General features: G+C 63.8%; 77 protein-coding genes, 2 rRNA genes and 3 pseudogenes (2 of these 82 running past the window's edge). 38 read left to right on the forward strand and 44 right to left on the reverse strand.

What is annotated here, in order from left to right:
* From FA87_RS00670 to FA87_RS00685, 4 genes are all read left to right on the forward strand, one after another.
* Positions 1-2,061, forward strand: a 23S ribosomal RNA gene (locus tag FA87_RS00670); it begins 823 nt to the left of the window's first position.
* 120 nt (positions 2,062-2,181) lie between these two features.
* Positions 2,182-2,296: ribosomal RNA gene (gene rrf / locus FA87_RS00675) — 5S ribosomal RNA — on the forward strand.
* 312 nt (positions 2,297-2,608) lie between these two features.
* Positions 2,609-4,207 (forward strand): AAA family ATPase, encoded by a 1,599-nt coding sequence (locus FA87_RS00680; protein WP_043691677.1) that lies wholly within the window; start codon positions 2,609-2,611, stop codon positions 4,205-4,207.
* Positions 4,208-4,209: 2 nt separating this feature from the next.
* Positions 4,210-4,893, forward strand: coding sequence for a rhomboid family intramembrane serine protease (locus FA87_RS00685; protein WP_043697050.1), 684 nt, complete (start codon positions 4,210-4,212; stop codon positions 4,891-4,893).
* Here the strand turns inward: FA87_RS00685 and FA87_RS00690 are convergent.
* Positions 4,882-5,622 (reverse strand): glutamine amidotransferase, encoded by a 741-nt coding sequence (locus FA87_RS00690; RefSeq protein ID WP_036116633.1) that lies wholly within the window; start codon positions 5,620-5,622, stop codon positions 4,882-4,884. The genes FA87_RS00685 and FA87_RS00690 overlap by 12 nt on opposite strands.
* Positions 5,619-7,436 carry a GspE/PulE family protein gene (locus tag FA87_RS00695; protein ID WP_043697052.1) on the reverse strand — a complete coding sequence of 606 codons (1,818 nt, stop codon included), beginning with the start codon at positions 7,434-7,436 and terminating at the stop codon, positions 5,619-5,621. Before FA87_RS00695 ends, FA87_RS00690 begins: the two co-directional genes overlap by 4 nt.
* A 66-nt stretch (positions 7,437-7,502) precedes the next feature.
* Here FA87_RS00695 and glyQ point away from each other — a divergent pair, with 66 nt between their 5' ends.
* Positions 7,503-8,414 carry a glycine--tRNA ligase subunit alpha gene (gene glyQ, locus FA87_RS00700; protein WP_036116631.1) on the forward strand — a complete coding sequence of 304 codons (912 nt, stop codon included), beginning with the start codon at positions 7,503-7,505 and terminating at the stop codon, positions 8,412-8,414.
* A complete protein-coding gene (glyS, locus tag FA87_RS00705) occupies positions 8,407-10,551 on the forward strand; it encodes a glycine--tRNA ligase subunit beta (RefSeq protein WP_043691680.1) in 2,145 nt (714 codons plus the stop codon). Before glyQ ends, glyS begins: the two co-directional genes overlap by 8 nt.
* A gap of 122 nt (positions 10,552-10,673) precedes the next feature.
* Here the strand turns inward: glyS and FA87_RS00710 are convergent, their stop codons facing one another.
* The gene (locus tag FA87_RS00710; RefSeq protein WP_239708932.1) at positions 10,674-11,141 is read right to left on the reverse strand and encodes a helix-turn-helix transcriptional regulator; all 468 of its coding nucleotides are present in this window, start codon (positions 11,139-11,141) and stop codon (positions 10,674-10,676) included.
* Between the two features lie 678 nt (positions 11,142-11,819).
* Here FA87_RS00710 and FA87_RS00715 point away from each other — a divergent pair.
* From FA87_RS00715 to FA87_RS00730, 4 genes are all read left to right on the forward strand, one after another.
* Positions 11,820-14,897: a TonB-dependent receptor gene (locus FA87_RS00715; RefSeq protein ID WP_052191062.1), complete on the forward strand. Its 3,078-nt coding sequence runs from the start codon at positions 11,820-11,822 to the stop codon at positions 14,895-14,897.
* A 479-nt stretch (positions 14,898-15,376) separates the two neighbouring features.
* Positions 15,377-18,412, forward strand: a complete 3,036-nt coding sequence (locus FA87_RS00720; RefSeq protein WP_043691681.1) for a TonB-dependent receptor — start codon at positions 15,377-15,379, stop codon at positions 18,410-18,412.
* A 489-nt stretch (positions 18,413-18,901) separates the two neighbouring features.
* Positions 18,902-21,940 carry a TonB-dependent receptor gene (locus tag FA87_RS00725; RefSeq protein WP_043691684.1) on the forward strand — a complete coding sequence of 1,013 codons (3,039 nt, stop codon included), beginning with the start codon at positions 18,902-18,904 and terminating at the stop codon, positions 21,938-21,940.
* 258 nt (positions 21,941-22,198) lie between these two features.
* A complete protein-coding gene (locus tag FA87_RS00730; protein WP_043691686.1) occupies positions 22,199-23,047 on the forward strand; it encodes a YbaY family lipoprotein in 849 nt (282 codons plus the stop codon).
* A 64-nt stretch (positions 23,048-23,111) separates the two neighbouring features.
* On the opposite strand, the gene FA87_RS00735 is transcribed toward FA87_RS00730, so the two are convergent.
* The 6 genes from FA87_RS00735 to pepN all read right to left on the reverse strand — a co-directional run bounded on the left by FA87_RS00735 (position 23,112) and on the right by pepN (position 34,011).
* Positions 23,112-23,564, reverse strand: coding sequence for a hypothetical protein (locus FA87_RS00735; protein WP_043691689.1), 453 nt, complete (start codon positions 23,562-23,564; stop codon positions 23,112-23,114).
* 238 nt (positions 23,565-23,802) lie between these two features.
* Positions 23,803-25,620, reverse strand: coding sequence for an autotransporter domain-containing protein (locus tag FA87_RS00740; protein WP_043691691.1), 1,818 nt, complete (start codon positions 25,618-25,620; stop codon positions 23,803-23,805).
* Positions 25,621-25,764: 144 nt separating this feature from the next.
* Positions 25,765-28,104, reverse strand: a complete 2,340-nt coding sequence (locus tag FA87_RS00745; protein ID WP_043691696.1) for a Tex family protein — start codon at positions 28,102-28,104, stop codon at positions 25,765-25,767.
* A 105-nt stretch (positions 28,105-28,209) separates the two neighbouring features.
* The gene (locus FA87_RS00750) at positions 28,210-28,959 is read right to left on the reverse strand and encodes an RDD family protein (protein ID WP_051944089.1); all 750 of its coding nucleotides are present in this window, start codon (positions 28,957-28,959) and stop codon (positions 28,210-28,212) included.
* A 93-nt stretch (positions 28,960-29,052) separates the two neighbouring features.
* Entirely contained in the window at positions 29,053-30,927 is a 1,875-nt protein-coding gene (gene mnmG, locus FA87_RS00755) for a tRNA uridine-5-carboxymethylaminomethyl(34) synthesis enzyme MnmG (RefSeq protein WP_043691699.1), read from the reverse strand.
* A 435-nt stretch (positions 30,928-31,362) separates the two neighbouring features.
* Positions 31,363-34,011 carry an aminopeptidase N gene (gene pepN / locus FA87_RS00760; RefSeq protein WP_043691702.1) on the reverse strand — a complete coding sequence of 883 codons (2,649 nt, stop codon included), beginning with the start codon at positions 34,009-34,011 and terminating at the stop codon, positions 31,363-31,365.
* 74 nt (positions 34,012-34,085) lie between these two features.
* On the opposite strand from pepN, the gene FA87_RS00765 reads away from it, so the two are divergent.
* The 3 genes from FA87_RS00765 (at position 34,086) to FA87_RS00775 (ending at position 36,772) form a co-directional block, all read left to right on the forward strand.
* Positions 34,086-35,090, forward strand: coding sequence for an aldose epimerase (locus tag FA87_RS00765; RefSeq protein WP_036116607.1), 1,005 nt, complete (start codon positions 34,086-34,088; stop codon positions 35,088-35,090).
* The gene (locus tag FA87_RS00770; protein WP_043691706.1) at positions 35,087-36,031 is read left to right on the forward strand and encodes a pyridoxal-phosphate dependent enzyme; all 945 of its coding nucleotides are present in this window, start codon (positions 35,087-35,089) and stop codon (positions 36,029-36,031) included. Before FA87_RS00765 ends, FA87_RS00770 begins: the two co-directional genes overlap by 4 nt.
* A 171-nt stretch (positions 36,032-36,202) precedes the next feature.
* Positions 36,203-36,772, forward strand: a complete 570-nt coding sequence (locus FA87_RS00775; RefSeq protein WP_043691708.1) for a DNA-3-methyladenine glycosylase I — start codon at positions 36,203-36,205, stop codon at positions 36,770-36,772.
* Here FA87_RS00775 and bioC read toward each other — a convergent pair.
* The 5 genes from bioC to bioB are packed head-to-tail and all read right to left on the reverse strand — an operon-like array spanning position 36,749 to position 41,394.
* A complete protein-coding gene (gene bioC, locus FA87_RS00780) occupies positions 36,749-37,636 on the reverse strand; it encodes a malonyl-ACP O-methyltransferase BioC (RefSeq protein WP_043691710.1) in 888 nt (295 codons plus the stop codon). The genes FA87_RS00775 and bioC overlap by 24 nt on opposite strands.
* Complete coding sequence (bioH, locus tag FA87_RS00785; protein WP_043691713.1) at positions 37,633-38,406, reverse strand: pimeloyl-ACP methyl ester esterase BioH; 774 nt, start codon at positions 38,404-38,406, stop codon at positions 37,633-37,635. Before bioH ends, bioC begins: the two co-directional genes overlap by 4 nt.
* Complete coding sequence (locus FA87_RS00790; protein ID WP_239708935.1) at positions 38,403-39,170, reverse strand: sulfurtransferase; 768 nt, start codon at positions 39,168-39,170, stop codon at positions 38,403-38,405. Before FA87_RS00790 ends, bioH begins: the two co-directional genes overlap by 4 nt.
* Positions 39,170-40,390, reverse strand: coding sequence for an 8-amino-7-oxononanoate synthase (gene bioF / locus FA87_RS00795; RefSeq protein ID WP_043691715.1), 1,221 nt, complete (start codon positions 40,388-40,390; stop codon positions 39,170-39,172). The genes FA87_RS00790 and bioF overlap by 1 nt, the downstream gene beginning before the upstream one ends.
* On the reverse strand, positions 40,387-41,394 hold the full coding sequence (gene bioB, locus FA87_RS00800; protein ID WP_036116596.1) for a biotin synthase BioB: 1,008 nt from the start codon (positions 41,392-41,394) through the stop codon (positions 40,387-40,389). Before bioB ends, bioF begins: the two co-directional genes overlap by 4 nt.
* A gap of 139 nt (positions 41,395-41,533) precedes the next feature.
* Between bioB and FA87_RS00805 the strand changes: the two genes are divergently transcribed.
* Entirely contained in the window at positions 41,534-41,740 is a 207-nt protein-coding gene (locus FA87_RS00805) for a hypothetical protein (RefSeq protein WP_043691718.1), read from the forward strand.
* 15 nt (positions 41,741-41,755) lie between these two features.
* On the forward strand, positions 41,756-42,547 hold the full coding sequence (locus FA87_RS00810) for a ComF family protein (protein WP_239708937.1): 792 nt from the start codon (positions 41,756-41,758) through the stop codon (positions 42,545-42,547).
* On the opposite strand, the gene ubiA is transcribed toward FA87_RS00810, so the two are convergent.
* From ubiA to FA87_RS00845, 8 genes are all read right to left on the reverse strand, one after another.
* Positions 42,474-43,487 carry a 4-hydroxybenzoate octaprenyltransferase gene (gene ubiA / locus FA87_RS00815; RefSeq protein ID WP_081996417.1) on the reverse strand — a complete coding sequence of 338 codons (1,014 nt, stop codon included), beginning with the start codon at positions 43,485-43,487 and terminating at the stop codon, positions 42,474-42,476. The two genes, FA87_RS00810 and ubiA, sit on opposite strands and share 74 nt — an antisense overlap.
* A 120-nt stretch (positions 43,488-43,607) precedes the next feature.
* Entirely contained in the window at positions 43,608-43,766 is a 159-nt protein-coding gene (locus tag FA87_RS20590; RefSeq protein ID WP_156128470.1) for a hypothetical protein, read from the reverse strand.
* A gap of 82 nt (positions 43,767-43,848) precedes the next feature.
* Positions 43,849-45,333 carry a mannitol dehydrogenase family protein gene (locus FA87_RS00820; protein WP_052191063.1) on the reverse strand — a complete coding sequence of 495 codons (1,485 nt, stop codon included), beginning with the start codon at positions 45,331-45,333 and terminating at the stop codon, positions 43,849-43,851.
* A gap of 2 nt (positions 45,334-45,335) precedes the next feature.
* Positions 45,336-46,412 (reverse strand): ABC transporter ATP-binding protein, encoded by a 1,077-nt coding sequence (locus FA87_RS00825; RefSeq protein ID WP_036116590.1) that lies wholly within the window; start codon positions 46,410-46,412, stop codon positions 45,336-45,338.
* Between the two features lie 10 nt (positions 46,413-46,422).
* Complete coding sequence (locus tag FA87_RS00830) at positions 46,423-47,253, reverse strand: carbohydrate ABC transporter permease (RefSeq protein WP_036116587.1); 831 nt, start codon at positions 47,251-47,253, stop codon at positions 46,423-46,425.
* Between the two features lie 10 nt (positions 47,254-47,263).
* Positions 47,264-48,142 carry a sugar ABC transporter permease gene (locus FA87_RS00835; RefSeq protein WP_036116586.1) on the reverse strand — a complete coding sequence of 293 codons (879 nt, stop codon included), beginning with the start codon at positions 48,140-48,142 and terminating at the stop codon, positions 47,264-47,266.
* Positions 48,142-49,500, reverse strand: coding sequence for a sugar ABC transporter substrate-binding protein (locus FA87_RS00840; RefSeq protein WP_052191064.1), 1,359 nt, complete (start codon positions 49,498-49,500; stop codon positions 48,142-48,144). The genes FA87_RS00835 and FA87_RS00840 overlap by 1 nt, the downstream gene beginning before the upstream one ends.
* Before the next feature lie 285 nt (positions 49,501-49,785).
* Positions 49,786-50,712: an AraC family transcriptional regulator gene (locus tag FA87_RS00845; protein ID WP_081907616.1), complete on the reverse strand. Its 927-nt coding sequence runs from the start codon at positions 50,710-50,712 to the stop codon at positions 49,786-49,788.
* Between the two features lie 48 nt (positions 50,713-50,760).
* On the opposite strand from FA87_RS00845, the gene FA87_RS00850 reads away from it, so the two are divergent.
* Positions 50,761-51,360, forward strand: a complete 600-nt coding sequence (locus tag FA87_RS00850) for a short chain dehydrogenase (RefSeq protein WP_036116583.1) — start codon at positions 50,761-50,763, stop codon at positions 51,358-51,360.
* 17 nt (positions 51,361-51,377) lie between these two features.
* Here the strand turns inward: FA87_RS00850 and ilvN are convergent, their stop codons facing one another.
* The 9 genes and pseudogenes from ilvN to FA87_RS00895 form a co-directional block, all read right to left on the reverse strand.
* The gene (gene ilvN, locus FA87_RS00855) at positions 51,378-51,857 is read right to left on the reverse strand and encodes an acetolactate synthase small subunit (RefSeq protein ID WP_036116582.1); all 480 of its coding nucleotides are present in this window, start codon (positions 51,855-51,857) and stop codon (positions 51,378-51,380) included.
* A 2-nt stretch (positions 51,858-51,859) separates the two neighbouring features.
* Positions 51,860-53,653, reverse strand: coding sequence for a biosynthetic-type acetolactate synthase large subunit (gene ilvB, locus FA87_RS00860; RefSeq protein ID WP_081996668.1), 1,794 nt, complete (start codon positions 53,651-53,653; stop codon positions 51,860-51,862).
* A gap of 166 nt (positions 53,654-53,819) precedes the next feature.
* A complete protein-coding gene (gene ilvC / locus FA87_RS00865) occupies positions 53,820-54,842 on the reverse strand; it encodes a ketol-acid reductoisomerase (protein ID WP_079522792.1) in 1,023 nt (340 codons plus the stop codon).
* 78 nt (positions 54,843-54,920) lie between these two features.
* Positions 54,921-56,657: a dihydroxy-acid dehydratase gene (gene ilvD / locus FA87_RS00870; protein WP_043697082.1), complete on the reverse strand. Its 1,737-nt coding sequence runs from the start codon at positions 56,655-56,657 to the stop codon at positions 54,921-54,923.
* Positions 56,658-56,683: 26 nt separating this feature from the next.
* Positions 56,684-57,748, reverse strand: coding sequence for a 3-isopropylmalate dehydrogenase (gene leuB, locus FA87_RS00875; RefSeq protein WP_043691725.1), 1,065 nt, complete (start codon positions 57,746-57,748; stop codon positions 56,684-56,686).
* A complete protein-coding gene (gene leuD / locus FA87_RS00880) occupies positions 57,745-58,341 on the reverse strand; it encodes a 3-isopropylmalate dehydratase small subunit (protein ID WP_036116577.1) in 597 nt (198 codons plus the stop codon). Before leuD ends, leuB begins: the two co-directional genes overlap by 4 nt.
* Positions 58,338-59,753 (reverse strand): 3-isopropylmalate dehydratase large subunit, encoded by a 1,416-nt coding sequence (gene leuC, locus FA87_RS00885; protein ID WP_036116575.1) that lies wholly within the window; start codon positions 59,751-59,753, stop codon positions 58,338-58,340. Before leuC ends, leuD begins: the two co-directional genes overlap by 4 nt.
* On the reverse strand, positions 59,750-60,697 hold the full coding sequence (locus FA87_RS00890; protein WP_036116573.1) for a branched-chain amino acid transaminase: 948 nt from the start codon (positions 60,695-60,697) through the stop codon (positions 59,750-59,752). The genes leuC and FA87_RS00890 overlap by 4 nt, the downstream gene beginning before the upstream one ends.
* Before the next feature lie 63 nt (positions 60,698-60,760).
* Positions 60,761-61,936, reverse strand: a pseudogene (locus FA87_RS00895) (2-isopropylmalate synthase); the annotation flags it as partial.
* Between the two features lie 523 nt (positions 61,937-62,459).
* Here FA87_RS00895 and FA87_RS00900 point away from each other — a divergent pair.
* Together FA87_RS00900 and FA87_RS00905 are read left to right on the forward strand one after the other, a co-directional pair.
* Positions 62,460-63,344 carry a hypothetical protein gene (locus FA87_RS00900; RefSeq protein WP_043691729.1) on the forward strand — a complete coding sequence of 295 codons (885 nt, stop codon included), beginning with the start codon at positions 62,460-62,462 and terminating at the stop codon, positions 63,342-63,344.
* 307 nt (positions 63,345-63,651) lie between these two features.
* The gene (locus FA87_RS00905) at positions 63,652-64,953 is read left to right on the forward strand and encodes an OprD family outer membrane porin (RefSeq protein WP_052191065.1); all 1,302 of its coding nucleotides are present in this window, start codon (positions 63,652-63,654) and stop codon (positions 64,951-64,953) included.
* Between the two features lie 26 nt (positions 64,954-64,979).
* On the opposite strand, the gene thrC is transcribed toward FA87_RS00905, so the two are convergent.
* From thrC to FA87_RS00930, 5 genes and pseudogenes are all read right to left on the reverse strand, one after another.
* The gene (gene thrC / locus FA87_RS00910; protein WP_043691732.1) at positions 64,980-66,257 is read right to left on the reverse strand and encodes a threonine synthase; all 1,278 of its coding nucleotides are present in this window, start codon (positions 66,255-66,257) and stop codon (positions 64,980-64,982) included.
* A 2-nt stretch (positions 66,258-66,259) separates the two neighbouring features.
* Entirely contained in the window at positions 66,260-67,210 is a 951-nt protein-coding gene (locus FA87_RS00915) for a homoserine kinase (RefSeq protein ID WP_051944320.1), read from the reverse strand.
* Positions 67,204-68,271 (reverse strand): annotated as a pseudogene (locus FA87_RS00920) (homoserine dehydrogenase); the annotation flags it as partial. The gene FA87_RS00915 and the pseudogene FA87_RS00920, both read right to left, overlap by 7 nt.
* A 551-nt stretch (positions 68,272-68,822) precedes the next feature.
* A complete protein-coding gene (locus FA87_RS00925) occupies positions 68,823-70,817 on the reverse strand; it encodes a bifunctional 2',3'-cyclic-nucleotide 2'-phosphodiesterase/3'-nucleotidase (protein WP_043691735.1) in 1,995 nt (664 codons plus the stop codon).
* 193 nt (positions 70,818-71,010) lie between these two features.
* Positions 71,011-72,936: a nucleotide pyrophosphatase/phosphodiesterase family protein gene (locus FA87_RS00930; RefSeq protein ID WP_043691737.1), complete on the reverse strand. Its 1,926-nt coding sequence runs from the start codon at positions 72,934-72,936 to the stop codon at positions 71,011-71,013.
* Between the two features lie 178 nt (positions 72,937-73,114).
* Between FA87_RS00930 and FA87_RS00935 the strand changes: the two genes are divergently transcribed.
* From FA87_RS00935 to FA87_RS01010, 18 genes and pseudogenes are all read left to right on the forward strand, one after another.
* Entirely contained in the window at positions 73,115-75,406 is a 2,292-nt protein-coding gene (locus FA87_RS00935) for a TonB-dependent receptor (protein ID WP_043691740.1), read from the forward strand.
* Positions 75,407-75,462: 56 nt separating this feature from the next.
* A complete protein-coding gene (locus tag FA87_RS00940; protein ID WP_043691743.1) occupies positions 75,463-76,509 on the forward strand; it encodes a glycerophosphodiester phosphodiesterase in 1,047 nt (348 codons plus the stop codon).
* An 87-nt stretch (positions 76,510-76,596) separates the two neighbouring features.
* A complete protein-coding gene (locus FA87_RS00945) occupies positions 76,597-78,108 on the forward strand; it encodes an amino acid permease (protein WP_043691744.1) in 1,512 nt (503 codons plus the stop codon).
* Positions 78,109-78,276: 168 nt separating this feature from the next.
* Positions 78,277-78,504 (forward strand): hypothetical protein, encoded by a 228-nt coding sequence (locus tag FA87_RS00950; protein WP_139382835.1) that lies wholly within the window; start codon positions 78,277-78,279, stop codon positions 78,502-78,504.
* Between the two features lie 82 nt (positions 78,505-78,586).
* Entirely contained in the window at positions 78,587-79,090 is a 504-nt protein-coding gene (locus FA87_RS00955) for a hypothetical protein (RefSeq protein ID WP_139382834.1), read from the forward strand.
* A 124-nt stretch (positions 79,091-79,214) separates the two neighbouring features.
* Positions 79,215-80,921: a ShlB/FhaC/HecB family hemolysin secretion/activation protein gene (locus FA87_RS00960; RefSeq protein ID WP_156128471.1), complete on the forward strand. Its 1,707-nt coding sequence runs from the start codon at positions 79,215-79,217 to the stop codon at positions 80,919-80,921.
* A 13-nt stretch (positions 80,922-80,934) separates the two neighbouring features.
* On the forward strand, positions 80,935-91,215 hold the full coding sequence (locus FA87_RS00965; protein WP_043691751.1) for a hemagglutinin repeat-containing protein: 10,281 nt from the start codon (positions 80,935-80,937) through the stop codon (positions 91,213-91,215).
* Positions 91,212-91,619, forward strand: coding sequence for an Imm63 family immunity protein (locus FA87_RS00970; RefSeq protein WP_051944077.1), 408 nt, complete (start codon positions 91,212-91,214; stop codon positions 91,617-91,619). The genes FA87_RS00965 and FA87_RS00970 overlap by 4 nt, the downstream gene beginning before the upstream one ends.
* Before the next feature lie 179 nt (positions 91,620-91,798).
* The gene (locus tag FA87_RS00975; RefSeq protein ID WP_156128473.1) at positions 91,799-93,544 is read left to right on the forward strand and encodes a hemagglutinin repeat-containing protein; all 1,746 of its coding nucleotides are present in this window, start codon (positions 91,799-91,801) and stop codon (positions 93,542-93,544) included.
* Complete coding sequence (locus FA87_RS19610) at positions 93,541-95,097, forward strand: hypothetical protein (protein ID WP_052191071.1); 1,557 nt, start codon at positions 93,541-93,543, stop codon at positions 95,095-95,097. The genes FA87_RS00975 and FA87_RS19610 overlap by 4 nt, the downstream gene beginning before the upstream one ends.
* A 462-nt stretch (positions 95,098-95,559) precedes the next feature.
* On the forward strand, positions 95,560-96,180 hold the full coding sequence (locus tag FA87_RS00980) for a DUF2247 family protein (RefSeq protein ID WP_197062348.1): 621 nt from the start codon (positions 95,560-95,562) through the stop codon (positions 96,178-96,180).
* 584 nt (positions 96,181-96,764) lie between these two features.
* The gene (locus FA87_RS21255; RefSeq protein ID WP_081996419.1) at positions 96,765-97,118 is read left to right on the forward strand and encodes a DUF596 domain-containing protein; all 354 of its coding nucleotides are present in this window, start codon (positions 96,765-96,767) and stop codon (positions 97,116-97,118) included.
* Between the two features lie 204 nt (positions 97,119-97,322).
* The gene (locus FA87_RS00985) at positions 97,323-97,742 is read left to right on the forward strand and encodes a hypothetical protein (RefSeq protein ID WP_043691757.1); all 420 of its coding nucleotides are present in this window, start codon (positions 97,323-97,325) and stop codon (positions 97,740-97,742) included.
* Between the two features lie 44 nt (positions 97,743-97,786).
* Positions 97,787-98,002: pseudogene (locus FA87_RS00990) on the forward strand (transposase); the annotation flags it as partial.
* Between the two features lie 76 nt (positions 98,003-98,078).
* Complete coding sequence (locus FA87_RS00995) at positions 98,079-98,570, forward strand: contact-dependent growth inhibition system immunity protein (RefSeq protein ID WP_043691760.1); 492 nt, start codon at positions 98,079-98,081, stop codon at positions 98,568-98,570.
* Positions 98,571-98,731: 161 nt separating this feature from the next.
* A complete protein-coding gene (locus FA87_RS01000; protein WP_052191072.1) occupies positions 98,732-103,399 on the forward strand; it encodes a hemagglutinin repeat-containing protein in 4,668 nt (1,555 codons plus the stop codon).
* On the forward strand, positions 103,396-103,686 hold the full coding sequence (locus tag FA87_RS20130; protein WP_081996420.1) for a YrhB domain-containing protein: 291 nt from the start codon (positions 103,396-103,398) through the stop codon (positions 103,684-103,686). The genes FA87_RS01000 and FA87_RS20130 overlap by 4 nt, the downstream gene beginning before the upstream one ends.
* Before the next feature lie 168 nt (positions 103,687-103,854).
* Positions 103,855-104,870, forward strand: a protein-coding gene (locus tag FA87_RS01010) for an IS3 family transposase (protein ID WP_239709139.1) whose coding sequence is annotated in 2 segments (ribosomal slippage) — positions 103,855-104,050 and positions 104,050-104,870 — 1,017 coding nt in all. Because the reading frame shifts where the segments join, the coding sequence is not laid out codon by codon here.
* A gap of 1,066 nt (positions 104,871-105,936) precedes the next feature.
* Here the strand turns inward: FA87_RS01010 and FA87_RS01015 are convergent.
* The 5 genes from FA87_RS01015 to FA87_RS01035 form a co-directional block, all read right to left on the reverse strand.
* Positions 105,937-106,572 (reverse strand): outer membrane beta-barrel protein, encoded by a 636-nt coding sequence (locus tag FA87_RS01015; protein WP_043691767.1) that lies wholly within the window; start codon positions 106,570-106,572, stop codon positions 105,937-105,939.
* 275 nt (positions 106,573-106,847) lie between these two features.
* Positions 106,848-107,717, reverse strand: a complete 870-nt coding sequence (locus tag FA87_RS01020) for an ATP-grasp fold amidoligase family protein (protein ID WP_043697102.1) — start codon at positions 107,715-107,717, stop codon at positions 106,848-106,850.
* Between the two features lie 328 nt (positions 107,718-108,045).
* Positions 108,046-111,093: a TonB-dependent receptor gene (locus FA87_RS01025; protein WP_043691769.1), complete on the reverse strand. Its 3,048-nt coding sequence runs from the start codon at positions 111,091-111,093 to the stop codon at positions 108,046-108,048.
* Positions 111,094-111,412: 319 nt separating this feature from the next.
* Complete coding sequence (locus FA87_RS01030) at positions 111,413-112,087, reverse strand: outer membrane beta-barrel protein (protein ID WP_043691772.1); 675 nt, start codon at positions 112,085-112,087, stop codon at positions 111,413-111,415.
* Positions 112,088-112,356: 269 nt separating this feature from the next.
* Positions 112,357-112,641 carry a hypothetical protein gene (locus tag FA87_RS01035; RefSeq protein WP_043691775.1) on the reverse strand — a complete coding sequence of 95 codons (285 nt, stop codon included), beginning with the start codon at positions 112,639-112,641 and terminating at the stop codon, positions 112,357-112,359.
* 127 nt (positions 112,642-112,768) lie between these two features.
* Between FA87_RS01035 and FA87_RS01040 the strand changes: the two genes are divergently transcribed.
* Positions 112,769-113,473 (forward strand): glutathione S-transferase N-terminal domain-containing protein, encoded by a 705-nt coding sequence (locus FA87_RS01040; RefSeq protein WP_043691777.1) that lies wholly within the window; start codon positions 112,769-112,771, stop codon positions 113,471-113,473.
* Positions 113,474-113,477: 4 nt separating this feature from the next.
* On the opposite strand, the gene FA87_RS01045 is transcribed toward FA87_RS01040, so the two are convergent.
* From FA87_RS01045 to FA87_RS01055, 3 genes are all read right to left on the reverse strand, one after another.
* Positions 113,478-113,801: a DNA-binding transcriptional regulator gene (locus FA87_RS01045; protein WP_043691779.1), complete on the reverse strand. Its 324-nt coding sequence runs from the start codon at positions 113,799-113,801 to the stop codon at positions 113,478-113,480.
* On the reverse strand, positions 113,791-114,165 hold the full coding sequence (locus tag FA87_RS01050) for a type II toxin-antitoxin system RelE/ParE family toxin (protein WP_043691781.1): 375 nt from the start codon (positions 114,163-114,165) through the stop codon (positions 113,791-113,793). Before FA87_RS01050 ends, FA87_RS01045 begins: the two co-directional genes overlap by 11 nt.
* A 91-nt stretch (positions 114,166-114,256) precedes the next feature.
* On the reverse strand, positions 114,257-114,940 hold the full coding sequence (locus tag FA87_RS01055; RefSeq protein ID WP_043691784.1) for an outer membrane beta-barrel protein: 684 nt from the start codon (positions 114,938-114,940) through the stop codon (positions 114,257-114,259).
* A gap of 265 nt (positions 114,941-115,205) precedes the next feature.
* On the opposite strand from FA87_RS01055, the gene FA87_RS01060 reads away from it, so the two are divergent.
* Positions 115,206-115,343, forward strand: partial view of a M61 family peptidase gene (locus FA87_RS01060; RefSeq protein ID WP_239709140.1) — the start only. It continues 1,719 nt past the right edge of the window; the window shows 138 of its 1,857 coding nt (coding positions 1-138); the start codon lies at positions 115,206-115,208; the stop codon falls past the right edge of the window.

A 115,343-nucleotide genomic window follows, 5' to 3' on the forward strand; every position in this document is an offset into this window, starting at 1 on the left:
TGCGAACACTGTTGGGGGTAGAGCACTGTTATGGCTAGGGGGTCATTGAGACTTACCAACCCATGGCAAACTCCGAATACCAACACGTGATACACGGGAGACACACGGCGGGTGCTAACGTCCGTCGTGAAAAGGGAAACAACCCAGACCCGCAGCTAAGGTCCCAAAGTCATAGCTAAGTGGAAAACGATGTGGAAAGGCATAGACAGCCAGGAGGTTGGCTTAGAAGCAGCCACCCTTTAAAGAAAGCGTAATAGCTCACTGGTCGAGTCGGTCTGCGCGGAAGATTTAACGGGGCTAAGCTATGCACCGAAGCTCGGGGTGTACGGATTTTGATCCGTACGCGGTAGAGGAGCGTTCCGTAGGCCTGTGAAGGTGGATTGTAAAGTCTGCTGGAGGTATCGGAAGTGCGAATGCTGACATGAGTAACGATAAGGGGGGTGAAAAGCCTCCCCGCCGAAAGCCCAAGGTTTCCTCGCGCAACGTTCATCGGCGCAGGGTGAGTCGGCCCCTAAGGCGAGGCAGAAATGCGTAGTCGATGGGAAGCAGGTTAATATTCCTGCACTTTTCTACAGTGCGATGTGGGGACGGAGAAGGTTAGGTCTACCAGGCGTTGGTTGTCCTGGGGAAAGGCGGTAGGCATGATTCTTAGGCAAATCCGGGAATCTTTATGCCGAGCACCGAGACGAGTCCTTTGGGACGAAGTGACTGACACCACGCTTCCAGGAAAAGCCACTAAGCTTCAGCTGTAGAAAAACCGTACCGTAAACCGACACAGGTAGGCAGGGTGAGAATCCCAAGGCGCTTGAGAGAACTCGGGTGAAGGAACTAGGCAAAATGGCACCGTAACTTCGGGAGAAGGTGCGCCTCTTGGTGTGGTCACGTGCGTGACTGAGCATCGAGGGGTCGCAGTAACCTGGCCGCTGCGACTGTTTATCAAAAACACAGCACTCTGCAAACACGAAAGTGGACGTATAGGGTGTGACGCCTGCCCGGTGCTGGAAGGTTAATTGATGGGGTCAGCCGCAAGGCGAAGCTCTTGATCGAAGCCCCAGTAAACGGCGGCCGTAACTATAACGGTCCTAAGGTAGCGAAATTCCTTGTCGGGTAAGTTCCGACCTGCACGAATGGCGTAACGACAGCGGCGCTGTCTCCACCCGAGACTCAGTGAAATTGAAATCGCTGTGAAGATGCAGCGTTCCCGCGGCAAGACGGAAAGACCCCGTGAACCTTTACTATAGCTTTACATTGAACGTTGAGTTCTTCTGTGTAGGATAGGTGGGAGGCTATGAAACCAGGACGCTAGTTCTGGTGGAGCCATCCTTGAAATACCACCCTGAAGTGCTTGACGTTCTAACCTAGGTCCGTAATCCGGATCGGGGACCATGTATGGTGGGTAGTTTGACTGGGGCGGTCTCCTCCCAAAGAGTAACGGAGGAGCACGAAGGTACGCTCAGCGCGGTCGGACATCGCGCACTGTGTGCAAAGGCATAAGCGTGCTTGACTGCGAGATCGACGGATCAAGCAGGTACGAAAGTAGGTCTTAGTGATCCGGTGGTTCTGTATGGAAGGGCCATCGCTCAACGGATAAAAGGTACTCCGGGGATAACAGGCTGATACCGCCCAAGAGTTCATATCGACGGCGGTGTTTGGCACCTCGATGTCGGCTCATCACATCCTGGGGCTGTAGCCGGTCCCAAGGGTATGGCTGTTCGCCATTTAAAGTGGTACGCGAGCTGGGTTCAGAACGTCGTGAGACAGTTCGGTCCCTATCTGTCGTGGGCGTTGGAGATTTGAGGGGGGCTGCTCCTAGTACGAGAGGACCGGAGTGGACGTTCCGCTGGTGTTCGGGTTGTCATGCCCATGGCATTGCCCGGTAGCTACGAACGGAAGTGATAACCGCTGAAAGCATCTAAGCGGGAAGCACGCCCCAAGATGAGATCTCCCGAGAGCTTGACTCTCCTTAAGGCACCATCAAGACTAGGTGGTTGATAGGCACGGTGTGGAAGTGCAGCAATGCATTGAGCTTACGTGTACTAATGAGCCGTGAGGCTTGACCATATAACCCCAAGACGCTTCACCGTCTTATCTCTTAACTCGCTGTTCGACTAAACCCGGACGCTTGTCACTCGTTTACACCCTCTGTGGAGCCGGCGCTCAATGCGCTGCTCCCACCCCTTCCCTGGCGGCTATAGCGGCGTGGTACCACCTGATCCCATCCCGAACTCAGAAGTGAAACGCGCATGCGCCGATGGTAGTGTGGCTCAAGCCATGCAAGAGTAGGTCACCGCCAGGGGCTTTATCCCAAAAACCCGTCCTCACTAGAGGGCGGGTTTTTCTTTGCCCGACATTCCGCCTCGAACGCGCTCTTGCGCGCAGCGCGACCCGCAACAGGTCACCGCCAGGGGCTTTATCCTGAAACACCCGTCCTCACTAGAGGGCGGGTTTTCTTTTGCGCGCAATTCCGCGACCACACCAGGGCCGTTACCACCGGATTTCCGCCGACGTTCGGCTGATCGCCACGTCCGCGATCCACGCCCGCAATGATTGCCGCCGAATGCCTTCCGTCGAAAGGCTGGATCCAGCCGGAATCGGATACATTAGGCCTATGTATCTACAAACCTTCGGGCTGCGCGAACCGCCGTTTGGCGATGCACCGGATACGCGCTTCGCGTGTCTGTTTGCGCGCGAACGCGAGATTCTCGCGCACGTCGAATACCAGTCCGGTTCGGACGATTCCAGTGTGACCCTGATTACTGGTGAGGCCGGGTCGGGCAAGAGCCTTCTGTGCCTGTTGATGGAAGCCGATGCATCCCACCATGGCGTGCGGCCCGTTCGCCGCGGTGCGGATGACTACGCGCTGGGCACGACGGCGTGGCTACGCTCGATGTACGCGGGATTCGGCTTGCCGCTTCCGCTGAGTGCGGAAGCCAACACCGAAGATCATCTGGTCGATGGCCTGGCCGCAGGGCTCGGGCGCCTGGCACATCACGTCAACCATCGCTTTCTGCTGATCCTGGATGATGTGGATACGCTCCACGATCATGATCTCGCCATCGTCGAGCGCCTTCTACTCGCGTGCGAGAATGCCAATGCGCCTTTCCACATCGTGCTGGTCGGATCGCCTGCGCTGCGCGAGCGCCTCGAGGGCTCCGGGGCGCCGTCGTTGGCCGCGCATGTCCGTAGTCGCTTGCCGTTGGCCCAGCTCACCCCGGAGGAAAGCGAGCGCTACGTGAGACATCGCTTGCATGTCGCCGGCACGACGCAGATGCCTTTCAGCCGGTTGGGGCTTCGAAGCCTGCGCGACGACGGGAAAGGGAATCCACGCCGACTCAATACGCTTGCCCATCGGGCGCTCGAGCGTGCGGCGGAGCGAGGCGAGCGCTCGATCGGTGAGCGCGCGCTGGGTTTCGTGGCGCGCGAGGTCCTGCCGCAACACGCCCGGTACTGGCTGCGCCGTTATCGCAAACCGATTCTGGCGATCGGTGCCATGCTGGCGATCCTGTTCGTGGGTGGTGCGGCCACGTGGTTTCTTTCCGGGCGTAGCCCATCGCGTCCCAAAAATCTCGCCACCGCGACGCCAGAGCAGGCCCTGGCCAAATTTCAGGACGCGCTTCCCCCGCCGGACACGGGCAAGCTACGCGTGTGGAGTGAACTGCTCGCACGGTGGCAGGTTACGTCGAAAGAGACATCGGTCGCCAACGCGATCGGCTGCGACGCGGTTATTTTTCCGGGCTTCGCCTGCGTCAGCGGTCGAGGATCGCTCGACCAGTTGCGTCGCTTCGATCGGCCACTCATTCTCGAGCTGGACGATGCACACGCGAAGCAGGAAGTTCTGCTCGTAGGCGCCGGCGATCAGGACGTCCGCCTCTACCTCGGCGGCAAATACGTCGAACTTACACGTGACGTCTTCGAACGCGTATGGAATGGCCGTTTTTACGCGGTGTTTCGGGTCGATCCGTCAATGCCTTCCAAGCTGACCCGCGGGGATACCGGCCAGGGGATGTCCTGGCTGATCGGTCATCTGCCGGCGGACCCGGCGGGGGGGCCGCCCTCGACGACGTTCGATCGCGCTGTGCTCTCACGTGTCGTCGCCGTCCAGCAGCGCTTCGGCATCGCGGCGGATGGCGTCGTCGGGCCGGAAACCATGTTCGCCCTTTCGTCGCTCGAGGCCGATGGTCCGCACCTCGCCCGCGGCATCCCCTGATGATGTTCGTGCAGGTGGATACGCGACGCCGGTCGCGGCTGTGTTGGGCGACGATGTTGATCGTCATCGCTTGCGTGGTGATTTTCGTCGGTCTGGCACTGGCCGGTCACAACGAGCGTGCCGACATCATGAGGCATTGGGGTACGGTGCCGGCCCACCTGTTCGGGACCGGCTTGCCCTTGTGGGAGCAGGTGAGCGATCCGGCGCTGCTTCGCCTGTTCACCGCGACATTCATTCATGGCGGCTGGCTGCATCTGGTCAGCAACCTCCTCTTCCTCGTGATCTTCAGTCTGCCAGCGGAGCGGAGTCTCGGTTCGCCGCGTTTTCTTCTGCTGTTCCTGCTGGGTGGTGTCGTCGCCAATCTGATCGGCGCGATCTCGCTCACCGGTGCGCGGGTGGCGATCATCGGTTGCAGCGGCGCGGTATCGGCGGTCGTGGGTGCATATGTCACGCTCTTCCCACGCGCCAGGCTCGGGCTCGTGCTTCCGCTGGGGCTTTTCCTCGAGTTCGTACGCGTACCGGCCTTCGTGCTGATCGGTATCTGGGCCCTGGTGCAGCTGCTTTTCAGCTACGCCGGTGCGAGCTACGGCGCGGTGGTCTGGTGGACACACATCGGCGGGTTTCTCTTCGGCATCGTCTTCGCGTTCTTCTCGCGCGGTGCGATCGTTCGCCGTCTACGCAACTGACATTCCGGCGGGCGCGGCCCGCAGGTGCTCGCGGACGAAACCACGCAGCAGCCGTGTCGCATGCGGCGTCGGCACCACGGCGTCCAGCATGGCCGCAGGGGCGAGTCCTTCCCGGTCGAGCACGTCATGCCGGCGCCGGATATAGGCACGCATCACCTCGGTCGAGAACTCCGGGTGAAACTGCGTGCTCACCGCGTGCCTGCCGTAGCGGACCAGATGATGGGGATCTTGCCGCGAGCTTGCCAGCGACACCGCGCCGCGCGGTAGCTCGAGCACCCCCTGCTCATGCGTCGTGTGCGCATCGAAGGTCGGCGGCAACGATGCGGCGAGCGCGTCATGCCCCGCACCGTCGTGCACCGTTAGCGGCACGGTACCCATTTCACGGCCACCGGGCAGGTAGTCCACGCGCCCGCCGAGCGCATGCGACATCAGCTGATGTCCATAGCACACGCCAAGCATCGGAAGTTCACGATCCATCGCGTCGCGGATCCATCCCGCCGTGCGTTCGCTCCAGGCATGCCGCTCCGTCACCATGGAAGCCGAACCGGTAATCACCGCGCCGGCAACGGATTCCGGCGGCGGAAGGGTGTCGCCTTTCTCGACATCGATGACGGCGAGATGAGGCGAACGCAGACGAAGGCCCAGCTGGAACCAGCGTGGAAAGTCTCCGTGGCGCGCGTTGATCACGTCGGGCGCGCGGCCGGTGCGAACGATGAGCAAGGGTTTCATGACGCGGAAGTATCTTCGATATCGCTGGGGGGAAGCACGTTGAGTACCTCGCGCACGGTCGTCAGGCCTGCGGCCACCTGCGCCGCTGCCGAGATGCGCAAGGGCTTCATGCCTTCGCGTAGCGCCGCCGCGCCGAACTTGCCGAGATCGAGCTCGGCCGAAATCAGGCTTCGCAGGCGCCCCGACATCGGCATCATCTCGTAAACGCCGGTACGCCCGAGGAAGCCGGTCTTGCGGCACTCCAGGCAACCGACCGGTTCGAAGACGCGCTCGGGCAGCGGAACATCCCACCCATGCGTCACGACGCTCCACTCGTCGCGATCCTGCGCGGTCGCGCGTTTGCAATGCGGGCACAACGTACGCACCAGTCGCTGCGCGACGACACCCGTCAGCGTGGACTGGATGAGGTAATGCGGTACGCCCAGGTCGAGCAGGCGGGTCACGGCACTGGGCGAGTCGTTGGTATGCAGCGTCGACAGGACGAGATGGCCCGTAAGCGACGCCTGCACCGCCATCTGCGCGGTTTCGAGATCGCGGATTTCGCCGACCATGATGATGTCGGGATCCTGACGGAGCAGCGTGCGCACGCCGGCGGCGAAATCCAGGTCGATCGACGCCTGCACCTGCATCTGGTTGAGATCGGGCGAGACCATTTCGATCGGGTCTTCGACGGTGCAAACGTTGAGCTCGGGCTTGGCCAGATGCTTGAGTGTCGAATACAGCGTGGTGGTTTTGCCCGAGCCTGTCGGTCCCGTTACCAGGACGATGCCGTGAGGGCGTTCCACCATGCCCCGCCAGATACGCCCCTCCTCCTCCGAAAAGCCGAGTTGTGAGAAATCCTTCATCACCAGATCGGGATCGAAGATACGCATGACGACCTTTTCGCCGAACGCCGTCGGCATGGTCGAGATACGCAGTTCCACCTCGCGTCCGCCGGCGGAGCGCGTCTTGATACGGCCATCCTGCGGACGGCGCTTTTCGGCGACGTCCATGCGCGAGAGGATCTTTACGCGTGCGGTGACCGCGGTCATGACCGGCGGCGGCAGCTCGAAGACTTTCTGCATGACGCCGTCGATGCGAAAACGCATCTGTCCGGCATCGCGACGGGGCTCGAGGTGGATGTCGGACGCGCGTTGCTCGAACGCGTATTGCAGCAGCCAGTCGACGATGTGGACGACGTGGCGGTCGTCGGCACCGAGCTCGCCGCCCTTGCCCAGCTCGACAAGTTGCTCGAAGTTGATGATCTTGTTGGCGGAGTCCTGACCCTTGGCATCGACGGCCAGCTGGATCGAGCGCTGTACGCCGTAGAACTCCAGCAGATAGCGGTTGATATCGATCGGGTTGGCGACGACGCGACGGATGTCGCGGCGGAGCATATGGCCGAGGTCCGTCGCCCAGCTGGTGTCGAACGGCTCCGCCGTCGCGAACACCACCTCGCTCGCGGTGGCGGCCACGGGCAGGATCCGGTGACGTTGCGCGTACGCGCTGCTGACCACCTGGGTGACCTGCGCCACGTTCACCTTCATCGGGTCGACCTTCATGTAGTCGAGGTCGGCCTTGCCGGCGAGCCATTCCACGAGGACTTCCAGGCTGAGCGGGCGACCCGGCTCGCGGGCGTTGTCGACCTTGGCGCTCGAGACCACCACGAGGGGGTGCAATTCAATGGCCGACTTTCCGCTGCGCGAACCCATCCGGACGCGCTTGGCATCCTCGGCGCCGAGGTATCCGTCCACCATGAGCGAGGCGAGCACCTCGTCGAGCTCCAGCCGGCCACGACGGCCCAGGAGGGCGGCGTGCTGCGGATTCACTGCCATCAGGTCCAACCCCGTGTTCAATGCTACGCCGCTATACTAGCCCGCTTTCTCAAGGACTCGGGAACCATGTCCGCGCCCACATTCCAAGACGTGATCCAGACCCTGAACCGCTACTGGGCGGAGCAGGGCTGCGTGCTGGTCCAGCCGCTCGATACCGAAGTCGGCGCGGGCACCTTTCACCCGATGACCTTTCTCCGGTCGCTCGGACCGGAGCCCTGGGCCGCCGCTTACGTGCAGCCCTGCCGCCGGCCGACGGACGGTCGCTACGGCGACAACCCGAACCGTCTCCAGCATTACTACCAGTACCAGGTGATGCTAAAGCCGAACCCGGACAACATCCTCGATCTGTACATCGGATCGCTGAAGGCGCTGGGCATCGACCCCCTGGTGCACGACCTGCGTTTCGTCGAGGACAACTGGGAGTCGCCGACGCTGGGCGCCTGGGGTCTTGGCTGGGAGGTCTGGCTCAATGGCATGGAGGTCACCCAGTTCACCTACTTCCAGCAGGCCGGTGGCCTGGAATGCCGTCCCGTCACGGGTGAGATCACCTACGGCCTCGAGCGCCTGGTGATGTACCTGCAGAACGTCGACAGCATCTACGACATCGTGTGGACCAACGCGCCGCATGGCGTGGTCACCTACGGCGACGTCTTCCACCAGAACGAGGTGGAGCAGAGCACGTACAACTTCGAATACGCCAACGTGCCGGAGCTGTTCCACTGGTTCGACGTGTGCGAGGGCGAAGCGGCCAAACTGATCGAAGCCGGCCTGCCGCTGCCCGCGTACGAGCAGGTCTGCAAGGCCAGCCACGCGTTCAACCTGCTCGACGCGCGCCGGGCCATCAGCGTGACCGAACGTCAACGCTACATCCTGCGCGTTCGCACCCTGGCTCGCAGCGTGGCCGAGGCCTACGTCGCGCAGCGCGAAAAACTCGGTTTTCCCGGCCTGAAGAACGTCAAGGAGGCCGTCAATGGCTGATAAGCGCCTGCCCCTCCTGATCGAGCTGGGCACCGAAGAACTGCCGCCCAAGGCCCTGGACGACCTCGCTGGCGCGTTCGCGCGCGGCGTCGTCGAAGGCCTGGAGAAGCGCGGCGTCGCCGGCGGCTACGAAGCCGCGAAGACCTACGCGTCGCCTCGCCGCCTCGCCGTCTACATCCCCGACGTGGCCGTCGCCCAGCCGGAGCAGACCGTGGAACGCCGCGGGCCCGCCATCGCGGCGAGCATCGGCGCCGACGGTGAGCCCAGCAAGGCGCTGATCGGCTTCGCGCAGTCGTGCGGCGTCGACGTCGCCGCGCTGGAGAAGCTCGAGACCGACAAGGGCGCGTGGTTCGTCTTCCGCGCCGTGAAGGCCGGCCAGCCCACCGCCGCCCTGCTGGCCGAGGTGGTCGCCGAGTCGCTCAAGGCGCTGCCGATTCCCAAGGCCATGCGCTGGGGCAACCGCGAGGACAGTTTCGTCCGCCCGGTGCACACCCTGCTCATGCTGCACGGTGCCGACATCGTCGATGGCCAGATCCTGGGCCTGACCAGCGGCCGCCTCAGCAACGGCCACCGCTTTCATCACCCGAAGCCGGTGCATGTCGCCGACGCCGACAGCTGGCGCGACGCGCTGCGCGGCGCGCATGTGCTCGCCGATCCGGCCGAGCGCCGCCAGCGTGTGGTCGATGACGTGGCGCGTGTGGCCACCGGCGGCGTGCCCCGCCTGTCCGAGGGCCTGCTCGCCGAGATCGCCAACCTCACGGAGTGGCCGGTCGCCATCGCCTGCACGTTCGAACGTGAGTTCCTCGATGTGCCGCCCGAAGCGCTGGTCACCACGATGGAGACCAATCAGAAGTTCGTGCCGGTGTTCGATGAAGACGGTCGCCTGACCGAGCACTTCATCGGCGTCGCCAATATCGAGAGTCTCGATCCGGCGGAGATCCGCAAGGGCTACGAGCGCGTGATCCGCCCACGCTTCGCCGACGCCAAGTTCTTCTGGGACGCCGACCTCAAGACGCCGCTGGCCGATCATCAGGAAGGCCTGAAGAACGTCACCTACCAGCAGTCGCTGGGCAGCCTCTGGGACAAGACGGTCCGTGTGGCCGAGCTGGCCCGTGTCATCGCCAACCGCGTCGGCGTCGACGCCGGCCAGGCGACGCATGCCGCGGCGTTGGCCAAGTGCGATCTGCTGACCCGCATGGTGGGTGAATTCCCCGAACTGCAGGGCGTGATGGGTCGCTACTACGCGACGCGCCAGGGTCTTCCGGCCGACGTGGCCGATGCCCTCGACAGCTTCTACCAGCCGCGCTTCGGTGGCGATGCCATCGCGGCGGGCAAGGTCGGCCAGGTACTGGCGGTGGCCGAACGCCTCGATACCCTCGCGGGCATTTTCGCCGTCGGGCTCAAGCCGAGCGGCAACAAGGACCCGTTCGCGTTGCGTCGCGCCGCACTTGGCCTCGCACGCACCCTTATCGAGGGGGGGCTCGACATCGATCTGCGCGCCGCGCTGGCCGAGGCCTTCGAACTGGTTCCCGAGGCGGCCTTCGTGGCCGGCGTGAAGCCGGGCAAGGATGGCAAGGCGCCGGTCGTGGACATCGGTGCCCGTCGCCGCGAGCTGGGCGACGAAGTGCACGGCTTCGTGCTCGAACGCCTGCGTGGGTATTACGCGGACCAGGGCTTCTCGGCCGACCAGTTCGAGTCCGTGATCGCGGTGAGCCCGGCGACGTTGCCCGATTTCGACCGCCGGCTTCGTGCGGTGGGCGAGTTCGCCCGTCGCAGTGAGGCGGCCAGTCTTGCCGCCGCGAACAAGCGTGTCGCGAACATCCTGCGCAAGCAGGCCGAGGAAGCGGGTGCGGCACCCATTCCGTCGACGGTCGATCCGGCGCACTTCGAGTCCGACGCCGAACGTGCCCTGCATCAGGCGCTCGCTTCCGCCCGCGCGGACACGCAGGGGCTACTGGCCTCCGGTGACTACACCGGAACGCTGGCGCGCCTCTCGGCTCTGCAGGGGCCGGTCGACACGTTCTTCGACGACGTGCTGGTCAACGCGGAAAATCCGGCGGTGCGCGCCAATCGTCTCGCGCTGCTTGCGCAGCTCAAGGCGGCGTTTGGCGCCATCGCGGACATCTCGCGGCTTTAACCGATATCGCGCGGCTTGCCCGCGCGATCGATCGCCGAACGGATGGACTCCCATCAGCCAGGGCCACTGGCGGCCGAGCTGATGGGAGGACGCCAGGCCGGTTGGCGAGGCGTTCGGTCCGGTCAGGCCGCGGCGCTGGACTGATCGTCTGCGACGCGCGACATGAGCGTGTGACGGAACGCGATCATCCGGTCCGCATAATCCGACTCGCCTGAGCGTCCGAGGATCGAATACATCTCGGCCACCAGATCGGCGTGACGCACCGGCGAAAACCGGCTACCGGTCAACTCGATATCCGACTGCAGCAGCTTCATCGCCGCCGCGAGGCGGGATGCGTCGAGTGCGGACGACACCGTACCCTCGCGCCCGTCGCGACCACGCGCGGTCTCGGTGGTTTCGGTACGGGCCACGGCATCGTCGCCCGATCCGTCCAGCATCATCGGGCCTTCGCCAGCGGCGAGCCAGACCAGCGAAAGGCCCAGCGTCTTGGCCATCGTGACGCAACGGCCCCGCGAAGGATCGGTGTTGCCATCGCGCCAGCTGCGCACCACGCCTTCGGAGAAGCCGCACCGGCGAGCGATTTCGCTCACGCTACCCGACATCTTGATGACTGCCCGTACGCGAGTGGCGAAGGATGACGCGATAGGCGTCGAGTCGATTCGTGCGGACTCCAGGCTATCGCCAGATGCATCGGCCATAACGGAGCCCCTTGAGTTGTAATTCATGCGCTTGGAACCTCGTTTCTAAGTAGATCGCCCCCCGGCCATCCCGCGATCCAACGCGCGGAGCCTGCATTCGGTGTACAGCAACTTCCCTTCGAAAGCCTTTCCGTTGAGAAGTTTCGTAAACGAGTCGTCCAAAAGCGATTCAGAACATGCGACGGGCGCATCTAAATCGATGTTCTGCCTAAGAATGTTTCCTAGGCTCAAGTCCTATATAGGCCATAAGTCACGTGTCTCGAAATCGTAACGGTTTGTGTCGACGTGATTTTTTGCACAGGTCATGACGAAACGGATCCTCAGACGTCGCGACATGTAAAGCTCAGGTGAAAAAATCATGTTGCGAATTCGCAATTAGTTTCGCTATATCTGGTCGCGGGTCGCTCAGCAGGGCGACTCCGGGGGCGCGCCGCTGGCATCACGCGGCGTGGCATAAGGGATAACAACGTCGTCGATGACCCAAGCAAACCTGGCCACAGCCGGGGCGGGATCGGCTTGCTCCGAATCGCAACAACGTACGGTTCGGGCTTTCTAGGGGAGAGGCAGTACATGAATTTGCGTCATCATCACGCCGTGTCGCTGGGTCGCCGCACCGCGCTTGCCCTGGCTATCGGTCTGGGCACCGTCTCCGGCGCCGCATTGGCACAGTCCAACGTCACCGGTTCCATTTTCGGTTCGGTAAATCAGCAGGGCACCTCGGTGACCGTGTCCAGCGCCGACACCGGCTTCTCACGCACGATCAACGTCGACGCGAACGGCCGCTATCGCTTCAGCGCGCTGCCGCCCGGCAACTACAAGGTTTCGCTGGAAAACAACGGCGCGGTGGTCAGCACGCGTGACAACGTGACCGTGACCATCTCGGGCGGTTCCGACGTCTCGTTCGGCTCGTCGGCATCGACCACCGAAGCCGCCACGCTCGAGGGCGTCTCGGTCTCCGCATCGGCGATGCCGTCGATCGACGTGTCGTCGGTCGATACCCGCACGGTGCTCACCGCCGAGCAGCTCAACAAGCTTCCGATTACCCGGGACGTGCTCGCCGCGGCATTGCTTGCGCCTGGCGTGATCGGGAACTCCAGCTACAAGGACGCGCTCGGCAATCCGGTGCCCAGCTTCGGTGGCTCCGCGTCGTCCGAGAACGCCTACTTCATCAACGGCTACGCGGTGACCAATCCGCTGACGTCGATCGGCCTGACTCAGCTTCCTTTCGACGCCATCGACCAGCAGCAGGTGCTCACCGGCGGCTATGGCGCGGAATTCGGCCGCTCGACCGGCGGTGTCATCAATATCGTGACCAAGCGCGGTACCAACGAATGGCACGCCGGCGTGTACACGATCTGGGAGCCCTCGGGGACGCGCGCCTCGCCGCGTAACTCGAACTATCCGGATACCGGGTTTTATCCGACGACCGACGGCACGGTCTATCAGTACTTCAAGAAGAACGAATACTGGCGCTCGACCGTCGGCGCCTACGCCAGCGGCCCGCTGATCAAGGACAAGCTGTTCTTCTACGTCGACGCCGAAATGAACCGCCGCGAAGGTGCCGGCGTGCAGTCCAGCACGACAGCGGGCGCCGTCACCTCCGCCACCGTCGGCCGTAACGGCTGGAACGACTACCAGTACAAGATCCCGCGCTGGCTGGCCAAGCTCGACTGGAACATCACCGACGATCACCACATCGAGCTGACCGGTGTGTCCGACAAGACGGAATACACGTCCGCCACCTACGGCTTCAACTACGCCAGCAAGACCCACGGCGCCGTGCAAAACGGCGGCTCGTACACGAAGGACGGCGGCGACCTCTACGTCGGTAAGTACACCGGTTACATCACCGATAACTTCACGGTCTCGGCGTTGTACGGCCAGCAACGCGTCGATCACGTGCAGACGCCGTTCGGCTACAACGCGAACTGCCCCCTGATCTCGATCGCCAGTGCCGCTTCCCGGGCGCCGGGCATCAATTACGGCAGCTGCCAGACCACCGCGACGTCGGTACGCGTACCGGGCGCGAACGATGCGACCGACGGCTGGCGCCTCGATCTCGAGTATCGCCTCGGCGATCACGACATCAAGTTCGGTGCCGATCGTCAGCAGGCCAAGTCGTTCACGGGCACGTCCCTGCCGGGTGGCTACAGCTGGACATACAACCAGCAGAACAACGCGGCCCAGGCGATCGACGCCGGTCACGGTGTCGGCTCGCCCGCCTCGGCGGGTGGTCTCGGTACGCAGGGCTATTACGTGACCCGCGCTTACACGACCACCTCCGCGACCGTGAAAACGGTGCAGGAATCGCAGTACCTCGAAGATCACTGGCAGGTCACCGATCGCTGGCTGGTCTACGCGGGTCTGCGCAACGAGCAGTTCAAGAACTTCAACGGCAATAACGAGGTGTATGCGAAGCAGCGTCACCAGCTGGCGCCGCGTCTGGGCGTGTCGTGGGACGTGATGGGTGATTCGACCCTCAAGGTCTACGCCAACGCCGGTCGTTACCATCTGGCCATGCCGAACAACGTCGCCGTGCGTGCGGCGTCCGGCTCGCTGGGCACCTCCGAATACTTCACGTACACGGGAACCGATCCGGTCACTGGCGCGCCGACGGGTCTCGTACCGGTGCCGGTCAACCAGGCCGCCGGTTACACGTGCGGCGGCACCAACGCGGTCTCGGCCAACCTCGAGTGCGGCGTGGCGCCGGATCCGCGTACCGTCGCCGCGAAGGGCCTGAAGTCCCACTATCAGGACGAATACATCGCCGGTCTCGATCAGGCGATCACGCCCACCCTGAACTGGGGTGCCAAGCTGACCTGGCGTCAGCTGCGCAGCGCGATCGACGACACCTGCACCCCCGCACTGGGCGGCGCGTGCTTCCTGTTCAACCCGGGTACCGGCAACACCTTCCTGCAGGAGCAGGACGACGGCTCGTTCGTCGCCGTGCATTACTCGAAGGACGCCCTGCAGCTTCCCGACCTGAAGCGTAAGTACTACGCCGTCGATCTGTACCTGGAGCATCCGTTCGCCGACAAGTGGTACGGCCGCATCGACTACACGTGGTCGCGCAGCTACGGCAACACGGAAGGTCAGCTGGCATCCGACCTGGACACGGGCAACGGCGGTCAGGCTGACGTCTCGGTGACCCAGGACTGGGATCTGCCGCAGCTGATGGTGGGCGCGAACGGCAAGCTGCCGAACAACCGTACGCATCAGATCAAGGCCTTCGGTTACTTCCAGGCCACCGACGATCTGCGCTTCGGTGCCAACCTGAACATCGCATCGGGTCGTCCGAAGAACTGCACGAGCTTCTACCCGACCGCCGACGCGGGCCTGTACAACGGTGCGTTCTACTACTGGTGCGGTCTGCCGGGCACGGCGGGTTACGAGCGCTCACCGCGTGGCTCGCACGGCAACACGCCGTGGACCTATATCGTCAACCTCAATGCGGCATACACCCCGAGCTGGCTGGACAAGAACCTGACGCTGCAGGTCGACGTGCTCAACGCGTTCAACAAGCAGACACCGACCTCGTACAACCCCCGTTATGCGTCGTCGCGCTCCACCGTCAGCCCGCTTTACGACCGCGAACTCAACTTCACCGATCCGCGTACCGTCCGTTTCACCGCCCGCTACGACTTCTGATCCGCCGTACCGGCAAAAACTTTCCAACAACAAGAGTCCCGGGTGAAAGGATTCGCCACGGGGCGACAAAAAGTGTCTCCCCAGATCGCCCTCGTCCCCCCGGACGGGGGCATTTTTTTCTAGGAATGATTCCTAGGAGCGAGTCATAGGACGCCGGCAAATGCCAAAAGTCACATCTGTAACTTCTTGTGCAGCCGGCTATTTTTCTGCGGCCCGGCAGTTGCTTCGGAAGTAATTGCCTAGATTTGTAAAATTACCGTGAGAATTTCGTATTGCAGTCCCGTGACCGCTGCGGATATATGTGTTCCACGTCACACGCAGTGGCGTTTCGGGGCGCGGGATCCTTTCACGGATCCTGCTGTTTAAAGGGGATTTTTAAACTCCGATCTCTAAGAAGCCTGGCGCTAGCCGGGCCGGGGTCGGCTTGCCGCTCGGCGCAGGTTTTTGCGTCGGCGGAATTTTAATCGGGGAGATGCAAGATGAATTCGCGCCACAACCGCGCCGCCATGCTGGGCCGTCGCACCGCACTGGCCCTGGCCATTGGCCTGGGTACTGTGTCCGGTGCCGCCTTCGCACAGTCCACCACCGGTTCCATCTTCGGCCAGGTGCCGGCAGGTGCGGGCCAGACCGTGACCGCGACCAACGAGACGGGCGTCAGCCGCACCGTCAACGTCGATGCCGCCGGTCGCTACTCCATCACGTCGCTGCCGCTCGGCAGCTACAAGGTCACGCTGAACAAGGACGGTGCCGCCGTCGATTCGCGTTCCAACGTGAGCCTGCGCGTCGGCGCGGGTACGGAAGTGGCCTTTGACGCCGCCGCGTCGGCCACGGCCGCCTCCAGCCTCGAAGGCGTGACCGTCTCGGCCAATGCGCTGCCCTCGATCGACGTCAGCGCGGTCGACTCGCGCACCGTCATCACCTCCGAGCAGCTGTCCAAGCTGCCGCTGGCGCGCACCGCTGAAGCCATCGCACTGCTGGCGCCGGGCGCCGTGGCCGGTAGCTCGTTCTTCACCGGTCCGACCGGTAATCCGCTGGTCTCGATCGCCGGTAGCGCCGTCACCGAGAACGCGTACTACATCAACGGTTTCAACACGACCGATCCGCTCAGCGGCTTCGGCGGTATCACCCTGCCGTACGGCGCCATCGACCAGCAGGAAATCCTCGCCGGCGGTTACGGCGCTGCTTACGGCCGTTCCTCGGGCGGCGTGATCAGCCAGGTCGGTAAGCGCGGCACGAACGAATGGCACTTCGGTGCGCAGGTCCTGTGGGAGCCGAACGGCACCAAGGCCAACCAGATCAATTACTACCGTCAGGTCGGCGCACAGGCCGGTCAGCTGTACGACGACAACAAGAAGGACAAGCTCGACCGCACCACGTACTCCGTGTACGCCGGTGGTCCGCTGATCAAGGACACCCTGTACGTGTTCGTCGCCGCTGAGCAGGAGCGTCGCTCGGGCGAGCAGACGACCAGCGTCGCGGCGCCGTTCGTCTACAAGCAGTCGTACCGCAACCCGAAGTTCTACGGCAAGGTCGACTGGAACATCACCGACAGCAACATCCTCGAAATCACCGGCGCGTCGAACAAGCAGGATTACGACGCTTCGATCTACGAGTATGACTATCCGACCAAGACCCGTGGCGACTACGTCGGCAAGGACAACTCGGTCAACAACAAGTCGGGCGCGGATCTCTACAGCGCCAAGTTCACCAGCTACATCACCGACGACCTGACCCTGACGGCCCTCTACGGCAAGATGAAGGGCACGTACTACACCGCCACCGGCGGTGACCAGTCGCTGCCGTCCATCCTCACCGCGACGAATCAGGATCCGCTGCTCAATGGCGGCAATCCGATCACCAACGCCAACCCGTCGGCCACCACCGCGGATCCGAAGCACACCTCGACCAACACCAACTTCCGTGTCGACCTGAGCTATCACATCGGCGACCACACGATCGTGGCCGGTATCGATAACCAGAAGGTGCTCGACAAGAACGACGGCGACAGCACGACCGGTCCGGGTTACGCGTGGGAGTACAACAAGACCGACGCCGGCACGCCGATCATCGGCGAAGCCCCGACGGACGCGTCCTATGTCGCCCCGCCGGGTGGCCGTGGCTACTACGTCGCCCGCTACGTCTACGGCACCGCCGCGTCGGTCCGCACCACGCAGCGCGCTCAGTACATCGAAGACACCTGGCAGGTGAATGACCGCTGGATGGTGAAGGTGGGTCTGCGCAACGACCAGTTCACCAACTACAACCAGGACGGCGAGCCGTACCTGAGGCTGACCACGCCGCAGTGGGCCCCGCGTCTGGGCGCCACCTGGGACGTCAACGGCGACTCCAGCCTGAAGATCTACGCCAACGCGGGTCGTTACTACCTCGCGCTGCCGGCGACCGTCGCGCTGCGTTCCGCTGGTGCTTCGCTCTACACCCGCGAGTACTTCAACTACACCGGTATCGACGCCAACGGTATTCCGCAGGGCCTGACCCCGATCTTCAGCAGCACCGGCGGTCCGATCTCGGCGAACAGCGAGTACGGCATCCCGCGTGATCCGAAGACCGCCGCCGCCACCAACATCAAGTCGGAATACCAGGATGAGTTCATCCTCGGTTTCGATGCGGCGCTGACCGACAAGTGGACCTACGGTGCGAAGGCCACGGTGCGCAAGCTGCGTAACGCGATCGACGACGTCGGCGACAGCGGTGCGATCCTGCGCAAGATGGAACGCTCGGGTATCGATCCGGACACCATCGGCGACATCCAGGGCAGCTACCTGTTCAACCCGGGTCGTGCCAACACCTTCCTGATCCCGAACACCAACGGCGGCTACTACAGCGTCGACATGAACAATGAGGACTTCGGGTTCCCGCACTCCAAGCGTAACTACTACGGCCTCGAGCTGTACCTGGATCACGCATGGGACGGCAAGTACCAGGTCCGCTTCGATTACGTCTACTCGAAGAGCTACGGCAACTCAGAAGGTCAGGTCCGTTCGGACATCCGTCAGGACAACGTCTCGGCGACGGTGGACTGGGATTACGCGGAAGTCATGCAGTACTCGAACGGCGAACTCGCCAACAGCCGCAAGCACAACTTCAAGATCTACGGCTCCTATCAGCTGGCTTCGGAGTGGCTGGTCTCGGGCAACATCAACATCGCTTCGGGTGCGCCGAGGAGCTGCCTGGGCTTCTACGGCCCGAACGAGACCAACCCGAACCTCGGCTACGGCTCGTACTACCACTGGTGCGATGGTCAGCCGTCGCCCCCGGGTGAGGCAGGCCACAATCCGTGGACCTACATCGTCACGGGTAGCGTCGAGTACCGTCCGGAGTGGGCCGACAAGAAGCTGGCCTTCAACGTCACCGTGTTCAACCTGCTGAACCAGCGCAAGGAAACGCAGGTTTATCCGATCCACGGCAGCGCGGCGAGCCTCAACCCGCGTTACGACGTGCCGCTCTACCAGACCCAGCCGCGCTACGCCCGCTTCGGTATCACGTACGACTTCTGATAGCGCGTCGCGTATCGCACAACAAGAAAAAGCCGAGGGGGGCAGGGATCTGCCCCCCGACGGTCACGAAATGTGCTCCCCAGATCGCCTTCTTCCGTCCCGCGGACGAGGGCTTTTTTTTCGGAAGCATTTATTTCTCAAGCAAAAATCCCCTGATTTCCGGGAGTTGGCCGGGAATCCTGAACAAGCACCGCACTAGGAAAAACGCCTACACCGTGTAAATAATTTGTTGACACGGCAGTAAGGTCACGCCTATGTTCGGCATCGGCGACACCCGACTGAGCCTTTCGTGAACTGCGAAGGCGTCTCGGTTTGGTACTAGTCAGGGCTTGTCGGGAGCAGGTCGGGGGAGGCAGTCGACTCTGGGAGGAGTTGGCGCCAGAACACCACCCCTCGGATCCGAGCAACGGCAAGGCCATTTTTTCCGGCCTTTGGTCGGTTTTGCTCGTTTTTTTTGGCCCTGTTGGGGTCGATCTGGGGAGATTTGCAATGAGTTCTCGCAGCATCCGGCAGGCTTCCGTCCTGCGTCGTTCGTCGCTGGCGCTCGCGCTGGCGATCAGCCTGGGCGGCACTGGTGTCGTCCTCGCGCAGTCCACCACGGGTAACATTTTCGGTACAGGCGCCCAGCCGGGCGACACCGTGCAGATCAGCGGCTCCACGGGTATCACCCGTGAGGTCCCGGTCGACGCGTCGGGCCGTTACCAGTTCAACAACCTGCCGGTTGGCAGCTACCAGGTCGACCTCAAGCGCAACGGCGCCGTCGTCGATTCGCGCAAGAACGTCAACCTGACGGTCGGCAAGGGTTCGGACGTGTCGTTCACGGCCGCCACCTCCGCTGCCAGTGCCCAGTCGCTCGATTCGGTCACGGTCACGGCCAACAGCCTGCCGCCCGTCGACGTCTCGACGGTCGACTCGCGCACGGTCATCACCTCCGAGCAGCTCGCCAAGCTCCCGCTCGCACGTACGGCTGAAGCCATCGCGCTGCTTGCCCCGGGTGCGGTGTCGGGTAGCGGCTACTTCTCCGGTCCGACCGGCAACGCTCTGGTCTCGATCGGCGGCGGCTCGGTTACCGAGAACGCGTACTACATCAACGGTTTCAACACGACCGATCCGCTCAGCGGCTTCGGTGGTATCACCCTGCCGTACGGCGCGATCGATCAGCAGGAAGTGCTGGCCGGTGGCTACGGCGCAGCCTACGGCCGTTCGGCCGGCGGCGTGATCAGCCAGGTCGGCAAGCGCGGTACCAATGAGTGGCATTTCGGTGCGCAGATCCTGTGGGAGCCGCGCGGCACCCGCTCGACCCCGGGCAATGACCACTACATCATCAACAGCGAGACCACGTCGGCTGGTGAGATCTACAACTACAACAAGAAAGACACCCAGATGCGTACGGTCGAGTCGGCCTACGTGGGTGGTCCGCTGATCAAGGACAAGCTGTACATCTTCCTCGCCGCCGAGCAGGAGAAGGTGAACCAAGATCGTTACACGTCGCAGGACTCGCCGAACTACTACGACCGTTCCTACCGGAACCCGAAGTTCTACGGCAAGCTGGACTGGAACATCAACGACAGCAACATCCTCGAAGTCACGGGCGCGTCGAACAAGCAGAACTACGACGCCAACGTCTACGGCTTCGACTACACCACCCTGACCAAGGGTGACCTGGTCGGCAAGGACACGTCGGGTAACCCGCTGAACAAGACCGGTGCGGATCTCTACACCGCCAAGTTCACGAGCTACATCACCGATGATCTGACCCTGACGGCTCAGTACGGCAAGATGAAGGGCACGTACTACTCGCAGGTGCCGCAGACTCAGGTTCCGCACATCATCAACCCGACCCTGCAGGACCCCACGCTCGCTGACGGCGTCTCGAATGAGAATCCGAGCACCCGCGTATACGATCCGCAGCACAAGTCGACCAACACCAACCTGCGCATCGACCTGTCGTACCACGCTGGCGATCACACGATCACCGCCGGTATCGATAACCAGGACGTCCGCGACAGCAACGATGGTCAGGGTACCTCGGGCCCAGGCTATGCCTGGGAGTACGGTAAGAAGGCCAATGGCACCGTGCCGATCGCTGGCGCGCCGGGTGGCGACACATATGTTGCACCGGCTGGTGGGAATGGTTACTACGTCGACCGTTACGTGTACGACGCTCGCGCGTCGGTCCGCGTGAAGCAGCGCGCCCAGTACATTGAAGACTCCTGGCAGATCAGTGATCGCTGGTTGGTCAAGGTTGGCATCCGTAACGACCAGTTCACCAACTACAACGGCGTTAGCGAACCGTATCTGCGTCTGACCACGCCGCAGTGGGCCCCGCGTCTGGGTGCTACCTGGGACGTCAACGGCGATTCGAGCCTGAAGATCTATGCCAACGCCGGTCGCTATTACCTCGCCCTGCCGGCGAGCGTGGCACTGCGTTCTGCGGGTCAGTCGCTCTATACCCGTGAGTATTTCAACTACACGAGCATCGATGCCAACGGCATCCCGCAGGGCCTGACCCCGATCGATACCGCCACCGGCGGCCCGATCTCGGGTAACCGTGAATACGGTATCCCGCGCGATCCGAAGACCGCCGCTGCGACCAACCTCAAGTCGGAATACCAGGATGAATTCATCCTCGGCTTCGATAAGACGCTGGGCGACAAGTGGGTCTACGGTGCGAAGGCAACCGTGCGTAAGCTGAAGAACGCGATCGACGACGTGGGCGATTCCGACACGATCGAAGCCGCGCTCGTCCGTCAGGGCGTGGATCCGGCGACCATTGGTCCGATCCAGGGCAGCTACCTGTTCAACCCGGGTCGCGCTTCGGACTTCGTCGTTCCGAACACCACGGGCGGCTACTACACCGCGCACGTGACCAACGCCGACTTCGGGTTCCCGCATCTCAAGCGTAACTATTACGGTCTCGAGATGTACCTCGAGCATCCGTTCGATGGTAAGTGGTACGGCAAGCTGGATTACCTGTACTCCAAGAGCTACGGTAACTCGGAAGGCCAGGTTCGTTCGGACATCGGCCAGACCGACGTCTCGGCGACGGTCGACTGGGATTTCCCGGCGCTCATGCAGTACTCGAACGGCGAACTGTCGAACAGCCGCAAGCACGTCTTCAAGGCGTACGGTTCGTACCAGCTGACCGAAGAGTGGATGCTGTCGGGTAACCTGACCGTCGCGTCGGGCGCACCGAAGTCCTGCCTTGGTTACTTCGGCGCCGATGAATCGGATCCGACCGGTTACCAGTCGTACTACCACTACTGCTACGGTCAGCCGTCGCCTCCGGGTGCCGCGGGCCACAATCCGTGGACCATCCTGGCCGACCTGAGCGCCGAGTACCGTCCGACGTGGGCTGACAAGAAGCTTGCCTTCAACGTGACCGTGTTCAACGTGCTCAACACGCGTGAGCGTCTGGCCACGTACCCGCAGGCTGGCGAAACGGGTGCTGTTGACCCGAACTACCGCACGGCGCTGTTCCAGACCACCCCGCGTTACGCTCGCTTCGGCATCACCTACGACTTCTGATCCATCGACGTCGTAAGCCGATAAGGAAAACGCCACCTTCGGGTGGCGTTTTTTTTTTGCCCTGACCGTTTCCGGCAAACCTGACCGTCAGCTTGCCAACCCGCTCCCGTTTCCGCCAAGTCGGGTAGTTTCACCCTTGACTTTTACATCGGCGCATTTCTCGGTATGCTCCAAGGTCCCCCCGGACATGTTGCAGCGCCATGCGCGCGCGTATTGTCCGTCACCCCAAAACCATTCCGTTCCATACGAGGTTTGACCATGCGCAGGATCCTCTTGTCGCTCGCTTCTGTCTCCGCCCTGGCGCTCGCCGGTTGCGGTGGCGGCTCCGACAACAACGGCCAGCAGGCCGCCGCCGGTGGCAGCGACAATGCCGCTCCCGCCAACGCCGTGACCGGCACCGTCACCCTGCGTGACGCCGGCGCCCAGCTGTCGCCGGACGCCAAGCTCGACCTCAAGCTGGTCGACGTCAGCGCCCAGGGTTCGCAGCCGCTGGCCACCAAGACGGTGCAGCCGGTGACCCTGCCGCAGCAGTTCCAGCTGGACTTCAATGCCGCCGACCTCAATCCCAACGACATGTACATCGTCGAAGCGTCCCTGCAGGACGGCGAGCGTCACTATTCGGCTCCGCTGAAGACCCCCGTGCTGACCAAGGGCGCGAAGAACGTCGCCAACATTCAGCTGGTCGGTGAAGCGACGCCGGGCGAGAAGGAGCTCAGCGGCTACAACTCGCTGAAGAAGAACATCGGCGGCCTGAAGATGACGCAGGGCACCGCGTTGAAAGAAGGCGAGTCGCGCGGCTGGCAGATCTTCAAGAAGGGTAACGACGTGCAGTTCGTTATCGAACTGGTCGATTACGGCGATAAGGGCTTCACCTCGACGAACTACGCTTACAAGAACGGTAAGCCGTGGGTGATCGTCCAGGAGAAAAAGCCGAGCAAGGACGGTAAGCCGACCTCAATCCAGCGTGCTGGCTGGAACGATGCCGGCGAACTCGTCCTCAAGCAGAACGAGGCTGGCGGCAAGGTCGACGTGCTCGGCGACGATGCCGTCGCGGCGCTGAAGAGCCAGGCTGACGCTATGTATTCGAAGGCTGGCGGCAAAAAGTAATCCGGCTGCCTAGCTAAGCAAAAAAACGCCGGCGTGTAGCCGGCGTTTTTTTTGCGCGAAGAGGTTAGTTGCTTCCAAAACCCGTCGTGTATGTGCCAATGCCGGAGATCTCTGAAGGTGCAGGCAGGTTGCAGTCTGCACGCCCGAAGAACGGTCCGCCGATATAGGTCGTATCGAGGCAATAGTTACTGACGGTGCGCCCGGTAGCGCTGTGAAAGTACTTGATCACATCTTCGATGTGGTGCCCCTCGGTCTGACAGCTTCCCGACGATGAGCAAGTGACTATGGGATCGCCGCAGCCGAAGTCGAACTCGATCCGGTTCGCATTGCCCGCATCAGTAACGCCTGCGTGTTCGCGAGTGTTTTCGCAATAAAGAATCGAGTTACCGATGATGTTGTCGTTCGCGTCAAAATAAATGATCGACCGAGCGTACGCAGGGAGAGCCATTGAGACGCCGGGGATTGCGCCGAGGAAGACAAGTAGCAGCGCGGCGAGGGCGTAGCGAGTTCGATTCATTCTTTATAGTCCTTGAGTAACTTCTCATGAAGTCCTCAAAGACTAATGGGTCGGTGTTCCTCATCGAGCTGCAAGCAAGTGCGAAGCGAGACAGCCCTACGCGATCTTCAGAATGAACCTACACGTATTCGGCAAACAAACGTTTAGGAGAGTTTATCGTTGAAATCGAAAGAAGCCGTTTACAAAAAAGCACGCCTCGATCTGCGAGGGCGTGCTTCAATAGTTTTGCTGCGGCAGATCAGAACGACATCTTCAGCCCGAGGTTGAGGCTGTTGTAACGCTGCGTGTCGTCTGCGAAGCGACCGCTGTAGCTCGCCCAGCCGCTCCAGGTCTGGCTGAAGTCGGCGGTGACGCCGAGGTCGGCCGTGGCCCAGGTCTTGTCCGGGGTGAAGCCCTGGACTTCGAACTTGCCGGCCATGCTGTTGAGACCCGCGGTGACGTAACGATCGTCGGCGCGGCCGTCGTGGTTGTAGGACACCTCGGCGAACGGGTGCAGCATGGTGCTGCCGGCCTGCATCGACCCCTGCAGGCGCCAGCCTGCCGTTTCGATACGAGCGTTACGCGTCTGCTTGCCGAAGGTCATCGCGGTGCTGGTGTTGCTGCGCTCGGTGTAACCGAACACGCGCAGCTGCTCGAATTCCACGCTGACGAACGGGCCGGTCTTGAGTGTGTCGCTACCGAACCACCAACCGCCCTGCAGGCCTGCGCCCACGTGCGAGCCATCGGTTTTGCCCGTCTCGGTGCGACGTGCGGCGCCGAGGTCGATGCGACGATCGATGTCGGTGAAGCTGAGCTGGCCGAAGCTGACGAACGCGCCGCCGTAACCGCCGCCCTGGTGATAGAAGGCATAACCCGAACCGGCGACGTCCTGCATCTTGTAGCCGCCACCGCCCTGGAAGTCGGCGTTGTTCTGGGACAGGCCAAGAGCGACACCGACGGAGACGTTCTCGTTGACCTTGGCATCCGCACCGACCGTCAGGTTGACGTTGTCGCTGTCGGTCTTCGGCGAAGTGTCGGTCGTCTTGAACTTCTGCTGGCCGTAGTCGACGGCCGCGAACACGCGGGAGTCGGCGCCGAAGTTATCGGCGAGCATCTGGTTACGCAGCACACGGACATGCGCGGCGTCGGAGGCGAGACCGGCTTCGCCGAGCAGCGAAATCTTCTGCGGGGCGGTAATCACCGAAATCGCATACTGGCCGAGGATCGCGTGAGCCGCCGTGGTCGGGTGAATGCCGTCGGCGAACAGGTAGGTCGAAGCCGCATTCGGGTCGCGCAGGGTGGCCGGCGTGCAGGTCAGCGAGCTGGCCGTGGTGCAGGCCGGCACGGTGACGTTGGTGAAGCCGTAGGTGCTCGGGCTTGCGATGACTTCGTTGAGCAGCGCGTAGGTGTCGATCGGCACGATGCCGCGGTTGGCCTGGGCCAGACCGCCGGATAGGATGCCGTTGTAGACCTGCGACAGCTGGCTGATCTGGCCGGCCGCCGTTGCGCCCTGGGCCAGCGCGGCGGGGGTCTTGCCGACGTCGGGCAGGTTGAAGACGACGATGGTCTTCGCGCCCGCCGCCTGCAGTGCCTTGATCTGGCCGACTTCGTTCGTGGCGGCCGTGGCGACGGTCACCTGGGCCGTGGCCGGGTTGTTCAGTGCCGCCAGCAGGTCGTTGGCGCCGATCCACATGGTGTACAGCGCGTTCGGGTCGGCCTTGCCGCCGGTGGACGCGAGATACGTCTGAATCTGTGTCGAGGTCGGCGGGACGGTCAGCGGCGTGCCGGTGACCGGGTTGACCGTGGCGGCACGCGCGTTGCCGTACGCGTAGTCGGTGCCACCCTTGAGCGACGGGGTGAGCGAGAGGCCGTAGTACGACGCGATGTTCTCGACCGCGACCGTGCCCGGGTTCGTCGTGAAGCGCAGCGCGACAGGCGAGCGGATCAGCGTGGAGACGTTGCCGTTGTCGCTCAGGCTGTCACCGAAGGACACCACCTGCGTGAAACCGTCGGCGTGCGCCCCGGCACTGAAGAGAAGGGCGGCGCCGATGGCACCGGCGAGATGACGAATACGCATGTGGAATCACTCCGTGTGTGGGGCGTTAGAGAAACGTTACGGTAATCGAAGCCATACGCCAGCGCATGCTGCGGCGCACTAGGATCTTGCGGAAGGGTGGTCCCCTGACTCCGCGCCTCGGACGAGGCGCGGAGCGGTGTTGCGTTATTTCTTAAGCGCGCGCGAGAAAGCGTCGGCGAACGCGCTGTTGGACGGGGCGGCAGCCTGCTTCGGTGGCTGGGGCGCACGGGCACCGCCACCCTGCCCGCCGCGACGATTGCCGCCACCCGCAGGGGCGTCGTCGCGCTGACCGGGGCGACCACCGCGCGCTTCGCCCGGCACATCATCCAGGCGCATGCTGAGTGCGATGCGCTTGCGCGGCAGGTCGATCTCCATGACCTTCACCTTGACGATGTCGCCCGCTTTCACCGCATCGCGCGGATCCTTGACGAAGGTATGCGACAGCGCCGACACGTGGACCAGACCGTCCTGATGCACGCCGATGTCGACGAACGCGCCAAAGGCGGCGACATTGGTCACGCGTCCTTCGAGCACCATGCCGACGGTGAGATCCTTCAGGTCTTCCACACCCTCGGCAAAGCTCGGCGCGACGAACTCCGGACGCGGATCGCGGCCGGGCTTTTCCAGTTCCCTGAGGATGTCGCGCACGGTCGGTACACCGAACTTCTCATCGGTAAAGTCTTCCGCCTTCAGGCTGCGCAGGAACGACGTATCGCCGATCACCTGCTTCACCTCGCGACCGCACTGCTTGAGGATGCGCTCGACGACGGGGTACGCCTCGGGATGCACGGAGCTGGCGTCGAGCGGGTTGCTGCCCGCGCTGATGCGGAGGAAGCCGGCGCACTGCTCGAAGGCCTTGTCGCCAAGGCGCGGTACCTTGAGCAGGTCCTTGCGGCTGGGGAAGGGGCCGTTCGCATCGCGATGCTTGACGACGTTCTCGGCGACGCTGCTGGACAAGCCGGCGACACGCGCGAGCAGCGGGGCGGACGCGGTGTTCACGTCGACGCCTACGGCGTTGACGCAGTCTTCGACGCGTGCGTCGAGTGCGCGCGCCAGCTTCACCTGGTTGACGTCGTGCTGGTACTGGCCGACACCGATCGCCTTCGGCTCGATCTTGACCAGTTCCGCCAGAGGATCCTGCAGTCGGCGTGCGATCGACACGGCGCCGCGGATCGACACGTCGAGTTCGGGGAATTCCTTCGATGCGAGCTCCGACGCGGAGTACACCGACGCGCCAGCTTCGCTGACGACGACCTTCGACAGATTGAGGTCGGCGTGCTTGCGCATCACTTCACCGGTCAGCTTGTCGGTCTCGCGCGAGGCGGTTCCGTTACCGATGGCGATCAGGTTGACGCCGTGCTGCTTGCTGAGCTGCGCGATGCGCGCGACCGACTGATCCCACTGGTTGCGCGGCTCGTGCGGATAAATGGTGTCGTACGCGAGCAGCTTGCCCGTGGCGTCGACGATGGCGAGCTTGCAGCCGGTCCGGATGCCCGGATCGAGGCCCATCACGGTCTTGCCGCCGGCCGGAGCGGCCAGCAACAGGTCCTTGAGGTTTTCACCGAAGACGCGGATAGCCTCGTCCTCGGCGCCTTCGCGTACGCGACCGAACAGGTCGAGCGTCAGGTGCAGGTGCAGCTTGACGCGCCAGGTCAGGCGCACGGTCTCGCGCAGCCAGGCGTCGGCCGCGCGGCCCTGGTTGACGATGCCGGCGCGTGCGGCCACGCGGCCCTCGCCCTCGGCATGGCCCTGATCGGCATCGACGGCGGGGTTGAGGTCGATCTCGAGCACGCCCTCGTTGCGGGCGCGCATCAGCGCGAGCAGGCGGTGCGACGGAATCTTCGAGACCGACTCGGCATGATCGAAATAGTCGCGGAACTTCGCGCCTTCGTTCTCCTTGCCGGGCACGACGGTGGCGCGGATCTGGCCGTTCTCCCAGAGCCAGTCGCGCAGTTCGCCCACCAGGGTGGCGTCTTCAGCGATGGCTTCCATCAGGATGGCGCGCGCGCCGTCCAGTGCGGCCTTTACGTCGGCCACGCCCTTGTCGGCATCCACGAAGGCCGCGGCGACGGTTTCCGGGTCCTGCGTGGGATCGTCGCGCAGGCCGAGCGCGAGGGGCTCGAGGCCGGCTTCGCGAGCGATCTGTGCCTTGGTACGGCGTTTGGGCTTGTACGGAAGGTAGAGATCCTCCAGGCGGGCCTTGGTGTCGGCGCTGAGGATGTCGGCCTTGAGGGCGTCGGTCATCTTGCCCTGTTCGGCGACGCTGTCGAGGATCGCGGCGCGACGGTCTTCCAGCTCGCGCAGGTAGCGCAGGCGCTCTTCGAGCAGGCGAAGCTGGATGTCGTCGAGACCGCCGGTGACTTCCTTGCGGTAGCGGGCGATGAACGGCACCGTGGCGCCACCGTCGAGCAGTTCCACCGCCGCGCGCACCTGTTCGGGCTTCGCGGCGATGTCCTGGGCAATACGTTGTTCGATGCTCTGCATGACTTTCCTGTGCTTTGACTCAGCCGGCCGGCATGTCGGGCCGGGCCGCCGATGATAGCAAGCACAGGTGGTAACCCGGCCTCCGGGCCGGGGCAGGTCGGGCAATCAGGCGTCGAAGCTGCCGTTCGTCCCGGTACGTGGGGCTTGCACGGCGGCCTTGTCCGCGCGACCCAGTACGACGTAGGTGCTGGCTAGGAGGTCATGGACCCCCTGCTTGCGCTCGGTGAAGGCGGCGACCACGTAGAACACCATGGGTACCAGCAATGTCACGGCATTGAACAGGCGAACCACGTTGCGGGCGGCGGCGCGACCGATCGTCAGGCGCTGACCGCTGGCGTCGGTCACGCGGATGCCGCACGCGAGCTTGCCGGGCGTGGCCTGCCACTTCGAGCTTTCGAAGAAGGCGTAGTAAGCGAAACCGATCACCAGCAGCACATAGGAGATGGGTTGCACGGCCTCGGCGTACGCCTTGATCGCGCCGGCCTGATCGTGTTCGAACTGCGCCATCATCGACGCCATCAGGCTGCCTAGCCCCATCATCAGGCTGATGACGGTGAAGGGGACCATCAGGATGATGTAGTCGATCACCCAGGCGCCGAAGCGCAGCCAGAAACCGGCGTACTCCGGCTCCACGGCGGCCTCGTTGATTCCCATGAAGGGCGGCGGCGGGGGCGGCACGACGCCGGGCGCGGGGCGGTCGTCGGGAAAGAGTTCGCCCAGGGGGCGCCAGTCGCTCATGCCCTCGTACCAGCCGAGTTCCTCAGGACGGCAAGTGCCGTCCCGCAGCCACTGACGGATCTCGTCGTCCGCGTAAGGCCCGAACCGCTCGCCGTTTCGTCCGATCCACACTTGCATGCTGCTGTCTTCCCGCCTTAACCGATGAGGCGATGATGCCAGATGGGTGCGTCATCCGCCGCCTGCTGAAAGCCACGGTGGTCTCGCCTGGGCTCAGGCGGCTCGTCGTTTCAGGTGCACCAGCAGCAGCGAAATCGCCGCGGGAGTGACGCCGCTGATACGTGAAGCCTGGCCGATGGTCGCCGGCAGCGAGCGCTTCAGCTTGAGCAGTACCTCAGCCGACAGGCCACGCACGCGGTCGTAGTCGAAGCTCTCGGGGATGCTGGTCGACTCATGACGGCGCTGGCGCTCGATCTCCTCACGCTGGCGCTCGAGGTAACCCGAGTATTTGGCCTGGACCTCCACCTGGGTCGCCACTTCGGCGTCGTCTACCGCCGGACCCAGTTCGGGAACGGCGGTCAGCGCCGCGTAGTCCATCTCCGGCCGACGAAGCAGGTCCAGTGCGTGTGTCTCGCGACTCACGGCGATGCCCAGCGAGCGCTGCACGGCCGCGCCAAGCGCGTTGGCGGGTGCGGCCCAGAGTCCACGCAAGCGGGCGGTTTCGCGCTCGGCGGCGTCACGCTTGGCTTCCAGACGGCGGAAGCGGTCTTCCGACACGACGCCCTTCGCGTAGCCTTGCGCGGTCAGACGCAGGTCGGCGTTGTCTTCGCGCAGATGCAGGCGATATTCGGCCCGCGAGGTGAACATGCGGTACGGCTCGATCGTGCCGTTGGTCGTCAGGTCGTCGATCAGCACGCCCACGTAAGCCTCGTCGCGGCGCGGATACCACGGCGCGTCGCCGCGTACGCTCAGCGCGGCATTCATGCCGGCGATCAGGCCCTGAGCCCCCGCTTCCTCGTAACCCGTGGTGCCGTTGATCTGGCCGGCGAACCAGAGGCCGGGAATGGCCCGGGTTTCCAGCCAGGGATGCAGGCCGCGCGGGTCGAAGTAGTCGTATTCGATCGCATAGCCCGGGCGCGTGATGTGGGCATTCGCGAAACCGGGAATCGAACGGACCAGTGCGTACTGCACATCGAAGGGCAGTGACGTGGAAATGCCGTTCGGATAGATCTCGAACGTATCGAGGCCCTCGGGCTCGACGAAGATCTGGTGGGAGGTCTTGTCCGCGAAGCGAACGACCTTGTCCTCGATCGACGGGCAGTACCGCGGGCCTACGCCCTCGATCTGTCCGCTGTACAGCGGCGACCGGTCCAGCGAACCACGGATCAGGTCGTGCGTCGCCTCGGTCGTGTGCGTGATCCAGCAGCTGACCTGGCGCGGATGTTCCGCCGCCGAACCCATGTACGAGAAGTGCGGCATCGGATCGTCGCCCGGCTGCTCGGCCAGCAGCGAGAAGTCGATGCTGCGGCTGTCGATGCGCGGCGGGGTACCGGTCTTCAGGCGGTCGGCGGCGACCGGCAACTCGCGAAGCTTCGCGGCCAGCGTCGAGGCTGGCGGATCGCCCGCACGGCCACCGGCGTACTGCGCGCTGCCGATGTGAATCTTGCCGGCGAGGAACGTGCCCGCGGTAAGCACGACGGCGGGCGCGTGGAAGTCCAGGCCCATCTGCGTACGTACGCCGGCCACCCGGCCATCTACCAGGATCAGGTCGTCGACCGCCTGCTGGAACAGCACCAGATTGGGCTGCGTCTCGACGATGGAGCGAATGGCGGCGCGGTAAAGCGCACGGTCGGCCTGGCAGCGCGTCGCGCGGACGGCCGGCCCCTTGGACGCGTTGAGCGTCCGCCACTGGATACCGGCCCGATCCGCCGCATGCCCCATAGCGCCGCCAAGAGCATCGATTTCCTTGACCAGATGCCCTTTGCCGATGCCGCCGATGGCGGGATTGCAGCTCATCTGCCCGATCGTTTCGATGTTGTGGCTGAGCAGCAGGGTTCGTGCGCCGGCGCGTGCGGACGCAAGCGCCGCCTCGGTGCCGGCGTGTCCGCCACCGACCACGATGACGTCGTAGGTTTCTGTATGCAGCATGGGAATGGTTCGCGCGAGGCCTGCCCGCATTTTACGCCAGCAAGACCGTGTAGGTTGGCACGCGTTATGCTTTCTAAGTCAGGCACTTCACCTGGGCAGACGCTGCGCGATAACACGCGCGCCGAGACCGAACGACAGGGGTTTGGTCGTGTGCCGGAGGGAGGAAGCGGGATGTGGGCAAGGATGCCCCATTCGACTTATCGAATGAGATCTGGCGCCCGGCGGTCTCAGGAACAGGGGGAATCCAGGATGACCGTGCTGCCGGGCGCCAGAAACCGTATGACTGGCACAAAGAGCCGCAGCATCAGCTGCGGCTTTCTTCGTTGGGTGAGAATCTACACCGTTCGAATGAACTGTGTGTGACTTTTTCGTCAACCAAGTGCTCTGTTTCGGCAATTGGTGACGCGGTGCGTCAGTTTTTTACGTGGCGCCGCGTCAGCCCATGGCCACCCGAGCCAGGATGTCGGTAAGATCCCGCGACAAATCCTTGCGCGCCGCGAGTTCGGCCACGACCGCATGGGCAGCCTCCCGTCGTACGGGCTCCAGCCGCTTCCAGCCATTGAATGCCGTCGCCACGCGAGCGGCCACCTGCGGATTGAGCGCGTCGATGGCGACCAGGCGATCGCCCAGCCAGCGGTACGCGGCACCATCGGCGCGATGAAAGCCGCTGGGATTGGCGCGGGCAAACGTTCCGATCAGCGACTGCACCCGGTTGGGGTTCTTCAGCGTAAAGGCGACATCGTGCTCGATGGCCTGAACGCGGGCGAACGCGCCATCGCCGGGCAACTGCGCCTGCACGGCAAACCACTTATCCAGTGCAAGGGCATTGCCCTCATAGCGCTGACGGAAGTGGGCGATGGCGGACGCGGCTGCCGCCGGGTCCAGGGTCGCCAGCGTGCTCAGGGCGGCAAGACGGTCGGTCATGCCCGGCGCCTCGTCGTACTGAGCGCGTGCCAGCTTTGCGGCGGTGTCCTTGTCGACCAGGCCGAGCAGGTCGAGTACGCGCCGTTTGAGCTGGCGTCGGGCCTGACTGACTGAATCGAGACTGGCGCTGGTCGCCGCGCGCAGGGTGTCGTAGCGCGTCCGCAGCGTCGATGCGCCGATGCGCGTCGCCAGTGCGCGCAGCATGCCCTGACGGGCCTCGCGAATCCGGTCGGGGTCACGTTCGGCCTGACGCTCCACCAACTCGATCTCACCGGGCGGGGTGAGCAGTTCGGCGAGCAGCGCATCGTCCATCGCCGGGTCGGCGAACAGGTCGGCCAGCGCCGCTGTCCACGCCCCGATGGCGGCGCCCGTGGTTCGACCGTCACGGACATCGTCATAGGCCAGGCCGGCCAGTTGCTGGCCCGCCTCCCAGCGATTGAAGCCGTCCACATCGTGACGAAGCAGCACGGCCAGTTCATCCGGCGCGTAATCGAATTCCAGGATGACCGGGGCGGAAAAGCCGCGCAGCAGGGAGGGCACCGGAACGGCGTCGAGGTCCTCGAAGACGAAGGCATGCTCCGCGTCCCGCAGCACCAGCGTGCGCTCGGTCTCGCCGGTGGCATCTTCCCCCTCCAGGCGGAGCGGCAAGGCCTTGCCCGAGCGATCGAACAGCGACAGGCGGACAGGCACGGGAAGCGGCTGCTTGGTCGGCTGACCCGCGCTCGCCGGCGTACGCTGACGAAGCGTCAGGCGGTAGCGTCGCTGTGCCGCGTCGTAGCGGCCCTCGGCGGTCAGGCGCGGCGTGCCGGCCTGGCCGTACCATGCAAGATAGGGCGAGAGATCCGTGTCGTTCGCCTCGCCCAGCGCGGCGAGGAAATCCTCGATGGTCGCGGCGTGACCGTCATGCCGGTCGAAGTACAGATCCATACCCCGGCGGAAGCCGGCCGCGCCGAGATGCCCGGCGAGCATGCGCACGAGTTCCGAGCCCTTCTCGTACACCGTCGCGGTGTAAAAGTTGTTGATCTCGCTGTACTGCGAGGGGCGTACCGGATGCGACAAGGGGCCGGCGTCTTCCGGGAACTGCGCGCGGCGTAACAGGGCGACGTCTTCGATGCGCTTGAGCGGCGCCGAGTTCATGTCGGCGGAGAAGTTCTGCTCGCGGAAAACCGTCAGGCCCTCTTTCAGGCTGAGCTGGAACCAGTCGCGGCAGGTGACGCGATTGCCGCTCCAGTTATGGAAATACTCGTGGGCGACCACGGCCTCGACGTGACGGTACTCGTCGTCGGTGCTCGAATCCGGATCGGCCAGCAGGTATTTCGCGTTGAAGATGTTGAGGCCCTTGTTCTCCATCGCGCCCATGTTGAAGTCATGCGTGGCGACGACGTGGAACACGTCCAGATCGTAATTGCGACCGTACGTCTGCTCATCCCATTTCATGCAGCGAATCAGCGAATCCATCGCGTAGTCGCAGCGGTCGATGACATCGGCCTCGGCCCAGATGTGCAGCGCGACGGCACGGCCGTCCGCGGTGGTGTAGTCGTGGCTGATCCGCTCCAGATGCCCGGCCACGAGCGCGAACAGATAGCTCGGCTTCGGATGCGGATCGACGAAGCGTGCCCAGTGCCGCCCGTCGGGCAGATCACCGGCACCATCGGGATTGCCGCCGGCGAGCAGTACGGGGAAACGGGCCTTGTCCGCGCGCAGTTCCACCGTGTACTTCGACTGGACGTCGGGGCGGTCCGGGAAGAAGGTGATATGCCGGAACCCCTCGGCTTCGCACTGAGTGAGAAGAAAACCCTTCTCGCGGCTACCGGAAAGGTAGAGACCCTCGAAGGCCGTGTTCTCGGCCGGCCGCACGGCGACCCGTGTGCCGATCGTGCAGCGATCGCCTTCGATTGCGATCTCCAGCAGGCCGTTGGCGAGGATGTACTCACCCTCGACCAGACGGCGTCCGTCGACCGTCAGTTCGAGCAGTTCGAGGCCTTCGCCATTGAGGCGGACCGGTTCGTCGGCGCGGCGCCGGAGCTCGAGCGTCGCGGTGACCTCACTCCGGTCGATACCGAGATCGAAGGTCAGCGCGGTGTGCTCGACCGTCCAGGCGGGTGCCCGGTAGTCGGCCAGGCGGATGACAGTGGTGGGGGCGTCCGAACGATCGCTCATGGCTGGCACAACACATCTTCTTGTCTGACAGGCAGGCTAACATGCGGCCAGATCCGTCAAAAGGAAGCCTACCCATGTCCCGTTTCACCGTGACGCGCTCCACCCTGGGCGCCAACGAACTGGTTGTGCTGGTCGATGCCGACGCGGATCGCGAAGTCCGCATCGCGCGCCGTGGCGCCACCGTGCTGTCGATCACCACGCGCGCAGGCGGCGTGCAGCGCAACATCGCCGATGGCTTTCGGGACGAGAACGAGCTGGTGGGCCACAAGGGCTCGCGCTTCGCGATCATGACGCCCTTCGCGAATCGCGTGAACGACTCGCGCTACACCTTTGAAGGAAAATCTTACGATTTGCAGCCCGGTGCCGTCGGTGCCGACCGTGCGGCTCGTCACGGCTTTCTGCGCGGCGTTCTTTTCGACGTGCAGAACGAGCAGGGTGACGACGATAAAGCGTCGGTCACGTTCGCCACCCCGGTGATCCGTCCGGACCTGCAGCCTGGCTATCCGTTCTCGCTCGACTTCAGCGTGACCTTTACGCTCGACGAGCACGGCCTGACGGTCGATGCGCGTACGCGCAACGTCGGTGACAACGCGGCGCCGACCTTTTTCGGCTGGCACCCGTACTTCCGCCTGTCGGACAACCCGATCGAAGGCTGGGAGCTCGAAGTGCCCGCCGACAAGATCATCGCGACGGACGAAGGCTTCATTCCATTGCCGGGTACGCGTGCGTGGCAGTCCGTGGACAAGGCGGATCGTCAGTTCGACTTTCGCAAGCCGCGGGCCATCGGCGCGACGGCGCTGAATCATACCTATGCAGACCTTCAGCTCGGCACCGACGGCAAGGCGCGTACGCGCCTGCGCGATCCGGCGACGGGCGCGGCGATCGCGGTCTGGCAGGAGAAGGGCGTCATGCTCGTCTTCACCTCGGATACGGCGGAGCGCGACGCGCGTAAGTCCGTCGCCCTCGAACCTATGGAGTGCATGCCCGATGCCTTCAATCGCGATGACTGCGCGCCGTTGATCACGCTGGCGCCGGGCGAGGAACGTCGCTTCATCTGCGGTGTGGAGTTCGACGCGTGACAGGGCCGACCTTCGCGGATGTGCGTGATGCCGCCGCGCGTATCGCGCCGTATGCCCTCGTGACACCGGTGCTGCGCAGCGACCGCATCGACGCGCTGGTCGGTGCATCGATCGTGTTCAAGTGCGAAAACCTGCAGCGCGGCGGTGCGTTCAAGTTTCGTGGCGCCACGAACGCCGTCTGGTCACTCGGTGACGAGGAAGCCGCGCGCGGTGTGGTGACCCATTCGTCCGGCAACCACGGCAATGCGCTGGCGATGGCGGCACGTACCCGGGGCATTGCCGCCCACGTCGTCGTGCCTGAGGGCGCGGTGAAAGCCAAGGTGGATGCGATCGCCGCAGCGGGCGCGACCATTCACCGTTGCGCGCCGACGACCGCGGCGCGCGAAGCGGCGGCCGCCGAGATACAGGCGCGGACCGGCGCCGAACTGGTGCACCCGTATGCCGATCCGCGCGTGATGGCGGGTCAGGGAACGCTCCTGCCCGAACTGCTCCGTCAGGCACCTGGCCTCGACACCATCCTGTTTCCCGTCGGCGGTGGCGGTCTGGCTTCCGGATGTTCGATCGCCGCGCACGGCATCGATCCAGGCATCGCCTTGTTCGGTGCCGAACCGGAAGGTGCCGACGACGCGGCGCGTTCGCTCGAGAGCGGACGGCGGGTCGGGCCGTTCACCCCGGAGACGGTATGCGATGGCTTGCGCACGCTGATCGGCGAACCGAACTTTCACGTCCTTCGCGAGCATGGCGTCAGCGTACTGCGCGTCAGCGACGGCGAAGCGATCGACGCCATGAAGCTGCTGTGGACGGAGCTGCGCATCGTTGTGGAAGTATCGAGCGCCACGGTGCTCGCCGCCATGCTGCGTTATCCCGACCGTTTCGCCGGACGTCGTGTGGGCGTCGTGCTTAGCGGTGGCAATGTCGATCTCGACGCACTGCCCTGGTAGCTACCGCCGTCCCGCCCACAGACTGACGGAGACGCCCAGTGTCGGTGCGGGCGGATGCACTTCGATGGTGTTCCCCGCATTCGCACGTTCCCAGCCTGTGTTCGCGGACATCGTCGTGTGCGTCCGGCTTCATATGCTTGTCCCCCTTCGGACGAACCGTGAGGTGGGGACATGCGCTGCGACTGGGCGGAGCGAAGCGAGGTGGAGCGTCGGTTCCACGACACCGAGTGGGGCGTGCCGCTGTATGACGACACGCGCCTCTTCGAGCATCTGACGCTTCATGGCGCGCGCGCGGGTCTCGCCCTGCGTCTGGTGCTGGATAAGCGTGAGAATTACCGCCGCGCTTTCCATGGTTTCGACATCGGGCGGGTGGCCGCGATGAGCGACGCCGAGCTTGCGGCCCTCGCGCTCGACCGCGGACTGATACGACATCGCCTGAAGCTCGCATCCGTGCGCGGCAACGCGCGTGGATGCCAGCGTATTGTCGAAGACACCGGCTCGCTGTCGGCTTACCTGTGGGACTTTGTCGGCGGCGCGCCGGTGATCCATGCATGGCAGCGGGCGGGCGACGTCCCCTGTCGCAGTGAAGCGTCGGACCGGATGAGCGCCGCGTTGCACCAGCGTGGGTTTCGCTTCGCGGGTACCGCGCTCTGCTACGCGCTGATGCAATCCGCCGGCATGGTCAACGACCATCTGGCGCGGTGCGAGTGCTCGCGATCAGAACGGCGTCTTGCGCCGTGAGCCACGCAGGTTTTCGATGGGAAAGCTTGCGATCTCACCGCCGCCTTCGCGGCGCGACTGACCCGCGGGCGGACCCCATGCGTGCGCGGTGACGACTTCCCAGGTCGACGGAATGACGCCGTCGCTTCGCATGGCTTCGTACGCGTCGATCATGCGCTTGTAGTGCTGTTTGCCGGTAAGGCCGCGCGCACGGTCGGCATCGGCGTTGTTGGCGCCCAGGCCCTTCAGCTCGTCGAGCACGGCGCGCGGCGTCGGGTATGTCAGGGTGTAGCGCTCGGCGAACAGCACCGGGTCCTTCAGTCCCTGCGCGAGCATCGCGTCGCCGACATCGTGCATGTCGAGAAAGCGTGCCACATGGGCGTGCTGATCGGCTTCGGCCCAGGCGGCACGCAATTCGGTCAGCGTGTCCGGGCCAAACGTCGAGAAGGTGAGCAGGCCACCGGGCTTGAGCACGCGCGCGCACTCGGCGAAGAGTCGCGACAGGTCCTCGCACCACTGAAAACAGAGATTGGAGAAGAGGATATCGACGCTCCGATCCGGCACCGGCAGTGTGTACGCATCGGCGACGACGCGGCCGAACGGTTTCAGCCAGCTGGCATGCTGCTTCGCCTGCTTCAGCATCGGCAGCGCGAGGTCGACCGCGATCACCTGGGCCTTCGGATAACGCTTCTTCAGGGCGGCGCTGCCGCGTCCCGTTCCGGCGCCCACGTCGAGTACGACCTCGGGCACCTGCTCGAAGATCTCCAGGCGCTCGACCAGTGTCGACTGCACTTCGCGCTGTAGCGCGTCGTGTTTTTCGTAGGTGCCTGCGGCACGGCCGAAGTTACGTCGGACCTGGCGTCGATCGAAATGGAAGTCGCTCATGGATTCGCGTCGGTGAACTGCGTGAGGACTTCCGCCACGGCGGCGGCGTGTCCGATAAAGGGGGCGTGCCCGGCATGGGCGATTTCTTCGAACCGTCCACCGGCCGCTTGCGCGGACCAGCGCATCGTGTCGGGATGGACGATGCGGTCGCGACGACCGGCTATCCAGAGGCTCGGGCGAGCGATCTCGTGCAGGCGCGGTCGCAGGTCGGTGGCCTCGAGGAGTCGCAGGCCTTCCATCAGCACGCGCGGATCGGGCTCGCCGCGCGAGAACGCCTCGTCCTTCAGGCGTCGCGCCTCCGCGCGCGGGTCGGCGCTACCCATGGCTTCGAGTGCGATGAAGCGTTCGACCGTCGCGCGGTAGTCCGCATCGAGGTCCGCCGCCAGCTTCCGCACCATCGCTGCATCGTTGCCATGCGGCCAGTTCTCGTCTTTCACGAAGCACGGCGTGGAGCACATCGGCACCACAGCGCGGACGTGGTCAGGCAGGTCGAGTGCCGCCACGAGCGCGACCAGTCCACCCATCGACCAGCCCAGCCACACGGCGGGCGGGGTGACTTCGGCGATGGCTCGCGCGCATGCCAGCGGCTCGAGCGGGATGTCGGAGTCGCGGGAATAACCGTGGCCCGGCAGATCCACGACATACATCGTGAAACGGTCGGCGAGCGATTCGATCAGTGGCGCGAGGATACCGCCGTGCATGGCCCAGCCATGGATCATCACCAGCGGCGTCGGGCCGGTACCATGCGTCTCGATATGCAGGCCGGTCATGCGGCGGGGCTCGGCGCCAGGCCCGGGTCGACCGCGCCGCGATCGTCGAAGACGAAGCAGTCGCCGCGCCAGTGCGCGCCTCCGACTTCCTCGAAGTATTTGAGGATGCCGCCTTCGAGCTGGAAGACGCGATCGATACCGATCCCCGCCATGTGGATGGCCGCCTTCTCGCAGCGGATGCCGCCCGTGCAGAACGACACCACCGTCTTGCCATCGAAACGCGCGCGGTCGGCGGCGACGGCGTCGGGAAACGCCGTGAAGCTGGCGATGCCGTACTCCACCGTGTTCTCGAACGTGCCGGCCGCCACTTCGTAATCGTTGCGCGTATCGACCAGCACCACTTCACGGCCGTCATCGTCATGGCCCTGATCGAGCCAGCGGCGCAGATCGGTCGGCAGGACATGCGGCGCGCGGCCCGCCCCGGGGCGGATCGCAGGCGCGCGCATGGTGATGATTTCCTTCTTCAGGCGTACGCGCATGCGGCTGAACGGCACGTCGTCCGAAAGGCTCTCCTTCGGTGCGATATCCGCGAAGCGGGCGTCCTCGTGCAGCCAGGCCATGAACGACGCGATGGCCTCACGCGGCGCGGCCAGAAACAGGTTGATCCCTTCCGGCGCCAGCAGGATCGTGCCCTTCAGCGCAAGGGCGTCGCAGCGCGCGACAAAGCGCGCGCGCAGGTCGTCCAGGTCGTCCAGGGCGACGAACTTGTAGGCGGAAATATTGAGGATCGACATGGGCATGGCGTGGGGCGTGCGGTCGTCCATTATACGACCACGTCCTGCCGGGGGCGGGGCAGCGCCGCCAGGGCGCCCAGCAAGCCGTCGATGCGGTCGGGCGTATGTGTCGCGGACAGCGTGATGCGCAGGCGCGCCGCTCCGCGAGGCACCGTCGGCGGGCGAATCGCCACCACGAGGAAGCCGGCGGCCTCGAGCGCGCGCGCGGCGGCCATCGCGTCGTCCGCCCCGCCGATCAGCAGGGGCTGGATCGCCGTGGGGGAGGGCATGAGCGACAGCCCGATCTGGGCCGCTCCCGCCCGGAAACGGGCGATGTTCTCCCGGAGACGCTCGCGCCGGCCTTCCGGATCCCTGCGGACCAGTCGCAGTGCGGCTCGCGTGCTGGCCGCGAGCGCCGCGGGCATCGCCGTCGTATAAATGTAAGACCGGGCAAACTGAACGATCGCCTCGATGACCGCGGCGTCGCCGGCGACGAAAGCCCCGGCGCTGCCGAAGGCTTTTCCCAGCGTGCCCATCAGGACGGGCACCGCGCTCGCATCGAGCCCCGCCGCCGCCACCGAGCCCGCGCCCTCCGGGCCGAGCACGCCCAGGCCGTGCGCGTCATCCACATAAAGCGTGGCCTGGCGCTCGCGACAGACCCGGGCCAGTTCGGCCAGCGGGGCGATATCGCCGTCCATGCTGAACACGCCATCGGTCGCCACGAGGGCGGGCAGGTCCGGGCGTGTATCGAGTTGCCGTGCGGCGGCCTGCGCGTCGCCATGGCGATAGCGGCGCAGCTCGGCGCCGGCGAGATGGGCGCCGTCCAGCAGGCTGGCGTGGTTGAGGCGGTCCTGGACGCAGAGGGCCGCCGGTTTGCCCGGCGAGGGCATCGCGCCGGCCCCGAGCAGGGCCTGCAGGGCGCCGAGGTTGGCCATGACGCCGGTCGAGAAGAGCACGGCGCGTTCGCGGCCCGTCCAGTCGGCCAGTTCCTCTTCCAGCGCGGCATGTTCGCCGCGATGCCCCGAGACGAGGTGCGCGGCTCCGGTGCCGACGCCTTCAGCGAAGGCGCTGCGGGACATCGCGGCGATCAGGTCGCGATGTCCGGCCAGCCCGAGATAGTCGTTGCCACAGAAGTCGATGAGCACGCGCCCGTCGATCATGCGACGGGCGCCGCCCAGGCTTTCGCAGGTTCGCGCGCGTCGCAGCAGGCCGGTCTGCTCGCGCGCCGCGCGCGCGGCCTCCAGTCGGACGAGGAGGCCCGGCCGGTTCACGCCGCGTCGGCGCGTTCGACGATGTCCGCGTGCACGGTGCCCGGCTCGATCTCGACTTCCATCGGCTTCAGACCGAGGCGCTCGAACAGCCGACGGTCGTGCTCCACATCGGGATTGCCGGTCGTCAGCAGCTTCTCGCCATAGAAGATCGAATTGGCGCCCGCGGCGAAGCACAGCGCCTGGAGAGCGTCGTCCATCGACTCACGGCCGGCCGAGAGGCGGACGACCGAGGCCGGCATGAGGATGCGGGCGACAGCGATGCTGCGCACGAACTCGAACGGATCCAGTGCCTCGGTGCCCGCCAGCGGCGTACCGGCGACCTGCACCAGGCGATTGATCGGCACGGACTCCGGATGTTCGGGCAGGTTCGCCAGGGTCATCAGCAGGCCGGCGCGCTGGGCGCGCGATTCACCCATGCCGACGATACCGCCGCAGCAGGTCTTCATACCGGCGTGGCGCACATGCTCCAGCGTGTCCAGGCGGTCCTGGTACTCGCGGGTGTGGATGATTTCGCCGTAGAAGTCCGGCGACGTGTCCAGGTTGTGGTTGTAGAAATCGAGGCCGGCGGACTTCAGCGTATCGGCCTGCGGCTGAGTGAGCATGCCCAGCGTGGCGCACGTCTGCAGGCCCAGGGCCTTCACCGCGCCGACGATTTCGGCGACTTTGGCCACATCCCGATCCTTCGGCGAGCGCCACGCGGCGCCCATGCAGAAGCGGCTGGCCCCCGCATCCTTGGCGGCCTGCGCCCTGGCGACGACGGCCTCGACGCTCATCAGCTTCTCGGCTTTGACGCCGGTGGCGTAGCGCGCCGCCTGCGGACAGTAGGCGCAGTCCTCGGGGCAGCCGCCCGTCTTGATGGAGAGCAGGGTCGAAACCTGCACGGCGTTGGGGTCGTGATACGCACGGTGCACGCTTTGCGCCTGGAAGAGCAGGTCGTTGAACGGCAGGGCGAAAAGGTGCTCGACCTCTTCGCGGGACCAGTCGTGGCGTAGGGCTGCGGTCATGGTGGGGATCCCGGGGACGAAGGCGCGCAGTGTGGAAAGGTCGGCTCACACTGTCAACCTTAACGGCTATACGCAGGTTTACGGTCGAACGACGTGTGCCGCCGTACGATGGGGACAACGACCTTCGCGGAGACCATCTATGAGCGCTGGACAAGGCAGCAGCGGCAACGTCATCGCCGCCGTTTGCAGTTTCTTTATCCCGGGCCTGGGTCAGCTGGTCCAGGGCCGCGTCTTCAAGGCACTGATCATGTTCGTGCTGGCGGCCCTCCTCTGGATCGTCTGGCTCGGCTGGATCATCCACCTGTGGTCGATCGTCGACGCCGCGATGTTCCGGCGGCGCGACTGACGCGGCCTGCGACGCATGGATGCGTCCCGGTACCGTCCGTGGCTGAACGCGGCGACGCGATTCCTCCTGTCGCCGCGTTGTCTGGTCTGCGAGGCCGACGGGATGGATGGCCGGGCGCTTTGCGGAGCGTGCGGTTCCGGCCTGGTCCGTAACGACGTCTGCTGCGGCCGGTGTGCTGTCCCGCTTCCGGTAGCCGTGGCCGAATGCGATGCGTGCCGCCAGCGCGAGAGGCCGTGGGCCGATCTCTGGGTGCCGTTCGTCTACACCTGGCCGATCGACGTGCTGGAGGCCCGTTTCAAGTTCGCGGGAAGCCTTGTCGCCGGGCGGGTGCTCGCCGACGCGTGGCTAGCCGCCGGCCAGCCGCCGACCATGCCCGAGCTCATCCTGCCCGTGCCGTTGCACACGTCCCGCCTGCGCTCCCGTGGCTACAATCAGGCGCTCGAACTCGCCCGTCCGCTGGGCAGGCATCTGGGTATTCCTGTCAGGCACGACGTGCTCAGCCGGGTGAAGCGGACTGCGGCGCAGACCGAACTCGACGCGCTCACGCGCGCGCGTAACGTTCGCGGCGCCTTCGACGTACGGCGCATGCCCCCGCAACGCCACGTGGCGTTGCTCGATGACGTCATGACCACGGGCGCGACGCTGGGCGAGTGCGCGCAGTTGCTGATCGAAGCCGGCATTCCTCGGGTGGATGTGTGGGCCCTGGCGCGCACGCCAGCGCCGGGCATGCCGCTTACAGGGCCAGCGCCACCACGATCCCCACCCACAACGCCAGGCCCACCCAGTTGTTCTGGCGGAACGCCGTAAGGCAGGCCTGGCGATCGCGGTCGCGCATGATCCATTGCTGCCAGGCGAAGAGCCCCGTCGTGGCGGCGAGCGCGAGCCAGTACGGCCAGCCCAGCCCCGAACGTGTGCCCACCAGCAGCATGGCGAGCAGGAAGGTGCCCATCAGGATGCCGATGATGACGAGGTCCGCATCGGCGAACAGGATGGCCGTGGATTTCGCGCCGGCCTTGATGTCGTCCTCGCGGTCGACCATGGCGTACTCGGTGTCGTAAATCACCGACCAGATGATGTTGGCGATGAAGAGCAGCCACGCCACCGGCGGCACCGTGTCGGTTACGGCGGCGAACGCCATCGGGATCGACCAGCCGAAGGCCGCGCCGAGCACCACCTGGGGCAGGTTGGTGTAGCGCTTGGAGAACGGGTACACCGCCGCGAGCGCCGCGCCGGCGAATGACAGCAGGATGGTAAGCGTGTTGGTAAACAGGACCAGCACGAAAGAAAAAACGAGAAGCCCGGCGAACACATAGAGCGCTTCGCGCGGCGTCACTCGCCCACTGGCGATCGGCCGTCCGGCCGTCCGCGCGACCTGAGGGTCGAGCTTGCGGTCGGCGTAGTCGTTGATCGCGCAGCCGGCGGAGCGCATGGCGAACACGCCGAGGGTGAAGATGATCAACGGGCCGACCGGCGGGAAGTCTTTCGCGGCGAGCCACAGTGCCCACCAGGTGGGCCACAGGAGCAGCAGCGCACCGATGGGGCGGTCCATGCGGGTGAGGACGAGATAGGCGTGGATCTTCTCGCGATGGGCCGCGGGCAAGCCCTTGAGCAGGAAGGCAAGCACGCGTTCGGCGCTGGTGGACGCGTCGGCGGGGCGTGCGGCTACGTCGGGCGCGGGCGCTACTGCTTTGCGCGCGGTGGTCGGCGCCTTGCGTCGCGGGGCTGGCTTCTTCGGTGTCGGACTCATGCCGTGAAGTCTAGCGGCTGAAGCGGTGACCGCGTCATCGCTTCGCGGGGATTCGCCGGCGGGACTGCGTCACACAGAAGCGAGTCTAAAAAAAGGGCGCCTCTCGGCGCCCGGGGTCGATCAAGGTTCCAGCGGCTCGATGGGATCATCGTTGACTGGCGGCTCAGGGTCCGCGTCGCGCTCCGGCTTATAGCTGCCGGGCTGGCGGATCTCATCTTCCGGGCGGTTCTTGCCCGGTTCGGCAAAGGGCGGCTGCGGGTTGGTCGGATTGTAGGGCATGGTGGGGACTCCACTTGCTACGAGGTCGGGGGACCACCGTAGGATCGGGTAAGTGAAGTCCCTGAGATCGCCCCATGAAACCTCAGTCGACGAGGGAGTCGAGGTTCTCCAACGTTTTGCGTACGCCCTGCTTTTCCAGCGACTCCACGTAGATGTCGTACTGCCTGCGGAATCGCTTGTCGCTGGCGGGCAACGGACCCACCAGTTCGACGCTTTCGATCAGCGCGTCTTTCGAACCGCTGTCGATCAGCGGCTGGACGAGACGCATCGCATTCGGTTCGCGCAACGGATACGTCTCGCCGTTGTCGTCCTTGCCTACACGTACATAGCGGTCGAAGGTCGCCAGCAGAAAAGCAACGCGGCGGGCATCTCTGCCGTCTTCCAGACACGCGGTAATCGTCGGCCCCAGGAACCCGGGGATCTTCGAGCCGCCATCGAGGCACAGCCGGTCAAGCTGGTCCGCGATCGACGCGTTGCTGAACCGGTCGAGCAGCTTCTTCTTGTAGGGCCCGAGATCCATGCCTGGCAGCGACTTCAGCCAGACGCCCGCGTCGTCGTCGAGAAAGGCGGTGAGGTACGCGTTGAACAGCGGATCCTTCACGGCGATGTCGACCCGACGGTGGCCGGCCAGGAAGGCCGGATACGCCAGCATCTGGTGGGAGCCGTTGAGCAGCCGGATCTTGGCATCCTCGTACGGCGCGACGTCGTCGACGATCTGCACGCCGTGCTTCTCCCACGATGGCCGACCGTGTCGGAACTTGTCCTCGAGTACCCACTGGATGAAGTCTTCGCAGACCACGGGCGCCTGATCGTCGAGGCCGGTCGCGGCATTGAGTTCGTCGCGCACCTTCGCCGGGGTCGCCGGCGTGATGCGATCGACCATGGCGTTGGGGAAGTCGACCTCCCGGTCGATCCATTCCGCCAGTTCGACCGACCGTGCCTTCGCGAACGCGAGCACGGCGCGCTTCGCCTGCGCACCGTTGTGACGAAGGTTGTCGCACGACATCACGGTGAACGCGTCCACGCCGGCGGCACGGCGCTTTTCCAGCGCGCCGACGATGAAGCCGAATACGCCCTTCGGCGTGTCCGGATGCTTCAGGTCATAGGCCACCGTTTCATCTTCGAGCCGGAACGTCCCGTGCTCATCGATCAGGTAGCCACCTTCCGTGATCGTCAGCGAGACGATACGGATGGCCGGGTCGGCGAGGCGGTCGAGCACCCTGGTACCGTCATCGGGCGCATACAGGTAGTCGACCATGGCGCCGACGACGTGCGTCGTCCGCTCGCCGCGTGGATCGTATTCGCTGACTGAATACAGGCCCTGCTGGGCCTTGAACGCCTCCGCCAGCGGACGGTCGTGCTCGAGCAGGTTGATGCCCAGAATGCCCCACGCATGCATCGCGGGATCGGACAGCGTGTGATGGGTATAGATCGCCAGGTGCGCACGATGAAACGCGCCGACGCCGATATGCGCGATGCCGGCGGTGACCTTCGTGCGGTCGAAGGGCGGTGCGTCGACGCCCTGGGGAAGGCGGTCGAGCGAGTCGTTACGGAGGGGGAAGGCCATGGTCAGACTCGTGGAGGATGATGAATGGCGACGTCGTTGGCATCGAAGACGTGAGCGTGCGTCAGGTCGAGGCGGATGCAGATGTCGCGACCGGCGCGGCGCTCGAAGTCGCCCTCAGCGCGCACCGTGATCGAGCCGACCTGCGGCACGTCGACGTACGCATAGGTTTCGCTGCCAAGCCGTTCGACGACGCTGAGCTTGCCGTTGATCGTCTCGCCGCTACCGTCGCCGTCACACACGCGAAGGTGTTCCGGGCGAATGCCGATGGTGACCTTGCCGGTGGCTTCGACGCCGGCCACGCTGACGGTATTGCCATTGGCGAGGCGGAACGTTCCGCCTTCGGCTGTCGCTTCGAGAAAGTTCATCTGCGGCATGCCCAGGAACCCGGCGACGAACTTGTTCACCGGCTTGTGATACAGCGCCATCGGTTTGCCGATCTGCTCGATACGACCGTGGCTGAAGATCGCGATGCGATCCGCCAGCGTCATGGCTTCGACCTGATCGTGGGTGACGTAGATCATCGTCGCGTTGAGTTCGGTGTGCAGCCGGGCGATCTCGAGGCGCGTCGCCGCACGCAGCGCGGCATCGAGGTTGGACAGCGGCTCGTCGAACAGGAACACGCGCGGCTCGCGGGTAATGGCGCGACCGATGGCGACACGCTGGCGCTGACCGCCGGAGAGTGCGGACGGCTTGCGGTCGAGGTACGGTTCCAGGGCGAGGATCTTCGTCGCCCTGGCCACCTTCTCGTCGATCGCGCGCTGGTCCATCTTCGCCAGTTTCAACGCGAACGACATGTTCTCGCGCACGGTCATGTGCGGATAGAGCGCGTAGCTCTGGAACACCATGGCAAGGTCGCGCTTGTCCACCGGCTTATCGGTGATGTCGTCCTTGTCGAGCAGGATCTGCCCGTCGTCGGCTTCTTCGAGGCCGGCGATCAGACGCAACGTGGTGGACTTGCCGCAGCCCGAAGGCCCGAGGAAGACGCAGAACTCGCGATCCTCCACGACGAGGTCGATGCCCTTGATGACGTCGACGCCCTCGAACGACTTGCGCAGCTGACGGATTTCCAGACGGGACATGGGTGGCTCCTTATTTGACTGCGCCGAAGGTGAGACCGCGGACGAGCTGTCGCTGCGACAGCCAGCCGAGCACCAGGATGGGTGCGCAGGCCAGGGTCGACACGGCGGACAACTTCGCCCAGAACAGCCCCTCGGGACTGGAGAACGAGGCCACCAGCGCGGTCAGTGGCGCGGCGCTGGCGGTGGTGAGGTTGAGCGACCAGAACGCTTCGTTCCACGAGAGGATCAGGCAGAGCAGCGCGGTCGAGGCGAGGCCGCCGCGGCTCACCGGGATCAGTACCCGGAACATCGTCTGCGTGGTGCTGGCGCCATCCATGCGGGCCGCTTCGAGGATGTCGTACGGAATGTCGCGGAAGTACGTGTAGATCATCCAGACCATGATCGGCAGGTTGATCAGCGCGAAGATGATCACCAGCGCGGTCTTCGAATCGAGCATGTTCAGATCGCGGCAGATCAGGTAGATCGGCACGAGCACGCCCACGCTCGGCAGCATCTTGGTCGAGAGCATCCACAGCAGCACGCTCTTGGTCTTCATCGTCGGGTGGTACGCGAAGGCGTACGCCGCTGGCACCGCCACGATCATGCCGAGGATGGTGGCGCCGCCCGCTGTCACGATGGAATTCCACGCGTAGTGCAGGTAATTCGCACGGGCCAGGATCTGCTCGTAGTTCTCCAGGGTCGGCGCGAACAGGAAGTGCGGCGGCATGCTGAAGGCATCCAGCTCGGACTTGAAGCTGGTCAGCACCATCCAGAGGATCGGAAAGAACATGACGAACGCGACGATCCATGAAGCGACGATGCGTAGCGTGCGGGCGAGGGGGTTGCGGGTCTTCTTGGCCATGGCTGTCTCCTCACGCCTTCTCGGTCAACGACTTGCCGATCAGGCGGATGAGGAACACCGCCATGATGTTGGCCAGTACCACGGCGACCAGACCGCCGGCCGACGCGGCACCCACGTCGAATTCGAGCAGCGCCTGCGTGTACACCAGGTACGGAATGTTGGTCGTCGCATCGCCCGGTCCGCCGTTGGTGGTGACGAAGATCTCGGCGAAGATGTTGAGCAGGAAGATCGCCTCGACCATCACCACCACGGCGATGGGGCGCGCCAGGTGAGGCAGGGTCAGATAACGGAAGATCGCGAAGCCCCGCGCACCGTCCATGCGTGCGGCTTCCATCTGCTCGCGATCCAGCGACTGCAGCGCGGTGACGAAGATCAGGATGGCGAACGGAAGCCATTCCCACGACACCACGGTGATCACGGACAGTAGCGGCCAGTCGGCGAACCAGTTCACGGGTGTGGCCCCGAAGGCCTTCCAGACCCACGCGAGAAAGCCCGATACCGGATTCATCAGCAGGTTCTTCCAGACCAGCGCCGCCACGGTGGGCATGATGAAGAACGGCGAGATCAGCAGCATGCGGACGATGCCCTGGCCCGGAAACGTCTCGTCCACCAAAACCGATATCAGCACGCCGCCGACCACGGTGATCACCAGCACACTGCCCACGAGCAGGATCGTGTTGAGGATCGAGGTCCAGAAGCTCGGGTAGGTGAAGAAGTAAGCGAAGTTTTCCAGCCCGACGAAGGCCGACTTACCCGGGTAGAGCAGGTTGTAATACTGGGTCGAGAAATACAGCGTCATCGCCAGCGGCACGATCATCCATACCAGCAGCATGATGATCGCGGGCTGGGCGAGCAGCCGTTCCGGACGTTTACGGATGCGCGCGCTCATTACGGCGACTCCTTCTGGATGACCGGCTTGTTGTCGTAGTAGCCGGCACGTTTCATGGTGCGGCTGACCGCGCCCTGGGCCGTGTGCAGCAATTCATCGATGCTGCCGCGGCCGGCGAGCGCACCGGCGATCTGGCGGCCGACCAGCGTCGCCACCGCCTGGAACTCGGGAATGGAAACGATCTGAATACCCTTGTACGGCACGGGCTTGAGCGTGGGGTGCGAGGGATCGACGGCTTTCAGCGAGTCGTAGGTGACCTTTGCGAAGGGCGCCGCCTCGATGTAGCCCGCGTTCGCATACGTCGACTCACGGGTACCCGGTGGCGTCGCCTGCGCGCCGTACTTGTCCGCGACCAGCTTCAGATACGGTTTGGACGTCGCCCAGAGGATGAAGTCACGCGCCGCGTCGGGCTGGCGCGTGCTGGCCGGGATCGCCAGCGACCAGACCCACAGCCACGACGAACCGCGATCGGTGATCTGATGCGGCGAGCGCGTAAAGCCGACGTTGCCGACCACCTTGCTTTCTTTCGGATCGGTGACCGTGCCGCCGCCAACGCTTGCGTCGACCCACATGGCGCATTTGCCCGCGGCGAACAGGGCGAGGTTTTCGTTGAACCCGTTATCCGACGGGCCGGGTGGCCCGTAGTTCTTGAGCAGATCGACGTAGAAATTGACCGCCTTGTGCCACTCGGGCGTATCGATCTGCGGATGCCACTGCTCGTCGAACCAGCGTCCGCCGTAACTGTTGACGATGGTGCCGAGCAGGGCCATGTTCTCGCCCCAGCCGGCCTTGCCGCGCAGGCAGATGCCGTACACGCCGTTGGCCGGGTCATGCAGCTTCTGCGCAAAGCCTTTGATCTGATCCCAGGTCGGCTCGGCCGGCATGGTCAGGTTGGCCCTGGCGAACAGATCCGTGCGGAAGTACGTAACGCTGGCTTCGGCGTAGAAAGGCACGGCATACAGGTGGTTATCCACCGTCAGCTGCTCGCGCACGTTCTTCATGACGTCGTTGACGTCGTAGTCGGCCGGCAGGTTATCAAGCGGTTTCAGCCACTGCTGCTTGCCCCATAGCGGCGCCTCGTACGCACCGATGGTGATGACATCGAACTGCCCGCCATGGGTGGCGATGTCCGTGGTCAGACGCTGACGCAGCGTGTTTTCTTCGAGCACCACCCAGTTCAGATGCACGCCGGGATGCGTGCGCTCGTACTCGGGGGACAGTGCCTGCATGCGCACCATGTCCGCGTTGTTCACGGTACCGATCGTCAGTGTCGTGTCGGCGTGGGCGGCGGAAATCCCCAGCGCTGCGAACAGCGCGGAGGCGGCTAGGGCGCCGAGCCGGTTCCGGTAATCGCTCATCGTGCCTCCCTGGGCGGCGGGCTTTCGCGCGGTGACGTATCTGCCGTCGCGTCGAAATGGATGTGCGTTTATAGGTTTTATCGCGGACGGCTCACCAATACGCGCAACGTGGTTTTCCGGTGAAAATACATACTTTTTTGCGGAAAGGCCCTCGCAGGGACGCGGGAAAACGGCGATACAACGAGCTTTATGCTGCGATGCAGCATTCCCGTTGCACGACAATAAAGTACGTAAAAACGCGAGGATGAGGATTCGGCAGTAACGGACGCGTGACGCGTCGCGACATCAAAGGTCGGCGACGGGCAGCCGATGACGCATCCGATATTCGCGCGGGGTCATCCCGGTGAGGCTCAGGAACCGACGATTGAAGTTGGAGAGATTGCTGAAACCGACCTCGTAGCAGATGTCGGTAATCGAGGCCGGTGAGCTGACCAGCTTCTCGCAGGCGTGCTGCACGCGCGTCTGGTTGACGTAGTCGATGAAGCGGTAGCCCGTGTGCTGATGGAAAAAGCGCGAGAACGCCGATTCCGACATGCCAAGGCGGTCCGCCACCGCCCTGAGCGATACGTCCCCGGTGTAATGCCGGTCGATGAAGGCCACGGCGCGGTGGAGCTTCATCGACTGGCTGGGGTCGGCCGAGGCCTGAAAGGGCCGGCTGCTGAGTGGCCGGCGCGCGGTATCTTCGGCCAGGGCCTCCACCATCTCGAAGAAGCTGGCTACCCGGCGAAGTCCCGGATGATCGGAGACGCGGCGGAACAGCGGTTCGAGCTGCCTGCCCAGCTCCGAAGAAAACTGGATACCGTAGCGGGCTTCCTCGAGCAACAGGGACTTCACGTGGCGGGCGGATGGGAAAAATTCAGTACACCGACGGACGAAGGCTTCTGAGAAAAGGATCACCCTGTCACGCAGCGGCGAGGGCTCGCATCCTGCATCGGTGACCCAGTTGTGCGGAACGTTGGGCCCGGTGAGCATCAAGGTATAAGGCGCGAAGCGGCCTTCGTAGTCGCCGACATAAGCCGTGCCCTCGGTCGCTACGATCAGGTGCAGCTCGTACGCGGGGTGGTAATGCCAGCGGATCAGCCGGCTGCGCGAGCCGTGCTCGAGGTAATGAATCGACGGTTCGTCGGACAGACCCAGCAGATCCTGCTCACGACCGAGTGCCGACGTATCGGCCATGGGTGGCGGCAGCGAAAGGGCGGCGCGACGATTCATGCGGCCGAGAGTACCCTCTCCCGCTGGCAATCTCCAAGGAGCAGTGCAATGAAGGTTCTCATCGTCGGTGCCAGTGGCACGCTGGGCCGCGCCGTGGCGGCCGAACTCGGCGAGCGCCACGAGATCGTCACGGCGGGGCGCTCGGGTGGCGATCTCCGCGTGGATCTTCGTGACAGCGAAAGCATCGAGGCCATGTACCGTGAACTGGGCAAGCTCGACGCCGTGGTTTGCGCGGCGGGCAAGGTACCGTTCGCGCCCCTGGCCGAGTTGACCGAGGCAAAATACGTCGAGGGCCTGCAGGACAAACTGCTGGGGCAGGTTCGCCTCGTCCAGCTCGGCGTCGACTCCCTTCACGACGGCGGCTCATTCACGCTGATTACCGGCATTCTCACCGAGCAGCCGATCCTGGCCGGCGCGTGCGCAAGCATGGTCAACGGCGCGGTCGAGGGTTATGTGCGTGGCGCCGCCATCGAGCTGCCGCGCGGTATCCGCATCAACGTCGTCAGCCCCAGTGTCCTGTCGGAGGCCATGGCATCGTATGGGCCGTATTTTCGGGGCTTCGAGCCGGTCGGCGCGGCGCGGGCGGCGCTGGCGTTTTCGCGGTCGGTCGAGGGGCGGGAGACGGGGAAGATCTACAAGGTCTGGTAGACCATCCCGCCCCAACGTCAGGCGATCGCCAGCGGTCTTTCGATCGCGGCGATCCCGCTCCGCGCATGATCGACGATCTCGCCCGCGACACGCAGTGCGACAAGAAACGCATCCACTTCGTCGGCGCGCCCCGTGTACTCGACAACCGACTGACCCGCCGCGCGTTGCAGCATGCGCCCGCCGAACTGCGCGAGGCAGAGATCGACCGCGGCATGGCTGGCCTCGATGCGCGCCACCAGCAGCTCGCGTTCCACGTGTTCGCGGCGCGTGAGTTCGGCGATCTCGATCACGTCGATCAGTTTGGCCGACTGCTTGATGATCTGCTCGACCACGTCGTCGTCGCCGAAGATCACCAGCGTGAGTCGGGAGGCGTCCGCATCGTGCGTGGCCGCTACCGTCAGCGATTCGATGTTGTAGCCACGCGATGCGAACAGGCCCGCCACACGCGCCAGGGCGCCGGCTTCGTTCTGCAACAGCATGGAGATCAAGTGGCGCATGGTCAGAACATCCCTGTAGGTTCGGCGGTGGAGGCGATCGGCGGGTTGCGGCTGGCGATCCAGTCGCCGGTGATCATCTCGGCGTAGGTGGCGCCCGGGCCGACCATCGGATAGACGCCGGCGTCGGCATCGATCACGACTTCCAGGAAGGCGGGGCCGTCGAAGGCAAGGAAATCGGCGATCGTCGCGTCGATGGCGGCGGGGTCGTCGAGGCGCCGCGCCCATTCGAAGCCATCCGCTTGCGCGGCGCGCACGAAATCCTTCTTGTGCAGGCTCTTGTCCGACGCGGAGAAGCGGCCCTTGAAGAACAGCTTCTGCCACTGACGAACCATGCCGTCGCCGCTGTTGTTGAGCACGACGACCTTTACCGGCAGGCCATAGGTGGTGACCGTCTCCATCTCGCCGATGTTCATGCGGATGCTGGCGTCGCCATCGATGTCGATGACGGTCAGGTCGCGCCGCGCGAACTGGGCGCCGATGGCGGCGGGCAAACCAAAGCCCATGGTGCCCATCGAGCCCGAGGTGAGCCAGTGTCTGGGCTCGCGAAAATCGAAGTACTGCGCGGCCCACATCTGGTGCTGGCCCACGCCCGTAGTGATGATGGCGCGGCCGTCCGTGATGCGATTGATCGCCTGGATGACCGCGCAAGGCTGGATGGTCTCGCCGTCCCGGCAAAAATTCATCGCGTGTGTGGTCTTCAATGCGCCGACATGGTCGTGCCATGCCGCGTAGTCGGGTTTGAATCCGATGCGCCTGCCGTAATCCAGCAGTCGCTGGAGCGACACGTCGAGCGAGCCGACGTGGTGCCAGTACACCGACTTGACCTTGCCGATTTCGGCGGGATCGATGTCGATCTGCGCGATGGCGCGTGCGCTCGGTGCGAACTTAGTCGGCACGCCCACGACGCGGTCGTCGAAGCGCGCGCCGAGGGCGAAGACGAAGTCGCTGTCGTCCATCGCATAGTTGGCATACGCCGCGCCGTGCATGCCCAGCATGTGCAGCGCGAGCGGGTCGGTGGTGTCGAAGCCGCCGATGCCCATGAGTGTGGTGACCACCGGAATGCCGAAGGCGTGTGCGAACTCACGGAGGATGGACGACGCGCCCGCCGCGATGATGCCGCCGCCCGAGTAAATCAGGGGGCGTTCGGCCCTGGCCAGGGCGTCGAAGAAGCTCGCGCAATGGGCGTCGGCGATAGTCGCCGACTCCACGGCGCGCAGCCGCGAGCGATAGCCGCGCACGGGTAATTCGCGGCGGCCTTCGAAAATGAGGGGTGCGTTCTGCACGTCCTTGGGGATATCGATCACCACGGGGCCGGGACGGCCGCTGCGCGCGATATGGAACGCGGTACGCAACGTGGCTTCGAGCGTGGAGGCGTCCGTGACCAGAAAGACGTGCTTGGCGCAAGCGCCCATGATCGTGCTGATCGGCGCCTCCTGAAAGGCATCGGTGCCGATGGCGCCCGTTGGCACCTGGCCGCAGATCACGACGACGGGAATGGAGTCGGCCATGCAGTCGCGCACCGGTGTCACGGCGTTGGTCGCGCCGGGGCCGGAGGTGACCAGGGCCACACCCACCCGCCCGGAGGCACGGGCATAGCCGGCGGCCATGAAGCAGGCCCCTTGTTCGTTGGCGGGGACGATGAGCGGCATCGGTTCGTTGCCGTCGTCTTTCGTATGCTCCGCGTTGTAACGGAACACCGCATCGTAGACGGGAAGGATCGCGCCGCCGGAGTAACCGAAGAGTACGTCGAGGCCCTCGTCGGCAAGCACTTGCACGACGATGTCGGCACCGGTCATGGCCTGGCCGGCGAGCGGGTGATTCGATGCGATGCGGCGGGTATCGCCGACGGTATCCAGTTGCGCGTTCACGTTGATATCGATTCCTTTGGCGGCGTGTAGGAGCGCGCCCTGCGCGCGACTGAGGGACATCGCGCGCAGCGCGCTCTCCTACAGGGTTTCTCGGTTATTCCGCGGTTTTGGCCGCTTCGGCGGGGGCCTTCGGCTGATTCGCCTGCAGCCACGGCATACGGGCACGCAACTGGGCGCCGACCTTCTCGATCGGGTGATCCAGATCCGCCTGTTTGAACTTCTTGTAGTTCGGCAGGCCCGCCTTGTATTCGGCCGTCCACTCACGTGCGAAGGTGCCGTCCTGGATGTCCTTGAGCACGGCCTTCATGCGTTCCTTGGTGCTGGCGTCGATCACGCGCGGACCGCGGGTGTAATCGCCGTACTGGGCCGTCTCCGAGATGAACTCGAGCATGCGCGCGATGCCGCCCTCGTAGAACAGGTCGACGATCAGCTTCAGCTCATGCATCACTTCGTAATAGGCGATCTCCGGGCGGTAGCCGGCTTCGGTCAGGGTCTCGAAACCCTTGATCACCAGCTCGGTCGCGCCACCGCAAAGGACGGCCTGCTCGCCGAACAGATCGGTCTCGGTTTCTTCCTTGAAGTCGGTCTCGATCAGCATGGCGCGAGCGCCGCCGATGCCGGCCGCATAGGCGGTGGCACGCTCGGTCGCGTGACCGGTCGCATCCTGGTGCACGGCGTACAGGCACGGGACGCCGCGACCGATCTCGTACTCGCGACGGACGAGTGCGCCGGGACCTTTCGGCGCGACCAGCACCACATCGATGTCCTTGCGCGGTTCGATCTGGCCGAAGTGGATGTTGAAGCCGTGCGCGAACAGCAACGTGGCACCCGCCTTGATGTTGGCTTCGATAGCGTCCTTGTAGATGCCAGGCTGGGTCATGTCCGGAGTCAGCACGGCGATCAGGTCGGCGCCGCGCACGGCGTCGGCGGGCTCGGCGACCGCGAAGCCGTCGTTATAGGCACGGCTCCAGGACGGGCCGCCGGCGCGCAGGCCGACGACGACGTCGAGCCCGGAGTCCTTCAGGTTGAGGGCATGCGCGCGGCCCTGGCTGCCGTAGCCGAGGACGGCGATACGGGCGTTCTGCAGGGGGGCGGTGGTGGCTTGCTTGTCGGTCACGGTGTTCTCCTTGATGCGTCGTTGTCTGAGTGGGAGCCAGGTCGGCTGGCGATTCCCGTTGATGAGTCGTCGGAACGATCAGTTGCCGATGAGCTCCTGCGTGCAGTCGTCTTCGGCGTATTCGCGGCGTGGCGGGTTAGCGATGGCGGTAGCGGGCGCATCGTCGAAGGCTTGCGTCACGGCGCCCTCGGCGGCGGAGCCGACCAGACGTGCGTACTTGGCAAGGACGCCACGGGTGACCTTCGGCGGCTCCGGTCGCCATGCCGCCCGGCGCGATGCCAGGTCCGCGTCTGTGCGGAGCTCCCGCGTCGAGGCATCGATGAAGATCGCATCGCCCTCGCGGATCAGGCCGATCGGGCCGCCGCGCGCGGCCTCCGGTGCGATGTGCCCGACCATGAATCCGTGCGTCGCGCCGCTGAAGCGACCATCGGTTATCAGCGCCACATCGTTGCCGAGCCCGCGACCGATCAGGGCGGCCGTCACCGCCAGCATCTCGCGCATGCCCGGACCACCGGCGGGTCCTTCGTTGCGGATGACCATCACGTCACCGGCACGGATACGTCCAGCCTTCACGGCGGCGAACGCTTCCTCTTCGCTCTCGAAGACGCGGGCCGGTCCGGCGTGACTGCTGCGGCCGTGGCCGGCGAGCTTCAGGATGCAGCCCTCGGGCGACAGATTGCCGTACAGGATGCTGTAGCCACCACGCGGCTTGAAGGGGCTGTCGACGGAGCGAACGACCTCCTGGCCCTCGGTGGCCGCGGGTGCGGCGTCGAGCTCGGCGAACAGGTTGCGACCGGTGACGGTCTGCGTGTCATTGAGCATGCCGCCCTTGCGCAGTTCGCGGGCGACGATGGTCGTGCCACCGGCGGCGGTCAGTTCGACGGCGCTGTAACGGCCGCCGGGCATCAGGTCGGCGATGACCGGCGTATGCGCGGAGGCCGGCTCGAAGTCTTCGATCGACAGCGGAACGCGCGCCTCGTTGGCGATGGCGAGCAGGTGCAGTACCGCGTTCGTGGAGCCGGCCGTGCCGGCCACCATGCGCGCGGCATTGTCGAACGCGCTGCGGGTCATGATGTCGCGCGGCTTGCGATCGGCCTTGAGGCACTCCATCGCCAGCTCGCCACAGCGGAAGGCGGCGTCGCGCTTCGACGGATGTGTCGCCGGGATATCGTTGAGACCGACCGGCGACAGACCCAGCGTGGTCAGCACCATCGCCATGGTGTTGGCGGTGTACTGCCCGCCGCAGGCACCCGCGCCGGGGCAGGCGTGACGCTCGACGTCTTCCAGTTCGGCATCGTCGATCTTGCCCGCGCCATGAGCGCCCACCGCTTCGAACACCTGCTGTACCGTGATGGCGCAGCCGTTGCGCGTGCCGTGATCGATGCTGCCGCCGTACAGCGCGACACCGGGGATGTTCAGGCGGGCCAGGGCCATGGCGGCGGCGGGAATGGTCTTGTCGCAGCCACACAGCACCACCATGGCATCCAGACAGTGACCGTCGACGGCCAGCTCGATCGAGTCGGTGATCACCTCACGGCTGACCAGCGACGAACGCATGCCGGTGGTGCCCATCGCGATGCCGTCGGTGACGGCGATGGTGTTGAACTCGACCGGCGTGCCGCCTGCCGCACGGACGCCTTCGGCAGCGGCTTCCGCCAGTTCACGCAGGTTGAGGTTGCACGGCGACACGTTGGACCAGCTGTGCACGATGGCGACCATCGGCCGCGCGATGGCGTCGTCGTCCAGACCGGTGGCGCGCAGCATGGCACGTGCCGGCGCGCGGTCGGGACCGGTCTTGATCGCATCGCTGCGCAGCGTGCGGATGGGGATCTTCTTGTCGTTCATGCGGCCTCCGCGTTGGCGTGACAGGCTTCCAGGACGGCGCGGGTCACGTCATGCGTGCTCGCGCTGCCGCCCAGGTCGCGGGTGAGGTTGGCGTGCTCCAGGACGTGATCCACCGCGGCTTCGATCACGGCGGCCTCGTCGGCCAGACCGAGCGAGTGACGCAGCAACATCGCGGCGGAGAGAATCGTGCCGAGCGGGTTCGCCAGCGACTGGCCGGCGATATCCGGTGCGGAACCGTGGATCGGCTCGTAGACGCCCGCGCCAGGACCGCCGATGGACGCGGAAGGGGACAGACCCAGCGAGCCGGCGAGCACCGAGGCTTCGTCGGTCAGGATGTCGCCAAACATGTTCTCGGTCACGATGACGTCGTAGTCGGCGGGACGCGTCAGCAGATGCATCGCCATGGAGTCGACCAGCTGATGTTCCAGCTCGACATCGGGGTAATCGGTGGCGACGCGCGTTGCCACCGAGCGCCACAGGCGCGATGTCTCGAGCACATTGGCCTTGTCGACCGAGGTCACCTTCCCGCGGCGTGTACGTGCCAGTTCGAAGGCATGGCGGACCACGCGTTCCACTTCTTCGACGCTGTAGCGGCATTCATCCGTCGCATCGTTCTCGCTGCGCGTTTTCGCACCGAAGTAGATGCCACCGGTGAGTTCGCGGATGAAGACCAGGTCGACACCCTTCGTCCGCTCCGCTTTCAGCGGTGACAGCGCCGCGGTGCGCGGATGCAGCTTCAGCGGGCGCACGTTGGCGAACACACCCAGCAGCTTGCGCATGGCCAGCAGGCCCTGCTCGGGACGGACCTTCGCAGCCGGATCGGACCACTTCGGACCACCGACGGCACCGAGCAGGATCGCGTCGGAAGCCAGTAAGGCTTCCCGCGTCCGCGGGGGCAGCGGATCGCCGAAGCGATCGATCGCATCGCCGCCGATGGCGTGCTCGGCGAACGTGAACTCGTGGCCGAAACGTTCGGCGATGGCGCTCAGCACGGCGACGCCGGCGTCGGCGACTTCCGGGCCGATACCGTCACCCGGCAATACGACGATCGAGGCCTTCATGCGGCTTCCTCCATGCGTGCTTCGAACGCCGCGATGTCGGCTTCCTGCTGCAGCAGGAAACCCATCTGGTCGACGCCGTTGAGCAGGCAATGACGCGAGAACGCGTCCAGATTGAAACGAATGGTGCCGCCGTCCGGCAGGCGGATGCTGCCTTCGGCGATATCGATGCGCAGTTCGACGCCGGGATTGTCGAGCAGCCAGCGGTGCTCGGCCTCGCTGACCACGATCGCCAGCAGGCCGTTCTTCAGCGAATTGCCGCGGAAGATATCCGCGATCTCGCTGGAGATCACCGCCTGGATGCCGTAGTCCAGCAGCGCCCAGGGCGCATGTTCGCGCGAGGAGCCGCAACCGAAGTTGTGGCCGGCGACGAGGATCGAGCAACCGCGCGCCGCGGGCTGATTCAGCGGGAACGCGGGGTCGTCACTGCCGTCGGCGGCGTAGCGCCAATCTTCGAAGCAATGCTTGCCCAGGCCGGTACGTTCGGTGGTGGTCAGAAAGCGCGCCGGGATGATCCGGTCGGTGTCGATGTTTTCGTTACGCAGCACCGCCGTGCGGGAATGCACATAGGCGAGCGGGCGGCTGGTCTGGCTCATGCGGCGACTTCCTGGTTCATGTAATCGCGGGGGTCGGCGACGCGGCCGGCGATCGCCGACGCGGCGGCGACCAGCGGGCTGGCCAGTACCGTGCGTGCGCCCTTGCCCTGACGACCTTCGAAATTGCGGTTGCTGGTGGCGACGACCAGCTGGCCCGGCTGGGCGAGGTCGCCGTTCATGGCGATGCACATGGAGCAGCCCGGCTCGCGCCATTCGGCACCAGCGGCGCGGAACACCTCGTGCAGCCCTTCGCGCTCGGCATCGCGCCGTACCTGCTCGGAGCCCGGCACCACCAGCATGCGCACGCCGGCGGCGACGGTGCGGCCGCGCAGGATTTCCGCGGCGGCGCGCAGGTCGGACAGGCGACCGTTGGTGCAGCTGCCGACGAAGACGACGTCGACCGTCTCGCCCGTGATCGGCTTGCCCGCGGTGACCTTCATGTAGTCGAGCGCACGCTGTTCCTGCGCGTCGGCGGCGGCGGGCACGTTGCCGTGGATCGGCACGACCATGCCGGGATGGGTGCCGTAAGTGACCGACGGCTGGATCGCCGACGCGTCGATGCGGACTTCGCGGTCGTAGGTGGCGCCTGCGTCGGTGGGCAGCGCACGCCACGCGGTAACGGCACGGTCCCAGGCTTCGCCGCGCGGCGCGCGCTCGCGGCCCTTCAGCCAGTCGAAGGTGGTCTCGTCCGGCGCGATCAGGCCTGCGCGTGCGCCAGCCTCGATCGACATGTTGCACACCGTCATGCGCTCCTCCATCGACAGCGCGCGGATGGCTTCGCCGGTGTACTCGAGCACGTAACCCGTGCCGCCACCGATGCCGATCTGGCCGATGATGTGCAGGATCAGGTCTTTCGCGGTGACGCCTCGCTGCAACGCGCCGTCGACATGGATCGCAAAGGACTTCGGCTTCCGCTGCAGCAGGCACTGCGTGGCCAGCACATGGCCGACTTCCGTGGTGCCGATCCCGAAGGCCAGGGCGCCGAAGGCGCCGTGCGTGGCGGTGTGGCTGTCGCCGCAGACGATGGTCATGCCGGGCTGCGTGGCGCCCACTTCAGGTCCGGCCACATGCACGATGCCGCGTTGCGGGCTATCCCAGCCCATCAGGTCGATGCCGAACTCGGCGACATTGGACTCCAGCTTCGCGACCTGGGCTTCCGCCTCCCTCGTGTAATACGGGCGCCTGCCGTCCGCATCGGCGGGCAGCGTCGGCGTGGAATGGTCCAGCGTGGCGAGTGTGCGATCGGGGCGGCGCACCTTCAGCCCGCGTGCGCGCAACTCGTCGAAGGCCTGCGGCGACGTGACTTCATGCACCAGGTGCAGGTCGATGTAGAGCACGCCGGGCGTGCTTTCCGTTTCGGCTTTTACCTGGTGGCTGTCCCACAGCTTGTCGAACAGGGTACGCGCGCTCATGCCGCGACCCTCCCGTCCGCGGTTTCCTCGATGGGCGACAGCCAGCCCCACTGGTCTTCGGTGCGGCCGTCGAACAGCCCGAAGAAGTCGTCCTGCAACTGACGGGTGATCGGCCCCGGACGACCGCTGCCGACCGGCTTGCGGTCGACCGAACGCACGGCGGTGACTTCGGCGGCCGTGCCGGTCATGAACACTTCGTCGGCGAAGTAGAGCATTTCACGTGGCAGCGGCTGTTCGATGACCTGGAAGCCGCGCGCGCGTGCCAGCGTCAGCACGGAGTCCCGCGTGATGCCGCACAGGATCGACGAGGCGGCGGGCGGCGTGTAGATCACGCCCTTGCGCACGATGAACAGGTTCTCGCCCGCGCCCTCGCTCAGCAGTCCGTCGGTGCCCAGCGCGATGCCTTCGGCGAAGCCGCCATTGATCGCTTCGCGCGCGATCAGCTGGCTGTTGAGGTAGTTGCCGCCGGCCTTGGCCCCGCTGGGATAGGTATTGGGCGCGGCGCGGTTCCACGAGGAGACGCAGACGTCGACACCCTTCTCGATCGCGTCGGCGCCATGGTAAGCGCCCCAGGGCAAGGCGATGATCGACACGTCGACCCTGGTGTCGAGCGACGGCGCCAGGCTGAAGGTGAATCCGCTACGGAACACGATGGGACGCACGTAAGCGGACTGCAGCCCGTTCGCGGTGATGACATCGCGACAGGCCTGATTGATCGCCCTGGCGTCGTACGGCATCACCAGGTCGTATACACGCGCGGAATGGAACAGGCGCTCGGTGTGTTCTTCCAGTCGGAAATAGCGCGGGCCATCCGGCGTGGAGTACACGCGAATGCCTTCGAAGACGGAGGAGCCGTAATGCAGCGCGTGTGCGCCGACATGGACGGTGGCGTCCTGCCAGGACGTGATGCGGCCGTTGTGCCAGAGATGTTTCGGGGCTTCCATGGATCCTCCTCAGGACTGGACCGCGACGGGCGCGGCCTGGGTATCGAATTCGTAAGCGCTCATCAGAGCGGTGAGATCGTCGTTGGTTACCGAGCGCTGCCTGTCGGCCAGCACCTTGAAGCGATCGAAGACGGCGTCCAGCGTCGTTTCGTCGATGTCGTACTCCAGTTCTTCCAGGCGCTGCCGCAGCGCGTGGCGACCGGAGTGCTTGCCCAGGACCAGCGAGGTCTTCGCCCCGACGTCCTGTGGCCGCATGATTTCGTACGTGCCCCGATGCTTGATCATCCCGTGCTGATGAATGCCGGATTCGTGCGCGAAGGCGTTGTCGCCGACGATCGCCTTGTTGCGCGGCACGGCCTGCCCGGTCACTTCGGCCAGCAGGCGAGAGGTCGGATAGAAGTGCCGGGTGACGATGCCGGTATCGACCTTGAACAGCGGGCGGCGCGTGTGCAGCGCCATGACGATCTCCTCCATGGCGGCGTTGCCAGCGCGTTCGCCGATGCCGTTGATGGTGCATTCCACCTGGCGTGCACCGGCGGCGACGGCGGCCAGCGAGTTGGCGACGGCCAGGCCCAGATCGTCGTGACAGTGGGCCGAAAACACGACTTTGTCCGCGTTTCTCACGTGGGCGCGCAGGTAGGTGAACATCCGGGTGATTTCGTCGGGGGTGACGTAGCCGACGGTGTCGGGAGCGTTCAGGACGCTGGCGCCGGCTTCAACGGCGACCGAGAAGATCTCGGCGAGGTAGTCCGGCTCGGTGCGCAGGGCATCTTCGGCGGAGAATTCGACTTCGTGGGCCAGGGCCTTCGCCCGGTGGATGGATTCGGCGGCGATGTCGATGACTTGCTGCTTGCTCTTGCCCAGCTTGTGTTCGCGATGCAGCGGGCTGGTGGACAGGAACAGGTGGATCCGTGAGTGATGCGCGCCTTGCAATGCTCTGCCCGCGCTGTCGATATCGCCTGGCTGGCATCGGGCCAGCGCGGCGACCGTGGGCGTCTTCAGCGATCTTGCGATCTCGGCCACGGCGGCGAAATCGTCGGGTGAGGCCTGGGGGAACCCGGCCTCGATGATGTCGACACCCAGTTCTTCCAGGGCGTGCGCCATGCGCAGCTTGGCTCGTCGGTCCATGGAGAATCCAGGGGCCTGTTCGCCGTCGCGCAAGGTGGTGTCGAAGATACGCACGCGGCCGCCTACGTCGCTCTCGACGGATTCGGTGCTGCCCTGGTTTGCTGGATTCATGTCTGGCTCCGCTCGTGAATGAGGCGGGCCCGGGGCAATAAAAAACCCCGCATCCGTTGCCGGGTGCGGGGTTCTTCAGGAGTCTTCAGGTTTGTTGCTTATTCACCTGGACACTTGCCCTCAGCCCGCACCTCCGCAGGTAATAAGTACAAGGCTAAGAAGAAGGAGGCCGCCACCGAGACGCAGCTTGCCGACCGCCGGAAGGCGGTTCAGGTCAAAGCGGCCATGGGTGGTGCGCTGCGTCATGTCATCGAACGTATGTCACTTCGTCGGCGCGTGTCAACACTTTCGCGCGAAACTTTTTTCCTAGGACGTTTGGACGGCTAGACGCCCGATGTCGTGGTTCTCCTACGCAGGCCGCGCTGGAATGCGGCTTGCAGCCAAGTGGTATGGCCCTCATGGAATGAGAAAAATGGACAGTTAGTGGGAGTGTGACGGAGGTCGCACTTGGTCACGTTGACCGTGTTTTTTTGCGCCACCTAAACTGGTCACGTTCCAGTCGACGTATCCCAAAGGACGATTCATGGCCAAGCAACGGACGGCCGGAGCGCGCATGTTTGCGCGGCTCACGGCATGCACCTTCCTCGCGTTCACCCCTCTCGCCCATGCGGCTGACGCGCCCCCTCCCTTTATCGAGTACGAAGCCGCCGGTGAGTATTTCACCGACCTGATGCAGGTGAGCCTCCGGGCCATGCACGCGCGCTGCGAACACTTCAACGAACCCGACTGCCAGCTCATCTCGGCAAGAACCAGCGACATCGGCTACGCGTACACCTACCAGTTCCGCTATGACCGGCCGGGCGGCGACAGCGAATGGCGGAGCAGCGGCGATGGCGGCTACGGCTACATGTCCTGCGCGCCGGGCTTCTCGGTCTACATGATGGCCTTCGGCGTGCCGATGGGGCCCTTCGCGAACCGGGAACTCGATGTGGACAACATGTTCCCCGTGTTCTGTCAGGCGGCGGGGCGCGCGTCGGCGGTTGCCGGAAAGCGCGAAGTCGCGGATGCCTACCAGGACGGGAAGCTCGCCTTGCGCGAGGTGACCGAGGGCGGGGGGAGCGTGCGCTGGACCGTGAATGAGGAGGATGCCGGCATCCGGGTACGCGGCGTCTCCCGTGAGTCGGTGTCCGAATTTCTCATCAATGACGATCGCGTGGTCACCATCGGTGATCGGGTCACCCTGATCTACGCCGTCGACGGTTCGCTGCGACGGGTGCAGGGAAGCGACGGCACGTCGATCGATGCGCAAGGGAAATACGACCCCGAAGCAAGGCTTGGCTTACTGCTTGCGTCGATCACGGCCCAGTTGCCTGAGGTCGGTTCGCCCGGGCCGCTGGGGGTGGTGGCTAAGACGGGCGATGCGATCCGCGCACTGCTGGCCCGCTCCGAGAGCCGGGACGAGCCCTGACGGCGAGGCTGGAGCTCGTGGGAGCGGCACCCGCCGCTCCCACGAACCGGGTACCGCCATGCATTTTCCTCAACTCGGAAATGTCATTTTTGTTTCAAGTTAGTTACAGGGTTGCCGATAATGGGCGGGCAACCCGTCGCGTCATCCGCGCTGTTGCAAGTCGAATCGCATGAAGTTGCGAAAAGCGTGGGTGACGAGCGAAGTACCTCTTCCGCGACGTCCCCGGTCTTGAATTGAAATTGCGCTTGAAACGCAAAGCAGGGGATACAACCGTGGTCAGCTCGTTTTACGCCGGTGCGGTGCACTGATGCGCGCCCGTTATCTGATCGCCGTCGCACTCGCATGCACGGCCGCCGGCGTCCAGGCCGATGATTTCTTCCGCGACGGCTCGTTCAACGGCGAACTGCGCCTGTACAGCTTTGCTCGTCATTACGATGCCGACACGCAGTACAACACGCGAGCCACGTCACTGGCGGGGCTGTTCACCGTGAAGAGCGGCAAGGTTGGTGGCTTCAGTCTCGCCGCCACCGCGTTCTCGGCGCAGTCGCTCGGCACGCGTGCTGAAAACCCGGGCCGGGTCGATACCTCGCTGATGGGACCGAACCACGCGGTCAGCGGGTTTACCCAGGCCTATGCCGAGTATGCGAACGACTGGCTCGTGGCACGGGCCGGTGACCAGTATCTCAACACGCCGTGGATGGGGCAGTTCGACTCGCGGGCAATCCCCGCTTCCTATCAGGCGGCCATGTTCGACTTCAAACCGGCCAGAGGCTGGGACATTTTCGCCATCCGCACGCTCCGCTGGAAAAGCCGAACATCCAGCGGTTACAACGACGACAACCTGTATTACCCGTCGACGTACCATCACGACTCGATGTACGGCAACAACGGCGCATTGCCGCGCACCGCGCAGGAAATGGACGGTACCACGGCGATCGGTACGACTTACGCGACCGGCGGCCTGAAGGCGCAGGCGTGGTTCTACGACTTCGAGCACTTCGGTCGGATGGGCTACGTGGACGGCATGTACACGTTCAGGAACGACAGCGGTATCACGCCGTTCGTCGGCGCGCAGATCGTTCGCCAGACCAGTGGCTCGGATAACGTGCTCGTCGAGACGCACACCAGGCTCACCGGTGCCGCCGGCGACCGCGTCGATGCGCAGGCATGGGGCGTGGATGCGGGTGCGTCGGTCGGCAAGGCCAGGTTCGACCTGGCGTACAACAAGCTCGAGGGTCAGCACGACGCGGTGGGCGGTGGCGCGATCATCTCGCCGTACAGCAACAGCTATTCGGCCGATCCGCTGTACACCACGTCGATGCTGCGTGGCCTGGTCGAGCAGGGGCCGGGACATGCCTGGAAGGCGAAGGCGACCTACCTGATGCTGCACGATGCGCTGAGCCTCACGGCGGCCTATGCGCACTACGACACCAATCTGCGTGGTACCAGCCACAATCTGTACGTCGACATCGTCTACAAGCTCGACGACGTGCTGAAGGGTCTGCAGATCCGTGATCGCTGGGAGCACCCGGTGGGCGGTACCAACAATCTCAATCCCGGCAACCTGCCGTGGACAAGCAACCGCCTGATGATCGCTTACCAGTTCTGATCGGACGCATCGCCGGCAGGGGCTGATTACCAGCCCCGCAACCACTCCGCGAACATCCGTCCATCCGCCGCCATCGGCTCCGCGGTCGCCCTGCGCGACAGCATGGCACCCAACGCTTCGGGCACCGCGACCGTACGCCCGATCAACGGCTCCACCACCGTATCGAATTTCGCCGGATGCGCGGTCGCCGCGATCGTCCATGCCCGCCGGTCGCCCGCGTGTCGACGCCGCTCGAACACGCGGACAGCCGTCGCCGTATGCGGACAAAACACCTCGCCATCGTTACCCGAATGTCGACGAATGACATCGCGGATCTCCGCGTCGTCGACGCTTTCGGCGTGCCCGCCGCGTCGCGCCGCTTCCTCACCGCCGAACAAATGGCAGAGCCGCTCGAAGTTGCTTGGCGCGCCGACATCCATCGCGTTGGCGATGGTGGCCACCGCATCGCGCGCGCGATAAGGCTGTCCGCCGAAGAATTCCGGCAGCGTATCGTTGGCATTGCAGGCAAACATCACATCCCCGATCGGTAACCCGATCTCGCGCGCCCACAAGGCGGCTACCGCGTTACCGAGATTCCCCGTCGGCACGATCGTGTGCATCGCTTCGTCGGCCTCCAGCGAGGCATGGCCGAAGTAGGCCATCTGCGGCAGCAGGCGGCCAAGGCTGATGCTGTTCGCCGAGGACATCGGTACGTCGGATTGCAGGGCTGGGTCGCCGAGCGCCGCCTTCACGAGACGCTGGCAGTCGTCGAAGCTGCCCTCCACGCGCAGCGCACGCACATTGCCGCCGAAGCTGCCGAGCTGATGCGCCTGTCGCGGCGATACCCGGTTGTCCGGGTAGAGAATGGCGACGCGCACGCCCGGCAGATGGTGGAAAGCGGCTCCCACCGCCGCGCCGGTATCGCCGGAGGTCGCCACGAGAATGGTCAGCGGCCGGTCGTTGTCGCGACGCAGCCGGCTGAGGCACGCGGCGAGAAAGCGCGCCCCGAAATCCTTGAACGCCGCCGTGGGGCCATGAAACAGCTCGAGCACATGTGCGCCGTGGACGGGCAGCTGACGACGGGGCGTCGGATGGGCGAAGGCTTCCGCACAGATGGCAGGCAGTTCATCCTCTAGCGGATCGCCTGCAAAGAACGGTTCCAGCATCCGCAGCGCGGTGCCGGCGAGGTCACCCTGGCGAAAAGGCAGCGATACCGTCGGCATCCGTTCGGGAACGTAGAGCCCGCCGTCCGGTGCGATGCCTGCGGCGATGGCGTCGGAAAGGCGCGTGGGCGCGGCACCGCCGCGCGTACTGACGTAGCGCATGCTCAGAGAATCCTGGCGGCAGGGCCGTCGATGGGAGCGACCAGTATGTCGCTGTCGTGGCCGGCCGCGGCGAACGCGGCGCGCATGTCGTGCGACGCGGCGTCAGCCGAGGCGCGGTCTTCGAACCAGCCGAACACACTGGGCCCCGCGCCGGAAATGCTGGCGCCGAAGGCACCGTGATCCAGCGCGGCCTGCTTGACGTCGGCAAAGCCCGGAATGAGCGGCGCACGTCGCGGTTCGACCAGTACGTCCGACAGACCCTCGCGTACCAGCGCCGCTTCGCCGCGATAGCAACCCGCGAGCACGAGGGCGAGGTTGGCGCTCTGCGCCACGAATTCACCCAGCGCGTAATGGCCCGCGAGTGCGGCGCGCGCCCGGCGGGTCTCCAGCACCACATGCGGATGGACCAGGGCGCAATGCCATGCCGCCGGTACCGGGATGCGCACGAGGCGCTTGTCGGTGGCCAACACCAGTCCGCCGAGCAGCATGGGGCCGAGGTTGTCACCGTGACGGCTGCCGCTGGCGACGGCTTCGCCGTCCAGCGCGAACGGATAGAGCGCCTCGCGCGGCAGCGGCTCGTCGAGCAACGCGTTGGCGGCGACGACGGCGGCCACGCAGGACGCGGCGGAGCCGCCCATCCCGGAGCCCAGCGCGATGCCCTTGTGCAGGGTGAGTTCGAAGCCGAAGGGCAGGTCGAGCGCACGCATCATCGACAGCAGTGCGGCGCCGGCGGTGTTGTCCACGGCGGCCAGCGGCAGGTCGGTGATCACGCCATGGATGGCGGCGATGCGCACCTCCCGTTCGGGGATGCGGCGCACTTCGGCGCGATCGCCCGCGCCGGCGACGCAGTGGCCCAGGATGTCGAAACCGACGCCGACGTTGCCGACACTCGCATACGCCTCGGCGACAGCGACATCCGCGCGGATCAGGGGTGAGGATTCTTCTTTCAGCATGCGCACCGTTTTACTCCCATGGCGCCGGCCACGCGCAGCAGATCCGTAAATACCGCCGCGGCCGTGACCTCGGGACCGGCACCCGGCCCCTGGACGACCAGGGCATTGTCGCAGTATCGGCGCGTGGCGAAACGCAGCACGTTGTCCGTGAGCTTCGAATGGGCGAAGGCATGGTCGGCGTCGACCACCTGCACGCCGACCGAGGCACGGTGGCCATCGAGCCGCGCGACGTGGCGCAGTACACCTCCCGCGATACGGGCATCGGCGAGCAGGGCGGCCATGGGCGCATCCATCGCTTCGAGGTTGTCCATGAATTCGTCGCGCGAAGACCCGGCGAGCTCGGCGGGGATCAGGCTGCGGACAGCCACATCGTCCAGAGACAGGGCAACGCCGGCCTCGCGGGCGAGGATCACCACCTTGCGGGCCACGTCCATGCCGGACAGGTCGTCGCGCGGGTCGGGTTCGGTGTAGCCCATGGCGTGGGCCTCGCGGACCAGGGCCGAGAACGGTACGGAGCCATCGAAGCGGTTGAACAGCCAGGCCAGCGTGCCGGAAAGCATGCCTTCGACGGCCGTGAGCTCATCGCCCGTGTCGATCATGTCGCGCAGGGTCTGCACGACGGGCAGGCCGGCACCGACCGTGCCTTCGTAGTACAGGTGCGCACCGCTGGCATCGGCCGCGGCGGCGATCTTGCGCCAGCGTTCGAGCGGGCCGCTGGCCGCGCGCTTGTTCGGGGTGACGACGTGGATACCGGCGCCGAGCCAGCCGGCATAGTGGTCGGCGACCAGGTCGCTGGCACTGCAGTCGGCGATGACGGCGACATGGTGGCCGTCCCCGGCGACATAGGCGGCAAACTCATCGAGTTCGGCCGGACGCCAGGTCTGCGCGCCGTGCTGGCGGCCGTTGAGGGCGTCGTCGTCGCAGTCGAGCCACATGTGCCGGCTGTCGCTTACGGCGCGCAGGCTGAGTTCGAGGTTGCAGTCACGCAGCAGACGCGGAGCCGCGAGACGCAACTGGTTCAGCAGCGCGCTGCCGACCTTGCCGGGTCCGACGACACCGACTTGCACCACGAGCGGCTGGACAGCGGCGCGCACGGGCGCGGCGCGTAAGGGTGAGCGGGGTAATGCGACAGCGATGGACACGATCAAAGCCTCCGGTGAGAGGCCCGTGGTCACGTCAGGTGGGGATCTTGGCTGGGAGTTCCGGCGCCGATCCCGTCCTGCGGGAGGTCGGGGCCGGCAGCGACAAGGAACTAGGCGCGCGCGAACTCCGATCCTCCGACCATGGTAATGGTCGTAGTGGATGTGGTCGCGGTGGTGGTCACGGGCGCAAGCGTGCCGGTCGTGGAGACCGTGGTGAAACGCAGCGCTGGCGTGATGGGATACATGTGCCCGACGTTATGCCCGGGTGATGGGGGCTGTCAAGCGTGTCGGACGTGGCCGGATGGCCTATGGAGGATATGGCTTTGCTGCCGGGGGGGGCGGGGCAAGGTTGAATCGCCCGCAGGGCGGGCTCCTACAAGTCTGCGTAATTTTGCAGGAGCCCGCCCCGCGGGCGACCCCGTCCATCGCAGTCTCTGTAGGAGCCCGCCCCGCGGGCGACGCGAACTACCTCAACGCTTCGAAAGATCCAGCGCGTAAACCGCCGTACCGTCGCCGTTGTCGCGCAGCTGCCTGATCGCCAGTCCCTGCGCCTTGGCTACGCCTTCCTTCCCGGACGCCGCCGTAAACGTCACCGGCCCCCTGGTCTTCACCGGCACGAAGCTCCACGAACGCTTGTCCACGTCCTTCGCGGTCACGGTCTTCTTCGCCTCGACCCACTTGATCACGACTTCGCGATTGCCGTCCGGCGCGTTGAGCACGACGGACTCACCGTTCATGCCGGGGAACTCACCACCACCGTTCGCACGATAGCTGTTGGTCACGACGATGAAGGTCTGGCCATCCCGGATCGCCTTGCCCTTGTACCGAAGATTGCCGATACGCTGGCCTTCCGGCTTCGTGATGTCGATGGTGTACGTGATGCCGCCCTGCATCTGGTCGAAGTTATACGGCACCAGCTTGCCGGTGAGCGGCTGTTCGCCTTCCTTCGACGGATCGATCTGGTTGAAACGCGTCGCCGACTTCTCGAGCCAGGCCTTCACCCCTGCCGTGTCGATCTTCACCGCCGCCAGCGTGTTCGGATAGAAGTAAAGATCCGCGGCGTTACGGATCGTCATCGGTCCCCTGGCGACATCGGTGTAATCGTCCGGACCGCCGAAGCCCGTACGAAAGGCGGAGGCCGCGGAAATCACCGGAATGTCCTTCCACTCCGGATGCTCACGTGCGATCTCGTCGCGTGCGTAGTCGGCCTGAGCCGCGTTGACCACCGCCAGCGCGCTCATGTTGCCTTCGTCGGCGAAGTAGCTGGTGAGGTCGTGATCGGTCGCGCCGATCGGCGTGTTGACGTACGCGACCGCGGCGTCGTGCGCTTCCTTCACGATCGGCGCGATGGCCGGATCCGCAGGCACGCACTCGTTCTTCTTCGGACAGATCGGACGGACCTGGCTGTGGCTCTTGTCCTTCTGCACCACCCAGCGACCATTCTCGCGGGTCATGGTCATGTTGATGACACCGAGATCCTTGCCGAAGAAGCCGCCCATGACCGCAGGCACGCCGCGGACGATGCCGCGCTTCGCGTCGACGTCTTTCATGTCCATGTAGCGCGGCCCCGGAAACTCGGTATGCGAATGGCCGAGCAGCAGCGCATCGATGCCCGGCACACCGGCGAGGTACCACCCGCCGTTTTCCATCTGCGGCGTGTACGGCGCGGTGTTGAGGCCACCGTGCAGGATGGCGACCACGAGGTCCGGCTTCTGCGCGAGCACTTCCGGCATGTAACGGTTGGCCGCTTCGACGACGCCGTCGACGGTGACCTTGCCCTGCAGGTTGCGCTTGTCCCAGTCGAGGATAGGCGGCGGCGTGAAGCCGATGATGCCGATGCGAAGCGCGGTCGGCGTGGTGCTGCCGTCGGCGTTCTTCACCTCGACGGTTTTGGTCACGATCGTCCACGGCTTGAAGATCGGCTGCTTGTCACGAACGCTGTAGACGTTGGACAACACCAGCGGAAACTTCGGGCCGGCACACTGCCGCGGCTTCACGCCGTCGACGTTCATCGCGGTGTTGGTGACCTGCGCAAGGAACGGCAGGCCGTAGTTGAACTCGTGGTTGCCGGCGGTGCCGCCGTCGTAACCGATCGCGTCCATCGCGGCGTAGATGCCGAGCTCGGTATCGCAACCGACCGGCTTGACCAGTGCCTGATAATCGGCGAGTACCGAGCCCTGGATGGTGTCGCCGCTATCAAACAGCACGGTGTTCGGGAACTCCTTGCGCGCCTGACGGATCAGCGTGGCGAGACGCTCGTACCCGAAGCTCGGGTCGTCCTTCTGCTTGTAGTAGTCGTACGACAGGATGTTCGAATGGACGTCGGTGGTCTCGAGGATGGCGAGGTCGAGCGTGGCGCCATCTTTCACGCTGCCGGTTTTGCCGGACTTGTCCGCGGTCGGCGCGCTGGCGCACGCAGCGAGAAGGGCGGCCGAAAGCGTGGCCATCGCGAGAGATCTGAACATCGAAGGGTATCCGGGTGGGAACAAGGAGATTCGGGGCGGAAAACTAGCAGAAAAAGGTCATGTAGGAGCGCGCCTTGCGCGCGATGGGTGTGTTGCGGGTGTGCCTCTGGGGTGCCGCTGGTGTGCCGCGTCGCCGCTTCGTTGGCTTTTCGCGCGCGGGGCGCGCTCCTACACGCGGGGGTGGGGCGCGCTTTTACGGGAGGCGTTCCGCCTTGGCCTGGTCGAAGTAGGTGTAGGTCTTGCCGTTATCGCTCAGTTGTCTGGTCTTGAGGACGAAGCGGTACGTCGAACGATTCATCGGCGTACCGTCCACGCGGCGCACATCCAGGCCCGTCGCGGTGTCGGTCGCGATATCGGCGGGCTTCACGCTCAGACCTTCGGGCGAGTGCCCTTCGAGCGCCTCGCGCAGCACGCGCCCGTCCGGCTTGCCGAGGTCGATTTTCAGCACGGCCGCGATGGTCGGCGCGACGTCCACGTTGCCGCTGGGCAGCTCGCTGCGCAGGTTCCTGCGGAAATCCGGGCCGCTGGCCAGCAGCATGTTGTGCACGTCGATCGGGCTGAAGCTGCCGTGCATGCCGCGCTCGTTGGACATGCTGGTATAGACCGTGCCCTTGAAACCCTGCACGGTCGCGTCGGCGTTGAAGTCGTAGCTGACGATGATGTCGGGTGAACGCGTGTTCTCAAGGTGCACGGACGCCAGCGGCAGTGTGCCGGGGATCTTGCCGTAGCGGGCGTCGACGAAAATCGCGCCGAACATCTCGCGGCTCTGCAGGAAACGTACGGCTTCCACGATGCGTGCGCGATCGTGCGAGGGAAGGTAGAGGTATTCGCCGCCGCCATTCGGGGCAATGACGAAGGCGTCCTTAGGCAAGTCGGCCGGTACCTTGTACGACGGCGTCGTATACGGGCCGGGCTTGCCGCAAGCGCGGCCGTCATCGTCGAAGCGGGTCGGATGCAGCTGCGCGCCATCCGCTTCGACGCCGGACATCACCGGCGCGTAGATGCAGCCGAAACCGTCGAACGCCTTGAAGCCGGCGTGGGTCATCTCATCGGCGAGACGAATCGCGCCCGACGTGGAGAAGCCCCATTCCGCATCGACGCGACCGACACGGCCATCGGCGATCTGACGCAATGGGAACAGGTCGGCAGGACCGGCGACGTTGCTGTGCGCGTGGTCGGAGACGATCACCAGATCGGTATCCGCGTCCATGCCCAACGACTTCAGCTTCGCCTGGAGCTGGCCCAGGAGTTCGTCCTGTGCGCGCAGGGCGAGATGGAAGTTCGGTGAACCCACACCATAACTGTGCTCGGTGCCGTCGGGATTGCGCAGCCAGACGAAGCTGATATCGGGCTTCTCGACCGGCAGAACGTAGTCGAGGAAGGCCTTCATCAGGAACGCATTGGACGGTGTGGCCGGCGCGCCGGCGCCATCGGAGGCGTCCGTGGTCGAGCCGTCCTTCATCGTCACCAGCGGCAACGGTGCCGTGGGCGTGCCGTTGTCCGGTTCCAGGTGGAAACGGTCCGGATCGTAGGCGTGTACGGTATTGGCCGGCAGCGGATAGCCGGCCTTCGTCAGTCGCTGCGCGAAGGCCAGCGGCAGCGCCACGTTCTCATCGAGGATCACGCCGCCTTCGTGGATGTCCTGGAGGAAGGCCGGGCCCGATTTGCCCACCACAGCGGTCTTCAGCCCCGCTTTGCGTGCGCGCTCCAGCAACGTGGGCGCTTCCAGCAGATCGTGGTGCCAGTGATCGTCCAGCGCGCGCAGTACCGCATAGTCCTCGGTGTAGACCGGCGAGGCGAAGTCGCTGGGTGCGCCCTTCGCATCGAAACCGCTGGCGCCCGGAGCCCAGAAGCGGTTGCCGTAAAAACCGATCGTCCCCGGGAACGAGCCCGTGGCGAAACTCGACGCATTGACCATGGTGAAGGTCGGGTAGGTCGAGTGGTTGTCCGCGAAATACGTGCCCTGCCTGGCCAGCGCCGCCAGATTCGGCGTGTCGTCTTCGCTGATGGCATCCGGCCGCATGCCGTCCCAGACGAAGACGATGACGCGGCGGGAGGCGTGCGCGTCCACGGCCAGGATCACCAGGAGCAGGGCGGCAAGGCGGGCGAGTCGGCGCATGGATCGGTTCCGCGTGAGGTTAAAGGGCGCCATGGTGAGGCGTGCGTGTTGCAGTACGGGGACGCGGCCGAAATGCGACCTGCGTCACTCCGCGTCACATGTTCTTCTCTTCGTAAGAAAACCTAAACACTGGGCGGCCACGCTCGAAGGCTTCTTACGTTTTACGAGTTTCCTGTCGATGAAGCACAACCGCAGCGCCCTGTTCCTCGCCCTCGCCGCCGCCATCGCCCTGCAGGCTCACGCCGAAGACGCGCCGCCCCCGAAGACGCAGGATCTGGACGCGGTCTCGGTGATCGGCCAGGGCGAGACCCGCCAGGTGCAGCGCATCGTGCCCCAGGACCAGAAGGTGCTCCCGCCGGGTACCAGCCCTCAGAAGATCCTGAATCGCCTGCCGGGCGTCTCGGTGCAGTCCAATGACGCCTTCGGCGCCAACGAGGAGTCCCAGTCGATCACGTTGCGCGGTTTCAATACCACGCGCCTCGGCTACACCCTCGACGGTCTGCCGCTGGGCGACAACGCCTACGGCAACTACAACGGCCTCAATATCTCGCGCGCCCTGATCGCCGAGAACATGGCGACGGTGGAGTTGTCCGAGGGCATCGGCGCGCTCGGGACGGCGTCGACCAGCAACCTCGGAGGCGCCATTCAGTATTTCTCGTCCGATCCGGCGAAGACCTTCGGTGGCAAGGCGGCGCAGACCTTCGGCAGCGACCACAACCGTCGCACCTATGCGCGCATCGACACGGGTGACTACAAGGGTTTTTCGATGTACCTGTCCGGCATCAAGGCCGACGCGGACATGTGGGCCCAGCCGGGCTCGAAGACCACGACCAGGCAGTTCAACGGCAAGGCCGTCTATGAGTTCGGTGACGGCAACCGGATCACCGGCTTCGCGGACACTTCGCGGACCGCGCAGGCCGACTACGCCTATCTGTCCAGGAGCGGCATGAGGCGCGGCCTCGGCTGGGACTGGAATCTCTACGCACCGGACTGGAACCGCGCCCTGGCCGCGGCCTATTGCACGCCGGCTTACACGGTCGGTGGGGTGCGCGACTCGCGGTGCGGCTACTCCGGCGGCGTCGACAACACTGACGATGCCTACTACCTGAGCCGCGCGCTGCGACGCGACGATCTGTACTACGTGGCGGGCGACTTCGCCGTGGCCGATGGCGCGACGCTGCATACCCAGGTTTATCACCATGAGAACGCGGGCCAGGGCCACTGGTGGGCGCCGGGTCAGAAGTCCAACCCCGGCACCGCCGGGGAGCTGCCGATCTCCCTGCGCAGCACCAATTACACGATCAACCGCAATGGCGCGATCGCGTCGCTGTCGTGGGACCTCGGCAATCATCATGTCGAGGGCGGCGTGTGGTACGAGAAGAACAACCATCACGTGGAGCGCAACTTCTACTACGTGGACGGTCCGTTCAACGACGATTTCTATCTGTCCGGCCCGGATCGTCGTCTGTTCTCGCAGGACTATACGATCACCACCAAACAGGCGTACCTGCAGGACAGCTTCAAGGCGATGGACGATCGTCTGACCATCGACGTCGGTGTGAAGAGCCCGCACACGACCATGAAGGCGGTCGAAGCGCCGGGCGTGGAAAGCCCTTATGCCAACGGCACGCTCAAGGCGGGCAAGTCGCTGTTGCCGCAGGCCGGTCTTGCCTTCCAGCTGGCGCCCGGTCAGGAGGTGTTCCTGTCGTATGCAAAGAACATCGCGGCGTTCCAGGGCGGCGGTGCCGGTGGCCCGCTCTCCGTGTCGCAGAGCGCGTTCGACGGTACCAGGGCCAACCTCAAGCCCGAACAGTCGCGCTCCATCGATGGTGGCTTCCGCAGCGTCGGTCAGTCGTACGAAGCGTCGGTGGCGTTGTATGACGTGAAGTTCGACAATCGACTGCTCTCCCTCAACCCCTGCCCGAGCATCGAGCAGGGCACGCGTCCGGAGTGCAACACCGCCTTCGTCAACGTCGGCTCGGTGTCCAGTCGCGGCGCGGAATTCACCTTCATCTGGAAGCCGGTCCGTGGCTTCGAGTGGTACAACTCCGCCTCGTTCAACCGCTCGCGCTACGACGACAACTACGTCGCCAGCGGTGTGGTCGTCCCGGTGAAGGGCAAGACCACGGTGGATACGCCCAAGCGCATGTACTCGAGCGAGATCAGCTACACCTACGGCCCCTGGTCGGCCAGCCTGCGTGGCAAGTACACCGGCAAGCGCTACTACACCTATACCAACGATCAGAGTGTGGCCGGCGCCACCTCGTTCGACTTCGGCGCGGGCTACGATTTCGGTACGATCGGCTACCTCAAGTCGCTGACGCTGGCGCTGAACGTCACCAACCTCACCGACCATCGTTACGCGACCAACCTGACCGCGTTCGGCGCGACCGATCCGAACGGCCGCGCACTGGCGTTCCATGCCAGCGCGCCGCGCCAGAGCTTCGTTACCCTGTCGGCGGATTTCTGATGAAGGCGATTGCTCTATCCTCATGCGCTCTGGCCCTGGCCCTTGGAGTGCTCTCGATGCCCACGTCCGCCGCCCCGGCTCCCGGTAAGCCGATTGCCGCGAAGATCCTCGTCATCGGTCACCGCGGTGCCAGTGCGCTGCGTCCCGAGCACACGCTGGCCTCGTACGCCGTGGCCATCGAGGACGGTGCCGACTTCGTCGAGCCGGACCTGGTCTCCACCAGGGACGGTGTGCTGGTCGTGCGTCACGAAAACGAGATCGGGGGGACGACCGATGTGGCCTCGCATCCGGAGTTCGCCAGCCGCCGGGTGACCAAGACCGTCGATGGCGAGTCGATCACGGGGTGGTTTACCGAAGACTTCACCCTCGCCGAGCTGAAGACGCTGCGCGCCCGAGAGCGCCTTGCGGATATCCGCAAAGCCAACACGGCCTACGACGGCCAGTTCACCGTGCCGACCTTCGACGAGATGATCGAGTTTGTCGCCGCGGAAGCGTCGGCCAGGCATCGGGTCATCGGCATCATTCCGGAGATCAAGCACTCGACGTATTTCCATGACGTCGGCCTGCCGATGGAAGACAAGGTGCTGGCTACGCTGGCGGCGCACGCCTATACGCGCACCGCACCCGTGGAGATCCAGTCGTTCGAGATCGGCAATCTGAAGTACCTGCGCGGCAAGCTGGGCAAGGATCACCCGAACATCCGTCTGCTCCAGCTGATGGATCTGGCCGACCAGCACCCGGCCGACCAGCCGTCGACCACCTACGGCGCGATGATGACCCCGAAAGGTCTCAAGGCCATTGCCACCTACGCCGACGCCATCGGGCCGTCCACGCGCAGCATCATTCCGCTGACCGGGGACGGAAAGCTGGCGCCGGTCGCGCCGCTGGTGCACGACGCGCACGCCGCCGGGCTGGAGGTGCATCCGTATACGTTCCGGCCGGAGAATCACTTCCTGGCGGCGGATTTCCGCGACGACGCGGGGGATGCGGCGCGGAACGACGCCGGTTCGGTGGCTGAGATCCGGGCGTATGTGGCGACCGGGATCGATGCGTTCTTTACCGACGACCCGGCGCTGGGGCGCAAGGCGCTGGATCGCCCCTGATCCTGCGGGGTGTCGGGCTTTTCTGACGACACCCTGGCCCTTGCCCCGCTATGATCCCGGGCTCTGCCAGCTCCAGGGGTCGCCCCGATGTCGTTAGCCAAGTTTCTCCGCCACAAGTCCGTCGAGCAGTTGCAGGCGGAAGTCGGCCTGCGTACGGACTTCCGCCGGGTCCTCGGCCTCTGGCAGCTCACGGCCATCGGTATCGGCGGGATCATCGGCGTGGGCATTTTCGTGCTCGCCGGCCAGCAGGCCGCCCTCAACGCCGGCCCCGCCGTGGCGCTCAGCTTCATCATCGCCGGCTTCGGCAGCGCCTGCGCGGCGCTCTGCTACGCGGAGTTCGCGGGGCTGATCCCTGTGACCGGCAGCGCCTATACCTACGGCTACGCCGTGCTCGGCGAGGGCGCGGCCTGGATCATCGGCTGGGATCTGCTGCTGGAATACGCCCTGGTGGTGGCGGTGGTCGCCATCGGCTGGTCCGGCTACGTGCAGGTGTTGCTGGCCACGGCAGGCGTGCATCTGCCGGAGTGGGCGCAGAAGAGCATGAGCGCCGACACCATGAACTATTACTGGCAGCAGGCGAAGCTGGGCGTCGGCTTCAGCGTCGCGAATCCGCTGCCGGGCCCGACCGACGCTCACCGCTTCAACATCATCGCCGCCGGTATCTCGCTGTTCGTCGCCATCCTTTTGTCGATCAAGACGGAGTGGGGTGCGCGCCTCAACACCGTGATCGTCGGTATCAAGGTGATCGGCGTAGCGCTGGTGATCGGCGTTGGCGCGTTTTTCATCAACACCGCCAACTGGCACCCGTTCATCCCGGCGCGCGTATTCGACGCCAAGGGCATGGGCCACTTCGGCTGGCAGGGCGTGCTGACGGGCGCAAGCGTCGTCTTCTTCGCGGTGTTCGGCTACGACACGCTGACCACGGCGGCCGAGGAAGCGAAGAACCCGCAGCGCGACCTGCCGCGCGCGGTGCTGCTCTCGCTCGCGGTCGCGATGGTGCTGTATATCGCCGTGTCGCTGGTGCTCACCGGCATCGTTCCTTACGGGACGCTAAGCGGCGAAGCCTCGGTATCCGACGCCTTCAACGCCATCGGCCTGCCGTGGCTCAGCAACGTGATCGCCGTCGCGGCGGTCATCGGTGTGATCAGCGTGCTGTTCGCGTTCATGCTCGGCGCGGCGCGCATCTGGTTCGCGCTGTCGCGTGATGGGCTGTTGCCGGCATGGTTCGCGCAGGTGCATCCGCGCTTCGGCACGCCTGCACGTCCGACGATGATCCTTGGCATCTTTACCGCCGTGGTGGCCGGCCTGCTGCCGATCGGTGAAGTGGCGGAGCTGGTCAACATCGGCACGCTGAGCGCGTTCATCCTGATCTGCGCCTCGGTGCTGGTGCTTCGTGTGCGCAAGCCGCATCTCGAACGGAAGTTCAAGACGCCGGCCGTGTGGTTCGTGGCGCCGCTGGGTATTTTGTTCTCGCTGGCGCTGATCTGGGGGCTGCCGGCGATCACCTTCGAGCGGTTTGCGATCTGGATGGTGTTGGGCCTGATCGTGTATTTCACGTATGGCGTGCGGAACAGCAAGCTCAATCGTGGGTATCGTTGAGGTAGACGGCAGCCGTGAGGGGCTTACTGGCGATTCTCGCGACCATCCTGCTGGCTTACCCGATCGCGTTCGGGCTGCTGAGTAGCGGCACCGTGACCGTCGCCCGGTGGTTGGGTTTTGCTGTCGGTGTGGGTCTATCTGGAGCGTCTGCACATGGATAGGGAGTCGGTGCGCATCCTGATCGAAGAGGGGATCAGTCGGTCTGTCGTCGCATCGGGCGACCATCGACGGCAGGTTCTCCTCGATTTGATTGACCTGGACGCCGTGTTCGTCGATGGCCAAGGTTGGTCGCCCGCAGAGTTCGCGCGGGCATACCGAGATGACGTGGATCCCTCGCTGCAATTCCGTACCATGGCATGGCGCGGCCCGGATGACTGGCACATCAGCAGCGTATAGCCAGAACGTCACACGTGGCGTCGAGCGGAGTCGAGCCCGCAGCCGCTCACGCGTTTATGGATTAACTTTGCTTGGAGTCATGATGATTCAGATGAAAAAACAACTCGTGCTGCTCACGATCGCTACGGCCATGTCGATACCCGCCCTGGCCGCCGATACGGATGGCGAACCGCTTACCGCGGTGCCCGGACGCACGGTGTGTCAGGCCCGGCCGGTCGCGATCGGCGGCAAGCAGGTAGATGCCAAGCTCTGCGTCACCGAGGGCAGCATGAGCCACGATAAGTACGTAGTGAAAATTGGCTGGTCCACGGTGGTCGAAGGTATCGATGACGAAACGACCAAGGGCATCGCCGGTACGTATAAGGGCTCCCCGGTGTCTCTGACCTGTGAACCTCAGAGCAAGCCACCGGCAGCAGATGACCCTATGGTCGCGTCCATGGCAAAGTCGATGGCGGCGAGGCCGGACGTCACGTCTGAGCAAGCTCACGATCTCGCCATGAAAATGCTGAGTACCGAAGTGGGTCGCCTATGCCAGTTCCGTCAGGGCGATCAGGACCTGATGTCCGTGCAGGTGAAATTCTTGTAGGAATTCCCCTACACGACGTGTCGGCAATATCCTACGACTAAAGCTCAGCCCCTGAGATGCGCAGGCTCTAAAATTCCCCACCTCGGAGCAGCACGGCCCGGACCGGCCAGAAACAGGGGAAAACGTGAGCATCATCTCAGGAAGGCGCGGGCAGGGCGTCTCGACGGCCATGCGTGTGGCCGGCATTCTGCTAACTGTGACGGGCGTCGCACAGGCGCAACAAGTCCAGACGCTTGACCAGCAAGAGCAACGCGATCGCGCCCAGCGCGAGGCACAGGCTCGTCTGGAGCAGCAACAACAGCCGGATGTGCGACTGAATTCCGCTCCCGTGACGGATTTCCGTCGCACGGATGTGCCGGTTGAAGCGGAATGCTTCCGACTCGCCCATGTCGTGCTCGAAGGCCAGCGCGTGGAGGACTTCGTCTTCGCGCAGCGCTACCTCGACCGCTACGCCGGTAAATGCGTCGGCCACGAGGGCGTCAACGCCATCGTCCGCCGTGTGTCGGACATGATCATCGATCGCGGATTCGTGACTACTCGTGTGGGGCTCGCGCCGCAGGACTTGTCGAGCGGCACGCTGAGGCTCACGCTGGTGCCGGGGACGATTCGTGCGGTGCGCTTCGCCGATAATACGGCCGTGGGTGCCTGGCAGACCGCGCTCGCCGCCCGGCCGGGCGACCTGCTCAACCTGCGCGACATCGAGCAGGGGCTGGAGCAGTTCAAGCGCGTGCCTTCGCAGGACGTCACTATCGACATCGCCCCGGGCGAACAACCGGGCGAGTCGGATCTGGTCATCACCGCGAAGCGCTCGCGACCCTGGCATGTGGTCGCGTCGCTCGATGACAGCGGGTCGCGCGCAACCGGCCGCCTGCAGGGCGGTATCAACCTCGGACTCGACAATCCGCTGCGCATCAACGACGTGCTGTCGCTGGGATACAACCACGACGTCTATCACAGCGACGGGCACGGCACGCGCGGCAACACGGCGAACTATGCGGTGCCTTATGGCGACTGGCTGTTCACCGCTTCGCTGTATGACTACAAGTACCACCAGACGGTGGAAGGCTCGCAGCAGACCTTCACCTCCAGCGGCAAGTCGCGCACGACGGACATCACCGTGCAGCGCATGCTCCATCGCACGAAGTACGGCAAGACCTCGCTGGAACTGCGCATCGGCAAACGCTGGGCGCACAGCTTTATCGAGGACTCCGAGCTGCTGACGCAGAAGCGTGACGTCACCACGGCCGAGCTCGCGCTGGTGCAGCGCCAGTACCTGGGTAACGCCCAGCTGGATCTGCGCCTTGCCCATCGCCGCGGTGTCACCTGGTTCGGCGGCCAGCAGGATGCGGCGGGCCTGTCGAAAGACGCGCCGACCTTCCAGTACGGCCTGAACCTGCTCGATGCCTCACTCAACGTGCCGTTCAAGCTCGGCCGTGTGCCGGTGCAGTGGACGACGGAACTGCGTGCCCAGCGCAGCAGCGACACGCTCTACGCCTCGGAATTCATCACGCTGGGCGGACGCTATTCCGTCCGTGGGTTCGATGGTGAAGAGACGCTGGCGGGCGAGCGTGGCTGGTACTGGCGCAACACCTTCAGCGTGCCGCTGGGCAACCTGCCCATCGCGGCCTACGCCGGTATCGACGGCGGCCACGTCGGCGGGCCGAGCATTCGCACGCTGCCCGAGAAAACCCTGCGTGGCGAATTCGTCGGCCTGCGCGGCAGCTTCGGGCGTTTCAGCTTCGACGCGTTCGCCGGCTGGGCGGACAAGGGCGGTCGCGCCCTCAACACGATGCGACCGGCGACGGGCTTCCAGCTCGTTTACCAGTACTGACAAGGACTGCACGATGACACTGCGCCCTCACTTTGCCCGCCGCGTGACGCATACGCTGGCCCTCGCGCTGCTCGTCGCCTTCGTTGGCGCGCCTGTCGCCTCGCAGGCCCAGGTGGCCGGCGCCGCGAACCCGGCCCACCGTCCGACCGTGGATACGGCGGCCAACGGCACGCCGGTGGTCAACATCGTCGCGCCCACGCAGGGCGGCGTGTCGCATAACCAGTACGAGCACTTCAACGTCGACCCGAAGGGCCTGATCCTCAATAACGGCGCCGCGGTCAGTCAGACGCAACAGGCGGGCTACATCGTCGGCAACGCGAATCTCGCCAGCGGTCAGTCGGCGCGGATCATCGTCAACGAGGTGACCTCACAGAATGCATCGAGCCTGCGCGGCTTTACCGAGGTGGCGGGCAACCGCGCCGAAGTGATCATCGCCAACCCGAACGGGATCAGCTGCGACGGCTGCGGCTTCATCAACACCTCGCGCGGCACGCTGGTCACGGGTACGCCGGTATTCGGTGGCGATGGGAGCCTCGCGGCCTTCCGTGTGACGCGCGGTACGCTGGCCATCAACGGCGCGGGTCTTAATGGCACCGGCACGGACCGGCTCGACCTGATCGCGCGTACCGTCGCGGCCAACGCGAAGGTCTGGGCCAATGAGCTGAACGTGGTCACCGGTGCGAACCAGGTGAACTACGGCGACCTGTCGGCGCAGGCGATCGCAGGCGAGGGCGCCACGGATGGCGTGAGCCTGGACGTGGCCGCACTGGGCGGCATGTATGCGAATAAGATCCGCCTCGTCGGTACCGAAGCCGGTGTCGGCGTGCGCAATGCGGGCGAACTCGCGACGCAGGGCGGTGACTTCACAATCACGCAGGCGGGCCGTCTCGAGCTGACCGGCAGGACGACGTCGACGGGGCAGCTGGCGATACAGGGTGCGGCGCTGTCGAACAGCGGCACGCTGGCGGCGGGCACTAATGTGGCGGTGACGACCGCGGGTGCCCTCGATAACAGCGGCACGATCTACGGAACCGGCGACACATCGATCGACGCCGCTGGCGCGCTGACCAACAGCGGCAAGCTCTATGCCGTCGGCGGATCGCTCGGCGTCAACGCCTCCGCTATCACCAACAGCGGTGCGGGTGACGTCTACGCAGGCAAGCGCGTCACGCTGCGCGCGGGGAGTATCGACAACGCCGCGTCGGTCGAGTCGGGTACCGAACTGAGCCTGCAGGCGAACGATCGCCTCGGCAATGCCGGAACCATCATCGCCGGTGGGGCTGCCGGTCTCGATGCGGCCAACATCGACAACAGCGGTCGCATCAGCCTTGCCGGGCAGGCGTCGCTGCATGCATCGCGCGCGTTGACCAACAGCGGCAACATAGTGACCGGCGGCGACACGGCGATCCATTCCGCCAACATCACCAACAACAGCCAGATTCAGTCGGGCGGTGACCTGGTCGTATCGACGGCTGCGCTGACGCTGGGTGCGCAAGGGGTGCTGTATGCCGGTCGCGCGTTGACGATCGATGTCGACGGCAAGGTGAGCAATGCCGGTCAGATCTACGCGACGACGAATGCATCCTTGCATGCGGGTTCGCTGGACAACGGCAACCTCGTGCGCGCCGACGGCAACCTTGTCGTCGACGTGGCCGGTGACATCGTCAATACCGGCGCCATGCAGGCGGCGCAGAAGCTGGCGCTGGACGCGTCGGGTGCGCTGACCAACAGCGGCAAGCTGTACGCGATCGGCGGTGCACTGGAAGCGACGGCCGGTCAGGCTCTCAACAACGCGGCTTCGGGCGATATCTACGCGCAGACCGATGTCTCGCTTCGTGGCGGCTCGGTAAGCAATGCGGGTACAGCGGAAGCGGTGGGTTCGGTCGCTGTAGCGGCGAACACCACGGTCGACAACAGCGGCAAGCTGCTTGCCGACACCGGCAATGCGACGCTGATCGCGACGGACATCGCCCAGCGCGGCACGGTCAGCGCTGTGGGCAACACCAGCCTGACGGCCTCGCAAAACCTGACCCACACGGGCACGACGGTGGCGGATCGCGATCTGTCCGTCGCAGCGGTTGCGGTAACCAACAGCGGCCACCTGCAAGCGGGCCGCGACGTGGCCATCGACGCGGGCACACTGACGCAGCAGGGCGTAATCTACGCGAAACGCGATGCGACCCTCCGCGGTCGTGATGTCAACCATGTCGCGGACGCGATGACCGTTGCCGACGGCGCGCTCCGCCTCGACAACACCGGTACGCTCACCAACGCGGGCACGCTGCAGGCGGGAACGGATCTGTCCGCAAAGGCCCTGACGCGTCTCGACAACGCGGCGACCGGCAGCCTCTACGCGACCGCGCATGTCGACGTGGCGGCGACTGACGCTATCGACAACGCCGGTTCGGTCTACGCCGGCAGCGATGCCACGCTGGCGACGCGCTCGCTGACGAATAGCGGCAGCCTGCGCACGGGCGGCGACCTGACCGTCAACGCGACCACGGCCAGCAACGACGGCAGCGTTTATACGGGTGGCAAAGCCAGCTGGACCCTGGCCCAGCAATTGAGCAATACCGGCACCCTCGTCGCTCAGGGCGACCTGACCGTGGTCGCCGGCACTCTCGTCTCCACCGGCGTGCTCGGCGCCGGCGTGCAGGCCGACGGCAGCCTCGGCACGTCGGGCGTGCTCGACGCCACGGTGGCCGGTGCGCTGGCGGTGCATGGCAACACGCTGGCAGCCAGCCGCCTGGCGTTACGTGCCGCGTCCCTCGACCTGGCCGCCTCGCGCCTGCGTACTGGCGGCGACATCGCGTTGATCGCCACGGCGGGTGACATCGATACCGGTAACGCGAATATCGCCACGGACGGCACGCTGGCGCTTCAGGCGAGCGGCGCGCTGAAGAACCGTGCCGGCACGTTGCAGGGTGGCACGCTCGACGTCACGGCCGTCAGCCTCGACAACACCGGCGGCACGCTCGTCCAGACCGGAACGACCGATCAGGCGCTGGACTTCGCCGGTGCCGTGGATAACACCAACGGTCGCATCGCCGGCAACGGCGGCAACCTCACCGTGCGTGCGTCCTCGATTACCAACAACAATGGTGCGATCGAACACGCGGGTACGGGCACGCTGACGATCGACGGCGATAACGGCATCGCCAATCGCGGTGGGCGCATTGTCGGTAACGGGGCGCTCGATCTGGACACGCGCGGTGCGCTGGATTCCACCGGCGGCACGATCAGCCTGACTGACGTCGCGACGATCGACGCGGCCAGCATCGCCAACGACAGCGGCACGCTGGTCGCCAGCGCGCTTACGATCACGACGGCGGGCGCGCTGGGTAGCAACGCAGGCACGCTTCAGTCGGGTGGCGCGACGTCGGTCACGGCAGGCTCGCTGGCCAACGGCAGTGGTCAGATCAAGGGGCTGTCCGGTGAGCTGATGCGCCTGAGCATCGCGCAGGCGCTGAGCAATGGTGTCGGCGGATTCATCGGCGGCAACGGTGGCCTGTGGCTGCATGCCGGCTCAGTCGATAACGCGGGGCAGTTGTACGCCAATACGACGGCGGATATCGCCGCCACGGGTAACCTGGTGAATCGTGGCGCCGTCCAGTCGATGGGTTCATCGACGGTGGTCGCCAACGGCTCGCTGATCAACGACAACGGTCGTATTGAGAGCGGCAGCGGCGACACGGCGGCCACGCTGACCGTCACGGGCGGCGGCCTCTCCAACATCAATGGCCGTATCGCCAATACGGGCACGGGCATGACCCGCTTCACGTCCGGCGGCGCCATCAACAACACCAACGGCACGCTTGGCGGTCAGGGCGGCGTGGCGATCAATGCGACCTCGCTGAACGACACCGGCGGCCGGGTGGTTTCCGGCGGCGATCTGTCACTCGGTATCGGTGGCTTCGAGAACACCAGCGGTAACGTCTACGCGGCAGGTACTCTGGACTGGAACAACGGCGGTGCGACGCTGACCAATACCAACGGCCAGTTTGGTGCCGGTACGCGTCTTGCCCTGACGCTGGCGTGGCTCAACAACGCGGGCGGCAACACGTCGTCCAACGGCGACGTAGCGCTCAGCTTGCTCGGCGGTATCCAGGGTAACGGCCGCGTCATCGCGGGTCGTGATCTCGATGTCACGCTGCCGGGCGATTTCATCAACGGCGAGGGCGGTCAGTTCAAGGCCAACCGCAACTTCGGTCTGCACCTGGGTGGCTCTCTATACAACAGCGACGGCGCGGCACTCGAAAGCGTCGGCGCATTGACCGTCGACGCCGCCAGCATCACCAACGGCAGCGGCGCGCGCATAAGCAGCGCGACGACCACGCTCAACTCGCGTGGAGCCGTAGTAAACCGCGGTCGCCTCGAAGGCGATACGCTCAACGTCAACGGTACGGATATCGACAACACCGGTTCGCTGATCGGCGACAACATCACCGTCCGCGCGAACAACTTCACCAACGGTGCGGACCTGGGTGGTGTCGCGGACAACATGGCGTATCAGTCGGCCCTGGTCGCCGCGACGAACAATGTCCGCCTGCTGATCGGTGGCACGTTCCTCAATCGCGATGCGATGGTGTTCGCGCTGGGCGACATCTTCATCGCCGCCAACGACGGTGGCGGCCGTGCCGGGGCGATCACCAACCTGTCCGGCGACATCGAAGCCGATGGCTCGATCACGCTCGCTGCGAACCAGATCACCAATCAGCGCCGTATCTTCGAAACGCAGACGGTCAACCTGGCGGACGGCGCGGTGCAGCAGGTGGGCGGCCCGATCGTGCGCTATGCGTATAACGATCCGGATCCGAACCACCAGCCGCCGAACATCGATCCGAGCCAGGTCGTCAGCGCGGAAGAAATTCAGCGGGCGCGGACGTATTGCCAGGGCGCGGGATATACGGACAACCGCTGCACGGGCTTCCAGAGCGGCGACGGTATTCCGACCCGTTTCCAGGCAACGTACACCGACACTTTGCTGTCGTATGAGCGACTGTCGCGTGCCAGCGCGGAAGGCCGCATGGTCGCTGGTGGCAACATCACGCTGTCCGGCTCGGTCACCAACGACAAGTCGACGGTGGCCGCCGGTAGCAACCTCGTCATCAACGGCGCCGGACAGAGTGCGCTCGGTGCGGGCGACACGAACGTCGGCGGCGAGATCATCCGCAACATCGCCTGGAATCCGACCGGTACCGTGCGTACCGTCTCGGAGTATGGCGTGGGCTGGGAGTCGCTCGTCCACGATCCGCGCCGCTGGGAGCCGAATGGCTTCAAGATCTACGGCAACGGCAGCAGTACGTCGACCATCGCCCTCGGCGACGGGCAGCGCCCCGCATGGATCGGCATCGATCCGGGTCAGGGCCTCGTCTCGCGGATGACCGCGGGCGGCACGCTGGAATTCCACGGCCAGACCATCGAGAACACCACCGTCGGCGCCGACGGTAACCCCATCAGTGGCGTGCAGCTCGGTGCGAATAGCGGCGGCAGCAACGTATCCGGCACAGGCGCGGGCCATGTCGGCGCGGCGGGCGGCAACGTCGATCTCGGCGGTGTCGGTGGCCTGGGCAACGCTCCGGATGCGAACAGCGTCGGTGCCGTCGGCACCACCAGCGGCGATACACGCAACGCGGGTCCGCGCCCCGGCTCGCAGAGCGTCGGTTCGCCCGACGCCCCGGCCGGCCAGATCCGCCTGCCGACCAGCGGCCTGTACACGACGCACCCGGGCAGCGCCAGCTCGTACCTGATCGAGACCGATCCGCGCTTCGCCAGCCAGGCCGGCTTCCTCGGTAGCGACTACCTGATGGACCGCCTCGGCTTCAACGGCGAAAGCACGATGAAGCGTCTGGGTGACGGCTTCTACGAGCAGCGCATGGTGCTCGACCAGATCACCTCGCTCACCGGTCGTCGCTACCTCACGGACAACACCGACGCCATGGCGCAGTACCGCGCGCTGATGGACGCAGGCGTGTCGGCGTCGGGCGAGTTCCAGCTCTCGGTCGGTATCGCGCTCACCGCCAGCCAGATGGCCAGCCTCACCCAGGACATCGTCTGGATGGTGAGCCAGGAGGTCAACGGCGAGAAGGTGCTCGTGCCGGTGGTCTACCTGTCCGCCGCGCACGCGCAGGAAGTCGCGCAGAACGGCGCGATCCTCTCTGGCAAGACGGTGATCCTCGACGCCTCCGGCACGCTGACCAACACGGGCACGATCGCCGCGAGTGAAAACGCCAGCCTCAAGGCCGGCACGCTGCTCAACGGCGGCAACCTGAGCGCAGGCGGCAACCTCAGCGTCACCGCCGCGCAGGACATCCTCAACGCGGGCAGCATCAAGGGGGGCAACGTCAGCCTGACCGCAGGCAATGACATCCTCAGCGGAGCGGACATCGGCCGCGTCGATCTGGGCGGCCTGAAACTGGGCGATGCGATCGCGCCGGTGGATGCCGCGCGACTGGGCCTTGCCTCGGGCGGTTCGATCAGCGCGACGGGCAACTTGTCCGCAAGCGCGGGTCGCGACCTGACGCAGGGCGCGGTGCCGGTGTCCGCCGGTGGCGACTTGTCGTTGTCAGCGAAACGCGATCTCTCGCTCACGGCAACGTCGGTCAAGGCGGGCGGCGATGCGCAGCTGGTCGCCGGGCGTGATCTTAGCCTCAATGCGATCGGTCAGACGACGGCCGTGCAGGGTGGAAAGCAGAACAGCGAGAGCACCGTGCACACGGTGACGACGATTGACGCGGGCGGGAATGCGGTGCTCGCGGCGGGTCGGGATGTGGTGAGTGAGGGGGCTAAGGTTAAGGCCGGGGATCAGGTGGCCATCAGTGCCGGCCGCGACGTTGTGCTGAATGCGATCACCGACACGCAGCGCAGCGAAAGCTACACCAAGGACGGCAAGAAGGCTGTCCAGACCCACACGATGGACCAGACGCTGACGGGCACCAGCCTGGACGGCAGCAACGGCGTGATCGTCAGCGCCGGGCATGACATCAACGCAACGGCCGCAACGATCACCAGCGAGACGGGCGGCGTCGCCCTGGCGGCAAAGAATGACGTCAACCTCAATGCCGGTCAGGAGCTGCACAACTGGGAGCAGCAGACCAAGAGCGTCAAGTCCGGCACGATGTCGAGCACGACGAAAAAGGCTTACGACGCGACGGTCGATAGCCTTGCGGTCGGTACGCTGATCAGCGGGGACAGTGTGACCGTGGCGGCGGGGAACGACATCACTACGCAGGGTGCGCAGATCGGTGCAACCAACGATCTGGTGATGGCCGCGGGAAACAACCTGACCATCGGCACGGCCGAGACCACGCATAGCGAAACCCACGACAAGACCGTCAGCAAATCGGGTCTGATGTCCGGCGGTGGCTTCAGTGTGATGATTGGCGGGTCGAAGGAGCAGACCGGTTACGAAGAGAACGACAGTACGCCGACGGGTAGTGTCATCGGCAGCACGGATGGCAAGGTCACGCTGACGGCCGGTAACACGGTACACATCACCGGTAGCGATGTGCTCAGCAAGGAAGGGACCACGATCGTCGGTAAGGATGTGACGATTGATGCCGCCGTCGCCACCGCGGACACGCGTCAGACGTATAAGAAGCAGACGGCGGGTATCACGTTGGGTTTGACGGGCGGTGCCGTAAGCGCCATTCAAGGCGCTTACGGTGTGGCGCACCGGGCGGGTGAAGTCAAGGACGACCGGTTAAAGGCCCTCTATGCGGCGCAGTCGGCTCAGTACTTGTTCTCGGATGGTGCGGGCCGTGGAATGGGTCTTTCAGGCGATGGGATGGATTCGATCGCATCGCTGGGTGGCGCAGCCGATGCGTACGACAACGCCGGGGGTGGTGCCGCCGGTGCACAGGCGGCAGGCCAGGCGACGGGTATCTCGCTGCGCGTCGGCATTGGTGCGAGCAGCGCAAGTAGCGAGACGAAGACGCACGAAGAGCGCGCGTATGGAAGCAACATTCGCAGTAACGGCGACGTCACTATCGCAGCTACTGGCGGCGATCTGAATGTCATCGGCAGCAACATCGACGGTAAGAACGTTGCGCTCGCGGCTGCCAATAATCTCACTCTTCTCAGCCAGGCTGAAGACCATTCCAGTAAGAGCACGAACCGGAATGGCAGTGGCGAAATCGGCTTCTCTATCGGCTCGCAGACCGGCATCTACATCTCGGCGTCGGCCGGGATGGGTAAGGCTGTTGGTAATGGGACAACACATGCCGAGACGGTGGTTAACGCCAGCGATAACCTTACGCTGATCTCGGGTAACGACACGACAATCAAGGGCGCCCAGTTGAAGGGTGACTCAGTGCTTGCAAATGTGGTTGGCAACTTGCTTATCCAAAGCGAACAAGATACCGACGACTATGCAAGCAAGCAGCAGCAGGTCGGAGCAAGTGTCACGTTCGGCTATGGCGGTAGCTTCAGCTATAGCCAGAGCAAGGTGAATAGCCACTACGATAGCGTCAATGAAGTCAGCGGGATTGGTGCAGGGAAGGGTGGTTTCGATATCACCGTCGGTGGAAATACTCACCTGGTTGGCGGCGTAATCGCCAGCTCAGCCGATCCGAGCAGGAACATCCTCGATACAGGCTCATTGACCTGGGATTCGATTCACAACGAGGCAAGCTATAGCGCGAGTAGCTTCGGTGTGGGGGGCGGCTCCGGCGGATTTTCGCCGACGGGGCTTTCGGTTCCTCAGAGTGACAAGAGCAGTAGTGATACTCAGTCCAGCATTGCTGGCGGGAAAATTATCACGCGCGATCAGGCTACTGATCTTGCGAGTCTTCAGCGTGACGGCAGCCTCGACGCACAGGGCCTCAAACCTATATACGACGAGGAGAAGGTCCGCGCAAACCAGGAGTTGGGGAATTTAGCTGGTCAAGTGGGCATGACTGCAGTGGGCGACGTTGCCGCTTACATGTTCAAGCATGCAACGACTACTGAGGATCAAGCAAAATGGGCGGACGGTGGACAGAACAAGGTGCTGCTTCATGGCCTTGTAGGCGCGGCCAGCGTCGCCTTGGGAGGAAGTGACGCACTCGGCGGCGGCCTCGGTGCTGCGGGCTCCGAGGCGGCCAGCAAGGCGATGGCTGAGTTTCTTGTTAGCCAGAGCATTGATCCTGATCAGCCAGAAGGGAGGCAGCTCCTGGCCGCGGCAAGTGCAGCCCTTGGCAGTGCGCTAGGTGGAGGATCAGGCGCAGCGAGCGCCCTAAATGGATCTCTCTACAATCGTGAATTGCATGTCGACGAACAGTCGGCCATCGTGAATCTTGCAAGGAGCAAGGGTTACTCCGAGGAGGAGGTTCAGGCGATTGCGTGTGTCATCGTATCGTGTGTCAACGGCAGAGGTTTGGTGCAAGCGACAGTGCTGACTGACACTGGTATCCACTATACCGTTGCGGGGCAGCAACTTGTGGACCAGTACAATGACGTACTGGCGCAGATGTCTGACGGCCGGAAAGCCGAGATTGCGGCCGAGTTGAAGGCTACCGGACTCTTCGAGTATGGCCCACTAGCCGCAGCTGAGGATGCGTGGGCTGACATAAATGGCACGAAGCGCTTGGAAGGTCTGGGTCAGGCCACTAATAGCTTCGTAAACGCGCTTCTGGTGTCTAAGCTCTGCCAGTTCGGGGGAGCTGCTTGCGGCGCAAGTGCGGTGAACATCGCGCAGCAAAGCGATTCCTTCTCCGCCGGTGTAAGTACGTGGTGGACTGGGCAGTCGTATCAGACACTGCAGTACGGCATGTGGAAAGACGCAGGGCTGTCGGATGCTGCAGCGCAGAACGCACAGGCGCTTACAGACACGATTACGGCAGTCGCGGCTGGACGCCTTGCAATGGGAACAGCGCCGCTCCCCCGGACGCAGGACGTCCCGCAGAAGGCGTCGCCTATAGCGGGGGCGGTCGATGCCGAAGCGGGCGGTTATTCCGAATATGCACAGTATCAAAAAGCCGATGGCTCATGGAATTGGCCAGCTAACATGGGCTTCGCGGATAAGCCAATCAGTAATACCATTGCGGTGGGCACCAGACTCGACCGTTACGGTGATACGGCAGGGTCGTTCTTGTCTCCCGTAGGAACCACGTACGAGCAAAGGGCGTTAGCACCAGGTACTAGAGCCAACCCATACAGTGAGTACGAGGTCATTAAGCCACTGCCTGTCATTCAAGGCGAGATAGCTCCTGCGTTCGGGCAATCTGGAGGAGGCGTGCAAATGCTACCCAACTTGCCAGGCAAGGTTAATGTGCAGTGGCTCCTAGACAATGGATATCTGAGGAAGGTCAAGTGAGTTCGAATAGCATCGTGGATTTGCAAGAAGAGGTGACTCGGCTCGGGTCCCAGATCAATGCTCCTCCGTTGCTCCTGATAATCCCGTTGGCGCCTGTGTCAGATGGAACTCCTTACGTCGAGCTGTCTTCTGGGTCGTACAATTACGTATCGTCCGAGCGCGGAGTCGAGAATTTCCGCCTTTCCTACACGAGTTCGGACGAACTTGTTTACCGGATCATGGATCGGGTCGTGTCGCAGATGGCGCTTGCGTTCGAACTTGACCACCGAGTTCAAGGGCAGGATTGGAGGCGGGTGTATTTCTCCCGGAGAGTGCTTCTGATGGCGCAGTTGCGTCCCGACTGGGGCGATAGGCAGGAGCGTGAGATTGCTGAGATTTTGGTCTCCGCTCCTTTTTCCGACTAGCAACGGTATTTCGTACACGTTCAACCAGTGCGTTAGATCCCGTCGAGTTGCATCCACCGACGGGGCTCCGCGTCAAGTTGCAGAGCCCAGTTAGTTCGATTGAAGCATGGTTTCTAATATGGACGGAAAACCATGTGTGCTGTCCCGATTTGCGCGGATGCAGCTCCTGCTGGCTCACGGTGGTTTGGATAAGTCCTAGAGCGTTCATATCCCGCGATGCAACGCTCCTCCGCACGCAGCTCGCCTCAGGCGGCGCGATCGCGCTGGCTTCGGGTCGTGACATCAACCTCGAAGCCACGCACGACAGCTACACTGAATCGCACGAGTCGACGGTCAAGAAGTCGGGCTTCGTACTGAATCACGGCCTGGCGCCGATGCAGCAGGGCAAGACCACCGACCGCGATTCCTCGACGACCCAAACCATCGCCCACGGCACCACCCTCAGCGGCGACAGCGTGACCGCGGCGGCGGGCCGTAACATCGTGGGTGAAGGCGTGCAGATTGCGGCGACCAACGACGTCCTGCTCGCTGCCGGTAACGACCTCACCCTGACCACGGCCGAGAACACGTACAGCACGGGCCAGGACAAGTCCGTCACGTATACCGGCTTCTCGCGTCAGGGCCTCAACGATCACTACGGCAAGGTCAAGGACAACCAGGGCCAAAGCGATACGGAGATCACCCACACCGGCAGCCTGGTCGGCTCGACGGATGGGAAGGTCACGCTCACGGCGGGCAATAACCTGCACCTGACCGGCACCGACGTCATCAGCAACAAGGCGACTACGATCGTCGGCAAAAACGTGACGATCGATGCGGCGGTGGATACGTCGGATACGACGCAGTTTCAGCGGCATAACGAAGGCGGCATCACGGTGGGTCTCGGTGGTTCCATGGTCGAGCTGGCGATGGACGCGCGGAATTCAGTGAAGCGGGGCAGCGAGGTCGACGATGACCGGCTGAAAGCGCTCTACGCCGCCAAGGCCTACTACGACGGCAAGGACATCCTCGATACGTATAAGACGCAGGGCATCGGCGCAGGCAAGGGCGGTGCTGGCCAGGAAGGCATCAACGTCCAGGTCGGCATCGGCGGTAAGAGTGCGAGCAGCAAGACCACCAGCCACGACGAGACGGCGTTCGGCAGTCACATCCGTAGCAGCGGCGACGTCACCATCGCCGCGACCGGTGGCGACCTCACTATCATCGGCAGCGAAGTCACCGGCGACAACGTCGCCCTCGCGGCCGCCCATGACATCAATCTGCTAAGCCAGGTGGAGAATCATTCACTCAAGAACGATTCGAAGAACGGCAGCGGTGGCGTGGGGGTCAGCTTCGGCACGGACGGTTTCGGTATCTATGCCGAGGCGAGCATAGGCAGTGGGAAAGCCCGCGGCAACGGCATCACGCATGCCGAGACGACGATCAACGCCGACAGCGTGCTGACGCTGATCAGCGGCAACGACACGACGATTCAGGGCGCCCAGCTGAAGGGCAATCAGGTTATTGCCAACATCGGCAAGAACCTGACGATCCGCAGCGAGCAGGATACCGACGACTTCTCCAGCAAGACGATGCAGGCCGGGGCGAAGGTGATGTTTGGCCTGACCCAGAGCGGTTTTGTCAGTGCGAGTGGCTATTACAGCCAGGGCAAGATCGATAGCCACTATCAGAGTGTCAGTGAGGTCAGCGGAGTCAAGGCGGGGGACGGCGGCTTCCAGCTGGACGTGGGCGGAACCACGCATCTGATCGGTGGGCAGATTGCCAGCAGTGCCGATGCGTCGAAGAACATCCTCAGCACGGGCGATCTGATTTACGAGGATCTGCATAACGAGTCGAAGTACAAGGCGAGCCAGGTCACGGTCAGTGGCGGCAGCACGATGGCGAGCAATATCTCCGGGGCGGTCGGTGCTGCCGTGGTGCTATGACGCCGCAGCATGACAATGTGAGTAGCGATACCCATTCGGGTATCGCGGGCGGGACCATTATTGTTCGCAACGACCCGGGTAAGGATCTGAGCGACCTGGATCGGAATCCGACGCTGGAGAACGAGGCGCTTAAGAATGCCTTCGATCAGGAGAAAGTTGCTGAGCAGCAGGAGCTGACCAGCCTGGCGGGCTACACGGGTATGCGTGGAGTGGGTGATCTCGCCCAATACATGCAGAACCACAGTTCGTCCGATGCCGAGCGCGCAGCCTGGGGCGATGGTGGCCGCAACAAAGTCATTCTGCACGGGTTGGTGGGTGCGGTTATGGCGTCGCTTGGTGGCGGGAGTGTGATCCAGGGCGCGGTTGGCGGTGCGACCAGCGAAGCGGCATCGAAGGCGATGCAGCAGTATCTATTCGAGCAGGGCGTCGATCCACGGAGCGACGATTGGAAGGCCTTCATGGAGCTGGGCAGCGCCGCGGTCGGCGGGCTCGTCGGTCAGGGTACGGGCGCACTAGCTGCGTTGGACGGCGATAAATACAACCGACAGTTGCACCCTGATCTGGTCAACTTCATCACTGACAATGTGGCCGCCAAGTACGCGCAAGCCAAGGGGATCTCGGAGGAAGAGGCTCGCGGTATCCTTATCCGCGCGGCTATGGTCGGGAACGACGATTTTGATTCGCGATATTTGGGTAATGCGGACTCTGAGCAGACGCGCACAGATGCGATGCTCTTTCTCTACGACAACACACCGGTTGGTCAGAATGGCTGGGTGTACGAGCTGTCGTCTTCGCCCGAGCAGATGTCGAACTCGGGGCTTGGTGCGGGGAAGTTAGTACAGGATCAGAAAGCCTTTGCCAGTGTTCTTGAGGCGATGAATCCTTCGGCTGATCCTTCGCGAGACGCCGCGCTTAGATCCTACTTCTCTGAAACGAGTTTCCCTGAGCGCTTCGTCGAGTGGACCTCTGACGATACCGCTAAGTTCCTCAAGATGAATGGCCAAATAGTGCTCACAGGTGCTAGCGGCGGGCTCTCTGTCGGTGTGCCATTCCTGGCTGCGGCGAACGCTGCCCGAGCTGGCGCGTCGACCGGGACGATAGCAACGTACATTCTGGCATCACGTGCAGGCGCTGGAGCGTTGAGTGGTGCAGTCAACGCAACCTCACAATTGATCCAGGATGGGAGTGTCCGATGGACGAACGTTGCGGTAGCAACGGCTGGCGGCGCGCTTGGCGTCGGCGGTGGCCTTTGGTGGAACGTGGCGGTCGGATCGGCCGGCGGATTCGTGCAGACGGAATTGAATAACCAGATCTACAACGAGAACAATAATGTGTTTTCAAACGCTGTCATGTCCGGCTTGACGGGCGGTGTAGGATATAAAGTTGGTGACACGTCAACGATTTGGATCGGCAAGCAGATACCGGGGTCTATATCTCCCTATGCGTACGGGAATGCCGCGGGCCCAGCGGCAGCAGAGGCTGTTCAGGCGGTAATCGATGGAATGGCAAAAAAGACGATCGCCGATACTAAAACAAAGGATTCAACTAAGTGAGCCGAATCATTAGAACCTTGGCCGTTGGCCTTTTCTTCTTTGTTGTTATGACGCCTTTGATACTCGCGCTCGGGTTTGTAGGATGCTTAATGCGTGGTTTGACGTTCGATCTTCCCTTGGCATTGGCGATTGCCTGCCGGGGAGGTATGGTTACTGCAGGGATAGGGATGCTACTTTTCAATTTGCGGGGTCCAAGGCCGAGAAGCCCCCATTGACAGGTTGTGAGCACCCGATTTCCTGGGCGTTTGGCGTTGTTGTATGGATAGCCTATTTAGGTGCCGATGTCGCGATTCGTTGCTTAGCAACTTTAGGTCGGTAGCTGGTGGATTGCATGAGCTGTTGTTTGAGGAAAAGGCTGTGCCGGTCGGCGGAGCACCTTGGGAAGTAGATGGACCGTGTATCAGATCGAGGGTCCGTTGTATGGCGCCTCGGACCGCATCGATATGATCATTGATCCTAAGCTTGGCGCTCACCTTTTCTCATTCGATCGTCTGTTCCAAATGGTGGCATGACCGGGATTCCAACGAAGCCGTGATAGACGGCGCATATAACAGCCTTAAGACTCATAAACTCGTCGATTGGGGTGTCGTCAATCTGGGCTTGAACGGTGTCCCTGGTTTAGGCGGGTCGCTTCAAATACGTGATGTCGCCAGCTTCGCTTACGATCGGCTCGCGATTGTTAGTTCGACGAGTCCTCAATTGCACAACGTCGTCGCGCTTGCGACAGATCCATCCTTGACGTTGCGGGAGGTTCGCGAAATCGTCTCTCAAATCTTTATCGCAGTTGGCGCGGATGACGTTCAGTCTGTGAAACTGTGGCGATTCGCGGCTGTAGTGAGTTATCTCGACGCCCCAGATGAGGATTTCGTGTATGGATTGAACGCGTTAGAGGGCATTAGTTTGGCTTGGTCGACATGCGAAGTAATGCCAACCTTGCCCGCAGTAGGCGGCGATTCCAAGAAACGATACTCGTCTGAGGAGAACTATAAGATCGCTCTCGCCGCCTTTCGCGAATGGACCATGCGTGAGCTTTCCGATCTTGCGAGGGTTTGCTCTATTGTCGGAATCGAGGTGATTGCCTAGCTCGAAGTTAATTGTGCGGGACGACTTGGCTTCGCCGATATCTTCGTCAGCACCAGGCGCTAAGGTCTTCCTTTCGAGCGTAACCTGTAGGTGCTCACTCAATGCGGAATTTACGAACACAGGTAGCCTTATCGGCAAAAACGTGACGATTGATGCGGCGGTGGATACGTCGTAAACCACGCACTTCCAGCGGCATCACGGTGTGGCATGGTGGCTCGATGGTCGAACTGGCTATGAACGCTCGGAGTTCAGTGAAGCGTGGCAGCTAAGTCGACGATAATCGGCTGCAAGCGCTCTATGCCGCCAAGGCTTTGCGTATCAGCGCGGTCGAGTACCTTTCGCGAGCAGATCCGAGTCTCGTGTCGGCTGCATGCCATGAGTTCCCTCTACTTGTGCGGCACGTTCGACTCTGTACTTCCGCTTGGATCGCTCTGGCATGAGTGTATTGGCGGTCAAGCGACCGGGGATGTGCAAGGCTGAAAGCTGGCGACTCGTTGGTCGGAAATTGCCGGCAGCATTACGTGGACTGTAGAGGATGTGACGCCGCACTTTAATGGCGACGGATGAGTGGAGGCTAAGTCTGAATGAGTTACGACAAATTTTTTTGTTCCGTTGGTCGCTCCTCTTTCGGGCTATCCCTGGGGACGCTCTGGCAGCATGTAGGCATCTTGCTTGAGTCGTCATCGGGGGCATGCCTGTCTCAGAAGGAAGTCTTTTTCGCGATATTGCGAGCGCTACTGAGCGAGGGAGCCGTGAGTCTCGCCCGCAACGGCATTCTTCTGGAAGGTTCTTTGGATGAGCAGGTGAGTAGTTTTCTTCGTTTATGGCCTATCGATCCATCTCCTGACGATCTTGATGGTATCGGTCTTTGGTTTCTTACAGTTGCACCCGGTGCTTTGGTTTGGCACGCGGCTGATGGCGTCGATCTATGGACGTAAAGGGGCGGCCGGAGTCTCCTCAACATAGCGGCGCCGAGCCTACATTGCCGCTGCCCCGGATCGCTCACGGCAGGTACGCGCCTGCCCTGTGCGCATACAGGTCGAAAATGGGCCGGAGTTTATCTCGATGGCTTTGGGTCCTCGGCAAGACGGTCATCCTCGATGCCTCCGGCACGTTGCTCAACAGCGGGCGGGAACCTCAGCGTGACCGCCGCGCAGGACATCCTCAACGCGGGCAGCACCAAGGGCAGCAACGTCAGCCTGACCGCAGGCAACGAGATCCTGGGTGGCGCAGACACCGGCCGCGTCGATCTGGGTGGCCTCAAGCTGGGCAACACGCCAGACGGTAACTTTGCTAGCTTGACCGGTGGTACGTCGCGCGTATCCCACCTATCTGGGCGCATTCATGGGCAATTTGCCGAAGACGTCGCTCAGCTCGCGGTGAAGAAACTGCTCAAAGGGGCGGAGAGCGAAGATGGCTCTTTGCGCTCACTGGAGTCTCACGCCTACGAGATGGCACTTTATGCCTGGTTCGCCGATGGGGATCTTGTCCAGTCGAAGGCGTGGGTCTATACCGCTGATCGCCTTCATGCGAAAAGCCGACGTCCCCCCAGATTTGAGTAGCGGCCCGGTTTCGAGTCCAATCCCCCACGAGAAGGAGATTGGACGTGAAGAAGCGTTTTTCCGAAGAGCAGATCATTGGGTTCCTGCGTGAGGTCGAGGCCGGCACGCCGGTCAAGGACCTGTGCCGCAAGCACGGTTTCAGCGAGGCCTCGTACTATCTGTGGCGCAGCAAGTTCGGTGGCATGAGCGTGCCGGGGGCCAAGCGGCTTAAGGAACTGGAGACTGAGAACGGCCGACTGAAGAAGCTGCTGGCCGAGCAACAGATTCAGCGCGCTGTAGACTACGCAGCATCTAAGGATGTCCGACTGAATGTGACAAAGGCAGCGGGAAATTGACATGTCATTAAAACCTCGGCGTGGGGCCTCTGCTTACCTCAAGCCTGAATTCATTCTTGTGGACACCTTCTCGGGTCTTGGTCTCATGGGGCGAGATCCTATGGGTTTAAGCGCTTGCCTCAACGCCGATGCTGAGCCAGAAATACTCGGTAACGCGGTTAAAGGCGCGCTAGAGAAGAGCCGTTGGCTTAGCTTGGATGAGTACCCAACCTTCTTCGATTGGAAGGAGCGGAAGAAGGATGAAGCTGCAAGGGATGCTCATCTGATTGAAGCCTTCGGCTACAAAACGAGAAAGCAGCTCTACCGTGATATGAAGTGCTGTTCGATATACGAGGCAGATGGCATTATAGTCGTGTCACCTACTGTTCACGAGAGACTTGACGCTTGGACGGGAGAAGGCATTGATCAAGAGGATAAGGTGGCAGTGGCATTGAGTTCGAGTCTGAAAGAGATCGGCGACGCTCTTATTTTGGGTCTTTCTCGTTGCCGATAGGCCTACGCCTACGCCTGCGTTGCGGTCGGTGTGGCGAGCTAGGCTGAGCCTTCGGCTAAGAGGTATGATCCTCTGATCTCTTAGTGCAATCCGGGCGGTGCCGGCCTCCCGGGAATGCCTCCGCCGCAAACAACGACGGTGCCGTCGGCACTGCCGACGGCGTGTATACCACCCACCCGGGCAGCGCCAGCCCGTACCTGATCGAGACCGATCCGCGCTTCGCCAGCCAGGCCGGCTTCCTTGGTAGTGACTACCTGATGGACCGCCTCGGCTTTAATGGCGAGGGCACGATGAAGCGTCTGGGTGACGGCTTCTACGAGCAGCGCATGGTGCTCGACCAGATCACCTCGCTCACGGGTCGTCGCTACCTCACCGACAATACCGACGCCATGGCGCAGTACCGCGCGCTGATGGACGCGGGCGTGTCGGCGTCGGGCGAGTTCCAGCTCTCGGTCGGTATCGCGCTCACCGCCAGCCAGATGGCCAGCCTCACCCAGGACATCGTCTGGATGGTGAGCCAGGAGGTCAACGGCGAGAAGGTGCTCGTGCCGGTGGTCTACCTGTCCGCCGCGCACGCGCAGGAAGTCGCGCAGAACGGCGCGATCCTCTCCGGCAAGACGGTGATCCTCGACGCCTCCGGCACGCTGACCAACACGGGCACGATCGCCGCGAGTGAAAACGCCAGCCTCAAGGCCGGCACGTTGCTCAACGGCGGCAACCTCAGCGCGGGCGGGAACCTAAGCGTGACCGCCGCGCAGGACATCCTCAACGCGGGCAGCATCAAGGGCGGCAATGTCAGCCTGACTGCGGGCAATGACATCCTCAGCGGTGCTGACATCGGCCGCGTCGATCTGGGTGGCCTGAAGCTGGGCGACGCGATCGCGCCAGTGGACGCCGCGCGCCTGGGCCTGGCCTCGCGTGGTGCGATCAGCGCGACGGGCAACCTGTCCGCAAGCGCGGGTCGCGACCTGGCGCTGGGCGCGGTGCCGGTGTCCGCGGGTGGCGACCTGTCGTTGTCGGCGAAACGCGATCTCTCGCTCACGGCAACGTCGGTTAAGGCGGGCGGCGATGCGCAGCTGGTCGCCGGGCGTGATCTTAGCCTCAATGCGATCGGTCAGACGACGGCCGTGCAGGGTGGAAAGCAGAACAGCGAGAGCACCGTGCACACGGTGACGACGATTGACGCGGGCGGGAATGCGGTGCTCGCGGCGGGTCGGGATGTGGTGAGTGAGGGGGCTAAGGTTAAGGCCGGGGATCAGGTGGCCATCAGTGCCGGCCGCGACGTTGTGCTGAATGCGATCACCGACACGCAGCGCAGCGAAAGCTACACCAAGGACGGCAAGAAGGCTGTCCAGACCCACACGATGGACCAGATGCTGACGGGCACCAGCCTGGACGGCAGCAACGGCGTGATCGTCAGCGCCGGGCATGACATCAACGCAACGGCCGCAACGATCACCAGCGAGACGGGCGGCGTCGCCCTGGCGGCAAAGAATGACGTCAACCTCAATGCCGGTCAGGAGCTGCACAACTGGGAGCAGCAGACCAAGAGCGTCAAGTCCGGCACGATGTCGAGCACGACGAAAAACGCTTACGACGCGACGGTCGATAGCCTCGCGGTCGGCACGCTGATCAGCGGCGACAGTGTGACCGTGGCGGCAGGGCACGACATCACTACGCAGGGTGCGCAGATCGGTGCAACCAACGATCTGGTGATGACCGCGGGAAACAACCTGACCATCGGCACGGCCGAGACCACGCATAGCGAAACCCACGACAAGACCGTCAGCAAATCGGGTCTGATGTCCGGCGGTGGCTTCAGTGTGATGATTGGCGGGTCGAAGGAGCAGACCGGCTACGAAGAGAACGACAGTACGCCGACGGGTAGTGTCATCGGCAGCACGGATGGCAAGGTCACGCTGACGGCGGGTAACACGGTACACATCACCGGTAGCGATGTGCTCAGCAAGGAAGGGACCACGATCGTCGGTAAGGATGTGACGATTGATGCCGCCGTCGCGACCGCGGACACGCGTCAGACGTATAAGAAGCAGACGGCGGGTATTACTCTGGGTCTGACCGGTGGCGTCGTCGATGCTGCTACGGCCGCTTACGGCACGGCGCACCGAGGTGCCGAGGTCGAGGATGGCCGCCTCAAAGCGCTGTACGCGGCGAAGACGGCCTACGCGATCAAGGATGGTGTATCCGCGTACCAAGACGCGGTCGGAAGTACGGGAAGCGCCGATGGCGGAATCTCGCTTCGCGTGGGCATTGGTGCAAGCAGTGCCAGTAGCGAAACAAAGACTCACGAGGAACGTGCCTACGGGAGCAACGTCCGTAGCGACGGCAATGTGACCATTGCCGCAACGGGCGGCGACCTGAACATCATTGGCAGCAATATCGATGGCAAGAACGTTGCGCTTGCCGCTGCTAACAACCTGAACCTGCTTAGCCAGGAAGAGGCGCATTCAAGCAAGAGCACCAACCGCAACGGAAGTGGCGAGATCGGCTTCTCGATTGGCTCGCAGACGGGCATTTACCTGTCGGTGTCGGCACGTCGTGGAAAGGCCGTCGGTAATGGCGTGACTCATGCCGAAACCGTCGTAAACGCAACGGACGGACTCACGATCGTCTCTGGCAACGATACGACGATCAAGGGCGCACAGCTCAAGGGGAACTCCGTCGTCGGCAACATCGGCGGCCACCTGCTCATCCAGAGCGAGCAGGACACCGATGACTACGCGAGTAAGCAACAACAGGCCAGTGTGACCGTGACGTTCGGCTACGGCGGCAGCGGAAGCTTCAGCCAGAGCAAGACAAAGTCCCACTACGAGAGCGTCAACGAGGTCAGTGGTATCGGTGCTGGCGACGGTGGCTTCCAGCTCGTCGTCGGCGGTAATACTCACCTTGCGGGCGGGGTCATTGCCAGCACTGCGGACCCGTCGAAGAACTATCTTTCGACCGGTTCACTGACGTGGGAAGACATTCAGAATGAAGCTAGCTACAAGAGCAGCAGCATCGGTGTCGGTGGTGGTTTCAGTACGGGTAAGTCGGGCGACGACGGCGCCAGAAATTCTTATGGACCCGAGGGAGTATCCGGTTCCCCGAGCCTTGGCCTTGCCCAGAAGAGCAATAGCAGTAGTACGACGGAAAGCTCGATTGCCGGCGGCACGATCATCGAACGCGACGGCCCGGTCGATCTTTCGGGTCTGAAGCGCGATGGCACCCTCGATAGCCAGACCCTGAAGCCGATCTTTGACGAGAAGAAGCTGGCCGAGCAACAGGAGATGGCCCAGGTCGCGGGACAGGTGGGATCTCGTACTGCCGGCGCTATCGGTGAGACCTTTGGGCTTAAAGACGGAAGTCCGGAGAAGATCGCACTGCACGGCGCTGTCGCCGCGGCGGTTGCTAGCCTCGGCGGAGGCGATATCGGCTCCGCTTTGGCAGGAACGACGGCGAATCAGCTCGCGATCAATTCGATGGCTAAGTCCTTGCAGGATGCCGGCTATCAGCCCGGCTCCCCAGAGTTTGCAACGTTGCTGAAAATGGGGAGTGCCGCCCTCGGCCTGGCGGTGGGCGGAGACACAGGATCGAGCGTCGCCGAGGCGGCGACGCAGTACAACTGGCTACTTCACTCCGAGGTCGAGGATGCGGACAAGCGCAGGGCGGCGTGCGCCAATCAGGCGTGCAAGGACAAGATTACCGCAGAAATGGAGATGCTCAGTCTTTCGCGCGATCACGAGCGGGAGGTCTTCTCAAATAACGCCTTCGCTCAAATTGCGAAGGCACAGGGTGGCTTGACCTACTCGGACCGTGATTACGTCGCAAACGCGTACTATGCGCAATATGGGCTCAAGCCTGGCGAGTCGATCGCTGCAGACTATGCCCCGGCTTACGAGCTGGGATACCAGTTTCGCCAGGTTGTCGCTGGCTTTAGCGGCGCACGCGATTCCCTTTCGGCGACACTTGAGCACTATCAGGCGAATCCAACGGAGATTCCTGGCGCAGTCGTAAACGGCGTCTATGAGAACGGAAAGAGCATCATCACAGGGACGGTCACGTACCTCTCAAGTGACGTACCCGCCTGGACGCTTTCGAACCAGGTCGCCGACGCATATGGTCCGCCGACCGCCGCGAATACCGGGGCTTTTCTTTACGGAGCGCTGATCAAGACCGGGCTGGCAGCGGGCGGCGCGGCGGCTGGTTCATTTGAGTCCGCTGCGGGCTGGCCGGTAGGTACCTCCGGTTGGAATGCGCTGGCAACGCCTGGATCGGCCGCGTACACGTCACAGCTCGGTATGATCTTGAGTGATGGTGGGCTCGCTGCAAGCGGGGGCTCGAGTAACCTTGCGTTGGCCCTTGCCCTTGGTGGCGCGAGCAACACGAACCTTGTCATTGGGGGCATCGGAGGCGTTACCGGAAACGGCGTCGCCGGCTCTATCCGTGAGGTTAATCCAGGATTTCCAGCTGACGGACGAAGTCGTAACTGTGTGAACTGCTCCATTGCAACGGATGCTACGCTGGCGGGAAATCCGGCATCAGCGCTGCCGAATATGTCCAACGACGGTGTTCCAATCAGTGTCCTTGAGATGCAGTTCGGGACAAAGTTCAGTAGCTCGTTAGCGCCAAGTGATATCGTTGCCCAAATGGCAGGGGCGGGCAGTGGCGCCCGCGGTATCGTTTTTGGTTCTAATGGGCCTGGCGAAGTCGGTCACGTCTTTAACGTCGTGAACCAAGGAGGCGTAGTCAGATTCCTCGATGGACAAACAGGGGCGGTGGCGGACATGAGTAAATTCCAAACATTCCAATTGTTGAGGACTAACCCGTGATCGACTTTCTCAAGGCAGTGCGTATTGCCGTAAGCTACATTGATGGTGGGGAGATACCCTTGGAAATCGTCGTTAGTCGGCGATTTTCTGAGGGTTGGTATTTTATTTATCAATCTCGTGAGTATCTTGAAACGAACAATCCATCATCGCAGTTGGCCGGGAACGCGCCATTCATAGTCGATCGCGATACAGGGGAAATTCAGTCTCTGACAACGGCTTTGTCGCTTGATGATGAGTTGATTGCATATGAGAAGAGAAAGAGGTCGGGGATTATCGATGCTCCGTAGCGCTTGGCCTTCCATGCCTGTTCGTCTCTAGAGCGCTGTCCGACGTCCCCGCAGATTTGAGTAGCGCCCCGGTTTCGAGTTCAATCCCCCACGAGAAGGAGATTGGACGTGAAGAAGCGTTTTTCCGAAGAACAGATCATCGGTTTCCTGCGTGAGGCCGAGGCCGGCATGCCGGTCAAGGACTTATGCCGTAAGCACGGCTTCATCGAAGCCTCGTACTACCTGTGGCGAAGCAAGTTCGGCGGCATGAGCGTGCCCGAGGCCAAGCGGCTGAAGGACCTGGAGTCGGAGAACGGCCGCCTCAAAAAACTGCTGGCCCAACAGCTTCTGGAAAATGAGGTCATCAAGGAAGCGCTGCGAAAAAAATGGTGAGCGCACCGGACCGGCGCGAGCTGGTGCGCTATCTGATCGGCCAGGAGCTGAGTGAGCGCCGGGCGCTGGCGATCGCTGGCATGAGAGCAAGCGCTTACCGATACGAACCGCGACCCGACTCCAATGTCGAGCTGCGCGAGGTGATCTGCGTACTGGCGAATCGCCATAAACGCTACGGCGTCGGCATGATCTACCTGAAACTCCGCCGGGCCGGACGGATGGTCAATCACAAGCGAGTCGAGCGCCTTTACCAGGAGGCGAACCTGCAGGTGCGCCGGCGCAAACGGAAAAAGGTGCCTCCGGCCGACAGGCAGCCACTGCTCCGGCCGGCGGCCGCGAACGAGGTTTGGTCCATCGATTTCGTCTTCGACCGCACCGCCGAAGGGCGTGTCTTGAAGTGCCTGACGATCGTCGATGACGCCACGCATGAGGCAGTCGCCATCGAGATTGAGCTGGCGATCTCAGGCGTCGGCGTAACGCGCGTCATGGACCGCCTGGCCGTTACACGAGGCCTGCCGAAGATCATTCGCAGCGATAACGGAAAGGAGTTCTGTGGCAAGGCCATGGTCGCGTGGGCACACGAACGCGGCGTACAGCTGCGCCTGATCGAGCCCGGCAAGCCGAATCAGAACGCCTACATCGAATCATTCAATGGAAGGCTTCGCGATGAATGCCTCAACGAACACTGCTTTCCCAGCCTGCTGCATGCCCGAACCGAGATCGAAAAATGGCGACGGGAATACAACGAAGAGCGACCCAAGAAGGCACTCGGCGGGTTGACTCCCGCCGCTTACGCGAAACAGTTACATTAATCCTGAACTCAAGATCGGACCGCTACTCAAGGCGGGGGGACGTCGGACAACGTTTCCCTTGCGGCGGCCCATGACAGAAATCCGCTGAGCCAGCCGGAGAATCATTCAGTCAAGAACGCTTCGAAGAACGCGGTGGTGGCGTCGGTGTCAGCTTCGGCAGGTGTTCCCTACGGCCTTGAATCGTTGCTTACCGCCGAGGGGATAGTGATCGAGATTAACAAAAATGGCGGTTGGAAAAACCGTTAAATCTTGCGGTAGGTGTGACGGGTGACGACGGTCCGAAACCTCAGCATGAAAAGTGACCATGATAGGCGGTGGTATATGGGGTTTACTTGGTCCGTTGATTGGTCCCCTGGCCGTTATGTTTACGATCCACGCCTTTCACCCACGCCGATTCCCAAAGGTGATTGGGAGAAGCACATCAATTCAATAAGTCCGGGTGGGGTAACTATCTCGGATAAACTAAAGGGCCTTCAATGAACATAGACGCTTTGGTTTCTTCGGAGATTGAGCTTCTAGATTTGATATTTGGGCTGAATCCGTTGGCTTGGCGGAGGTATCAACAGCACGGACTTGGATCTGGCAATGCTCGAGGAAGCGATGAGCCGAAGACCGTCATGTGGTGTCCGTTTGTAGCCTTCAGATTTGCGCTGGAAGACGCATCTGTTACGAAACGTCTGCGTGAAGCTGTAGATGCATTTCGAGGCATACTTACTTGGTCTCTCTTCGGTCACGAGCGGGAAGGCCTTCCAGGAACTAATTGGGCGATTGGGCCCGCGATATTGTTCGAAGTTAAGGAGCGAGCTGCAGCTTCGCGTATCAGCGCGGGCGAGTACCTCTCGCGAAAAGATCCGAGTCTCGTCTCGGCTGCATGCCATGAGTTCCCTTTGCTTGTGGGGCACGTTCGACTCTGTACTTCCGCTTAGATAGCCTTAGCATGCATGTATCGACGGTCCAGGCGACCGCGGGTGTGCAAGCTTGAGTCGTCACCGGGGGCGTGCCTGTCCGGGTTGATCCGGTAGCGAGCCTCCGTGCGCGAGCGAGGCTCCGCACGGTGGCCGTGCCATTACAGGTGCGCTTCGATCGCCATGCCGAGCACGCGCGTCGACAGCGTTCGATGCCTGGAAGCAATCCCGGAGATCTGTGAGGTGTAACGCGTCACATCGATGCCAACGTCGAGATGCGAGGTCACCGCATACCCCACGCCAAGCCCGAGATAGCGGCTACCGCCTTTGAGCGTCCCACGGTAATAGTCTGAACCCGGGCCAGCCTGCGTGTGGCTCCAGTGCTGCGTTCGCATGCGGGCGATACCGGCGCGGCCGGTGACGGAGAAGCTCTGCGGCAGCTCCCATTTCAGGTTGGCGCCGATGAGTACGGCACGCGATCCGATCTCGCTTCGCGTGCTCAGCGGATACGTCCGGCTGCCGTACCGGTGCGTGCCCGTGGCGCGGTACTTCACCTTGCCCAGGTCCGCGTAGCCAAGTTCGGCACCGAGGGCGACGTGTTCACCCATGCCCCAGCGATAACCGCCACCGAGTTCATAGGCGCGTGCGGACTTGCCGTCATAGAGCTTGCTCGGTACGGCGTAGCGAGCTTTGCCGATGTCGGCACGGAGGAAAGCGCCGGCCGGGTTGGCGGCGGCGGTGAAGGAAACGGCTGTCAGAGCCAGGGCGGCTGTGGTGACGAGCAAGACCTTTTGCATGAGGCATCCTTGGGAAGCGTGCAGCATTCCGCCGGGCGGTGCGCCGACGGGCCGTGGAGGCGACGGCAGTCTAGGCGGAGTGCGCCATCACGAGGATGGGGAATGACGGCATCGACAGCGGGGCCATCGGACAGCCTCAGGGCGAGAATTCAATCGCCAGCGCAAGTGGTTACGCGCCCCCGCCCGTGCTTCTCAGAAAGCGCTTACGTGGGACTGGGAGAAGGACTACGCACCGTCGTGCGCCAATATCACAAATAGCGTGCGCCCAACGGAACTCAAGCCACCTGCGTGTGCAGCATCTCGTCGGTGAGATCTCCAAAGATCATCGCCGACGCCAGGCGCTCGCCATCCGGCGGACTGAACACGCCCATCGCGCCACTCGGGCAATTGGTCATCTCGCCAATCAAGACCGACTCGCCGTCCGAATACATATCCACGCGCACCAGCGAAAACCCCTGGCTCAGCCGCGTCGCCACCTGCAGCATCCTGTCGAGATTCGCCGGCCGCTCGAAGTCGATCGACCCACGCTCGTACACCAGCCCGAAACCCTGCTCGCGCCAGTCCAGGTCGTAGAACTTGCGCACATGCCGCGAGTGCCTTCCGTAGTCGACCTGAATCAGCCGCGGCCGCCCTTGGAAGCAGAACACCTTGTAGTCGGTGATTTCCGCGTCGTTGAATATCAACGGCTCGACGATCACCTTCGGCTGCAGGTTCTTGTAGTTTCGCTCCCGTGAGGTCCGGTAATAATTCAGCGCGAACCAGCCGCGGATGCGCGCCATATCGACCGGCTCACCATGCTTGCGCGTGATGATCTGCCCGCTCGCATGCGTCGGTTTGATCACGCAGCGGTCGGGGATGAGATCGATGTCGACGTCGTCCACCCGGCGGAACACGGTATGCGTCGGCACGTTGTGCTCGTCGCCGACTCGGTCGCGGACGAAGGTCTTCACGAATTCCTTGTCGGTTACGTAGACGCGCAACGGGTCCACGATCTCGGTGGAGGCCTTGATGCGATGGATGACGTCGTTGAACAAGGGGTGTCGCCGACGCGGCAGGCGCCGGTGCTGCATCACGAAGCCGAACAGGTGAACGAGGTGGTCGACCGGCGCGATGGCAGGCAGGTGCCCGATGAGGGCGCGTTTCATCGAATTTCCGGACATCTCAGAGGCTTCCTTGTTTTGACCGGTTGGCTGGTAAAACGCACTGAAACGTTCGCTTCGTGGGCTACTCACAACTTGCGGATGCGCTTTGCGGGCAATCCAGGCGAGGCACGTTTTCGGCAAGACTAGCCGAAAGCGGCCCTAAGTGTGATGAAGGTCACATTCACGAATGTGACGCAGTCGACCTTTATGACGCGAGCGGCCTAAACGCAAGAAAGCCGACCGGGCTGCGCCTGGTCGGCTTTCTCGTCAACGGCAACCCCGTGTTGTGCCTCGCGGCACTACCCCGGAGACAGGTCCTTCGGGTCAGGGCTCAGTAGTCGTAATTCACGCTCAGGCGGAAATAACGCGGCTGCTGCACCGCCGTCGGCGTCCCGTACAGCGGGTTCGCCAGGTTCGGGCTTTGCTCGCCGTTCGGGTAGATACCGATCGTCCGCTGCTCGTTGAGCACGTTGAACACATTGGCGTTGAAGGCCAGCTTCGCATCGGCGAAGGCGGGACGATAGGTCACACCGAGATCCACCTGGCGCACCCACGGCAGGCGGCCGTGGCTGCCGGGCGGGGAGGGCTCGCCGTTGCAGAAGTGGTAGCTGTTGCCGTAGCCCGCCGGGTCGGTACGATCCGCGCCGAAGTAGCCGAGGCAAGGCTTGGGCGCCCCCGAGATCATGCTGAGGTTGCCGCTGACCAGCCATTCGGGGCTGAACTGGTAGTAGCCGAAGAACTTCAGCTGGTGCTTGTGATCGTTGTTCTGCACACCGTTGGTGTTGACCATGATGTACGAGTTGTCCCAGTCCTGCGTGGTCGACACCGCGGTCTGGCCGGTGCCGCGCGATTCGCGGTACAGGTCCGAGCGAAGCTGGCCTTCCGTGTTGCCGTAGCTGCGCGAATACGTATAGCTGACCTTGCCATACCAGCCGTCGGCGAACGGATGCTCGAGGAAGGTCTCCAGCGAGTAGTAACGGCGCTTCAGGCGATCGAAACCGAACTCCTCGTTGGACAGCGGCACCTTCACGTAATTGCCCGAGGTATCCACCAGGTTGAAGGTGTTGGACTTACCGGGGTTGAACAGCCAGCAGCTGACCGGATTGCTCTGGTCGGTCACGTCGTAGCCAAGTGACTGTGCCTTGGCCAGCACGAGGTCGATGTCGCAGTAGTCGTCGATGGCGTTACGCAGGATGCGCTGCGTGGCCTTGGCGCCGTAGACCCAGTCGGTACCCAGCGTCTTCGTGAAGCCGAGGATGAACTCGTCCTGGTACTCGGACTTGAGGCCCTGTGTCGTCACCGTCTTCGGATCGGGCAGCTGACCGAACGTGTTGTTGGCGGCGACCGGCGGCGAGATCGCCGTAAGGCCCGTCGGCGTCCCGTCGGCCGCGATGCCGCCATAGGTGAAGTACTGCGACGTCGTCAGCGCGCCGCCGGCGGCATTGAGCGCCGGATTCAGCGGCAGGCCGAGGTAGTAACGCCCCGCGTTGGCATACACCTTGAAGGTCGCGTCACCGAAGACGTCCCAGCTGGCTCCCAGGCGGGGCGCCCACTGCGGTTTGTGCTGGGTGATGAAGGCGTCGCCATCCGCGTTGAAGTTCTCGAACTGATCGTTACGGATACCGAACGAGAGCAGCCAGCGATCGTTCACCTGCCACTTGTCCTCGATGTACTGCGCGCGCTGCGTCGAGCGAACGGTGGCGAGACTGCTGTTGATGTTCTGGATGACGTAGTAACCGCCGGCACCGTTGGGGAAGCCGGCCGTCGCCGGCACACCTAGGCCCGTGGAAATCGGTGTGTTCGGATCGGACTGGCCATACGTCCACGAGTACCCGCCGGGACCCGACGTCACCGAGCCCTGGTCGATGGCCACCGCGGTCTGGTTGTCGATACCGGCGGTGATCGTGTGATCGCCGATCTTGTAGGTGATGTCGATGCGCGTATTGGTGGTGCGGTTACCGCGGCCCGAGGGACTGAGGCTGGATACGGTCTGGCTGTTGCCGCGCGACGATCCGCCGTTGAGCGCCGGGTTCTGGTTGACCAGGCCATCGACGTACGTGAGGCTCGAGTTGTAGCCGCCGGGCGCATCGTAGTCGGTGGTATGCAGCTTGCCGTACAGCGCGCTGACGGTCAGGTCATCGGTAATGTAGCCGGTGTATTTGGCCGTCCACAGGTTGCCGCCGGTCTTGATATCGTCGTCCTGGCCGATGCGATCCTGCCGCACGCGGTTGACGTAGTCGTAGTTGTAGATGCTGCCCGAGGTCTGATACTTGTCCGACGCGCCGGTCAACTCGAGGATGTTGTTGTCCGTGATGTTCCAGTCGATCTTGCTGTACCAGCGCGGCGAGTTGTATCGGTAATCGACGTAGGGCTTGGTACTCGTGTAACCGCTCACCGGGTTGACGGTATTGCCTTCCTGGCGCTGATACTCGCCGGCAACGAAGATAAACAGCTTGTCCTTGATCAGTGGGCCGCCGGCATAGGCGCTGACCGTGGTGCTGTCACCGCCGTTCTCGCTATCGGGCGAGTACAGATTGCCGGCTCGGGGCGAGGCGGGCAGGCCGCTTTCGTAGTAGCGGTTGCGCTGGTTGGCGCGCGCGAAGCTCGGCTCCCACAGCACCTGCGTGCCGAAGTGCCATTCATTGGTGCCGCGCTTGCCGACCACGTTGATGACGCCGCCGTCGGATCGGCCGTACTGGGCGCTGTATCCGCCGGTGTAGACCTCCTGCTGCTCGATCGCGCCATACGGCAACGACAGGCCGCCGAAGCCACGCAGGGGGTCGGTGGTCGAAAAGCCGTTGACGTAATAGGCATTCTCACTCGCGGCCGAACCACCGAAGCTCACCAGTGAATTGCCTGTCGGACCCTTGAAGCTGCCGCCGTTCTGCACCACGCCGGGCGCGAGCAGCGCGATGGCTTCCGAGTTACGGCCCAGCGGCAGGCGTGCCAGCTGTTCCGAGGTGACGACGGTGCGCGAATCGATCGTCGATACGTCGATCTTGGGCAGCGCGGACGCGGAGACCGAGACGCCGGACATGTCAGTGGTCTGTGCCTCGGCCGGAGCGAACGACACCTCGGTACCGGCGCCGACCTTCAGAACGACGTTCTGGCGCGTGTCGACGGTCTGACCATTGGCGCGTAGGGATACCGTATACGTGCCCAGCGGCAGCTGGCCGGCCGAGTAACGGCCGCGCTCATCCACGGCGATTTCGCGGGTGATACCGGTGTCACTGGTGATGACGACCGTCTCGCCGGCAGCGACAGGCGCCTGGCCGAAGATGCCACCGGTGGTGGACTGGGCGAAGGCGGCGGGACTCGCGACGATAGCGAGGGCGATGGCCAGCGCGGTCTTGTTCAAGGGCTTGTTACGGCTAAGCATGAAGAAACGTCTCCCTGGATCTGTTTGGACGCACGGACATGCACGGGTGGCCGCGGCGCGGCACCCGTAATGGCTGATAAAGGCAAACCCTGGCGCACGTCTCCGACGCTGACAACGCGCGTTGTCAGAGCGGGACGAGCCGCATAAACGCGCATCCGCGCGTCGCTTCCCTTCAGAAGACTTCACGTGCTGCGTCGCAGCACTTGCTATCGGTTATATAGAAAAGTTACGGGGATGTATAGGGGTTTAGACGGCCTTTTCGAAAGAACGTCCGGTCGGCCGCGTCGGCGCCAGGGGGCGCTCCGGCGCGGCCAGGGCCTCAGAAACGCATGTCCACGCCGGCGTGAATCGTATGAACGTGTACGCGTGTGCCGCCTGGCCGGACGCGGGTTCCGGCGAGGGCATAGCGCGAAACGTCGAGTGAGAGATCGGTAGTCGGCGTGAGGGCAAAGCCGAAGCCCGCGCCGAGATAAGGGGCGATCCCCGAGGTGGAGACAGCGGCGCTTCTCCGGCGCGTGTGCACCTCCAGCGCCGTGTGCGTACGGGCGATGCCGCTACGCGTGGTCAGCGACCATTGTTCGCCGACCTGCCAGCGGGCGTTGACGCCGAGAACGAAGGCGCGCGCACTGAGGGTCGATTTCTCCCAGTAGGTGGGAACGGGGCGCTTCGGCTTGTTCTGCGGTTTACCGGGGATCGGACGGCGGCTGTTGCGGGTGTCCTGTTTCGCCGCCGGATCCGCCACGCGATGGGTGCTGCCGCCGAGGTCGACATAACCCGTCTCGACGCCCAGCGCGAACGTATTGGCGATCTGCCAGCGATAACCGCCGACGACGTCGTATGACATGTGCTTCTTTCCGTCGAAGCGCTTCTCGCCCGTGCCATAGCGCGCTTCGCCTGCGCCTAACTTCAGGAAGGTGCCGGTGGATGCAGCAGCCGGTAAGGACAGCGAAGCGAGTGCGACGGCAGCGAGCGTCGCATGCAAGATCTTTTGCATGGGAGATTCCCTTCTGGTGGGTGGTGACGGTACGTCCCGTTGCGGACGTGGGGCGGCATTCTAGGAAGGGCGCCGCCGTTGTGCCGATCTCAGCGGCGCCGCGCCTTGGGACTTGCCGACAGGGCATGCATTGCCGATGCCCGTCATGGCGCCGCTTCGCGCCAGGGACTTACGCAGCGCTCGGCTTGGTGCGGGTTTACGTGTCGAGGTATGGCTACAACGTGCGGCAGTCATGGCCGACCCTCGCCATGGGCCTCGGCGAAGCAGCTTCAGATGCCGAGGTGTTCAGGAGGCCAGATAAGCAGGCTTGCTCCAATGACAAGCAGGGTGGCAATCGTCACGCCGCCGAATAGCAAGAGTCCGTCGTCCGTACCCAACCATGCGAAGGTGCGTCCGATCACGCCGGGCCAGCCGTGCACGATCGAGTCGTCAAAGGCCAGCACGCCGATGAGGACGAGCCACGTCATGAGCATCACCGCCATGATGCCGAAGGGCGAGCGTAGCGAGGCCAGTACGACCCGTCCGAGTACGATAGACAGCTCGATCAATTCCATCACGTTCCATGGATGAAGCATTGGTTTCGAGTGTGTCTCGGTGGCCCGGTCAGCGCAACTCTGCGGCCATTGAATCGAACGCGCCGACGGCCTACCTTCGGTGCTTTATGGCCCGAAGGTATGCCTCATGTCCGACCTCTCCGCCTTTCCGATCACCTCGCGCTGGTCCGCCGCGCATCCCGATCGTATTCAGCTCTACTCGCTGCCCACGCCTAATGGCGTCAAGGTATCGATCATGCTCGAAGAACTGGGCATTCCTTACGAGGTCCACCTCGTGGATATCGGCAAGAACGAGAGCAAGCTGCCAGAGTTCGAGTCGCTGAATCCGAATGGCAAGATCCCTGCGATGATCGACCCGGACGGTCCGGGTGGAAAGCCACTTGGCTTGTTCGAATCAGGCGCCATCCTCCTTTATCTCGCGGAGAAGACCGGCCGCTTCCTGCCGAAGGACGAATCGAAGCGCTGGGAGACGATCCAGTGGGTCTTTTTCCAGATGGCAGCCATCGGGCCGATGTTCGGCCAGGTCGGCTTCTTCCATAAGTTCGCCGGCCGCGAATACGAAGATAAACGTCCGCTGGAGCGCTACGTCGCGGAAAGCAAACGACTGCTCGGCGTGCTCGACCGGCAGCTCGACGGTAAGGACTGGATCGTCGGCGATGAGTACACCATCGCGGATATCGCCACGCTGGGCTGGGTCAATAACCTGGTGACGTTCTATGGTGCCCGCGAGCTGGTGGGCTTCGATGACTTCCAGAACGTCATCGGGTGGCTGGAGCGCGGCACGTCGCGGCCTGGCGTGGAGCGCGGATTGAAGATTCCGGCGCGGACCTGAGGCATCAGGCCAGCACCTGGAGTCCATGCTTGGCGACAACCGCAAGAAGCTTCAGCGCCATACCGCTAGGCTTCTTGGCCCCGGATTCCCACTTCTCAACCGTGCTCTCACTCGTATTCAGGTAGCGCGCGAATACCGGCTGGCTCACATGATTCCGCTCGCGAAGTTTCTTGATCTGCAACGAGTCGATCATTGGGGGTGTAGCGATGCAGAGATCATCGAAGTCCCGCATGGTTGCCTTGTCGATGGTCCCAGCTCTGCGCATTCCGGACACGGCGCTGTGAATCGCCTCGAATGCGTCGCTCTTATGCTTACGATTAGCGTTCATTACGTACCTCAATGAGTTCCGAGATCGCCACTTCCTTGTCGATGTCTTGCTCTACCTTTCGACTGTAAAGTGCCGCAAGCTTCCTGAACGCGGCGAGTTCCGAGTCGTCGATATTTGCCCGATCCTTTTTCGCGAACAGATAGGCAAAGATCCAGTACCGCCGTCCTTTCGCGACCACGATAGACTTGTGCATGTTGCGGTTGAGGCGTTTCTTGAAAACCCCGCCGCCCAGGTCATCGGCTTGGCCGCGCATGACTTCGAGCGCCGCGTTTCGTAGCTCCGAGTCGCTGATCAGGTGTTTTTTCGCCATCTTGGCAAACCACGCGGTCTTGAACACCCGCTGGCCTTGCGTCCATTCGTCCATGGCTTAGGGTAGCACTGGGTGCTATTTACTTCTAGCCAAAAAAACGGCCGCACTATGCGGCCGTTTTTTTGCACCTGAGACTACCTACTTCTCAGAACCGGAACTCAGCCCCCGCCGCCCACACGCCGATCTTCTGGCTGACGCTTCCCGCATCGCTCTTGTAGTCGCCGTGGTAGTGCTCGTAACCCAGCGTGACGCCAAAGTTGCGGGTGAAGTCATAGCCCACGTTCAACGCACCGTAGAAGCCGTTGTCGTGCGACGAGTCCTTGTAGGAATAGTGGTCGCGGCTGCCCGGCGAATAGTAGAGATCGACGCCGTCGACATCGCTGCGCAGGCGCGACCACATGTGAAGGAAGCCTGTGCGCAGGCCCAGCGACCATGAGTGGCCGAGCATCCACTTGGCATTGATGCCCAGTAGCGCGGCCTTGTTCTTGATCTCGGAGCGGTCGGTCTCCGTCCATCGGCCTGGCGAGGTCGCATTCACCCGGTCCGACAACTTGCCCAGGTCGACGAAGCCGGCTTCGGGTCCGATCGAGAACACGTCGTCCATCATCCAGCGGTAGCCGCCGGTGACGCCGAAAGCGGTGTCTTTTTTGTCGACACGCTCGGTCGCGTCGATGCCGTAATAGGAATACGTGCCGCTTTCCCCGGTATCCCCGTTGTAGTGCGACTTGCCAGCCGAGGCAGTGATAAAGGCCTGGCCGTCGGCCTGGGCGGCGATCGGAGCGATCGCGAGAAGAGCGGTAACGACCGCCGTGCGCATGACCTTATGCATGGTGTTCCCTGTTCCTGATGATGTCCGTCGGCTCCGGCGCCGTACGGTCCCGCATGGGCGGGCGCGGCATTTTACGAGAATTCTGAGTGCCGTGACCGTGACCTCTGGCATAGGGCGCTCCGGACCATGACGTTTAGCATCGAAGGCTTGCGCGGACCGCAGGGGACCGCGCCGACCCGCTCGCAGGGATGGCCGGGCGATCCACACGCTCCACGGGAGAATTCCAGTGAAATCCACCATCCTTGCCTCCGCGCTTCTAGCCGCCCTGGCCAGCGCAGGCGCCACCGCCGTCCGCGCGGACGATGTTCCGCCGCCGAAGGACGTCGCGTTCGCCGGTACCGTCAAGCTCGCCGTCGACGCCACCGACACCGATCACCGCATTTTCCGCGTCAAGGAATCCATC

It is taken from the genome of Luteibacter sp. 9133 (assembly GCF_000800155.1).
GTDB classification, from domain to species: Bacteria; Pseudomonadota; Gammaproteobacteria; order Xanthomonadales; family Rhodanobacteraceae; genus Luteibacter; species Luteibacter mycovicinus.

Excerpts from the sequence above, each read along its gene's own strand:
- FA87_RS00680 (WP_043691677.1), top strand. The coding sequence starts at position 2,609 with ATGTATCTACAAACCTTCGGGCTGCGCGAACCGCCGTTTGGCGATGCA.
- FA87_RS00685 (WP_043697050.1), top strand. The coding sequence starts at position 4,210 with ATGTTCGTGCAGGTGGATACGCGACGCCGGTCGCGGCTGTGTTGGGCG.
- FA87_RS00690 (WP_036116633.1), bottom strand. The coding sequence starts at position 5,622 with ATGAAACCCTTGCTCATCGTTCGCACCGGCCGCGCGCCCGACGTGATC.
- FA87_RS00695 (WP_043697052.1), bottom strand. The coding sequence starts at position 7,436 with ATGGCAGTGAATCCGCAGCACGCCGCCCTCCTGGGCCGTCGTGGCCGG.
- glyQ (WP_036116631.1), top strand. The coding sequence starts at position 7,503 with ATGTCCGCGCCCACATTCCAAGACGTGATCCAGACCCTGAACCGCTAC.
- glyS (WP_043691680.1), top strand. The coding sequence starts at position 8,407 with ATGGCTGATAAGCGCCTGCCCCTCCTGATCGAGCTGGGCACCGAAGAA.
- FA87_RS00715 (WP_052191062.1), top strand. The coding sequence starts at position 11,820 with ATGAATTTGCGTCATCATCACGCCGTGTCGCTGGGTCGCCGCACCGCG.
- FA87_RS00720 (WP_043691681.1), top strand. The coding sequence starts at position 15,377 with ATGAATTCGCGCCACAACCGCGCCGCCATGCTGGGCCGTCGCACCGCA.
- FA87_RS00725 (WP_043691684.1), top strand. The coding sequence starts at position 18,902 with ATGAGTTCTCGCAGCATCCGGCAGGCTTCCGTCCTGCGTCGTTCGTCG.
- FA87_RS00730 (WP_043691686.1), top strand. The coding sequence starts at position 22,199 with ATGCGCAGGATCCTCTTGTCGCTCGCTTCTGTCTCCGCCCTGGCGCTC.
- FA87_RS00735 (WP_043691689.1), bottom strand. The coding sequence starts at position 23,564 with ATGAATCGAACTCGCTACGCCCTCGCCGCGCTGCTACTTGTCTTCCTC.
- FA87_RS00740 (WP_043691691.1), bottom strand. The coding sequence starts at position 25,620 with ATGCGTATTCGTCATCTCGCCGGTGCCATCGGCGCCGCCCTTCTCTTC.
- FA87_RS00745 (WP_043691696.1), bottom strand. The coding sequence starts at position 28,104 with ATGCAGAGCATCGAACAACGTATTGCCCAGGACATCGCCGCGAAGCCC.
- FA87_RS00750 (WP_051944089.1), bottom strand. The coding sequence starts at position 28,959 with ATGCAAGTGTGGATCGGACGAAACGGCGAGCGGTTCGGGCCTTACGCG.
- mnmG (WP_043691699.1), bottom strand. The coding sequence starts at position 30,927 with ATGCTGCATACAGAAACCTACGACGTCATCGTGGTCGGTGGCGGACAC.
- pepN (WP_043691702.1), bottom strand. The coding sequence starts at position 34,011 with ATGAGCGATCGTTCGGACGCCCCCACCACTGTCATCCGCCTGGCCGAC.
- FA87_RS00765 (WP_036116607.1), top strand. The coding sequence starts at position 34,086 with ATGTCCCGTTTCACCGTGACGCGCTCCACCCTGGGCGCCAACGAACTG.
- FA87_RS00775 (WP_043691708.1), top strand. The coding sequence starts at position 36,203 with ATGCGCTGCGACTGGGCGGAGCGAAGCGAGGTGGAGCGTCGGTTCCAC.
- bioC (WP_043691710.1), bottom strand. The coding sequence starts at position 37,636 with ATGAGCGACTTCCATTTCGATCGACGCCAGGTCCGACGTAACTTCGGC.
- bioH (WP_043691713.1), bottom strand. The coding sequence starts at position 38,406 with ATGACCGGCCTGCATATCGAGACGCATGGTACCGGCCCGACGCCGCTG.
- FA87_RS00790 (WP_239708935.1), bottom strand. The coding sequence starts at position 39,170 with ATGGACGACCGCACGCCCCACGCCATGCCCATGTCGATCCTCAATATT.
- bioB (WP_036116596.1), bottom strand. The coding sequence starts at position 41,394 with ATGACCGCAGCCCTACGCCACGACTGGTCCCGCGAAGAGGTCGAGCAC.
- FA87_RS00805 (WP_043691718.1), top strand. The coding sequence starts at position 41,534 with ATGAGCGCTGGACAAGGCAGCAGCGGCAACGTCATCGCCGCCGTTTGC.
- FA87_RS00810 (WP_239708937.1), top strand. The coding sequence starts at position 41,756 with ATGGATGCGTCCCGGTACCGTCCGTGGCTGAACGCGGCGACGCGATTC.
- ubiA (WP_081996417.1), bottom strand. The coding sequence starts at position 43,487 with ATGAGTCCGACACCGAAGAAGCCAGCCCCGCGACGCAAGGCGCCGACC.
- FA87_RS20590 (WP_156128470.1), bottom strand. The coding sequence starts at position 43,766 with ATGCCCTACAATCCGACCAACCCGCAGCCGCCCTTTGCCGAACCGGGC.
- FA87_RS00820 (WP_052191063.1), bottom strand. The coding sequence starts at position 45,333 with ATGGCCTTCCCCCTCCGTAACGACTCGCTCGACCGCCTTCCCCAGGGC.
- FA87_RS00825 (WP_036116590.1), bottom strand. The coding sequence starts at position 46,412 with ATGTCCCGTCTGGAAATCCGTCAGCTGCGCAAGTCGTTCGAGGGCGTC.
- FA87_RS00830 (WP_036116587.1), bottom strand. The coding sequence starts at position 47,253 with ATGGCCAAGAAGACCCGCAACCCCCTCGCCCGCACGCTACGCATCGTC.
- FA87_RS00835 (WP_036116586.1), bottom strand. The coding sequence starts at position 48,142 with ATGAGCGCGCGCATCCGTAAACGTCCGGAACGGCTGCTCGCCCAGCCC.
- FA87_RS00840 (WP_052191064.1), bottom strand. The coding sequence starts at position 49,500 with ATGAGCGATTACCGGAACCGGCTCGGCGCCCTAGCCGCCTCCGCGCTG.
- FA87_RS00845 (WP_081907616.1), bottom strand. The coding sequence starts at position 50,712 with ATGAATCGTCGCGCCGCCCTTTCGCTGCCGCCACCCATGGCCGATACG.
- FA87_RS00850 (WP_036116583.1), top strand. The coding sequence starts at position 50,761 with ATGAAGGTTCTCATCGTCGGTGCCAGTGGCACGCTGGGCCGCGCCGTG.
- ilvN (WP_036116582.1), bottom strand. The coding sequence starts at position 51,857 with ATGCGCCACTTGATCTCCATGCTGTTGCAGAACGAAGCCGGCGCCCTG.
- ilvB (WP_081996668.1), bottom strand. The coding sequence starts at position 53,653 with ATGACCGGTGCCGACATCGTCGTGCAAGTGCTTGCCGACGAGGGCCTC.
- leuB (WP_043691725.1), bottom strand. The coding sequence starts at position 57,748 with ATGAAGGCCTCGATCGTCGTATTGCCGGGTGACGGTATCGGCCCGGAA.
- leuD (WP_036116577.1), bottom strand. The coding sequence starts at position 58,341 with ATGAGCCAGACCAGCCGCCCGCTCGCCTATGTGCATTCCCGCACGGCG.
- leuC (WP_036116575.1), bottom strand. The coding sequence starts at position 59,753 with ATGAGCGCGCGTACCCTGTTCGACAAGCTGTGGGACAGCCACCAGGTA.
- FA87_RS00890 (WP_036116573.1), bottom strand. The coding sequence starts at position 60,697 with ATGGAAGCCCCGAAACATCTCTGGCACAACGGCCGCATCACGTCCTGG.
- FA87_RS00900 (WP_043691729.1), top strand. The coding sequence starts at position 62,460 with ATGGCCAAGCAACGGACGGCCGGAGCGCGCATGTTTGCGCGGCTCACG.
- FA87_RS00905 (WP_052191065.1), top strand. The coding sequence starts at position 63,652 with ATGCGCGCCCGTTATCTGATCGCCGTCGCACTCGCATGCACGGCCGCC.
- thrC (WP_043691732.1), bottom strand. The coding sequence starts at position 66,257 with ATGCGCTACGTCAGTACGCGCGGCGGTGCCGCGCCCACGCGCCTTTCC.
- FA87_RS00915 (WP_051944320.1), bottom strand. The coding sequence starts at position 67,210 with ATGCTGAAAGAAGAATCCTCACCCCTGATCCGCGCGGATGTCGCTGTC.
- FA87_RS00925 (WP_043691735.1), bottom strand. The coding sequence starts at position 70,817 with ATGTTCAGATCTCTCGCGATGGCCACGCTTTCGGCCGCCCTTCTCGCT.
- FA87_RS00930 (WP_043691737.1), bottom strand. The coding sequence starts at position 72,936 with ATGCGCCGACTCGCCCGCCTTGCCGCCCTGCTCCTGGTGATCCTGGCC.
- FA87_RS00935 (WP_043691740.1), top strand. The coding sequence starts at position 73,115 with ATGAAGCACAACCGCAGCGCCCTGTTCCTCGCCCTCGCCGCCGCCATC.
- FA87_RS00940 (WP_043691743.1), top strand. The coding sequence starts at position 75,463 with ATGCCCACGTCCGCCGCCCCGGCTCCCGGTAAGCCGATTGCCGCGAAG.
- FA87_RS00945 (WP_043691744.1), top strand. The coding sequence starts at position 76,597 with ATGTCGTTAGCCAAGTTTCTCCGCCACAAGTCCGTCGAGCAGTTGCAG.
- FA87_RS00955 (WP_139382834.1), top strand. The coding sequence starts at position 78,587 with ATGATTCAGATGAAAAAACAACTCGTGCTGCTCACGATCGCTACGGCC.
- FA87_RS00965 (WP_043691751.1), top strand. The coding sequence starts at position 80,935 with ATGACACTGCGCCCTCACTTTGCCCGCCGCGTGACGCATACGCTGGCC.
- FA87_RS19610 (WP_052191071.1), top strand. The coding sequence starts at position 93,541 with ATGACGCCGCAGCATGACAATGTGAGTAGCGATACCCATTCGGGTATC.
- FA87_RS21255 (WP_081996419.1), top strand. The coding sequence starts at position 96,765 with ATGAGTTACGACAAATTTTTTTGTTCCGTTGGTCGCTCCTCTTTCGGG.
- FA87_RS00995 (WP_043691760.1), top strand. The coding sequence starts at position 98,079 with ATGTCATTAAAACCTCGGCGTGGGGCCTCTGCTTACCTCAAGCCTGAA.
- FA87_RS01015 (WP_043691767.1), bottom strand. The coding sequence starts at position 106,572 with ATGCAAAAGGTCTTGCTCGTCACCACAGCCGCCCTGGCTCTGACAGCC.
- FA87_RS01020 (WP_043697102.1), bottom strand. The coding sequence starts at position 107,717 with ATGAAACGCGCCCTCATCGGGCACCTGCCTGCCATCGCGCCGGTCGAC.
- FA87_RS01025 (WP_043691769.1), bottom strand. The coding sequence starts at position 111,093 with ATGCTTAGCCGTAACAAGCCCTTGAACAAGACCGCGCTGGCCATCGCC.
- FA87_RS01030 (WP_043691772.1), bottom strand. The coding sequence starts at position 112,087 with ATGCAAAAGATCTTGCATGCGACGCTCGCTGCCGTCGCACTCGCTTCG.
- FA87_RS01035 (WP_043691775.1), bottom strand. The coding sequence starts at position 112,641 with ATGGAATTGATCGAGCTGTCTATCGTACTCGGACGGGTCGTACTGGCC.
- FA87_RS01040 (WP_043691777.1), top strand. The coding sequence starts at position 112,769 with ATGTCCGACCTCTCCGCCTTTCCGATCACCTCGCGCTGGTCCGCCGCG.
- FA87_RS01045 (WP_043691779.1), bottom strand. The coding sequence starts at position 113,801 with ATGAACGCTAATCGTAAGCATAAGAGCGACGCATTCGAGGCGATTCAC.
- FA87_RS01050 (WP_043691781.1), bottom strand. The coding sequence starts at position 114,165 with ATGGACGAATGGACGCAAGGCCAGCGGGTGTTCAAGACCGCGTGGTTT.
- FA87_RS01055 (WP_043691784.1), bottom strand. The coding sequence starts at position 114,940 with ATGCATAAGGTCATGCGCACGGCGGTCGTTACCGCTCTTCTCGCGATC.